The organism is Actinomycetospora atypica (genome assembly GCF_042653685.1).
Taxonomy (GTDB): Bacteria; Actinomycetota; Actinomycetes; order Mycobacteriales; family Pseudonocardiaceae; genus Actinomycetospora; species Actinomycetospora atypica.
On the sequence record NZ_JBHSIV010000004.1, the window covers coordinates 1 to 114,185 of the forward strand.

The window sequence follows — 114,185 nt, forward strand, 5'->3', positions numbered from 1 at the left end:
ACGGACTGCCCTGGTTCCGACCACCCACCTGGCTCGACCCCACCCAGACCCTCCGTCGCAACCGACCCTGGCTCGCGGCCACCACCCCGTGAACGCGGGTCTGAAAGGTCACCGAAAGGGCCGTCGTGTCCCCTCGTGGTGTGAACGTTCCTCGTCGGAGGACCGCCCCGTCGGGGGGCCGGGGCGGTCGACGGGGGCGCCCGCGGGGCGCGACGGCGGCGGTGGTCACCACCGCCGCCGTCGTGGGGCTCGGCTGGGTCGCCGCCCCGTGGGTGGCGCTGGTCGCGCGGGGCACGCTCGAGGAGCAGCAGATCCGGGACTGGCGCGACGAGGAGCCGGCGGTGCCGCACATCCCGCGCCCGAGGTCGGCGCCGCCGGTCGAGAGCCATGCCCTCTAGAGGAGCTCAATCAGGCCGGTGACGCGGCGGTCGGGAACCACCTCCGAGGGGGCGACGGGGGTCGCGCCCGTGCCGGTGGAGCCGTGCCGCCGCTCGACCCAGCAGGTCGCGATGCCGAGCCGCTGCGCGGTGGCGATGTCGTGGTAGCGGCTCTGCGCCACGTGCAGCACCTCCTCGCGGGCGATCCCGCTCGCCGAGAGGCGCCCGAGGACGTAGGCGAAGAACTGCGGGTCGGGCTTGTTGACGCGGACGTCGTCGACGGTCACGCCGTCGTCGAACGGGTTGCCCAACGTCGCCGCCATCGCGTCCAGCGCGAAGCGGTCGGCGTTCGTCGCCGCGACCAGGCGGTACCGCTCACCGAGGGCGGCGAGCGCCTCGACCGCGTCGGGGAACGCCGGCCACGAACCGATGGAGCGCCGCAGCGGCGACGGGCCGTCCCCGCCGTCGAGCCCCGGCATGTCGAGCGCGCGGGCGAGGCGGGTCGAGATGGGGTCGAGCATCGCGGTGAACGGCATCTCCGGGGTGCTCCGCTGCTGCACGTCCTCCTCCGCCGCGAACGCCGACAGCACCGCCTCGTCGTCGGGAACGTCCCCCACCGACCGGACGCACTGCAGGATCCCCGACTCGAAGTCGATGAGCGTCCCCACCACGTCGAACGTCAGCACCTTGATCACGGCTGCACCACCAGCTTCCCGACGAAGTCCTTGGCCACGAAGTCCGCCTGCGCCCGGCCGAGCTCGGCGAGGGGGTAGCACCCGGCGACGACCGGGCGCAGCGCCCCGCGGGACGCGAGGTCCACGACGGCGGCGAAGTCGTCGTGGGTGCCCAGGGTCGAGCCGACGAGGGTGAGCTGGCGCAGGTAGAGGGTGCGCAGGTCGGTCTCCACGAGCGGGCCGGCGATCGCGCCGGCCGTGACGTAGCGACCCAGGGGCGCCATGGCCGCGAGGAGCGACCCGAACGCCGGACCTCCGACGACGTCGGCGACCACGTCGACCTCGAGCCCCGAGGGGTCGTCGCCGCGGTCGAGCACCTCGTCGGCGCCCAGGGCCCGCACCGTGTCGTGCTTGGCGGCGGCCGCCACCGCGACCACCCGGGCTCCGCGGTCCTTCGCGATCTGCACCGCCGCCGACCCGACCCCGCCGGAGGCGCCGGTCACGAGCACCGTCTCCCTGGCGGCGAGCGCGACCCGGTTCAGCATGCGCATCGCCGTCGTCCCCGCCGTGGGCAGGGAGGCGAGCTCCACGGAGGAGAGCGAGTTCCCGACGACCACGTGCGCGTTGGCGGCCGGGACGGTCACCAGCTCGGCGAACCCGCCGTCGCGCTCGCTGCCGAGGTAGTCCGTATCCACCATGGCCCGCTCGTCGCCCTCGTAGAGCATCGGGTCGAGCAGCACGCGCTCCCCGACGCGAGCCTCGGGGACCCCCTCGCCGACCGCGTCGATCTCGCCCGCGACGTCGGCGCCCTGGATGCGCGGGAACCTGAAGCCCTGGCGGCGCCACCCGGTCGACGCCCCCGCGTCGTCGGCGGCGCCGTAGGCACCCTCGCGCGTCCAGATGTCGGTGTTGTTGAGCGCCGCGGCGTGGACCCGGACCCGGACCTCGTCGGGCCCGGGCCGGGGGTCGGCCACGTCCTCGCGATACGTCAGTGCCTCGGGCCCGCCGTGGCGGGTAAGCAGCACGGCTCGCATCCGTTCTCCCTGAGGTAGACCGATCGGTGTAGGAGCGAGCGAAGCACGACGATGCTGGCGAGGTCAACCCACCGGTCGGTATAGTCGCGTCCATGACGACACCGGCGGGCAGGGTGCTCCTCGATCGCGCCTCGGAGCTCTTCTACGAGCAGGGGATCACCGCGGTGGGGGTCGCGGGGATCGCGGAGGCGGCCGGGGTCACCAAGAAGACGCTCTACGACCGCTTCGGGTCGAAGGCCGCGCTCGTCGTGGCCTACCTGCAGCGCCGGCACGACCTCTGGTGGGCCCACCTGCAGGAACGCCTCGAGGCGGAGCCGAGCGTGATCACCCTGTTCGACAGCTACCTCGAGCACCCGTGGTTCGAGACGGAGCGCGGGTGCGCCTTCCTGCGCGCCGCCGCCGAACTCCCCGACGACCACCCGGGGCGCGCGGTGATCCGGGCCCACAAGGAGGCGGTGCGCGCCGAGCTGGCCCGGCTCGCCGGCGACGAGGCCCTCGCCGACCACCTGTTCCTCCTGCTCGAGGGGGCGGCGGGCCGGCGCGGGGTGGAGGGGACCACCGACGGCCTGGACACCGCGAAGGCGATCGCCCGCACGCTCGTCGCCGCCTGATCGTCAACCCAAGCTTGACGAAAAGCTCATCGTCAACCCATAGTGGACGCATGAGCGACCCGACGCCCGTCCAGATTCCCGTCCGCCTCGACGACCTCATCGGCGCCATCACCTCGGTGCACGACGACGCCCTCGACCAGCTCAGCGACGCCGTGCTCGCCGCGGAGCACCTCGGGGAGGTCGCCGACCACCTCATCGGCCACTTCGTCGACCAGGCCCGGCGCTCGGGAGCGTCCTGGACCGACATCGGCCGCAGCATGGGCGTCACCAAGCAGGCCGCGCAGAAGCGGTTCGTCCCCAAGGGCGGCACCAGCGACCTCGACCCCGAGCAGGGGTTCAACCGCTTCACTCCCCGCGCCCGCAAGGTCGTCGTCGCCGCGCAGGAGGAGGCCCGTGTCGGGTCGAGCGCCGAGATCACCCCCGGCCACCTCACTCTCGGGCTCCTCAGCGAGCCGGAGGGCCTGGCCGTCCACCTGATCGCCTCGCAGGGCGTGACGCCGGACGCGCTGCGCCGCAAGGTCGTCGCGGAGCTCCCCGCGCCCTCGGACTCGGTCCCGGCCCTCATCCCCTTCGACGCCGCCACGAAGAAGGCCCTCGAGCTCACCTTCCGGGAGGCCCTGCGGCTGGGGCACAACTACGTCGGGACCGAGCACATCCTGCTGGCGCTGCTCGAGGCGGAGGGCGGCGAGGGGGTCCTCGTCGGGCTCGGGCTCGACAAGCAGGCCGTCGAGGAGGCGCTCACGTCCCTGCTGGCCCAGGTCACCTCGACGGGCGACACCCCGACGGCGTGACGGTTCGCTTTTCAACCACGCTGCGTGTGTGCAGTGCACTACAGAAGTGAGCTACCTTCCAGTAGCGGCACATACTGCAAGGCACACGACAACGGAGTTGGAGCCTTCATGACGATGATCGGCAGCCCCTGGGACGTCGAGCTCGGCCTCGACGCGACGGACACCGGCGCCCCGCGCCCCGCTTGGTCCGATCGGGTCGTCGACCTGCGTGTTCTCTCCCTGCACGGCGACGACGACGCCACCCTCGAGATGGCGCGCTGGTCGGCGGACGACCCGCTGGTCGCCGCCCTGACCGCCCAGCTCGACGACGCCCACCGGACCACGATCTCCTCCTGACCGCGTCCCCGACCGGGTCGGCCGCCGCCTCGGTGGCCGATCACGGTCGGTGACCATCGGCTCAGGTGTGGGCGTCGCCCACCCTCAGCTCCCCACCGGCGGTGACGTCGGCGTAGACGCCGGCGCACGCCCACTTGCCCGCGACCTCCTTCTTCTCGATGTCGACCCGGTTGTGCTTGGCCACGGTCCGCAGGACGTCCCGGTCCTCGGGCAGGTCCTGCTGCGCGAGAGTGGTCATGACGCACCGCATCGTCTGGAAGGTGTACGAGACCTTGACGTCGTCGCCGAACGTCATCTCCCGGCCCACCCAGTCGTTCTCGACGAAGCCCGGGTCGGTGTCGGCGAGCACCACGTTCGGCCGGTAGCGGGCCACCTCGAAGCGGCTGTCGGGCGCGAGCTCGCGCAGCTGCGCCAGGGTCGACTCGGTGATCACGTGCAGCGCCGCGAGGTCGTAGAAGCGCCCGGGCGGCGCGAAGGCCGCGACGTCGAACTTGCTGATCGCCTCGCCGGTGTCCTCGCGGCGGGCGGTCGTGGCGTCGATGATGTGCTGCGGCGCCAGGTCGTCGATCTCCGGCCAGATCTCCTCGAAGCCGACGCCCTCCGGCGGCGTCGTGATCAGCGAGACCTCGCGGCCGAGCACCGACGAGAGCGCCTGGTTGATGTCGGGGTCGTCGCTGCGACGGGTGGAGCCGTCGGGGAACGTGATGACCACCGGCGGCGCCGGCTCCCCGGCCACCGGCTCGCCGGCGAACGCGGCCGAGAAGCGCAGCAGGTCGGGCCACCGCTTCGGCACCTTCGCGCTCGCGACGATGCCGGTCTGGACGTCGAGCAGCGCGTAGGCACGGTCGCCCACCACGCCGCGCTCGTCGAACACGGCGTGCTGCAACGCCTCGCCCTGCATGGACTTGACCGGATAGCGGTAGATCGCGGCGATCGTCATGGCCGACTCCTACCCGACGAGTCCGGTCGGGGGAAGCAGGCCGTCCGGGCGGGGCCGACCGGTGCGCCACCACCGGGATGCACCGACTGGGCCGCACAGGGGGCGACCAGTCGGCCGCGGCACCGTAGCCGCGGTCGGCAGCTCGCCGGGAACCCGAGGCTGCGGATCGTTCCCGACGATGCCGCCCGCCGGATTCGTCCGATCGTCACCGGCGCTGTGGGGACCCTCCGACGCCCCTACGCTCTCCTCCCATGGCCACCGCGTCGACGCCCGACGTCCCGCCCGAGCTCCGCCGTGCCGTCGACGCCGTCCTGCCCGGCGCCCGGACCGACCTCGAGGCCCTCGTCCGCATCCCCAGCATCTGGGCCGATCCGGCCCACGCCGAGGACACCCGCCGCAGCGCCGACGCCGTCGCGACCCTCGCCCGCGAGGCCGGGGCGGCCACGGTCGACGTCCTCGCGGCCCCCGGCGGCGCCCCCGCGGTCGTCGCGCACTGGCCCGGTCCGGAGAACACGCCGACGGTGATGCTCTACGCCCACCACGACGTCCAGCCCACCGGCGGTGACGAGCTGTGGACGAGCGCGCCGTTCGAGCCGCGCGAGGAGGCGGGCCGCCTCTACGGGCGTGGCGCCGCCGACGACAAGGCCGGCGTGATGACCCACCTCGCCACGCTGCGCGCCTTCGACGGCCGGCCGCCGGTGGGCGTGACGCTGTTCGTCGAGGGCGAGGAGGAGTCGGGCTCCCCGACCCTGTCCGCGCTGCTCGCCGAGCACCACGAGCGCCTGGCCGCCGACGTCATCGTCATCGCCGACGCCGCCAACCCCGCCGTCGACGTCCCCGCCCTCACCACCAGCCTGCGCGGCCTCGCGAACATCGTCGTCGAGGTGGCCATGCTCGAGCGGGCGGTGCACTCCGGGATGCTCGGCGGCCCGGCCGGCGACGCGCTCACCGCGCTGTGCCGCCTGCTCGCCACGCTGCACGACGACAAGGGCTCCGTCGCGGTCCCCGGCCTCGTGCGGGGATCGTCGGAGGCGCCCGATGTCTCGGAGGAGCAGTTCCGCGGCGACGCGGGCCTCCTCGACGGGGTCGAGCTCCTCGGCACCGGCACCGTCCCCGAGCGGCTCGCCCACCAGCCCGCGATCGCGGTGCTCGGCATCGACGCGCCCGCCGTCGACGGCGCCGCGAACATCCTCGTCCACCGGGCCCGCGCGATGATCAGCGCGCGCCTCGCCCCGGGCGACTCGACCGCCGACGCGCTGACCGCGATCCGGGAGCACCTCGAGCGCCACGTCCCGTGGGGGGCGCACCTCGACGTGGCGCTGCACGCCTCCGGCGAGCCGTTCGCCCTCTCCCCCGTCGGCGACGTCTACGACCTGGCCCGGCGGGCACTGTCGGCCGCGTTCGGCAGCGAGACCGTCGAGATGGGGATGGGCGGCACGATCCCGTTCATCGCCGAGTTCGCCCGGACCTTCCCCGGCGCGACCGTGCTCGTCACCGGGGTCGGCGACCCCGCGAGCCGGTGGCACGGCATCGACGAGAGCCTCGACCTCGGGATGCTCGGGCGCTGCGTGCTCGCCGAGACGATGCTGCTGCAGTCCCTGGCGAGCTGACCGGCCCGCGGTTCGTCGGCCCGGCTCAGCGGCCGGTCAACCGATGCCCGGCGTCGTGGACGAGCTCCGCGACCAGGTCGGCGACGTGGTGGTCGCGCGCCTTCGAGAGCACCCGCCGGCCGTCGCGGCGCTGCGTGATCAGGCCGACCAGCCGCAGCTTGGCGAGGTGCTGCGACACCGCCGGGCGGGCCACGTCGAGGCGGTCGGCGAGGGTCGAGACGTCGAGCTCCGCGCCCGAGAGCAGCCACAGCAGCCGCAGCCGGGTGGGGTCGGCCAGCATCCTGAGCCCCTCCACGGCCGCGTCGATCTCCGCGTCCGGGGGCAGCTGTTGCCACCCCTCGGCCGCTGCATCGTTGTCGCGTGCGCACACGAGCACGTATGGTGGCACGGCAGCCCGGTGGACACCACCCTGGAGGTCTCCCATGACGACGAGCCGCACGTCCCCCGCCACCGGCGGGCACCACGTCGCACGCCGTCCCGAGGCCCGGGGCATTTCCGGACGACTCACGGTCCGGTCCTGCGGGCACGCCGACACGGGCAGTACCGACACGGGCAGCACCGACACCGGCAGCACCGACACCAGCACGACGGACACCGGCACGACGACCGCCGCGGCCGTCGTCGCGCAGGTCCGCGAGCTGCACCGCGAGCTGGCCCGCCGGACGACGCTCGCCCCGAGCCCCGGGTCCGACGCCCTGTTCGGCCGCCTCGTCGCCCTCGCCACCGACCCCGTAAGCGCCCGGGACGCCGACGCCGTCCTCGCCGACCCCGCGGTCGCCGCCCTGCTGCCCGACCTGCGCCGGCTGTGCGCCGACGGAGAGTTCGAGCTCGAGCGGTCCTGGACCCGACGCATCGTCGGGAACGCCGACCCGCGGGCCGAGCTCGCCCGGTTCCCCTACTGCGGCAACTACCGCGACCTGACCCGCCTCGAGCACCACACCGTCTCCGGTGTCGCCGACGCCCCGGTCCGCCGGGTCCTCTTCGTCGGCTCGGGGCCGCTGCCGCTCACCTCGCTGCTGCTCGCGCAGGAGTACGGCTGCCGCGTCGACAACGTCGACATCGACCCCGACGCGGCCGCCCTCGGCGCCGGGCTCACCGCGGCTCTCGGCACCCCGGGGCTGACGTTCCGGGTCGGCGACGTGGAGGACGACGCAGAGATCGACGGCTACGACCTCGTCTACCTCGCCGCGCTCGCCGGCCTCGAGCCCGACGCGAAGCTCCGCCTGCTCGCCCACCTCGGGCGATGTCTGCGCCCGGGCACCCTCGTCCTCGCGCGCAGCGCCCACGCGCTGCGGGCGCTGCTCTACCCCGTGCTCGACCCCGAGTCGCTGCCGGGGCTCGACGCCCTCGCGGTGGTGCACCCGTACACCGACGTCGTCAACTCCGTCGTCGTCGCCCGGGTCCGGGGCTGATCACGCCGCCCGGGCAGGTTCCCGGCGCGCGAAGGCCGGCGCCCGCTCGGGCCGGAGACCGACCCCGATGAGGTAGGCGGGGACGAACGACATCGCCGGGAGCGCCTGGAGCACGCGCCGCAGCCCGGAGGGCGCGGCCGTCCGCCGCCCCTCGAGCACCGGGATGACGATCATCCGGTGCAGGAGCCGCTGGAGGCCCTGGACCAGCGCGGTCGGCAGGAAGCGGCGGCGGCGGACCGCGGCGAGGTCCCGCGACCGCACGGCACCGCGCAGCAACGGCCCGGCGAGGAGCGACGCGGCGGCCACGGCGTCCTGGATCGCCAGGTTGATGCCCACGCCCCCGATCGGCGACATCGCGTGCGCCGCGTCGCCGAGACAGAGCAGCCCGTCGAGATGCCAGCGCTCGAGCCGGTTGAGCTGGACGTGCAGCAACTTGACGTCGTCCATCGACGGGATCGCGTCGACCCGGTCGGCGAACTCCGGGACGAGCTCGGCGACGTCGGCGCGGAACGCCTCGATCCCCCGCTCGCGCAGGGCCTCGTCGGTGCCCTTGCGGGTGATGTAGGCGATCTGGAAGTAGTCGTGCCGCGGGATGAGCACGGCGAAGCGCCCGAGGCCCATGCGACCGGACAGCGCGGAGGCCGTGTCGCCGTCGCGCCGGGGCAGCCGGAACCACCAGGCGTCCATCGGGCAGGGGTACTCGGTCACGGGGAGGTCCGCCTCCGCACGCACCACCGAGCTGCGGCCGTCGCAGGCCACGGTCAGGTCGGCCGCGATCTCACCCTCGACGCCGTCGGCGGTCCTGTAGCGCACGCCGGTGACGCGTCCGCCGTCCCGACGGAGGCCGAGGACCTCGGTCTCTGTGCGCAGGGTGAAGGTCGGTTCCCGACGAGCCTCGTCGGCGAGCAGGTCGAGCAGGTCCCACTGCGGGACCATCGCGACGTAGGGGTGCCGCACCCCGACCCGCGCGAGCCGGCGGAAGTCGCCGACCCGCAGCATCCGGGGCGGCCCGTCCCCGGAGCCCACGGCGTCCGCGGGGAAGGCGACCTCCTCCATGCGGCTCTGGGTGAGCGCGGCGAACCGCTCCCCCAGCCCGAGGTCGTCGAGGAGCTGCATCGTCGTCGGGTGGACGGTGTCGCCGCGGAAGTCGCGCAGGAAGTCCGCGTGCTTCTCGAGCACCGTGACGTCGATCCCGGCCCGGGCGAGCAGCAGCCCCAGCATCATCCCGGCCGGCCCGCCGCCGACCACACAGCACGTCGTGCGCTCCATCTCCGACCCCTCACCCACGGAACTCATTGTCTGATGACTTCGAGGGTGGACCCGTCGGGACCGGAAGTCAACGCTCCATGAATTCGTTAGGGTGACGGTATGGCGTCGTCGGGCTCGCGGACCGGACGGCGGCCGGGCGACTCGGGCACGCGCGAGGCGATCCTGGCCGCGGCCGCCGGGCACTTCACCGAGCAGGGCTTCCGCGGCACCACCGTCCGCGCGGTCGCCACGGCCGCCGGGGTCGACCCCGCCCTGGTCCACCACTACTTCGGCACCAAGGACGGCCTGTTCGCCGCGTCGATGGCCCTGCCGTTCAACCCGGCCGACGTGGTCGCGCGCGTGGTGGAGCCGGGGATCGACGGCCTCGGCGAGCGGCTCGTGCGGACCCTGCTCGGCGTCTTCGCCCAGCTCGGCGACGCCAACCCGATGCTCGCGCTGCTGCGCTCCGCCGCCGCTCACCCGCCCGCCGCGCAGATGCTGCGCGAGTTCCTGGGCGAGGCCGTCCTCGACCGCGTCGCGGCCGCCGTCGACGCCGACCGGCCCCAGCTGCGGGCGGCCCTGTGTGCCTCGCAGGTGGTGGGCATCCTCGTCGCGCGGGAGGTGGTCGCGCTGCCCGCACTGGTGGAGGCCGACATCGACACGCTCGTCTCCGCGTACGGGCCGACCCTGCAGCGCTATCTCACCGGCGAGTTCTGACCCCCGTCACTTCCGCAGCCCGCGCCGCAGCTGCCCCACCTCATCGCGCTGCGCTCGCTCGACGAGCGCGACGGCCTCCGGGCCGGGGACCGCCCCGGGCGGTCCGCACCCCCGCCCGTTGCGCGCCGCACACAGCCGGCGCGGTCGACGCGCGGGCCGACCGACGTTGCTGCGCGCAACGCCCCGCGACGATGCACGTGGAAGCGCCCAGCCGTGTGCGGGACGCAACGGGTCCGCCGCGTCCCGATCGTGTGCGGACGCGGCGGTGAGTGGAGCGTGTCGCGGGGTGTGCGTGGCCGGGCACGGACACGGTCCACGACCGCGTCCCCACCCACCGCACTCATCCCCCGGCCCACCGCGACCGGCCGGATGGACTTCGACGGATCCGGGCCGCGATTCCTAGCGTGGGCGCCCAGCTCCCCAGCGACCGCGACCCGTCGAGGATGGCCGATGTTCAAGGACTTCCTGCTGCGCGGGAACGTGATCGACCTGTCGGTCGCCGTCGTGATCGGCGCGGCCTTCACGTCGGTGGTCACGGCGTTCACCGACGCGTTCCTCAAGCCCCTGATCCAGCTGCTCTCCCCGGCGAGCGAGCAGTTCCGGGGCACGATGAAGGTCGACGGCGTGGTGTTCGACTACGCCTCGTTCATCAACCAGGCGATCACCTTCCTCATCACCGCGGCGGTCGTCTACTTCCTGGTGGTCGCGCCGATGAAGGCCCTGCAGGCCCGCCGGCTGCGGGGTGAGGAGTCGGGCCCGGCGCAGGCCACCGACGTCCAGCTCCTCACCGAGATCCGCGACCTGCTGCAGGACCGGGCGACGGAGCCGGCCCGGCCGGCGGAGGAGCCCCGGGTCGACCCCGCCGGGACCGCGCCGTTGCTCCCGCCGGTCCGGTTGCCGGCCGCACCCCCGGTCCGGCCCGGACCGTCCCGGGACCTCGCCATAGCGGGCCGGGCCCCGCGCCACGGCCGCAGCTGACCCTTCCCGACGACCTCCCGGGGCCGGTCGCGCGGTGGGTCCGGCCGGGGCGGCTACCCTCCCGGGCCGTGCCCGCCGAGCAGCCCACGATCCTCGCGACCTCCGGCGGCCTGCGCGCCTCCGACCGGCTCGACTGGGAGCCCTCGGCGATGACCCACCACGCGGTGGAGCTCGCGGGCGTCGTCGGGCGGGCGCCCCGGGTCTGCTTCCTCGCCACCGCCAAGGCGGACGACCCGCGCATCGTCATGACCTTCTACGACAACGCCTGGCGCCTCGGCTGGGCGGCGAGCCACGTCGCGCTCATGACGATGCCGAACGTCGACGACCTCCGGGAGCACCTGCTCGCCCAGGACGTCGTGTGGGTGTGGGGCGGGAGCGTCGCGGGCCTGCTGGCGCTCTGGCGCCTCCACGGGCTCGACACGGTGATGCGCGAGGCCTGGGAGGCGGGCGTCGTCCTGACCGGGGTCTCGGCCGGCTCGATCTGCTGGCACGTCGGGGGCACCACCGACTCCTTCGGCCCGGAGCTGCGCCCGATCACCGACGGCCTCGCCCTGCTCCCCTACGCCAACGGCGTCCACTACGACAGCGAGGCCGGCCGCCGCCCCCTGCTGCACCGCCTCGTCGCCGACGGGACGCTGCCCACCGCGTACGCCACCGACGACGGCGCCGGCCTCCTCTACCGCGGGACCGAGCTGACCGAGGCCCTGGCCGACCGCCCGCGCGCCGGCGCCTACCGGGTGGAGCGGGTCGACGACGGCTCGGTGGTGGAGACCGAGCTCGACGTCCGCCGCCTCTGATCACCCGACCGGCGCGCCCGTCACGACGACGGCGCGTGGCTCAGGTCGACGACGCAGAAGAGGTTGCCGTCCGGGTCGGCCAGCACGACGAAGTCGGGGTTCTCCGGATAGTCGGTCCATCCGGGGTCGGCCGCGCCGAGCTCGAGCAGGCGCCGGACCTCGGTCTGCTGCTCCTCGACGCTGTCGACGAACAGGTCCACGTGCACGCGGGGCCTCGGCTCGACCGGCGACCCGCTGCGCATCAGCCCGAGCGCCTCCTCACCCGCCTCCGTGACGAGCGTCCGCCAGGTGTCACTGGCCCACCGCGCGCTGTCGCGCAGATCGAGGGCCGTGGACCAGAAGGTGGCGGCGCGGTCGAGGTCCGCGACGCCGAGGACGGGGAAGCCGAGACGCAGCATCCCGACACCCTGGCCGACATCCCTGCCCGCGTGCAGCCGACCGGCCGACACTCCTCGGTCACAATGGCCGACATGGCGCAGCGAGTGGCGGTTCCCGACGACCTCGACGCCCCCGGCCTGCCCGAGGCGCCCGACTACGTCGACGCCTACGCCGCGTCCGTGCCCGATGCCGCCGACCGCACCGCCCGCCAGTGGGCGGACCTGGTGCTCGGCGGCGCGCCGGACGCGCTGCTACCGGCGGTGCGCCTCGCCCAGCGAGCCATGGGACTGAGGCTCCTCCCACCCCGCGCTCCGAACCTGGCGCTGGGCTGGGCCGTCCTCGACGACCGGCCCGACCAGGTCGTCCTCGGCGTGGAGGGGCTGCTCTTCACCCCGCGAGTGGTCCTGAGCGTGCGCCACGAGGCGCTGCTGATCACCACCTTCCTGCGGCATGCACGGAACGCTCGGGAGTGCGGTGTGGGCCGTCGGGTCGCCCCTGCACCGCGCGACGGCCCGGAGCCTCGTCGCGGTCGCCGAACGGATCAGCGCTCCCTGATCCGCCCGCATCCGGCCGGCCTGCAGGCAGACTCGGACCATGATCCCGGCGCTGATCATCCTCGGGGTCGCGGTCGCGGCGCGGTCCCTGCTCGCCGAGTGGCTCGACCGGATGCTGCTCGGCGCGCCGGTCGTCATGGTGCTCGCGGGCGCGGTCGCGGCGTTCGCCCTCCCCGGCGACGCCCTCGCGCTCACGCTGGACACCGAGCTGGCGCAGCGGTTCGCGGAGATCCTGCTCGCGGTCCTGCTGTTCGTCGGGGCCACGGCGCTGCGCGGCGGCCGGCTGTGGGGGCCCGCCCCCGGACCGGTGCTGCGACTGCTCGCCGTCGCGCTGCCGCTCGGCCTGGCCGCCGCGACCGGGGTGGGGCTGCTGCTCCTGCCCGCGCTGGGGTGGCCGGCGCTGCTGGTGCTGGCGTGCGTCGTCGTACCGATCGACTTCGCGGCCGCCGAGGGGGTGGTGCACGACCGCAGCCTCAGCCACCGCGTCCGCACCGCCCTCAACGTCGAGAGCGGCTACAACGACGGCATCGTCTCGCCGGTCTTCCTGTTCGCCCTGATCCTCGCCGGCGACCGCACCGCGGAGCGCACCCCCGGGGACGCGCTGGGCACCGCGATCCCGTTCTCGCTCGTCGGGATCGGGGTGGGGCTGGCCCTCGGGTTCCTGCTCGGCTGGCTGCTCGACCGCGGGAGCCGGGTGCAGGCCACCACCGAGGCGTCACGGCGGGTGTTCGTGCTGGTCGCGCCGGTGCTCACCTATGGCGTCGCGGTGGCGCTCGGCGGCAGCGGCTTCGTCGCGTCCTTCGTCGCCGGGGTCGCCTTCCGCTACGTCCACGGCGTCCTGGCCGCGCGCCGGGCCCGGCGGGCGCGGGAGCGGCCGTCGTCGGGGGTCGGTGAATACCGGCTCGCCGCCGGGGACTACCTGCTGCTCACCGAGGTCACCGCCCTCATGACGATGCTGATGTGGTTCGTCGTCGGTCTCGGGGCGGTCGTGACCTTCGCGGAGGGCGTGTCGTGGCGGGCGATCGTCTACACGCTGGCGGCGCTCACCGTGGTGCGGCTCGTCCCGGTGCTGCTGGCCTTCGTCGGGTCCCGCTTCACCCGCCGTGAGCGGCTCCTCGTCGGCCTGCTCGGGCCACGCGGGACCTCGTCGATCGTCTTCGGGCTGCTCGCCGTGAACACGCTGCCCACCGGCCCGGTCGCCGACCTCGCGCTCACCGTGACCGTCCTCTGCGTCCTGGTCAGCGCCCTCGTCCACGGGCCGGGCGCGCCGCTGCTCGCCCGGGCGATGGCCGTCCGCCCCCGCGCGCGGGCGGCCTCCTGATCAGGCGCGCGCGAGCAGTTCGCCGTGCGGGATGAGGATCCAGCCGTCGGGGTGGGCCGCCCAGTCGCGCCAGGCCTGCGAGATCGCCGCGAGGTCGTCGGCGGTGGCCAGGCCCCGCTCGAGGGCCGCGCGCCCGACCGCGGAGTGAATCCGCTCGGCCCACATCCCGCCCCAGCGCGCGCGGTCCTCCGGGGTCGCGTAGCACCACACCGACGCCGAGGGCGTGACCTCGTCGAACCCGGCCTCGTGGGCCCAGGCCAGCAGCCGGCGGCCCGCGTCGGGCTCGGCGTCGTTGCCGCGGGCGACGGCACGGTAGAGCTCGAGCCAGGCGTCCAGGCGCTCGTCGGCCGGGTACCAGGTGAAGGCCGCGTAGTCGGCGTCGCGCACCGCGACCACCCCGCCGGGCCGGGTCACCCGGCGCATCTCGCGCAGCACCGCGACCGGGTCGGACACGTGCTGGAGCACCTGGTGGGCGTGGGTGACGTCGTAGGCGTCGTCGGGGTCGGTCAGCGCGTAGGCGTCGTCGACCGCGAACTCCACCGCCACCCCGCGCTCCGCCGCGCTCGCGCGGGCCGCGCCGAGCGGGTCCTCGGTGATCTCGACCCCGCGCACCCGCCCGGGCGCGACCGCGGCGGCGAGGTCGATCGTGATGCTGCCCGGGCCGCACCCGACGTCGAGCAGGTCGAGGCCCGGGCGCAGCAGCGGCAGGAGGTAGGCCGCCGAGTTCGCCGCGCCGCGGGCGGCGTGGTTCCCGACGACGACCTGGCTGTGGCCGTGCGTGTACACGTCGCGGGGAGGCACGACGACGATCGTCCCCCGCGCCCGGCCCGGCCCGCCAGGGACCCACGCCGGGCCTCGACCTGGCCGCGACCCGCTGAGCCGCGACCCCGATCGTCGTCAGGACCGGCGCACCCGTTCGTCGACGACCCGACGCGCCTTGAAGGTGGTCTCCGGGAGCACTCCGGGGTCGAGCAGGGTGACCGGGACCCGGATCTGCAGGGTGCGCCGCAGGGCGTCCGCCACCCGGTCGGCCAGGGCGGCCCGTTCGTCGTCCGCCCGCGGCGCAGCCGGCCCGAGCTCGGCCTCCACGGTCATCTCGTCCATGGCCCCGACGGTGTGCACCCGGATCCGGAACTCAGGGCCCAGCTCGGGCACCGTGCGCAGGGCCGTCTCCACCGCACTCGGGAACACGTTCGCCCCACGGATGACGAGCATGTCGTCGAGCCGGCCGAGGACGCCCTCGGGCAGCCGCGGGTAGGTGCGCCCGCAGGGACAGGGATCGGTGTCGAGGTAGCTCTCGTCGCCCGGCGCGAAGCGGATCATCGGCTGGGAGTCGCGCCAGAGGTGGGTGTAGACGACCGCGCCGCGCGCGCCGACGGGGATCGGCGCGTTGAGGTCGCCGGCGTCGACGACCTCGGTGAAGACCTCGTCGTCGATGAGGTGCGTCCCGGTCCCGGCCTCGCACCCGACGCTCGTCTGGAACGGGTACATCTCCGACGTCGACCCGGCGTCGCTGACGATCGCGCCCCAGCCCTCCTCGATGATCTTCCGCGTGCCGGGCAGGCTGCCCCCGGGCTCGCCACCCACGAGGATCCGGCGGACCGGGCCGGCGGCGAGGTCGATCCCGAGGCGCTCGGCGACCGAGAGCAGGTGGATGCAGTACGACGGCGTCGCGCTGAACACGGTGCTGCCGAGGGTTCGGATGAGCTCGAGGTGGCGCTCGGAGTCGGTGACGCCGAGCGGGAAGACCGTCGCGCCGATCCGCTCGGCCCCCTGGACGACGCCCCAGCCGCCGAAGAACAGGCCGAACGGGAACCCGACCTGCACCAGGTCGTCGGGACGGATGCCCGCGCACCACTGCGCCATGGCGTGAACGTCCGCGGCCCGACGCCAGTCGGTGTGCGAGACCGCGTACATCGTCGGGGTGCCCGAGGTCCCCGACGAGCCGTGGATGCGCGCCGTCGCACCTGGTCCGGTGGACGGCGTGTAGCTCCCGAAGGGCGGGTGCTCGCGCTGGTCGGCCACCAGCATCTTCTTGGTGATCACCGGGACGCGGGTGGTGAAGTCCTCGAGGGTCGTGACCTGGTCGGGGTGGAAGCCGTGCGCGTCGTAGTGCCGCCGGTAGAAGGGCAGCTCGGTGTAGGCGTAGTGCAGCTGGTGGCGGATGCGTTCGAGGATGCGGCCGCGGCGCGCCGCCGGATCGCAGGTCTCCCGCTCCTCGTCCCAGAACCGCGGGAAGCCCCGGGAATCGACCGCGGGCCCGGTCGGTCGGATCGGGGTCGGCCGCGTCGCGACGGTCGGGTGCGTGGTCATCCCGCCCCTCCGACCAGGCCCTGGGCCTCGGCCACGTCCCAGTAGGAGTGCAGTCCGCGTACGTGCTGCCCGCCGTCGACCGGGATGAAGTGCCCGGTGATCCGGCCCGCCTCGGGCGAGAGCAGGAACATCGCGACGTCGGCGACGTCGGAGGCCTCCTGGTGGCGCGGGGGTGCGATCAAGGTGCGGTCGAGGAACTCCTGACCGATCTGCCCCACCGTGAACCCCGCACCGAGCGGGGTGTTGACCGTGCCGGGGCCGATGCTGTTGGCCCGGATTCCGTGGCGGCCCAGCTCGCCGGCGCAGACCTGGGTGAACTGCATGATCCCGGCCTTCGCCGCGCAGTAGTGCCCGAGCCCGTCGGTGGCCGCCACCGCGTTCAGCGACGCGATGTTGACGATCCCCCCGCCGGTGCCCGCGGCGATCGCCCGCCGGGCATAGGCGCGGGTGCACAGGAACGTGCCCTTCAGACAGGTGTCGACGATGAGGTCCCAGTCCTCCTCGCTGGTGTCGGCCACCAGCGAGAGCGACGCGGTGCCCGCGTTGTTCACCAGGTGGTCGACCCCGCCGAAGCGCTCGGTGGCCAGGTCGAAGGCCGCCTCCACGTCCGCGGCGACGGCCACCGAGCCGTGGGACCAGGCGATCTGTTTCCCGGCGTCGAGCAGGGCGTCGGTCGCGTCGATGTGCTCGGCGTCGATCTCGAGGCCGACCACGGTGGCGCCGCGGGCGAGGGACGCCGCCGCGATCGCCGCGCCGATGCCGCTCCCGGCGCCCGTGACGAGCACGGTCCGGTCGGTCAGGTCCATGGCTGCTCCTCGTCGAGCACGTGAGGGTCGTCGGGTGGCCTCATCAGCCGGAGCTGCCCTTCGTGTTCCACCCGCCGTCGACCGGCAGGATCTCGCCGGTGCAGAAGGCGGCGTCGTCGGAGAACAGGAAGGCCGCGGCCCCGGCGATGTCCTCCGGGGTCCCGAGGCGCGGGATGATGTGCGCGGCGGTGAAGTTCTCGCGCATGCTCTCGGTGATCCCGGCGAGGATCGGGGTGTCGATCGTCCCGGGACAGATGCAGTTGACCCGGATTCCGCGCGGCCCGTACTCCATGGCGGCCTGCTGGGTGAGGCTCACGACCCCGCCCTTGGCCGCGGAGTACGCCGCGAGGTTCTCGAGGCCCTTGAGCGCGGCCATCGACCCGATGTTGACGATGCTGCCTCCGCCGGTCTCGAGCATCCGCGGGATCGAGGCCTGCATCCCGAGCCAGACGCCCTTGAGGTCGGTCCCGACGACGTGCTCCCAGCCGGCGTCGTCGAGGTCGACCACGGTGTCGGGACCGAGGGTGTTCGTGACGCCGGCGATGTTGCCGAGGAGGTCGAGCCGCCCGTAGGCGCCGACCGCCTCGTCCATCAGCCGCTTCCAGTCGCCGCGTTGCCGCACGTCCATGACGACGTGGGACGCCCGGCCCCCGTCGGCGACGATCTGCTTCACCGTCGAGTCGTCGTCCTGGAGGTCCCCGACGACGACCGCCGCGCCCTCGGCCGCGCAGCGCAGGGCCACGGCGCGCCCGATCCCCTGCACCCCGCCGGTGACGACCGCGACCCGCCCCTCGAAGCGGGCGACCCCAGGGGCCATCACGCGATCCCGAGCGCGACGTTCGCCATCCTCTGACGGCGGGCCATGCGCTGGTTCGCCTGGAAGTTCGGCATCACGTACCGGGCGAACATCTCGAGCGAGCGGTTCCACTTGTCGGTGGTGACCCAGTCGCGGCAGTTGATCAGCAGGGTGCCGAACCCGCCGACCTCCTCCTCGAGTTCCTGCAGCTGCTTCGCGCACTCCTCGGGGCTGCCGATGATCCAGGGGATGTTCTCGGCCATCCACTCGAAGGTGAGCTGCTCGTCGCCCATCGTCTCGTCCTTCTTCATGAGAGCGCCGAGCCCGAGACCCTTGAGGTAGTCGTAGGAGCGCTTGACGCCCTCCCGGATGTCGTTCATCGCCTGGTTGCGATCGTCGGTCACGTAGACCTCGCGCACGATCCGCCAGTTCTCCCGCGTCACGGCCTCGTCGATGCCGGAGCGGGCGCCGGCCTCGAGCATCGCCGAGCCCATCGCCTTGAGGTCGGGGGCGAGCGAGTACGAGCCGTTGTCGATCGGGGCGAAGTGCACGCTCAGCGGCTTCCAGCCGCGCTCGCCGCACTTCGCGTAGTTGTGCGTGCCGGTCAGCCCGGCGATCGCGAAGGGCGGCACGTCCTGGTATGGCCCGACCTGGAGCTGGCGGTTCTCGTACTTCCAGTAGATGCCCTCGTAGCTGACCGGGTCCTCGGACGTCAGCAGCTGCCAGATGATCTCGAGGGCCTCGTTGGTGCGCGGGGCGGCCTCGGAGGGCTCCAGCCCGAACAGCGCCTTGTCGGTCGGCAGGCCGCCGCCACCGAAGCCGTACTCGAGCCGGCCGTGCGTGAGGTGGTCGAGGAACGCGAGGCGCTCGGCGACCATGAACGGGTCCTGGTAGGGCAGGTTCACGACCCCCGTCCCGAGCCGGATGCGGCCGGTGAGCGCCGACGCCTTGGCGATCATGAACTCGGGGACGGGCACGTTCTCGAAGCCGCCGGTGTGGTGCTCGCCGATCCAGAACTCGTGGAACCCGAGGCGCTCCGCCTCGACCACGGCCGCGATGTCGCGGTCGTAGGACAGCGTCCAGTTCTCGATGGGCGGGTGCTCGGGCATCGTGAAAAAGCCGAACTTCATCGGTCGCTCCTCAGCTCGACGCGCTCGTCCGGCGCGACAGGACGTGCCTCGTTCCCGACCAGCGGTTTGCTCTTCGGGTGAGAACCACTGTGGCGTGGTTCACGCGCCGGTGTCAACGACCGGGACATAGACCCACGACGACGGGCCCCTGGGCTTGTTAGTCGACCACGCGTTTGCTTACATGGCGTCACATCCCACGACCTCAGGAGCACGTGTGTCCGTCCCACCGGCGCTCGACCCGCGCCCCACGACACAGGTGGCCGACGACGGCCGCCACGTCGTCGCGGGCGGACGGTGCCGGCGCTGCCACGAGGCCCACGCCTTCCGGTGGCCGCGCTGCGCGACCTGCGGCGGGGAGCTCGAGCCCGCGACCTTCGGGCCGGGCGGCACCGTCTGGAGCAGCACCGTCGTCCGCATCGCCGTCCCGGGCCGCACCGCGCCCTACGTTCTGGCCTACGTCGACCTCGACGACGGGCCGCGGGTGCTGGCCCACGTCGCGCCCACCGCAGACGACGCGGTCGAGGCCGTCCCGATCGGCTCGCCGGTGCTGCTGACCTCCCCCTCCCCCGCCGGCGACCCCACCGTGGAGCCGCAGCGGTGAGCGCGCCGGTGGCCGTGCTGGGCGTCGGCACCTCGCACTTCGGGCGGCAGCCCGGCCGCGACCTCATCGCCCTGGCCCACGACGCCGTGCGCGAGGCGTTCGACGACGCCGCGGTCGAGCAGGTCGACGCCGTCTGGGTCGGCACCGTGTTCGCGCCCGCCGGGGTGGCCCAGCGCGTCCTGCGGGCCATCGGGATCACCGGCGTCCCGGTGATCACCGTGGAGAACGCCTGCGCCAGCGGCACCACCGCGTTCGCCGAGGCCCGGGAGGCGGTGCGCAGCGGGCGCCACGGCCGGGTCCTCGCTCTGGGGCTCGAACAGATGAGCACCGCCTTCGCCGGGGCCATCGTGCCCGAGCCGACCGACCCCGAGGGCCGGACCGGACTGGCGCTGCCCGCCCTCTACGCCATGGCCGCGGCGCGCCTCCTGCACGAGGGCGCGGTCACCCCCGAGCAGCTCGCGGCCGTGTCGGTGAAGAACCACGCGCACGCCACGCACAACCCGCGCGCCCAGTACTCGGGCGAGTACACGGTCGCCCAGGTGCTGGACTCGCCGATGATCGCGGACCCGCTGACGCGGCTGCAGTGCTGTCCCGTGTCCGACGGGGCCGCCGCCGCCGTGCTCGGCCGCCCCGCGGGTGCGGCCGGCGAGGTGGTCGTCCGCGGGCTGGCCCTGCGCAGCGGCACCACCTGGAACCACCGGTCCCCGCACGTCTGGGGTCACGACCTCGTCCGGGACACGGCGGCCGACGCCTACGCCGAGGCGGGGCTCGACGCCCTCGACGACGTCGACGTCGCGGAGGTCCACGACGCGTTCACCGTCGGCGAGGTGGTGACGACGGAGGCCCTCGGGCTGTGCACCCCGGGCGACGGCGGGGCCGCCGCGGCCGCCGGGGTGACCGCGCTCGGGGGGAAGACCCCGGTCAACCCCTCGGGCGGACTGCTCTCGCGCGGCCATCCGCTCGGGGCCACCGGTCTCGCCCAGATCGCCGAGATCACCTGGCAGCTCCGCGGCACCACCGGCGGCCGTCAGGTGGACGGCGCTCGCCTGGGGCTCGTCGAGACCATGGGTGGCGGGGTCTCCGTCCTCGACGGGAACGCCTGCGTCGTCGCCCTCCTGGAGCGCCGGTGACCGGGCCGCTGACCGGGCTCGAGGACGCCGACCTGCTCTCCGAGGAGGCCGTCGCCGACCCGTACCCCCTGCTCGCGGCCCTGCGCGAGCACGACCCCGTGCACTGGAGCGCGCGCTACCGCTCGTGGTTCGTGACCCGCCACGACGACGTCACGGCCGCCCTGCGCGACGCCCGCTTCTCCTCCGACCGGATCGCGCCCTACCGGCGCGCCAAGCTCGACGGGCCCGACGCCGACCCGGCCCTGCGCGCCGCCTTCGGGGTCCTCGAGGACTGGATGGTCTTCAAGGATCCGCCCGACCACCGGCGCCTGCGCCGCCTCGTCGCGCGCGCCTTCACCCCGCGGGCCGTGACACTGATGGCGCCGCGCGTGCGGGCCATCGCCGACGAGCTCCTCGACGCCGTCCTCACCCGCCGCGCCGGGCCGTCCGAGGCCGACCTGATCCAGGAGTTCGCCTACCCGCTGACCGCGTCGGTGATCGCCGAGATGCTCGGCGTCCCGAAGGAGGACCGGGAACGGTTCAAGGACTGGTCCGACGAGATCACGGGGCTCGTCTTCGGCGGCCTGGGCAACGCCACGCGGCACGACCGGGGGGCCCGGGGCATGCGGGAGCTCACCGAGTACCTGGGCGGGCTCGTCGCCGCCCACGAGCGCGACCCGGCCGACGACCTGCTCTCCGCCATGATCACCGCGCGGGACGACCGGGACGCCCTGAGCCCGGACGAGGTCATCGCGACCGGGGTACTGCTGCTCTTCGCGGGACACGAGACCACCACCAGCCTGATCGGGACCGGGCTCCTCGCCCTGCTCACCCACCCCGACCAGCGCCGGCTGCTGACGGAGCGTCGCGAGCTGCTCGACGGTGCCGTCGACGAGCTGCTGCGCTACGACGGACCGGCCAAGACGGTGGCGCGGGTGATGGCCGGGGACGTCGAGCTGCGGGGACGGACGTTGCGCCGCGGCGACCGCGTCTTCCTCAGCCCCGCCTCGGCGAACCGCGACCCGGCGGTGTTCGACCGTCCCGACGACCTCGACGTCACCCGTGACGTGCAGCGCCAGCTCGGCTTCGGGATCGGCATGCACTTCTGCCTCGGGGCCCCGCTGGCGAGGCTGGAGACCGGCATCGCGGTCCCGCTCGCCCTCGAGCGCCTCCCCGGCCTCCGTCCGGCGGCAGGCCCACGACAGTGGCACCCCGTCCTGCTCTCCCGCGGCATGGAACGATTCCCCGTCCGCTTCGACGCCGGCTGATCCCCCAGGAGCGTCATGCCACGTCCCAGCCGCTGGCCGGAGATCCTGCTCGCCGCCGGCGAGGAGTTCCGCGACCACGGGTACGAGAACGCCACCCTCGAGGGCATCGCCGCCCGCGTCGGGATCTTCAAGGGCAGCATCTACAACTACGTCGGCAGCAAGGAGGAGCTCCTCCTCGCCGTGGTGGAGGGCCCCGCGACGGCGCTGCTCGCCGAGCTCGACCGGCTGCGGTCCGACTCCGACAGCGGTGTCGCCGTCCGCCTGCGTGAACTCGTGCGCATGCAGGTCCGAATCTTCTCCGAGTACTACCCGGCGGCCTTCGTCTACCTGCGCAACATCGGTCACCTCGAGCAGTCGCCCCGGTTCGCGATGTTCCGGCAGATGGACCGTCGCTACATGGCCGACGTCGAGGCCCTCCTCGCCGAGGGGGCGGCCACCGGGGAGTTCTCGCTGGCCGCGGAGCCCCGCATCGTGGCCCGGGCGATCGTCGGGATGATCGACTGGATGCAGCACTGGTTCGTGCCGCGGGGGGCCGACGAGGACCTGCGCCTCGCCGACCAGATGGTCGCCCTGGCCCTCGGCGGGCTCGCGGCCGGCGGCAGCATGCGCGCCATGATCGGGGCCCTGCCGGGGGCCGCGCCGGCTCCCCTCGGCGCCGACGCCACCGCATGACGGGGACCGACCCGCTCGCACCGTTCCGGCTCGACGGGCGCGTGGCCGTGGTGACCGGGGCGTCGTCGGGGCTCGGGGCCCACTTCGCGCTCGCCCTCGCCGCGGCGGGCGCCCACGTGGTCCTCGCGGCTCGCCGTCGCGAACACCTCGACGCGGTGGCGGCGGCGGTCGGGCGGCGCTGCCTCGTCGTCGTCACCGACGTGACGGAGCCCGAGCAGTGCTCGGCCCTCGTCGACGCCGCCCTGGCGGAGTTCGGGCGCCTCGACGTCCTCGTGAACAACGCCGGCTCGGGCTACGCGGCCCGCGCCGAGCACGACGATCCCGCACGAGCCGCGGCGCTGCTGCAGCTCAACGTGCTCGGAGCCCTGCAGATGGCCGGCGCCGCCGGCCGCCCGATGCTGGGGGCGGGACGCGGCTCGATCGTCAACGTCTCGTCGGCGCTCGGCCTCGTGCCCCGGGGTCTCCCGCAGGCCGCCTACTCGGCCTCGAAGTCCGCGCTGCTCGGGCTGACCCGGGACCTCGCCCAGCAGTGGTCGGGGCGCGGGGTGCGGGTCAACGCTCTCGCGCCCGGCTTCTTCGCCTCCGAGATGACCGCGCCCCTGCTCGCCTCCGGGAGCGGGACCGCCCGGGTCCTGGAGAACACGCCGATGGGCCGGATCGGCCGTCTCGACGAGCTCACCGGACCCCTGCTGCTGCTCGCCTCCGACGCCGGCTCGTACATCACGGGCACCACGCTCTGCGTCGACGGCGGCTGGGCGATGCACTGAGCGGACCGTGTCCGACGGACACGGTCCGCTCGTCCCTCCGGCCCGCCCCGGGCCCCTCAGCGCTGCGCGCGCTCGACGAGGACGTCGGCGGCGAGCTTGCCGAGCGCATGTGCGGCGAGCGGGCTGTCGCCGGTGATGAGCTGCCGGTCGTGGTGCACGTGCCCGGCCATGTCGTCGTTCACGACGACGAGGCCCTGGGCCCGCAGCCCCTCGGCGAGCAGCCAGGGCATCCCGCCGGGGATGTAGCCGATGTCGACGTTGGCCCCGGTGTCGAGGGCGTCGGGGAAGGCGCAGACCTCGTAGCCCGCCAGGGGTGAGGTGTCCCGGTCGAGCCCGGCCGCCAGCAGCGCCGCCGGGCCGTGGCAGAGGGTGATCACGAAGCGGTCGTCGTCCGCGAGGGCCCAGTCGAGGACGGCCTGCAGGTCGCGGTCGTCGTGCAGGCCCTGCATCGCGCCGTGACCACCGGGGATGAAGACGGCGAGGTACTCGTCGAGCCCGCCGGCGATCACGTCGGCGAGCCGGCGGGGCTCCCGGAACTGCGGCAGGAACCGGTCGAGGGCCTCGTGGACGGCCTCGTCCTCGGGCGGCGTCGCCCAGAACTCGAGCTTCACCGGGTTCCCCGACACCGTCGCGACGTCGATCTCGAACCCGGCGCCCTGCAGGTGCATCAGCGGGAGCAGCGTCTCCACGGGGTGGTTGCCGGTGGAGAACAGCCGGCCGTTCGCCATCGGGAGGTAGCGCTCGTCGGCCCCGATCACGAGGATGCGCCGCCGCCCGCCGGTGACGGCGCCCTCGTGCTCCACGCCGTCGAAGTCGCTGCGCGGCGGCACGTACTGGCCGAGCGAGTAGGGCGAGGGGAAGAACGCGTCCCGCTCGGCCGGGTCGGGGGTCGGCTCCTGGGAGTCGCCACCGTGGGGCACGCTCATCTCGGTCATCCGAGAGGGGTCCCCGACCCGGCCCGGGCGCAACCCGGTGCTACTTCTTGGTCCAGGTGCAGGAGCCGCTGAACTCGATGTACTCGTCGGAAGACTTCACGACCATCGTCGAGCTGCCACTGACGTTGTCGTTCGCGTTGATCGAGCTGAGCTCACCGTCGGCACTGGAGAGGCGGGCCCAGTAGCAGTAGTTCGCACCGGTGGTGCGGTACGTGCCGGGCTGGATCTCCGAGCCGACCGCGTAGGTGCCGGAGCCGTAGGTCCCGGCGGGCAGGCTCGCGGCGGACGACGACCCCGACGAGGCGGAGTAGGTGCCCGACGAGCCGTAGCTCGGGGACGACGACGCGGCCGAGCCGATCGCGGCGACCCAGACCATGCAGATCAGCAGGCCGATCACCCCGAGCACGGCGCCCGCGATCGCGAGCCCGCGACCCACGCCGTGCTTCGACGCCACCACGATGCCGACGATCGAGAGCACGAGCCCGACCGGCGAGAGCACCCAGGAGATGACCCCGATGAACGGGATGAGCGCGAAGACCGCGCCGATCAGGGCGACGACGAAGCCGCCGGTCGCGAGGCCGTTGCGCGGGGCGGGCGGCGGCACCGGGACCCCGCCGGCGGGCACCTGACCCCAGCCGTACTGCGGCGGGACCGGGTACGCACCCGTCTGCCACGCCTGCTGCGAACCGTCCTGCTGCATCGTCATGCGAACTCCCCCGACCGAACCACTGCTGACACCGAACGTGTCGACGGCAAGGGAGAACTCGTTATCGGAGCAGTGGCACGTCACCCGTTCGGCCGCTGCTGTTCCTCCGGCTCACCGTGGGTACGGGTGACAGCCCCGGCGCCGCCGGAGCGGCGCCGGGGACTGCTCAGCCGCGCGGGGTCACCGTCGGCACCAGGTCGGGCGGCGGGGCGGGCCGCTGCTCCTGCGGGGAGGCGTCCGTGATGGGCGCCGCGCCGTTGGAGGTCAGCCGCACCGGGGTCAGCGGCACCGTGGCGCCGCCCTGCAGCCGCGCGACCGCGACCCCGCCGAGGCCGGCGTGGGAGTCGGGCGCGTAGCGGTAGAGCGGGAAGGCCGGTCCGCGGAACCCGTCGACCCCGCCGCCCTGGCGAGCCACGGCGTCGACCAGCCCCTTGCGGGTCAGCTGCGGCCCGGCGGCCTGCAGGGCCTGGACGAACGTGTAGGCCTGGGACATCCCGTAGATGCGGAAGCTGGTCAGCGGCTCGCCGTTCCCGTGGGCCGCCCAGACGCGGGAGAAGCCCTGCACCCAGGGGTCGGCGGTCTCCTCCGGACCGGCGAGGTACTTCGTCGTGAGCACCCCGTCGAGCGGGGCGGCTCCCGCCTGGCCCTGGCTGAGCCGGGAGAGCAGGCCCCCGACGAGGGTCGGGTCCGAGCCGACGTTGCTGTAGGCCCACTGCGGCCGGTAGTTGAGCCGCTGGGCCGCGAGCTGGCTGCGCGCGGTGTACGAGGGCACGGTGAAGCCGATGACGGTGTCGGCGCCGGCCGCCTGCAGCTGCGACACCTGGGGCGCGATGTCGGGGGCCCCGGAGGTGTACCGGGCCACCGAGACGATCTGGTTCGACAGGAACTGCCGCACCCCGACCTCGCCGTCGCGGCCGAAGTCGTCGTCCTGCAGCAGCAGCCCGACCCGGGCGCCGGGAGCGGTCTGCGCGATGTACTGGCCCAGGATCTTGCCCTCGACCTCGTAGTCGGGCTGCCACCCGAAGGTCATCGGGTTCTTCGCGGGCTGGTTCCACAGCAGCGAGCCGGACGAGGCGAACAGGTCGGGCACGCCCTCGCTGTTGAGGAAGTCGAGCACCGCGCCGTGGGGCGCCGTGCCGAGGCCGCCGAGGACCGCGAACACCTGGTCGCGCAGGACGAGCTCGTTGACGACCTGGGTGGTCTGGGTGGGGGTGTAGGCGTCGTCGCGGAAGACGTACTCGATCTTGCGTCCGTTCACCCCGCCGCGGGCGTTGACCCAGTCGAAGTAGGCCCGTGTGCCCGTGGGGATCTCGCTGTACCCGGGCGCCGCGACCCCGGTCAGCGGGAAGTGCGCGCCGACGCGGACGGAGGTCGGGGTGACCCCGACGTCGGAGGCGCCACCCGCTCCCTGCTCCTCCCGCCCACCCGCTCCGCACCCGGCGAGCACCGTCGCGGCCACCGCCGCGACGGCGATCGCCCGGATCGCCCGTCTCATCGATCCCATCAGGACCCTCCTCGCTCCCGGTCCGGCCCGTCGGCCGGTGTGGCGTCGTCCCGCTCCGCGGCGCGGTCGCCCGCGCGCTCCCGCGTGTCCTCGTCCCGGTCCGCGGGGCGCGGCGCGCTCGTGGTGTCGCCGCCCGAGGTCCCGCCGCGCCGGGGAACGAGGCGGCGCAGCAGGCCCGCGGCGCCCCCGGGGGCGAGGATCATCACCAGCACGAGGACGACGCCGTAGGTCAGGGGCGCGAGCTCGGCGGCCTGCACGTCGGACAGGCCCGCGCTGCCGCCCACCGAGGTGACCAGGGGCGGCAGGAAGACGATGACGATGCTGCCGAGGACGGCGCCGACGAGGCTGCCCAGGCCCCCGATCACCGCCGCCGCCAGCAGCGAGAGCGACAGGACGATGCCGAACCCGCTCGGCGCGGCCAACCGCGTGACCAGGGCCAGGAGCGTGCCCCCCAGGCCGGCGCAGACCGCGCTGACGACGAAGGCGAGCACCCGCAGCCGGCCGAGTCGCAGCCCGCTGAGCTCGGCGGCGACCTCGTCGTCGCGCACCGCCCGCCAGACCCGGCCGTAGCGCGAGGCGCTCAGGTTGGCCAGGGCGAACAGCACCAGGCCGGCGACGACCGCGCCCACGTAGGCGAGCCACTGCGTCGTCGTCGGGTCGGCGGCGAACACGAAGAAGTGGGCGTCGGCGAACCACGACGGCGTGCGCGGCGAGTCGACGGTGAGCCCCTGGTCGCCGCCGAGTAGGCCGTCGAAGGCCACCGCGAGCCCGGGGAGGCCGACGGCGAGGGCCAGGGTGGCGCCCGCGAGGTACGGCCCGTGCAGCTGCGCGGCCGCCGCCCCGACGACGGCCCCGACCAGCCCGGCCACCGCGGCCCCGGCGAGCATCGCCACCGGGAACGGGACCCCGGCCGGCAGCAGGAGGGCCGCGGTGTACGCGCCGACCGCCATGAACGCCCCGTGCCCCAGCGAGATCTGCCCATTGGTGCCGGTGAGCAGGGACAGGCCGGCGACCGCGGCGACGTAGTAGGCGAGGGTGGCGAGCTGGGACACCCGGAACGCGCTGAGCAGCTCGACCGCCGCCACGACCACCAGGGCCCCGACGAGCAGGACGAGCAGGTGGCGGCCCAGCGGCGTCGTGGGCAGCCACCGCCGACCGGGCCGCGGCCGGCCCTCTCGGGTGGTGGGGGCGGGGTCGGAGGTCGCCCGCGCGGCGGTGTCGGTCACCTCAGACCCTCCGGACCGTGGTGCGGCCGAACAGGCCGGCCGGGCGGACCAGGAGCACGGCCACGAGCACGACGAGGGCCGCCATACCGGCCAGCTCGGAGCCCAGGTAGCCGCTCACGTAGGACAGGGCGATCCCGAGGACGAGCCCGCCGACCACCGCGCCGCCGGGGCTCTCGAGCCCGCCGAGCACGGCGGCGACGAAGCCGAAGACGATCAACCCGTCCATGTAGGCCGGCCAGACCAGGCTGCCGCCCGCGATGAGGAGTCCCGACAGTGACCCGACGACGGCGGCGAGGGCCCAGCCGAGGGTGAGCATCCGCCCGACGGGCACCCCGAGCAGGCGGGCCACCTCCCCGTCGAACGCCGACGCGCGCAGGCGCAGGCCGAGGTCGGTGAAGCGGAACAGCGCGACGAGCGCGAGCAGGGTGACCGCGACGGCGCCGATGACGAACAGGCCGTAGGGGGTCACGGCGACGTTCACCCCGCCCACCTGCAGACCGGACAGCCCGAAGGGGGCCGGGAACGAGCGGTACTGGGCGCTGAACAGCAGCGACGCGAGCGCCTGCAGCGCGATGAAGATCCCGAGGGTGACGATCACGGGGTTGATCTCCGGGCCGTTCTCCACCGGTCGCATCACGACCCGCTCGATGACCGCGCCGAGGACCAGGCCCGTGCCCAGCGCCAGGACGAGCGCCGCGGCGTACGGCCAGCCGGCGTCGACCGCGAGCAGGGCGAGGTAGGTGGTGAACATGGCCATCGAGCCCTGGGCGAAGTTCACCACCCGGGTGGACCGCCAGATCAGGACGAGGGCGAGGGCGAACGCGGCGTAGATCGCGCCCTGGGACACGCCGCTGAGCGTCAGGTCGAGAAAGCGTTGCACGGGGCCTCCGGGATCGCGGATCGCAGGGCGGGGTCAGAAGCCGAGGTAGGCGTGGCGCAGGGCCTGGTCGGCGGCGAGCGACGACGCGTCGTCCACGGCGACGACCCGGCCGAGCGCGAGCACCACACCGAGGTCGGCGACCTCGAGGGCGATGCGGGCGTTCTGCTCGACGAGGACGACCGTGAGCGCGCGACGGTCGACCAGCTCGCGGAGCACGTCGAAGATCTGGGACACGACGCGGGGGGCGAGGCCCAGGGACGGCTCGTCGAGCAGCAGGACCTCCGGCTCGGTGAGCAGGGCGCGGCCGATGACGAGCATCTGGCGCTCCCCGCCGGAGAGCGTGTCCCCCGGGCTGCGGCGCCGCCCCGCCAGCGCGGGGAAGAGCTCGAGCACCGCGCCGAGGTCCCAGTGCCCCCGCTGCCCCGTCGCCTTCGCCCGGCGGCGCCCCAGCAGCGCCCCGAGGCGCAGGTTCTCCTCGACGGTCAGCTGCGTGATCACGCCCCGGCCCTCCGGGACGTGGGCGATCCCGGCGGCGGCGATGGCCTCGGGGGCGGCGCCGGTGAGGGCGCGGCCCCCGAGACGGACGTGACCGGTCCGGGGCCGCACCAGTCCCGAGATCGTCCGGAGCAGGGTCGTCTTCCCGGCCCCGTTGGCGCCGAGCACGGCGGTGATGCGGCCCGGCCGGGAGGGCAGGGAGACGTCGTCGAGGGCGGTGATCGGGCCGTAGGCCGCACTCAGGTGCTCGATCTCGAGCTCCGTGCCGAGCGGGGTCCCTACGCCGTCGGGGGCGCTCACGACCCCGCCCCGTCCGAGGGCCCGGCGCCGGCGGCCGGGTCGGCCCCGCCCCGGCGCTCCTCGCCCAGGTAGGCGGCGGCGACGGCCGGGTCGGCCTGGATCGCCGCGGGGTCCCCGCTCGCGATCACCCGGCCGAAGTCGAGCACGGTGATGCGGTCGCAGACCGCCATGACGAGGTCCATGTGGTGCTCGACGAGGACCACGGCCATACGGTCGGCCAGGCGGTGGATCAGCTCCCGCAGCTCGGTGATCTCGTCCGCCCCCAGGCCGCCCGCCGGCTCGTCGAGCAGCAGCAGCTCGGGGTCGCCGGCCAGCGCGCGGGCGAGGGCCACCCGCTTCTGCAGCGCGTAGGGCAGGGAGCCCGGGAGCCGTCCGGCGTGGTCGGCGACCCCGACCTCCTCGAGGGCCGCGCGGGCCCGGTCCGCCAGGGCCGCGTCGTCGCGGCGGGCGCCCGGCAGGGCGAGCAGGGCGGCCAGGAACCCGGTGCTCCGGTGCCGGTCGGCGCCCACCATGACGTTCTCGAGCACCGTGAGGCCACGGAACAGGCCCACGCCCTGGAGCGTCCGGGCCATCCCGAGCCCGGGGAGGCGGTGCGGGGCCAGCGCGGTGAGGGCACGGCCGTGGCGGTGGATCGTGCCCGCGTCCGGCTGCTGGAAGCCGCAGCAGACGTTGAGCAGGGTCGTCTTGCCGGCCCCGTTCGGCCCGATGATCCCGTGCACCTCGCGCGCCGCGACCGTGAGGGAGACGTCGTCGAGGGCGGTCAGCCCACCGAACCGGACCGTGACGGCCCCGACGGCGAAGACCCCGGTCGAGCGGTCCACGGCGTCGTCGACGACCGTCCCGGCGCTCTCCCCCGACGCTCTGCTCACGGCACCACCTTGGGCGCTGCGCCCGGGGGGACCTATGGGCGCTCAGCACGAAATGTGACCCCGGTCATGTGGCCCGAAGCACCAGCGTGCTGTCGGAGCCGGGGTCGCGGCGGCATGCTCGGCGGCGTGGAGTCGCCCGTCCTGGACGTGCGGGTGCGGGAAGCACTCACGGTGCTGTGCCGCGTGCTGCTCGAGGACCTCGACGGCCTCGCCGACGTCCTGACCCTGCGCATCATCGACGGCGAGGACGCCTACGCCGAGCGGGACGTCACGATCCGGGAGGACCTGCAGCCGACCTGCCGGGCGAACCTCGAGCGGGTGCTGCACGTGCTCAGCGGGGACCTGCCCCCCGACGCACGCCCGGCGTCGCTGACCATCCGCACCGGCCGGCGCCGCGCGCGCCAGGGCGTGCCGCTGGAGGCCATGCTGCGGGCGTACCGGTTGTGCGGACGGCTGCTCTGGGACCGGATGCGGGCCGCGTCCCGCGACCGGTTCGGCGGCGAGTACGACCAGGACCTGCTGGAGATCGCCAACGAGCTTTGGCGTGTCATCGACCAGAGCTCGGTGCGACTCGTGACCGCGTACCGCGCGGAGGAGGCCCTCGTGCACGGCCGCGACGTCGGCCGTCGGTACGCCGTCATGGAGGGGCTGCTCGGGGGACGCGGGAGTGACCCGGTGTTCGCGGCCGACGCCGCGCGGATCCTCGGGCTCGCCGAGCACGGTCGCTTCGTCTGCGTCCGGGCCGCCGCCCCCGACCCCGAGGCCGATCCCCTGGACACGCCCCGCGAGACGCTGGACGCCGCCGGGGTGGTCTCGGTGTGGCACCGCCGCCGCAGCGAGCTCGTCGGCCTCGTCGCGGTGACCCGCCCCGACACGGTCGCGACCACGGTCGCGGCGCTCGACCGGGAGGCGCGGGGGCCCGTCGGGGTGTCCCCGCCGGTGGACGGGTTGGGCGCCGCGCACCGCGCCCTGCGCGGGGCCCGTCTCGCCGCCCGCACCCTGCCGGAGGGCCGGGCCGCGGTGGCCTCGCTCGACGACCGGCTCCCCGAGGCGCTGCTGGCCGAGTCGCCCGAGGTGGCCGCGCGGCTGCGGCAGGCCGCGCTCGGTGGCCTGCTCGACCTCCCCACCGCCGAACGGCAGGTCCTGCTCGCCACGCTGGAGGCGGTGCTCGCCGTCGGCGGGTCGCCCTCCCACGCGGCGCAGGCCCTCTACTGCCACCGCAACACGGTGATGTACCGCCTCGCGAAGATCCGCACCCTGACCGGCCGCTCGACCTCGGAGCCCCGGGACCGCCTCATCCTCGCCCTCGGCATGCTGGTGCGCTGAGCACCCGCGCCGGCGTCAGCGGGGGTAGGTGCGGCGCAGGACCGTGATGAGCGACCCGGCCCGCGGCACCTCGAACTGCCAGCGCAGCGGCGTCGTCGCGTCGAGCGCGGTGATCACCACGGTCGGCACCCGGGCGTCCCGCGGGCTCGACCCCCGCCGCACCCCGATCCCCCCGGCCGCCGGCAGCACCCGGATCGTCGGGCCGGGGCGCGTCGCGTCGTCGCGCCGGTCGGCGGCGAAGACCACCTCGTCGTCGAAGAGCAGCAGCGAGCCGGGGGCGGCGCCGTCGGCGTGGTGCAGGGTCGGGCACCCCAGCTCGGGGTCGAGCAGCACCACCGGGCGACGGAGCCGCGGCGTCTCGGGCGCCCGCTCGCTCAGCACCAGGTACTCGCTGTCGCGCTCCGGCGGCACCCGACCCGCCCAGAGGACCTCCTCGACGTCGGACACCCCGGCGGTCGAGCCTCGCTGCCGCCACCAGCGCGGCCCCCACCACGGCGGTTCCGAGAGCAGCACCAGCCACGAGCCGACCGCCGCGAGGAACCCGCCGAGCACGAGCACGTCGCCGACCGGCCGGACGAGCAGCGGCAGCACCCCGAGGGTCACGAGGAACAGGCCCACACCGGGGACCACCGTGATCGGGACCGAGCGCGTGACCTGCGGCGACGCCCACGTCCGCCACGTCCCGCTCCACGCGAGGGCACCGGCCCCGAGCAGCCCGACCCCGACGACCAGCGCCAGGACCGACACCACCGACACCCGGACCTCCCCGACGCACCACGTCCTCGCATGACCTACCGCGAGGAGCCGTAGATCGCCAGTCCTGAGGTCAGGGGCGGGCGGCCCAGAGCGTCCGCTCGGTCCGGACGACGAGGTCGTCGCGCCGGGCGAGGCCCTCGGGCCCGGGGTCGTCGAGCAGCTCGTCGAGCGCGGCGAGGTCCTCGGCGGGCAGGTCGTCGGCGAACGCGTCGCGCATACCGCGCACGACGAGCGTGGCGTAGCGGCGGACCGCGTCGTCGCCCGGGCGCTGCTCGTCGATCGCGAGCGTGTGCCGGTCCTCGAGCGTGTAGCCGGCGTCGGCGAGCTTCACGCCCCAGTCGGCGCCGCGGTGCGGCATGTGCTCGGCCATCCGGCGGTCGACGGCGGCGTGGAGGCGGGCCTCGAGCCGGCCCGCCGGGGCGTCGTCGGGCAGGAAGCGGGGCATGCCGGCGAGCTCGACGACGGCCAGGAGCCCGCCGGGCGCCAGGACGCCCCGGAGGCGGCGCAGGACGAGATCGGGGTCGGCCACGTGGTGCAGCGAGGCGGACGCCCACACCAGGTCGGCCGGGCCGAGGTCGGGCCACGCGGCGTCGAGGTCGGCCTCGACGGTCCGCACCCGGTCGCCCACCCCGGCCCGGTCGGCCTTCCCGACGAGCCGCTGCAGGTGGGCGGCCGAGGCGTCGACGGCGGTGACGTGCGCGTCGGGGAAGTGGTCGAGCAGCGCGAGGGTTCCCGTCCCGGTCCCGGCGCCGAGGTCGACGATCTCCGCGGGGCCCGGGCGCAGCGGCAGCCGGGCGACGACCGACGCGAGGTGGTCGGCGAGCACCTCGGCGTCCAGGTCGAGGACGTCGGCCTGCCCGTCGTCGGCGTGACCGTGCCCGTGGCCGTGCTGCGCGTGGTCGTGGGTGCTGTGCTCCATGCCGCCGACGCTAGCGCCGCGATGCCCCGCGAGCATGAGCGTTTGCGCAGACGGCAAGAGATCGACCGATCCTGCTGCTCCACGCGCCGATCAGCCCTGGCGCTCGTCCTGCCCGTCCTGACGATGCCCGCGGCGGGCCTCGCGGTCGAAGATGCCGAGCACGTCGGCCGGGCCGCCGGCGCTCCCGATGGCGTGCGGGAGCATCGTCGGGAACTCCGCGGACTGGTTGGTCTCGATGCGGTAGCGCTTCGTCCCGAGCATCAGGACGGCGGTGCCGGACAGGACGACGAGCCATTCGCGACCCGTGTGGGCGCGCAGGCGCGCGGGGTTCTCCGGGGGCGGCTCGGTCAGCCGCAGGCGCATGATGCTCATGCCGGGCTCGGCGCGGATCGACCAGCGCCGGAGGCCGTGCACGCCGTCGATCATCGGGTTCGAGATGACCTCGTCGGTGGCGACCTCGACGAGCTGGTCGAGCGAGGTGTCGAGCGCGCGGGCGAGGGTGACGAGCTGGTCGAGGGCCAGGCGCCGCTGCCCGTTCTCGATCCGGCTCAACGAGGACTGGCTGATGTTCGCGCGCGACGCCAGCTCGTCGAGCGACCAGCCCTGGGCGACCCGCAGCGCCCGGATGCGGTTGCGCACGAGGGTGTCCAAGTCGTCGTCTTCTTGCGTCATGGGCATAACTCTATGCCTCTGGTGCACGGCGTTCCTAGCGTGTGGTCATCGGCCCCGACGGAGGGCCACGCACGAGGAGGACACGAGATGCCGGAGAACACCGTCGACGCCGTCGTCATCGGGGGCGGCGCCGCCGGCCTGAGCGGAGCCCTGATGCTGGCCCGCTCGCGCCGCTCGGTCGTCGTGATCGACAACGGGACGCCCCGTAACGCCCCGGCCGAGGGGGTGCACGCGCTGCTCGGCCTCGACGGCATCCCGCCGGCCGAGCTGCTGCGCCGCGGGCGGGAGGAGGTGGTGGGTTACGGCGGGCGGATCGTCATCGGCGAGGTCGTCGCCGCGGCGCCGGCCACGCCCGACCCCTGCGGCGACCTGCGGTTCAGTGTCACGCTCGCCGACGGCACGACGATGCTCGCCCGCCGCCTGCTCGTGGCCACCGGGCTGCGCGACGAGCTCCCCGACGTCCCCGGGCTCGCGGAGCACTGGGGCCGCGGGGTGGTGCACTGCCCGTACTGCCACGGGTGGGAGGTGCGCGACGAGCCGATCGGCGTGCTCGGGGTGGGTCCGGTGTCGGTCCACCAGGTCCTCCTGTTCCGGCAACTGACCGACGACCTCGTCTACTTCACCCGCGGCACCGCCCTCGACGACGACACCCGCGACCGCCTCGCCGCCCGGGACGTCCGGGTCGTCGACACCGAGGTCGTCGGGGTCGAGTCGGACGGCGACGGCATCACGGGCGTGCGGCTCGCCGACGGGGAGGTCGTCCCCCGCCGCGTGCTCGCCGTCGCCACCACGATGATCGCCCGCATCGACGGTCTCGAGGGGCTGGAGCTGCCGATGCTCGAGCACCCCCTTGGCCTGGGCCGGAACGTCGCGACCGGGATGGACGGCACCACCGAGGTGCCCGGCGTGTGGGTGGCCGGCAACGCGACCGAGCTGTCCGCGCAGGTCGGGGCCTCCGCCGCAGCCGGCGCGCTGGCCGGCGCGCACATGAACGCCGACCTCGCCGTCGCCGACACCGACGCCGCACTGGCGCTCGCCCGGGGCGCGATCGCGCCCGTGCCCGAAGCCTTCACCGCGCGCAGCGAGGCGGCGCAGTGCGAGCGGGTCCTCGCCGGCCGCCGCCACGGGCTCGGCTGACCCGGACCGCGCGTTGCGTCCCGCACACGGCCAGCCGAGCACTGCCCCAGCGGCAACCCCGCGTTGCGTCCCGCAACGTGCGGACCACGCCACACCGGACCGCCGCCGGCCGTGCGCGTCACGCACACGGCCACCCGACCATCGGTGCCCGCGGGCAGCGTTGCGTCCCGCACACGGCCAGCCGACCACTGCCCCAGCGGCAACCCCGCGTTGCGTTCCGCACACGGCCAGTCGGCCACCGCCCAGCGGCAACCCCGCGTTGCGTCCCGCACACGGCCAGTCGGCCGCCGCCCAGCGGCAACCCCGCGTTGCGTCCCGCAACGTGCGGACCACGCCACACCGGACCGCGGCCGGCCGTGTGCGTCACGCACACGGTCACACGGCCTCCCGCCGCCTGCGGGCAGCGTTGCGTTTCGCACACGGCCAGCCGACTACCGCCCCAGCGGCAACCCCGCGTTGCGTCCCACAACCCGCGGGCCACGCGACACCGGATCGCCGCCGACCGTGTGCGTCACGCACACCGCCGCCGTCCACCGGTCCGGCACGCGTATCAGAGCGCCCCGCGCACGTCCCAGATGACGAGCTCGACGACGCCCTGGACGTCGCCCCGGTACACGACCGGCCGCCCGCACAGGTCCAGCGGCACCTTCGGCGACACCCCGAACCACGGCTCGCTCACCCGGCAGGAGAAGGGCTCCCCGGGGTGGAAGAGCCGGGCGTAGTGGGTGACGCCGAGGCCCGAGAGGTAGGCCGGGACGGTCCCGTCGCGTAGCGCCGCCAGGTAGGCCGGGGACCCCATGAGGCCCTCGAGCTGCACCACCGGCACCCGGCTCGTGACCCCGAGGGTCCCCGCCCAGTCCCCCATTGCGAGCACCGAGCCCGGCGGCAGAGTGCGGTCGGCCCAGAGACCGGCGTCGATGTCGCGGGTGACCGGTGAGGCCGAGGGGTCGCGGACCAGGACGTCGCCCACCGCGTGCGCGCCCGACACCAGCAGCAGCCCGACCACCACCACCCCGACCGCCGGCGCCACCCACGCCGCCGACCACCGGGCGACGACCACCCCCACCGACAGCACCAGCGCCATCACGCCGCACGAGAAGTACCAGCTCTGCAGCTCCCAGCCCGACGTGGTCACCGCGTACCAGCTCACCTGGACCACCTGGGCGACCAGTAGCCCGGCGATGACCAGTCGCAGTGGCGACCGATCGAGCAGCACGAGGGCCCAGGCCCCGACCACCAGCACCGTCGCCCCGAAGAACAGCGGCAGCGGACCGAGCGTGCCGTAGAGCAGGAACTGCCCGAGCGCCGGGAGGTTGTCCCCGAAGGGCCCCAGCTGCTTGGCCAGCCCGCTGACCGGCAGCGCCGTCCCGAACAGCAGCTGGTTCACCGCGGCGTACACCCCGAGGGTCGCCACGGCCGGCCCGACGACGGCCGCCACGAGCGGCACGGAGCGCCAGCGCCAGAGCCCCCAGGCGCCGAGGAGCCCGACGAGCACCGCCGTGTCCAGCCGCCCCAGCACGAGGAGTGCGAGCAGGGCCCCGACCAGCCCGGCGTCCCGCACCGTCGGCACGCGCGCGAGCACGCCGCGGCGCAGCACCTGGTCGACGAGCACCAGCAGCAGGACCCCGACGAGCGCGTTCTCGCACCCGCTCCACCACCGCCCGTGCAGCAGCAGCACCGCGAGCCCGGCGGCCGCACCGGTCGTCGTCAGGAAGGCCCGAAGGCGCCACAGGAGCCAAACCGCGAGGCCCCACAGGAGCGCGAGCAGGGCCATGACCACGACGAACGCCCCCGCGCGGTCGACCCCGACCACCCGGAACGCCGCGGCCAGCAGGAGGAACCACAGCGGCTGGTAGCCGTTGGTGGGCTGCAGGCCGTCGAACGTCGACCCGGCGCCCTGGGCGAGGTTCAGCGCGGGCAGCACGTAGTAGTGCAGGTCGTCGGAGCTGAACGCGAGCGGGCGCCACACCCCGGGCGTGAGGGTGACGACGAGCAGCTGCACGAGCCCGAGACCGCCGCCGACCAGCCCGAACAGCGCGCCGGGAGTCCAGGACCGCATCCGCGCCGGGGCGATCACCCCGCCCACGTCGCCGCCATCCGCACGTCGGCCGAGTCGGGCGTGAGCTTGAAGAACTCCCACGTGGCGACCACCCCGCCCGGCGCCTCGAAGCGCGGGTCGTCGAACCGGTGGACGGTGCCGTCGGGGGCGTTGACCCAGATGGTCGCCCCGCGGCGGCGCACGTCGGCCTGGGCGAGCGTGCCGTCCTGCGGCGGCGGGTCGGTGTAGGACTCCCGCGCGATCTCCTGCACGCCCCCGTCGGCGACCACGCCGACGATCCAGCGGTCGGGGGTGAACGCCACGTGCAGGTTGCCCCGCGGCGGGTTCTCCCCGGTGAAGGCGACGAGGGCGATCGCTCCCCCGACGTCGCCCGGCCCGAACCCGAACCGCGCCCCGAGCCGCGTGATGGGTACGGGCAGGCGCTGGCCCACGTAGGTCGCACCGGGCGCGGCCGGGAGGTTCCCGACGAGGGCCCCGCCCCGGATCGCGGGACGCTCCGTCGGTCCGGAGAGCACGACCGAGAACGGGGTCCCGTCGTCGCCGGCGGCCGGCATGGGCCCGTCGGCGCGGTTGCTCCAGAGGGTGGAGACGCGGGTCGGGACGTCGGGCGCGATACCGGTGTCGACGATCGTCGGGCCGGAGCACCCGACGAGCAGGCCCGCGCCGGTCGCGACACCCAACCCCAACGCGGTCCGGCGCGAGAGGCTCATCCGCCGTTCGCCCGTCGGCGGCCGGTGACCACCTGCACCGGCTGACGTCCGGGGACGTGCCCCCGCGTGAGGGCGGCGTCGGGCAGGGGGTTCCGGGCGGTCTGCGGCTCGTCGGTGGGACGCGGCGTGCCCAGCGGCGGCGAGTGGGGCGCGGGCGGCTGGGGCCGCGGGGCCTCGGCGGGGACGCGCGGGCCGTAGGTGTCGTACCCGCCGCGCGGGGCCTCGGCCATCGTCAGGATCGTCCCGAAGAGCCGCGCGCCCACCGCCGCGAGGGCCCCGGCGGCGTCCGCGACCCGGTCCCGCGGTGTGGCGCCGGCGCGGCAGAGCAGCAGCGCGCCGTCGCAGCCCGAGGCGAGGATCGCGGCGTCGGCGACCGGGCCGAGCGGCGGGGCGTCGACGAGGACGACGTCGTAGCGGTTGCGCAGGGTCGTGAGCAGGTCGGCCATCGCGGCCGAGGACAGGAGCTCACTCGGGTTGTGGGGCAGCGTGCCGCTGGTGAGGACGTCGACGCCGCCGCCCCAGGTCTGGATGGCCGCGCCGAGGTCGAGGCGCCGACCGAGGACGTCGGTGAGCCCCGTGCCCGAGACGAGCCCGAGGCGGTCGCCGATCGTCGGACGGCGCAGGTCGCCCTCGACGATCACCACCCGGGAGGTCGGCGCGAACGCGGCGGCGAGCGCGATGACGAGCGTCGTCTTGCCCTCGCCGGAGTCACTGCTCGTCACGGTGAGCATGGCCGGGGGCCGGTCGACGTCGGCGAAGAGCAGGTTGGTGCGGATGCGGCGGACGGCCTCGCCGAACGGGCCGGCCGGGACGGTGGCGGGGGCCGCGCCGTCGCGCAGGGCCTTGTCGACGGGGACCACGCCGAGCACCCCGCCGGAGGCGGCGGCGCCGAGCTCGGCGGAGGTGCGCACCGTGGTGTCGGCGGCGCTGCGCACCAGGGCGGCGGCCGCCCCGACGAGCAGGCCGAGCACACCCCCGACGACGAGGTCGAGGGTCGTCTTCGGGCTGACCGCCTCGGGGTCGGGCTGCGCCTGGTCGACCACGTCGACGCTCACCGCCGCGGGCGCCCCGGGCACGCGGGGCCGTTCGAGCTGGCCGACCACCTGGATGAAGCGCGTGGTGACGGCGTTCGCGAGGTCGGCCGCGCGCTGGGGCGAGCCGTCGCGGACGGTGATCCGCAGCAGGGTCGACTCGGCGTCGGAGGCGACGGCGACGTCGGAGGCGAAGTCGGCCGCGGACCCGTCGAGCCCGAACTGTGCGACGACCGGCGCGAGCACCCGGTCGGACACCAGGATCTCGGTGTAGGACTTCACCTTCTGCTGCGAGAACAGCGTGCCCTGGTAGGCGTTCGAGGCGTTGGCCGCGGAGTCGGTCGCCGAGACGTAGACGCTCGCGGTGGAGGCGTAGACCTTGGGGCTGAAGAGGATCACCGCCCCAGCGGCGAGCAGGCCGACGACGAGCCCGGCGACGACGAAGAGCCAGCGGCGGGTCAGCGCGCGCCAGAGGGTCGTGAGGGTCATGCAGGGGCTCCCCGGGCGAGGACGGAGTGGGACGCGAGGCCGGCGACGATCGCGACGGGCAGGTAGAGGAAGGCGTCGGTGAGCTGGTTGACCACGGCCCCGACGAGCAGCCAGGACACGAACGACACCAGCAGCACCCGCGGGAGGCCGTCGGCGAGGTCGCCGAGGCGGCGGACCTCCCCGACGAAGCCCAGCACGAAGAGCGCGAACCCGAGCAGGAGCAGCACTCCGCCCGCGGCGAGGAGCTGCAGGAAGATGTCGTGCGCGTCGGTGACCACGGGCAGGCCGAGCCCGTGCAGCGGCGAGTGCCGGAAGTCGGCGACGGCCTGCTCGGCGATGCCGCCGCGAACGGCGTTGCTCTCGGCGGCCGACTCGGCGCCGGAGAGGCGCAGCTGCTCGGCGACCCGGTCGAGCAGCGCCGGGGCCGCCGCGACCGCGACGACGGCCGCCGCCACGACGCCCCCCACCAGCGGGAGCACGAGCCGCCGCCCGGCCCTCAGCGCGAGCACGGTGAGACCGGCCCCCACCACGGCGGCGCCGAGCCCGGCCCGCGACGCCGCGGTGGCGAGCCCGGCGACCAGGACGATCCCGACGACGAGCCACGCGGCCCGCCGCAGCGGGGTGGCGGCCACGAGCACCCGCCAGGTCACCACCGGCACCGCGAGGGCGGCGGCGAGCGCGAGGTGGTTCGGCTGGGCGCCGAGGCCGGCCTGCCGCCCGCCGATGTCGACGATCGGGACCAGGCGGGCGCTGATCGCGGTGACGCCGAGCGCGTCGGAGAGCGCGACGGCGGCGTTGACCGCGGCGCCGAGCGCGGCGGTGACCGCGAGCAGCGGGGCGAGCCGCGGGCGGGCCGCGATCGCGAGGCACGCGGCGACCGGCAGCGCGAGGGCCGAGACGAGCCAGCGGACCATGTTCACCACGTTGGCCAGCGCGTAGGGCGGGACGGCGGCGGCGACCGAGTCGGGGATCGGGACGGTCGTGCGCACCGCGAGGTAGCCCGGGGCCGGCGGGAAGAACCAGGCCGCGACGGCGACCAGCACGATCGTCGCGGGCAGCACCCACACCCAGACCGGCACGACGATGCGGCGCCGCCCGACCACCGTCACCACGGCGAGCACGACGAGGGCCGCCGCGAGCGCGGGCTGGGCGATCGACAGGCCGGCGCCGGAGAGGCCGTTCCAGGTCGCGGTGAGCGCCGCGAGCAGCAGCAGGCCGACCCCGAGGTCCTCGACCCCGCGCAGCGCGACGACCCCGACCACCACCGCGAGCCCCACCACCGCCGGGACCGACCGCGTCACGGGCAGCACCCCGCTCGCGTCGGCGAGGAGCACCCCGACGACGAGGGCCGCGGCGAGGACCACCACGCCGGCGATCACGGCGCTGTCGATGTGCGAGTGGCGCCGTCCTGACGTCAGGTGCGAGCGATGTGCCATCGCTGACACGGGAGCCGCCGTCACGTCGCGACCACGGGCCGGACGGCGGGCTGCAGCCGGGCGGCCCGCGCGACGATGGCCGCGAGCGCCACCGCGGTCGCGACCGTGAGGCCCCACGCCAGCCCGACGACCCCGCCGACCGCGAGCCCCACCCCGGCACAGAGGAGCAGCGCCCCGGCCTGCAGGAGCTGCTGACCGAAGAGGGCCCGACCCTGGCGGAAGCCCCGGATCTGGGCCTGGAACGGGACGGTCAGTGCGCCGATGGCGGTCTGGATCGCGATCGGGGCGACCAGCACGGCGTAGGCGGTGTAGCGCGGGAAGAACGTCGAGAGCAGGACGTCGCGCAGCGGGATCGCGAGCAGCGCCAGCACCCCGATCACCGCCATCGCCTTCAGGGCCGTCCCCCGCGCCCGGCGCAGACCCGCCAGGTCCCCGGTGGCCGCGCAGGACGCCATCGGCGGGACCACCAGCACGAGCAGCGCGGCCATCAGCGTGATCGCGGGCTGGAAGACCAGGAGCTGCACCGCGCGCAGCCCGGCGGTGTCGACGGCGGCGAGGACCGCGCCCGCGAGCAGCAGCACGAGGTAGATCTGCACCTGGCCGAGCACGGAGGTCGCGGTGAACCACCCGGAGAGGTAGCGGCTCTCGGCCCACCACACCCGCGGGTCCGCGAGCCGCTCGGGGGCGATCCCGACGAACACCGCGACCGCGGCCACCGCCCCGATCCCCCACGCCGCGGCGAGCGCGCCGACCGACCAGGTGCCCCACCCGAGCACCCCGGCCAGCACCGCGAGCTGCACGACGACCCACACCGTGTCGACCACCAGGGCCCGCGCGGTGTCGCGGCGGGCCAGCAGGACGTAGCGGGCGGCGTCGGCGGCGAGCGCGAGCGGCATCCAGGGCGCGAACACCAGCAGCGCCGCGAGCAGCGACCACCCGGAGAGCCCGCCGACGAGGCAGATCAGGGCCCCGACGAGCCCGAGCACCAGCGAGGTCGACAGCGCCGACGCGCCCAGCGCGCCTCGTCGGGAAGGGTCCGTGGACGGCAGGTGCGCCAGCAGCGGCTCCCCCACCAGCGCCCGGGTCCCCGCGAGCAGCACCGTGACCACCGCGTAGGCGAGCACGAACGCCCCGAAGTCGACGGGGGCGAGCACGAGCGAGGCGAGGAACGCGGTGAGGTAGTTCGAGCCGGAGCTGACGACCTGGTCGGCGACGCCGAGCACGGACCGGCGCATCACCAGGCGCCGGGCGCGCCGTCGCGGGGCCGGTTGAAGTAGCCCCAGGACAGGTCGGTCTCGCGCAGCGCCCTGGCCGGGACGCCGCCGAAGAGCTGGTGGCCGACGAGCTTGCCGTTGACCACGGAGCCGGCGGCGACGATCGAGCAGCTGGGCACGATCGCTCCGGGCAGCAGGGTGGAGCGGCTCGCCACCAGCGAGGACTCGCTGATCCGCACCGGCGCGCAGTTCTGCCGGAGGGTCTGCAGGTCGACGGCGTGGGTCTGCACGAGGGACCCGAAGCCCGCGAGGGAGGCGAAGTCCTCCAGCTCGACGAGGTCGCAGGCGTCGATGAAGTGCAGCATCGTGATCAGCGACTTGTGCCCCATGATCAGGGCCGGGCGCCGCTCGACGTCGCGGAAGAAGCCCTTCTCGGCCCGGACCGAGTTGATCCACACGAGCATCTGGACGATCGCCCACGCCCCGAGCCGCACCTCCTCGCAGCCGCGGATCATCACGAGGTGCCCGATCCGGGCGCCCTCGCCCATCTCGAGCGAGTCGATGTCGATGAAGGCGTGACCGATCGTCGCGGTGGGGTGCAGGCGGTAGCCCAGCAGCCTCGTGTGCGCGAACCGGCGCAGCGGGCGCGGCAGGAACGTCGCGACGGCGGCCACCAGCGAGCGGGAGCGGCGGGAGCGGATCATGAGGCGGTCTCCAGTCGGGCGATCCACGGGTGGGGCTCGGCCAGGTCCTTGCGGATCGTGAAGCCGAAGATGTTCCCCTGGCGGCGGGCGACGGTGTTGAGCCCGCGGTTGAGCGCGCCGATCACCCGCTCGCGGCCGCCGATCGCGGCGCGCACCGAGTCGGTCAGCGCCCGGTCGGACCCGATGAGCCAGCGGGCGTGGAACTCGATCGGCACCGCGGCGCCCGGGTCGAAGGTCGCGATCGTCTTGCGCACCTCGTGGCGGGTCCAGCGGTAGACGAAGTTCGGGACCCCGCTGCCGTCCACTCCCCCGGTGGTGCCGCCGCCGTCGGCCACCGCGGCGTGCTCGTAGACCCCTGCGAGCCCGAGCGAGCACGCGACCCGCATCAGCGGCGAGTCCTGGTTCTCCACCGCGACCACCGTGCGGCGCGCGATCCGGTACATCTCGTGCAGCGCCTGGTGGGGCCGCGAGCAGTGGTGCAGCCCGGCGTGGCCGAGGACGTGGTCGAAGCTGCCGTCGGCGTAGGGCATGCGGTGGGCGTCACCGGCCTGCCCGTCACGCAGGCGCGAGGAGGGCGAGTCGGGCGCGAGGTTGGAAAACGTGCAGTTCACCAGCCCCAGCTCCGCACACACCTTCTCGTCGAACTCCCCCGCGAACTGCACGAGGACCGCGTCGGTCGGCGTGATCACCCCGCGGTCGAGCAGGTCGGTGAGGATCGCGGCGTACGTGCCGCTGCCCGCCTCAGCCATGGGTGGCCTCCCGGTAGACGTCGAGGAGGGCCTGCACCCAGGCCCCGGTCGAGTAGTGCGCCTCGTACACGGCGCGGCAGTGCGGGGACAGGCGCGCCCGGTCGCGCTGCACGTCCTTGAGGGCGACGGCCAGCTCGGAAGAATCCGTTCCCTTCCCGACGACGACGCCGGTCCCGCGCGCGGCCACGTCGTCCGCGGCCCCGTTGCCGGCCACCGCGACCACCGGCACCCCCGAGGCCAACGCCTCGACGTAGGTCAGCGGCGGGCCCGCCTCGGCCCACAGGCTCGGCACGACGAGGCCGGTGTAGCGCCCCACGAGGGCCCGGACCTGCGTGTTCGGCATCGCCCCGAGGAACCGGACCTCGGGGCGGTGCGCGAACGCCGCCGCCAGCTCGTCACCGATCTCGCCCGCGCCGACGAGATCGATGGGCAGGCCGGCGGGCCAGCGCTCGAGCAGCTCCCGCGCACCCTTCTCCGCCGACAGCCGGCCCACGAACAGCCAGCGGGGCGCCACCTCGTGCTCGACGGCGCTGCGGACCTCACCCAGGCCCTCGTCGGGAACCGCATTGGGCACGACGACGAGGCGGCGCGGCTCCACCCCCACCGCGCGGTACTCCGCGGCGGCCCGGTCGGAGATGGCGATCAGCCGGTCGGCCCGGGCGACCACGGGGTGCCTCGTCGCCCCGCCGCGGGTGGCGAGCGCCAGGGGCAGCGACGCGACCCGTGAGTGCTGGAAGCAGCGGTGGCGCACCGCGGACATCGGGGCGACGACGCAGTCGGTGCAGTGGTGCCCGTCGCGCAGCAGGGTCCCGGCCGGGCAGATCGGGCGGAAGTTGTGCAGCGTCGCGACCAGCGGGCCCTGCCAGCGGGCGAGCCAGCGGGTGCCGAAGTTGGGGAACAGGTTGTGCACGTGCACCACGTCGGGGGCGAGGCGACGCAGCATCTCCGACGGGTCGGGCCCGATCCCGGTGACGACCGTCGCGGCCGCCTCCAGCGGGTAGGTGCGGCGGCGGCTGCGCGTGTCGTTGTCCTGCGCGACGACGACCGCCTCGTGCCCGGCCGCGGCCAGCGCCTCCACCTGCGCGTCGACCACCACGTTCTCGCCGCTGGGGACGTCGGAGTGGTGGTAGCTGTGGACCAGCGCGACCCTCACGCGGGCTCCGCCCGGCGGGCGGGGACCCAGCTGCGACGGCGGGGCAGCGGGATCGCGCCGGCCGGCCGGACCCCGGCGAGGCCCTCGACCCAGGCGACGTAGGCGTCGCGGGCGGCCTTCTCGTGGAGGTGGTCGCGGGCGAACATGGCACCGCGCAGGCCCATCGAGAGGGCCTCCTCCTCGTCGTCGACCACCCCGAGGACGGCGCCGAGCAGCGTCGCCGGGTCGCCCGGGGTGACGGCGAGGCCGCCGCCCGAGGCCGCGATCTCCGCGGTCGCGGCGCTGCGGAGGCTCGTCGCGGCCACCACGGGGCGGCCCGAGGCGAAGTAGGACGTCAGCTTCGAGGGCACGCACATCTCGGCGATCTCGGGCCGCTCGTTGAGCACCAGGACATCGGCGGCGGCGAGCGCGGTCTCGAACTCGCCGGCGGGCAGCGGGTCGACGAACTGCAGCCGCTCGATCCCGCGGCCCTCGCGCTCGAGGTGGGTGCGCTGGTGGCCGTCGCCGAGCAGGACGAAGCGCACGGGGCGCCGCGACGAGTCGGCGAGCCGGGCGGCCTCGACCACCGTCTCGAGCCCCTGCTTGGCGCCCATGTTCCCGGCGTGCAGCGCGATGACCTCGTCGTCGCGCCAGCCCAGCGCGCGCCGCATCGCCCGGGGGTCGCCCTCGGCGGGCCGCACGTGCGACCAGTTGCGGATCGTCGTGATTCGCGAGTCGCGGACGCCCAGGCCGAGCAGCGAGGTGCGGAAGCGGTCGTGGATCGCGACGACCCCGTCGGCGGCGCCGAGCAGGCGGCGCTCCAGCGCGTCGGTGGCCGCGGCCTCGCGGCCGGTGAGCACGCCGGCCTCGACGGCCGCGCGCCCGTAGAGGTCCTGCACGACGACGCCCACGGCCGTCCGCCCGGCCCGCTTGTGCCGCAGCGCGGCCCCGACGGTGAGCAGGGCGGGGCTGACGGCGACGACGACGTCGGGGGCCGGGCCGCCGAGCATCGCGGCGCGGGCGGCGAAGGCGGCCTCCATGGCGATCCGGCTGCGCCCCGTGGGGCGGCTCGGGATCGGGTGGGGCAGCCGGGTGATGCGGATGTCGCCGTCGCGCTCGGTGAGGCGCCGGCTCCGGTAGCCCTCGGGGAGGCGCCACTGCGGGTAGTGCGGCAGCCCGGTGACGACCTGGACCTCGTGGCCCGCGTCGGCGAGGAACCGGGCCATCCCGGTGGTGTACGGGGCGATGCCGGTGGGCTCGGGGGCGTAGTTCAGACCGAGGATGCGCACGCGCACCCTGGCCGTCATCCGGACACCGACGAGTTCGACATGGTGGCTCTAACGAGTGTCACCCGTTTGGTGTTACAGGTCCACGCGATGTGGGTGTAGGCGTTCGGTTTGCTCACTGGGCGCAAACGCATGCTCCGGACGAGCGTCACTCCATCGGTGTTACCGGTCGGTTCACCCGTCAGCGGAAGAGCGAGTCGTCGACGGCGCCCTTCATGGACGCGGGCGGTTCCACGCCGTAGACGGTGGCGAGCAGCGACGGGGCCACGTCGAGCACGTTGATCTCCCGACGCACGTCGCCGGCCCCGACGGCGCCCACCTCGACGTCGACGAGGATGCCCTCGGGGATGTGGTAGGCGGTGTTGCTGCCGCCCATGCGATCGCGGACGGCGAGGCCGAGCTCGCCGTAGGTGCCCGCGTGCTCCGGGGCGTCGAGCAGGTGGGCGACACGGGGATCGTCGTCGGGCACCGGGGTGTAGCGGGTGCGGAAGGTGACCGTGGCGCCCTGCTGCTCGATCGTCTCGAACAGCGGCTCCTCGCGATGGTCGACCACGCGGGCGAGGGTGCCCGCGGCGCGGGCGGCGGCGTCGGCGGAGCCGAAGGCCAGCGAGCACATCGGGTGCATCGCGAGCTCCTGCTCGGCCGGCCCCGCGCCGAGGAAGCGCGCGAGGGCGGGGCCGTCGTCGAGCACCATCAGCCCGGAGACGTCGACGCGGTGGTCGATCGGGCCCTGCCCCATGCTCGCGGCGACGACGAGCCGGTCGCCCGGGCGCAGGGCCTTCACGATCGTCGCGAGCTGCCGGTCGGCCAGCGTCATCGCGGCGTCGAGGAAGGTCGCGAACACCGGGTCGGGCTCGTAGTCGAAGCCCGTCGCGTACTCGGGCATGGCGTCGCCCCAGTAGCGGTGCATCATCGCCGCGACGTGGTTGGTGAAGAACGCGCTGAACCGCGGCCTCGTCCGGCGGCGCAGGCGCCAGTAGAGGTCGAACGAGGGCAGCACCTGCATCATCGGGCGCGCCGCCTGGAATCGGCGGTCGCGGCGTTCCCGGACGAGGTGGGCGGCCAGTCTCGCGGCGGACGCCGGGGTGAGGCCGCGGCGGACCAGGTCGAGCCCGGTGCGCACGAGGTCGGCCGCCGAGAGCGGCGCGTCGGAGGAGTAGGCGTTCTCCGAGGTCATCCTCAGGTTGAACCGCTGGAAGGTCGACAGCTCCGGCGGCTCGGTCGCGGCGTCGCCCGCGAAGGTGTCGGGCACCGAGAACCCGCCGCTCGCGTGCCGCCGGGGCGGCCAGCTCTGGAGCACCCCGAACGTCCCCACCCGCACGCCCGCCTCGTCGAGGGGCTCCCACAGGTCGGTGCCGCGGAAGGTCTGCGGGTCCTGCCCCAGCTCGAAGCTGTTGTGGTCGGCCGCGTACATCGAGCGGTGCAGCGTCGGCCAGGTGCGCCACGGGCTCAGGTGCGCGGCGTCGTCGTTGACCGTGGTCCACGTGGTGCCCGAGCGCAGGAGGCCCGCGAGCGTGGAGCGCGGGTGGTCGGCCACGTAGGCGTCGACGAGGCGCCAGGGCACCTCGTTGAGCTCGTAGAGCACGACCGTCGGCTCAGTCATCCGCACCTCTGTCCCTCGCGTGCGGACGATCCGCTCCACGGGAGGCGCATCGCTCGAACGGGTGACGGTGTTAGCCCTCGGCGCTCGTCCGGACCAGCGCGTCGAGCGCCGCGGTGATCTCCGCTCGGACGTCCGGGTCGGCGATCAGCCCGTCGTCCCCCACCTGCGCCCGCGCCAGCGGCACCCTACGGCACCCCTGCTCGACCACGCGCGCCCCGACGTAGCCGAGCACCGTCGAGAGCTCGGTGTGGGCCCCGCGGCCCCCGGTCGGCGCCGCCACGCCCGCCGTGTTGACCCACCCCACCGGCAGCCCGGGCATCTCGGCGCCCCCGACCGTCCAGTCGAGCAGGTTCTTGAACGCCCCCGGCAGCGCGCCCGCGTACTCCGGGGTGCACACCAGCAGCGCGTCGGCCGCGGCCAGCGCCTCGCGCAGCTCGGCCACCACGGGCGGGAGCGGGTCGGCGTCGTCGTCGGGGTTGAAGGCCGGGAGAGCGGCCAGCCCGGTGTAGACCCGGGTCCGCTCCGGCTCGAGCGCCGCCGCCGTGCGGATCACCGCGGTGTTCGTCGACCCGGCCCGCGTGCTCCCCGAGATCAGCAGAACCGTCGCCACGGACGCAGGGTAGGCGCCGTCCCGGCACCCAGCGCCGCCACGGCAACCGGCTCGAGGAGTTCGACGCCCACGTCGGCGACCTTGATGTGCGCCCCGAGGCCGCCGGGCTCGACGACCACCGCCTGGACCGATCCTTCCCGACGATGCCGCCAGTGCGGTCGTCGGCGGGACCGCTAGGTCTGCGGGCGGCTCGAGTGGTGCATCTTGGCGAGAGCAGTGCTCTTGCTTCTGTCGAGAGCGCGTGCAACGCTGAGAGAGCACTGCTCTCGTCGAGAGCAAACAGTTCTCGGAGGAGATCACCATGACCATCACCGCAGCCCCGACCGCCCGTCCCGTCCGGGCCACCCCGCGCTGGGTCGTCGTCTCCGCATGGACCGTGCCGTTCCTCGTGGTCGGCCAGTTCGCGATGGTCGCCGTGCTCCCGGTCGTGCTCGTGCTCGTCGGCAGCCTGCGCGACAGCCGTTTGCAGGCGCTGCGCCCGTGGGCCGTCGCGCTCACTGCGGCTTACGCCACCCCGCTCGTCCTGTGGATCGTCGGGCCCGACCGCGCGCCGAGCCTGTCGAAGGACATGCACCCGGTCCTCGCCGGCGTGGTCGTCGCGGTCTCGCTCGCGGTGGTCGTCGTGCTGCACCTGATCGGTCGCCGCTCCCGGTAGAGCGCACATGGTGGCAATGCAACCGAGTCGTCGTGACTCGGTTCCGCCGCACCTCTTTCCCCGGCGAATTGACCGATCCCACCGCAACCGTGTCCGCTGGACACGGTCGTCGCCGGGGTGACTCCTCCGCAACCGAGCCACGATCACCCGAGCCGCCTGTCACGAGCCGGCGGTCATGGTCGCCCTGGACGAGTACGAGTCGCTCTAGGAGTCCGCCTCCATGCTGCGCAGTCCGCAGAACGCCCGCCGACTCCTCGCCGCGATCGACAGAATCGAGAGGACCCGCGGTCCTCGAACGTGACCCCAGTGCCTCATCGATCGACGTCGGGAAGCCACTCCGCGACGCGGCGAAGGAAGTCGTCGAGGTCGGAGAGGTCGCCGAGCCGGGCGAGCACGATCGAGTCGTCCACGTCGACGTACTCGTGCACGAGGACGTTGCGGAAACCGACCGCCCGCGCGAGGCGCTCGGCGTGCTCCCGCGGAACGACACCGTGAGCGGCGAGGACCCGCATGGCGTCACCGTTGTCGGCCGGGGGTCCCCACCCCTCCGACGAGCAGAGGTGCTGCGCCACGTCGACGCAGCCCTCGACAGCGGTGATCAGCGTGTACTTGACGCCCGGGAGCCACATCGGGTCGCGACGGCGCTCTTCGTGGGCTGTTCCCTCGACCTCCAGGCGCCGCAGAGCGTCGGACACCGATCTCAGCAGTCGTCGTACCCGGAGCTCATCGACCACGGCGCAGTCCCTCGAGGAACTCGCGGTGCGCGCGATCCAGCCGGGGCCGTTCGTCGGCGTAGATCTTCCTAGTGGTCGCCGTCCAGCGCACTCGAGCCGGTGCGTCGTCGTCGAAGAGCACCAGCCCGTGCTGCGCGATCCGGCCGCGTAGTTCCAGGGGCGCGGTGTCGAGCACGACGAGGTCCACTCCCGCCGGCAGACCCACCTCGAACGATGCCGGTGCCGACGTCCCCCACCAGGCCGCGACGTCGACGTCCGAATCGGGTCGATGTGTTCCCGCGGCCCGGCTGCCATGGAGCAACGCGAAGCGTGCGCCCGCCTCCCGGAGCGCGACGACGATCTGCTCCCGCAGGTCGTCGGGCACGTCGTCGATCACGACGATGAGTGTGGCACGAGCCGTCCGTGCCGAACCGCCACCGCGTGCGGCTCTGACCGCAACCGTCTGGTCTCATGCGGCGGTGACGGCGCACCGGGACGACGTGCTCGACTACTTCAGCACTCTGTCGAACTGGGGACGCTGGGGCGCCGACGACGAGCGCGGGACCCTGAACCTCGTCTCCGACGACGTCCGGCTCGCGGCCGCGCGGGCCGTCCGCCACGGCCGGAGCGTGTCGTGCCCGTGGGAGGTCACCGCCCCCGACGACATGGAGCGGTCGACCACGTCGTGCCCGTGCACCGCCGACATGCCGGGGGCGGAGAACATGCCGGCCGCCTTCCACCGCGACCGTCGGTGGGGCTTCTCCTCGGAGCGGATCGGCCTCTCCTTCCACGGCAACACCGTCACCCACCTAGACGCGCCGTGCCACCTCTTCTGGGACGGCGCGATGTACAACGGCCGGCCGCACACCGCGGTCGACCCCGGGACGGGATCGTCGTGGGCCGCCGTCACCGCCGCCGCGGACGGCATCGTCACGCGGGGCGTCCTGCTCGACGTCGCGCGCGTCCGCGACGTGCCGTGGCTGGAGCCGGGCCAGGGCGTCTTCCCCGAGGACCTCGAGGAGGCCGAGCGTCGTCAGGGGGTCCGGGTGGGCCCCGGCGACGCGGTCCTCCTGCGGACCGGGTTCGGCCGCGCCCGCCGCGAGACCGGCGAGACGATCGGCTTCACGCAGGCCGGCTGGCACGCCTCCTGCCTGCCGTGGCTGCACGAGCGGGGGGTCGCGCTGATCGGCGCCGACACCCCGCAGGACGTCCAGCCCTCGGGGTACGACGACGTCCTGATGCCGGTGCACGCCGTGGGTCTCGTGGCGATGGGTCTGTGGCTGCTCGACAACTGCGACCTCGAGGCGGCCGCGACGACCGCGGCCTCGCTCGGCCAATGGGACTTCCAGCTCGCGGTGGCCCCGGTCCGTCTCGCCGGGACGTCCGGGAGCCCGGTCAACCCGATCGCCACCTTCTGAACGTCGAGCCATGACTTGACCTCAACCGAGGTCGAGTTCCTAGCGTCGTCCCCAGCCACACGCGGGAGGACGAACCATGACCGTCGAGCTGAACCACACCATCGTCGTGAGCCGCGACCAGCGCGCCGCCGCCCGGGACCTCGCCGAGCTCCTCGGGCTCGAGGCGTCGAGCCTCGGCCACTTCGACGTCGTACAGCTGAACAACGGGGTGAGCCTCGACTTCATGGACGTCGACGATCTCCCCGCCCAACCGATGCACCTCGCGTTCCTGGTCCCCGAGGACACGTTCGACGAGGCCTTCGCTCGCGTCCGGGAGCGCGACCTCCCCTACTGGGCCGACCCGTTCCACATCCGGGCCCAGCAGCTCAACCACATGAACGGCGGCCGCGGGTTCTACTGGGACAGCCCCGACGGGCACGTCCTCGAGGTCCTGACGAAGGCCTGAGCCCGGCTCAGTTGCCCGGTGCGGTGGTCGGGGGCGCAATCGTCTGGAGCGGTGGAGCGTCGCGTTCGGTCTCCGGGTCGACAGGCGCTTCCGGCGAGGGCGCCCGCCTGCCCCCGGACGGCGGCACGACCGGGACCTCGTCCGGCGAGGACGCCGCCGGACCCCGCGGCACCAGCGGGAGCTCGGCACTCGTCGGGACGGCTCCCGGCGCCGCTCCCGGCGCGAGCGGGACCGCTCCGGCCGGTGGCAGCACGGTGGTCGGCATGTCCACGCCGAAGCGGGCCCGCGGGCGGGAGGTCGCGGTGGGCGCGGCGACGGACGTCGGGCTCGGGGCGCTCGACCCGCCGTGCGGAGCGGCGCCCGGCGACGCGAGCAGCAGCATCGTCGCCGTGGGGACCGCGATCAACGGCGCCGCGAGGCTCACCACCAGGGGTGCACCGAGCCCGACCCGCACCGCCGGCGGCCACCACGACCCGCCCGTCCGCGGCGAGGACGCCGCCGTGCGCTCGAGAACCTCGGGACGCAACCAGGCGGGAGCCGGCACGACGAGGGGCACCGCACCGAGGAACGTCCGCGGATTGACGAACTCGGACTCGTCCCGCGAGCAGACGGCGCACCCCTCGATGTGGCGGGCGATGCGCTTGCGCCACAGGACGCTCAGCGTCCCGTCCCACGACGCGATGACCTGCGCGAGCTCCGCGCACTCCGACCGCCCCGCGCGGGCGCGCCGCCCCACGAGCGTGGCGCCGAGACTGCGCTGGAACGTGGCCCGCGCCCGTCCGAGCAACGTCGCCGTGTTCGTCGCGGAGAGCCCCAGGGCCTCGGCGATCTCCGCGTGGTCCAGGTCGTGGCGGTAGTACATCTCCAATATTGCTCGGTCGCGGTCGGGTAGACCGCGCGAGACCTCGACGACGAGGCCGTGCAGCTCGGTCCGGGAGGCGGCCTCGTCGGGACCGGCGGCCCGGCTGCGCTGCTCGGGGATCTCGTCGACGGCCACTTCCCGACGACGATGCCGCGCGTCCCGCAGTGCCCGGTGCCGGGCGATGGCGTAGAGCCAGGCGCGCAGCTTGGCCGGATCGCGGAGCCGCCCCAGCTCGGTGGCGGCCGTGACGAACACGTCCTGCACGCAGTCGGCCGCGGCATCGCGGTCGTGGAGCAGGCCGGCGCAGAACTCGAAGAGGCGCTCGCCGTACCGGTCGTAGATGTCGGCCAGCGCGCCCCGGTCCGACAGGGCGTTCGCGACGAGCTCGTCGTCGCTGCGGTGCTCGTCCGTCCGGGACGGCGCCCACTCCTCGAGCGATGGGTACGGCTGGGGCCCGGTGTCGGCTGCGGTCACGAACCCTCCGTCGACGATCTCGGCGGAACCCCCGGCTCCGAGGCTGCGGTCAGCAGCGGCTGCACCTCCCATCGATCACGAGTCGATCACTGTTTCGCCACGCGACCGGTCCCGTCCCCGTACGACGACGAGGACGGGACCGGTGCCCGGGACAGGCGAGGCGGGCCTCCCCCCGAGGCCGCCCCTGCGGCTGCGCCCAGGAACGTGCCCGCCGCTCCCCCGAGGGAACGGCGGTGACAAGAGGTAGGGCACCGTCCCCGCTCCCGATCACACTTCTTCGGGAAATTTCTCAGGCAGCCATGCTTCCCCGCGGCTCCCGCATGGTGAGCCCGACCGCAGCCACTCGGCGGGCGGTCTGCTGCTGTCACACCCCTCGAGCACCCAGCCCGATCAGCAGTCGCACGATCCGCTTCGTGTCCAGGTGCGTGTCACCGAACAGGACCCGCCTCCGATCCCGGACGGCGGTGAACAGTTCGACGGCCTCCTCAGAGCGGCCCAGTGCCGCTGCAGCCTGGCCCAGCTCTTCCTGTGTGCGCAGCGTGTCCACGGCGTCTTGACCCTGCGCCTGGACCTCGAGAGCCACGAGGTCCTGTGCGTCGCGATACGCCTCCTCGATACGGCCGGCGAGGCGTAACGCCTGGACCCGTGCCAGTCGGACCCGGAGCGTGTGCCGGTGCAGGCTTCCGAGGACGGCTCCGACCTCGGGCCACAGGGCCTCGAAGGCGGCGATGGCCTCCTGGTGACGGCCGGCGCGGACGAGCCCCGAAGCCCAGCGGTAGCGACTGGTGAGCGTCTGCGGGTGTCTGGGGCCCAGCACACGGGTTCGCGCTTCGAGGACCCGAGCCGTGCTTACGAGTCCCAGGTCGACGCGGTCACCGCAGGTGACCGCCCATGCCAGGAGCTCGCGGCTGGTGAGGGTGTGGGGATGGTCGGGACCGAGCTCGATCCGGCGTCGGGCCACGACCGATCGGAGCAGACCCTCCGCCTCGTCGTAGCGCCCCTGCACCGCACAGGCGAGAGCGAGTGCCTGCGTCACCGCGTGTGCCATCGCGCGCAGGCGCGCCTCGGGGTCGCGGCGACCGGGCGTGAGCGTCTCCGGCACGCCGGGATCCGCCAGATCGACGCGGTCCCGGTCGTCGTCGAGGACCGACAGCAGCGCCCGGGCCCGCTGCTCGGCGTCGGCGGCCCGTCCGCGGTGCAGCACGACACGCAGCACCCGGAAGCGGGTGGCGAGCACCGACTCGTGACGGGGTCCCTGCGTGCGCCACCGGTCGGCGAGCACCGCCAGCAGCTCCCGGTCCGCGTTGCGGACGCGCCCGCACCGGAACAGGGCCCAGGCGTAGAGCTCGCGGCTGTCGAGAGTGTTCGGGTGGTCGGGGCCGAGCACCTCCGAGCGCGCCTCGACCACCGGGCGGAGCTCCTCCTCCGCCTCGGCGACGCGGCCCTGCTCGAGGCGGAGCGCCGCGAGGTTGTGCGCGTTGGTCAGGCGCCTGGGGTGCGTCGCACCCAGCACCTTCTCCTGCTCGGGGAGCAGGACCTCGTACAGGTGCGCCGCGTCGTCGACCTCCCCGGCCCACATCCGCGCCCACGCGCAGCGGCTCCGCACCATGAGGGCCAGGGGATGCCAGTCGCCCAGGAGCTCCTCCACCGTCTCGAGGAGGTCGTCGAACCCCCGCACCGCCTCGACGTGGCGTCCGAGCCGGCTCAGGCACCAGTAGAGCCGGTAGGTCGTGCCGATCACGTCGAGGTGATCGGCGCCGAGGACCTCGGTCCGTCGCCGGAGCACGTACTCGAACTCCTCGACCGCGGCGGACTCCTTCCCCAGGCTCGCAGTGACCCACGCCATGCGGTTGCGCGTGGCCAGGGTGTCGAGGTGGTCCGGCGGCAGGACCTCCCGCCGCGTCGCGAGGACGGTCGAGAAGCGCTCCAGGGCAGACCGCAGGTCGCCCTGCTCGGCCAGCACCCAGGCGAGAGTGTCCCTCGCCGCGAGGGTGACCTGGTCGGTCGGACCGCAGCGGTCGGGGAGCACGGCGACGAGCTCGGCCAGGTTCCGCTCCGCGGTCGGGAGGTCTCCACCGCGCGCGAGTGCCGTCATCCAGGAACGAGTGAGGTGTGCGGCCAGCACTGTGGGATGATCCCCGGCGAGCACGCCGAACCGCGCCAGTGCGCGGTCGAGCAGGTGCGTCGCGTTGTCGTGATCCCCGGACCGCATGAGGCCGCGCGCCACCAGGTCGACCAGGGTCAGGACCTCGACCGCGACGTCGGGCGGGGCGTGCGGGTCGGCCAGTGCCGGGCTGTCCACCAGCTCGCTCACATGCGGCTCCAACCGGTGGATCGCCGGCCAGTGCTGCGGACGTCCCTCGTGCAGACCTCGCCGCTCCGCGGTGAGGAGCTCCACGGCGAGGCGGTCCATCGCGAGGGTGGTGCCGACGTCGAGGTCGGCGTCGCGGCGCACACGTTCGGCGGTGGTCACGTGCAGGACCGGGCAGATGGAGCCGTCGGCGAAACGGTGGGTGTGGATGAGTCCGGTACGCAACAGCTCGGCGAAGCCGTCCCGGGCCGGTCCGTCCGGGCTGGTCCAGATCCGCTCGTCGAGCCCGTCGAGGAGCCGGGGCGGCAGGGGCTCGTCGGGCGCGAAGCAGGCCAGCAGCCGCAACAGCCGGAGGCCGCGCATCCGGTCCTCCCCCAGCGCCTCCAGGCCGAGCTGGTAGAAGGCGTCGTACACCCCGCGGTCGCGTCCCACCGATTCCTCGAGGCGGTGGAGCCACCCGTCCAGGTCGTCAGCGTCGGAACGCGCCACGAGCTCCCCCACCTGGAACAGGGCCACCGGCATCCCGGCGAGCAAGGAAGAGATCTTCCGCGTCGCCGTCTCCAGCGAGGTGATCGAGGTACGAGCGACCCCCTGGAGCCGGTCGCGGAGCAACCGTCCCCCCTCGTCCGGCCCGAGGGGGCCCATCTCGACCACGTCCGCCGGGTCCCAGTCCTCCGGCTCCCCGTGACGGGAGATGACCAGGACATGCCCTCGGCGCGGGCGCCGCCGCCAGGCCGGATGGCCGACGCCCTGCTCCGTCACGTCGTCGAGAACCACCAGCCAGCTCGGAGTGGCGGACTCGAGGAGCGTCCACAGGCGCTCCGCGTGGGTGGAGGCGTCCCCGTCCCGGGCGGCCTGCACGGCTCGCAGCGGCAGGTCGAGGCGGACGGCGATCCGCTCCAGACCGACGATGAGGGCGCCCAGGTGGGTGGCGGACAACCAGAACGCAGGCATGCGGGCGCGTCGGGCGTGATCACAGAGGACGCGTGCGGCCGACCTCTTGCCGAACCCCGGGGGCCCGAGCAGCACCGTGCACGACGAGGCCTGCCCGGTCACCGTCCGGGCCAGGGGCGCGACGAGGCGTCGTCGCCCGAGCATCCACGGGACGGCGCCCGTCGGCGGGTCGACCGCGGTCGCGAGCGAGAGGGGATCGAGCGCCATCCCGCCGGTCAGTCCCGTCGCACGCGCTGGCGCTGTCACGGTGTCCTCCACTTGCCCCGCGCCGAGCCGGGCCGAGCGGTACAACCGTCGGTAGTGGCCCGAGTTCCAGCTCCCCCCGAGGGCCTCCACGAGGGCCGCAGCCGCATGCTCGCCCGCGTCGAGCGCCCAGCGGGCCAGATCGTCCTCGACCGGTGTCTGCCCTCGGGCGCGCAGCCGGGCGACGATCTCGTCCGGAGTCCACCGGCCGTGCTGCAGCCGCGCGATCTCCCGACCCCAGTCCAGCGTGGCGTCGGGTGCGTCGCAGGGGCTACCGGAGTGCGGGGGGCCGACCCGATCTGCGTCCGCGCGCTGCTGGCGATGCACGCGACGAACGTCCAGCCGGTCGAGGAGGTGAGCGACGCGCGAGGGTTCGACGGCCTTCCCCAGCGTGCTCCAGGTCGGTTCCCCCAGTGAGGAGTGAGCGACCAGGTCGAGGGCCTCCCGGACGGCGGCATCCTCCTCCCGGCTCCGCCCCGCGGCGATCCGGTCGAGTGCGGACGCGAGGTGGGTGCGGTCGTCGGCGTCGGACGTGGTGCGACGGCGCCGGACCATCTCTGCGACCCCTTTCGCGTCGGCGTGCTGCGAGTTCGACGAGGCGCTAGTGTCCCGCTCTGGGCTAGGCACGGCCGTCCCTTCGCTCACGTTGTCGTCGCAGGTAGGCCCGAGCTCTCGCCAGGCGACGCTCGAGCGCCTTCGGTGTGACGCCGAGCCGGCCGGCGATGACCTGCCAGCTCTCGTCGGTGTCGACCCGCCAGGTCATCGCCGTGACCACGAGGGGGTCCTTCTCATGGAGGAGAGCGATCGCGTCGGCCACGTCGTCGAGACGATCGGGATAGTCCGTGACGTCGTCTGGGTCGGCGAGCCCGGCGGCGATCCGGGCCGGGTCGACCGGCGAACAGAGCAGTTCCTCGGCACGGGTCCGCCTCCAGATCCGTAGACGGTCGACGAATGCGAGCACGCTGCCGTTGACGAGGTAGGTGGTCAATCCGGCGCCGCCGTCCTCGCGCCAGGCCACGCCCTTCCGTAGCCGAACCTCGAAGAGCTCGAGGCAGGCGATGACGGCGTCGTCCACGAGCGATTCGCGGAGGTGCCCGTCCTCCTGCAGGCGGGCGTGCTCGGCCGGCGTGAGCCGGACGGGTCGACCGAGCTTGCCGGCAGCCTCGCCGACGTCGTTCCCCAGCACCAACCGGTGGAGCACGTCGACCATCTGAGGCACACATCGGTTGTGGAAGACGTGCCACACCGGGTCGGAAGTAGGGGACTTCGCCAGGCGGGCCACCAACTCCGCGTCCGTCCACCCCTGGTGACGGGAACACCCATCCCGCTCCCCCCTCGGTGCTGCCATCCCGCGCCCTCCCGGTCGGGGAGCGCGCCCCCGTGCGCTCACCAGGTCCTAGGGCCGAAGTTGAGGGGTCCCCCCCCGTCGCTTCGCGACAAGTGACGCAGCTCACAGTCAGCAATCGGAACCGGGGGTTCCCACCGGGACGCCGCCCTACGACCTGGTGAACCGGACCGACCCGAGGTCCGCGACACCGGAGTCCATAATGAGGACGACCGCCCGTTCCCCGATAGTCCGGCAGGCGCGCGCCTGTGTGCGATGCGCTGCGGCACTCGCCCTGGTTGCGACGGGTGCCTGCGGGAACGTCGCCGCGTCGACGCCCGCGCCGGGGCCGGTCGCTGTCGTGATCGCTCCGCACGCTGAGGAACTCGCCCCGACGCTGTCGCCCGACGACGCCCGTCAGCTGGCCGCGGTGGCCGCGGGAACCAGCGCTACCGCTCGCGCCTACGTCGTGACGGCGGGAGGGCCGGCGGTCCAGGTGGACCTCGCCCCGCGACGCCCGAACGGCGATGTCGAGCACGGTCCGAGGCGCGACGCGCTGACAGCGGAGCGCATTGCCGCGGTCCAGGACGCCGTGGACCACGCGGCCGTCACGGGTGGCGAGCCCTCGCTGCTGTCCGCTCTGGGAGACGCATCGCGCACCGACGCGGCGACCGTCGTCGTACTCTCTGCCGGGCTCGCTCCTGGTGACGGGTGGGATATGCGTGTCGCCGGGTGGGACGTTCCGCCGACGACCATCGCGGCCGACCTGGCCGTCCGAGGCCTCCTCCCCGATCTCCGCGGACGCGACGTCGTCCTCAGCGGTCTGGGTCGGACCACGGGTCTGCAGCCCGACCTGGGCGTACGGGAACAGACGGCGTTGCGGGCCGACTGGCTGGCCGTGTGTGCGGCCACCGGTGCCCGTTGCGCTGTCGACGACGGCGTGCGACCCACCCGGCCACCTCTGGCGAAGCGTCCGGGTCCGGTGGTGGCCGTCCCCCAGGTGACCTCGGTGGCCGGCCCGTCCTCCACCGAGATTTCCCTCCCGAGCAACCTGCTGTTCGCGCCCGACTCGTGCACGCTGCTCGATCCGGCCGGTGCGACGGTGCTGCTGCGCGGCGCCGCGGGGCGCCTCCGGTCGGCGGCCGACACCGCCACGATCTCCGGCCGGACCGCCCCGGCAGGGCCTGGTGACGGCGTCGAGCTGGCGACGTGCCGTGCTGCCGCCGTCGCCGGTCTCCTGCGCTCCTCGGGCGTGCCGGACACGGCGATCACCGCCGTCCGAGGCGACGGCACCCGCGCCGACCCGCCTGCCGCGTCCCGAACTCCCGACGGGGTGCTCGATCCTGCCCGTTTCCCGGCGCTGCGCCGGGTGGTCCTCACGCTGACCCCCAAGGAGCCGACATGACCTCCGCCCCGGACGACAACTCGCGCGTCCCCGACCCCGCCCTCGCACGGCTGCAGCGGAGGCGCGCCGCCGCTGAGACCGACCTCGCCCTGCTACCCGACACCGCGGTCAAGGACCCGCGTGGCGGCATCAGCACCGTCGCTCAGCTCGGCCGTCGCCTCGCGAACCGCCGCGAGGAACTGGAGGCCCGGCGTGACGAGGGCCGTCACCGGCGCGTGTCGCGACTGCACCGGGTCCTGATGCGTCTGCTGCCACCGCTCGACCTCGTGGTGCTGTTCTGGTTCCTCGTCGGCGTGCTGAACGTGGACCTGGAGGTCGTCGACCCGGTCCTCGGCGTGGCGGTGGCGCTGGCGGTGCTGGGCAGCATCGCGCTTGCGGCATGGGCCCACGTCGTCGGCGAGCACCTGCAGCGCTACGCGGACGGACGCGGTGAGCTGTCGCTCGGAGCGCTGGACGTGGTGGCTCGCGCCATGCTCGTCGTCACGATGACCGTGTGGGCGTTGGTCGGAGCGATGATGTTCGTGCGGGTGCACGACGAGGTCTTCCAGGCCACCGGCGCCTCCGACGCGGCGGGGACGGTGATCGCCCTGGTGATGACCGCGGCGATCGTGGTGCTCAACGTCTACGTGCTCTACCTGGCCTTCGCCGACGGCAGCCTCGAGACCCGGGAACTCGATCGACTCGCCCGGGTCGTCCTGCCCCACCTCCGTCGGCAGGAGCGCCTCGTGCGCCGGATCGCCGACCTCACCGAGCGGCTCTCGGCCCGTGCGGCGGCCCGCAGTGCCTCGACCAGCCGTGCCGGTCGTCCTGAGCTCGGCTGACCCTCGGCGCAACCGTCTCCATGTGTCGGACTCTCCGCCCTGCGTCGGAGCCGGGACTGCCGATCGGTCTCGTGCGCCGCAGCGCACGGGCCCGTCGCGGTCGGGAGGCAGTTCCACGCCCAGGACCCGCAGCAGGGCCACGATAACCAGGTCCGCGGAACCGGGTCCACGGGGAGCTGGACCGGCCTCCCTCGACCACCGCGTGTCGCGTTCACACTGGCCGGGTGCTTCCCGACGACGAGCCGGCGCCGGACGTGACCACCACGGAGACTCCCGACCCGGGCGACCTCCGGGACCTCGCGAACCACCTCGACGCGAGCCGCCCGGCCCATCTCCCCACGGAACGGCGACCGCTCGCGGCGTTCGTCAGGGACGGGGACACGCTCGTCGGCGGCGTCGCCGGCTACACGCAGTACGGCTGGTTGTCCGTCGACGATCTCTGGGTCGCCGACGACCGGCGGGGCACCGGCCTCGGCACCCGACTGCTGGCTGCCGCGGAGGCCGAGGCCCGGCGCCGCGGGTGTCACTCGGTTCGGCTCGACACCTACAGCTTCCAGGCCCGGCCCTTCTACGAGGCCCAGGGCTACGTCCTCTTCGGCGAGCTCGACCACTACCCCGACGAGCACTCCAAGTACTTCCTGGCCAAGCGCCTGGACCCGGGCCTCGGCCCGCTCCCGACGACGAGGTGACCCCGCCCGGTGATCGGGTTTGTCGACACCCCTGCTCGCCCACCCCCGACGACGTCCCACCCCACCGACACCCGGAGGTATAGATGACCGCGGCCCACGACGCCGATGTGATGACCAGCCTGCTGCGTCTGCTCGACGAGCGACTCGGCGACCGGAAGGTCGAGAGCGGCGCCGACGTCCCGCCCCCGGGCTGGACCGTCCGCGGCGTGGAGATCGACCCCGAGCAGCGTGCGCGCGTGGTCCAGGAGGCCGCCGACGCCGGCTACGTGGAGACGACCCAGATCGACCGCTTCCCGGTCCCCACCGCCATCACGCCGCAGGGTCGTCAGCTCGCCCGGCAGCACCGCGAGGAGGCCTGACTCCCGGCGGCAGCCGCCGGCGGTAGGTCACCCCGACCCGTCGTCACGGACGAGCGACGACGGGTCGGGAACCGGGTCCGCAGGACCCGGTTCCCGATCAGCAGGAGACGATCTCGAGCTCGTCCTCCAGCCCGACGAGGTCCGCGGCGTTGCGGGTGTAGAGCCGCGCAGCGTGAGCATGTGCCGTCGCCGCGATGAGCAGGTCGAGGCTCCGGGGCCTCGGGCTCTGACCGACCCCCGCCACGGCGGAGGCGAGGAGGCCGTAGCTGGTGGCCACTGCGTCGTCGACCGGGATCGGATCGAAGCGGGTCCGCAACGCCGTCAGCCGGCGGAGCCGCTCACCCCGGACCGCCCGATCGCGACCCACGAGCACGCCGTAGTGGAGCTCGGCGAGGGAGACGACACTGATCGCGAGCTTGCCCTCGAGTTCAGCGAGCTCCGTCCCGATCAGCACGCTGGTGTCGAGTACCGCTCTCAACGGTCCGCCCAGGGGTCACGCAGCTCCTGGTCGACCTGATCGCGATCGGTCTCCCAGTCGGGGTCTGCCGGGCCCTGGAACACCTCGGCTACGTCCGCCCACGAACGCCACCGGCGGGACTCGGCGGGGACCAGGACTGCGCCTGGCCGCCCGGCGACCGTGATCTCGATGTGCTCACCGTTCTCCACCCGTCGCACCAGCTCCGAAGCGTTCTGACGCAGCTCACGCAGGCCGACAGACTCCACGACTTCAAAGTCGCACATGTGCTACCGCTCGCGCGGTGGAGATCGGGGTGCATCATCCGACCCGCAATCTGCGTCTGCCTGGAGCGGGAACTCAACCCAGTGCGATGGCCCGAGCCACGTGCACCGCGTGCTGGCGAGCGGCCACCGTGACCGCTGCGCGCTCGGATGCCTTCCGCGCCGCCTCCTCCACCCGGGCCCGCAGCAACCGGTCACTCTCGGCCGTGTGCAGCACCTGAGTGCGAAAGCTCCGTCGGGGTGCCGCGGCTTCCGCGGCGAGTCGGCAGCGCTCCGCGATCCCGCGAAGCCCTTCCTTCGCGGCCGCCTCGGCGCGCGTGGACCACAGCCGCTCGAGCAACCCCCGCAGCTCGTCGCCGCGGGAACCGGCGCCACGCCGCGCCCATCGGGTCGGGTCGACCCGCAGGACCGCTCCTCGGTCCCCGCGCGCTGCGTACAGCTCCAGCAGGGTCACGACGACGAGGATGGCGGCGCGGCCGCCGTCGAGGACCTCGCGCAGCACCCGCACGGCCTCGTCGTCGTCACCCCGCCCGCGGAGCACCTCGGCCCGAGCCAGAGCGAGTGCCTCGCGCCGCTCCGGCGAGTCCTTGGCGCGCAGTTTCGTCGCCGCCTCGTCCGCTGCGGCGAGTGCTGCCTCGAACTGTCCGGCCCGGGCTCGTCGCGACACCAGGACCAGCCACCATTGGAACGCCTTCTTGCGCGTTGCCTGGTGGGCGGCGCGCACGATCCACTCCTCGTCGTCGCCGTCGCTCGTGTCCACCGCGAGCGTCTCGAGGGCCCGCTGCGCGAGGTCGTCGTCGCCGGTCGCCACGAGGGCGAGCCGACGACGGGCCTCGGGACGCCGGCCGAGCGCGAGCAGCGCCCGCCCGAGCGCGTCCTGGACCTCCAGGTCCACCTCGTCGTCGACCTCCCCGAGGTCTGCTGCGACCGCTTCCCACTGCTCGACGCGGAACTCGATCAGTCCGGCCGCGCGCCGACAGCGCCGGGCCACCGACGGGTCGTCACCGGCGATCCCCGCCCGGTACCAGGGCAGTGCGGTCCCGAGCAGGACGCGATGAACCGTCGGGCCGTGATCACGCGAGGACTGCTGCGCTGCGCGTTCCTCGGCCGCGCGGCCCAGCCGCTCCGCGACCTCCGGGCCGATCAGGTCGGGCTCGAGACCCTGCAACAGACCGCCGGCGAGGTCGATCTCGCCGTGTGCGAACGCGACCCGTCCGGCCCGACCCCGTTCCCGGTCGTCCAGCTCCTTCGACAACCACTTCGCGGTCTTCTCCGATGTCGCCACGTCGGCGTCGGCGAGCGCGGCAGTTGCCACGAGGTGGGCCCGGCCCCGACGGCGCTCTCGGCGCACGAGCCCCGCGCGCTCGGCCTCGCGTTCGGCGCGACGCAGCGCCCGGTCCGGAGCGTCGACTCCAACCAGCTCCAAGAGCGGTCCCGGCATGCTGTCGGTGTTCCTGGGAAGCCGGAGGCCGGGCGCCGCCGACAGCGGGCCGTAGCCGAGGGGCGGATCGATCCCGAGCCGGTCACCAATCGCGACCGCGGCAACGAGGGCAGTCGTCCGCGCCCCCAGAGTCGGAGGTTCGGTCGTCCGGGGACCTCCGACGTCGTCGGGAAGCCGGATCGCGCGGGCAGCGAGGTCCTCGCGGACCGCCCGCGGGAGCACGGCGTCGAGGAACGCGGGGCGGGTGCCGAGAACGAGCCGCACGCCGTCGCCGACGAGGGCTCGAACCGCGGCGTCGAGCTGCTCGAGCAAGGACGGTGGCGCGTCGAGGACGAGGACGACGACGGGGGCCTCCCGCCGCGCGCGGGCCAGCACGGCAGGGAGGTCGACGGTGTGCGGATCGGGGACGCGTCGTAGCGGGACGTCCCCGAGCATCAGCCGCATCGCGCGATGCAACGTGGCGGCCACGGTGCCCGGCGAGGAGCCCACGGCCAGCACCGGTCCTTCGTCCGGACTCAGCGCATGCTCCAGGGCCTCGGTCGGCGCCGCCGACCACCCGGCCGGTACCCCGAACTGCGCGGGCGACGTCTCTGCCACCGTCCGCGGACGGCGCCCCATGCGACTCATCCGTGCGCGACTCCGCTCCGAACTCCCCCAGGCAATTGACGCAGTGTCACGGCCGGCGCGTACGTCGCCTAGTCGCAGCGCACTTTGCCACCCGAACGCCGACTTCCGGTCGGCATCTGTAACCAGGAGTCTCGCCCTCAAGCTCCGATCGGCGCAGCGCGTTGCCGGCCCTGACGCCCTGACGCACGACGATCCGCTCCGGCCGTCGACCTCGGGGCTTCCCGTCACGGCGGGTTCGGGGTTGGCTTGTGCCGGGGGAAGGAGCGCCGATGGCATGGTGGCAGGAGCTCGGACGCCGGCGGGACCGGAAGGCAGCCGCACGCAGCCGCAAGCGACTGGACACCCTCCTCGAGCGGGGACCGGAGGAGCGAGACGGTCGCGAGGTGGCCGACTGCTACCGGGACGTGATGCTGGATGCGCTGCGACACGATCCTTCCGAGGCGGCACGCCTCCACCGTGGGGTCGGTCCTCGGCTCGCCGCAGAGGAGCGTGGGCTCGCCTTCGGCCGCGAGCAGGAGGTGTCGTTGCGCTCGGCAGTCGAGGACCACGACGTCGATGCGCTCACGGTCGTCATCGATCTCGCCGACGACGGTCGTCTCGCGTGGCTCCGCGATGAGTCGATCACGAACCTCCTGCCCCGGCTCGCCGTCGGAGACCCCTACCGGCTCACCGGGTTCCTCCGGGAGCTGGGCCGAAGAGGTCTGCTCACCCGCGACCGTCTCGGGGTCGCCGTCGGACTCCACCTGCGCCACCACGGCCTCACCGATGCCCCCGACGGTTGGCACGCCGTGTTCACCGGGGTCCCGTCCTCGGCGCTGCCGTCGTCCTTCGAGGTCGCGGAGTTCCTGGACCGCGGTCGGTGGGCCGCCGAACTCGCCCGCACCCCCGCGCAACGCCGGAGCGCCCTCCGGATGTGCATGACGTCGAACCGGGCCGACGAGCTCGCCATCGCCCTCGACCTGGCGCAAGCGCTGGAGGACGACGAGGTCGGCCTCAGGACCCGTGCCCGGCTGACGGACGCACTCGTCGCCGAGGACCGCGCGGACGAGGCGATTGCCCACTTCGAGGCCCTGGGTCGCTGGGACGGCATCGTCCGGATCCACGAGCGAGCAGGACGCTGGGAGGAGGCCCTGCGGGCGTGTCCGCACCTCCACGAGGCGGAGTCCGTCGCGCAGGTCGAGCGGCTCGCCGACCCGGTGCTCGATCACGTCGACACCTTGGTGGCCTCCTCCCGTTTCGGTGAGGCGGCCGGGCTCACCGCCGCCTTCGTCGCGGCCGCGCCGACGGAGAGTCCGGTGCACGCGCGTGCCAGATCCGCACTTGCCGCCGTTCGCGGCGAGTCCCGCCGGCACTGGCAGGCGCTCCTCCGAGAGTGCGAGCCCCGGGACCGGCCGGCCCTCCTCCTCGAGTACAGCGCGGTCGAGGAACGGGCCGGCGACCTCGCGGAGGCCGCCCGGCTCGCGGCGGACGGCGGCGATCGCTACCGGGCCGCACGCCTCTTCGCCGACGCCGGGCGGCACGGTGACGCGCGCGGCGTGTTCGACGACGACCGGTCCCCCGAGGCGGCTGCGGCACGTGCTCGCGCGAGCGAGGCGGGCGGCGATCTGCGGGGCGCGGCCGCCGAGCTGCGTCGGGCCGGGGACCTCGAGGGCGCCGCAGAACGCTACGAGCGCGCGGGCGACCCGGCAGCGGCGATGCGGTGCTGGGAGGACAGGTTGGGCCCGGAGGTGGGCGGATCCGCCGCCTACGCCCGGTGCGCCGTCGCGGCGGGACGGTTCGCCGAGCTGGCCGAGGCCTGCCTGACGGCCATCGACCACCAGGGACCGACGAGCCCGGCGCTGGGGCACCTCCGCATCCTGGTGCGCACGCGCGGACGGATCCTCGACCCCGACACGGCGGCCCGTGCGCGGGAGCGGCTCGGGGAGGCCGACGAGGTCGACCGCTCCCGGTTCACCGCCGCCCTTCCCGGGCTGCTCGGGCGGGCACGGCGCGAGGTCGACCGGCGGTTCTCCGACATCTGGGCCCTCGACCTCGGGACGTCCACCAGCGTCGTGGCCGTCTACGACCGCGAGACGGGAGAGGCCGTCCCCTGCCGGCACCGGGGTCGGGACCGCTTCCCGTCGTCGTTCGCCGTGGACCGCAGGGGCGAGGAGCTGATCGGCCTGGACCGCGAGGAGGAGCTCGCCGACCGGGTGATCGCCGTGATCCGCGGGGCGAAGCGTTCGATCGGGACGCGCCGGAGGTGGCGGGTCCGCTCCCGCCACCTCGCTCCCGAGGACATCACCGCCCGCTTCGTCCATCACGCCCGGAGGATCGTCGAAGGTCATCTGGCGGACCAGGTCCGCGAGCGCGTCACTGCGCTGGCCCGGGCGGAACTCGGGATCGAGGTGCCCGAGGGGTGGCTCGACGACCTCGCCGAGGAGCACCCGTTCCGCGTCGACCGCACGAAGGTCGTGATCACGGTGCCGGCGTTCTTCCACAACAACCAGAAGAACGCCACCCGCGACGCCGGATCGATCGGCGGGGTCGAGGTCGTGCGCCTGATCCACGAACCGACGGCCGCATGTCTCGCCGTGACCCAGGGGCACCGGGACCTGGGCGAGCGCGTCGTCGTCGTGGATCTCGGCGCCGGCACGCTCGACCTCAGCGCGCTGGAGATCGGCGACGGGCTCTACGAGGTCGGCCTGGTCGACGGGGACACGTCGTTCGGCGGAGCGGACCTCGACGCGGCCGTCGTCGAGACCCTCGTCGCCCAGCTGGACAGGCAGGGCGTGACGATCGCAGCTTCCGGCCGGCGGCGACTGGAGGTCGCCGCGGAACGCATGAAGGTCCGGCTCTCGTCCGAGTCGGAGGTGACCGAGGTCCTGACGGCGTTCTCCGAGGGGCGGGACGTCACGCTCGCCCTCACCCGCGCCGAGCTCGACGACGTCCTCGCCGGGCCCCTGGAACGCCTTGCGAAGACCTGCCGCCGCTTCCGCGCCGAGATCGACCGACGGGGTTGGCCGGCGAACACGACGGCCGTGCTCGTGGGTGGGCCCTTCCTCGCGCCGGCGTCCCGGGCGGTGGCGGAGCAGGCGCTCGGGATGCGAACCGTGCGTGTGGGCGACCCGACCCTGGCGGTCGCCCGAGGAGCAGCCCTCTACGGCGCGGTCCGGGCGCGTGACCTCACGGGGATAGTTCTCCAGGACGTCGTGCCACTCGCCCTGGGGCTCCGGGTCAAGGGCGAGGAGCAGGACGGCGAGTTCAAGCCCCTCATCGAGGCCGGCGCCAGGATCCCGACGGAGCAGTCGGAGACCTTCACGACGGCGGTGGACGACCAGGATTCGGTCGGTATCGAGGTGTTCCAGGGCGGCAGCCTCACCGCGGGGGCGAAGGTCGCCGACTTCGGGCTCGACGGCATCCGCCCCGCTCCGCAAGGTGTCCCGCAGATCAAGGTGACGTTCAAGATCGACGCCAACTGCATCCTGACCGTCACCGCCGAGGACCTGGAGACCGGGCAGTCCCGGTCGGTGTCGGCCCGGGACACCACCCTGCTGGCCCCGCAGGAGCGCCGGCGAATGCAGGAGGCGTTCGTCGAACGGCGGGCCCGGGAGGGGCGGCGCTCCGTGATGCGGGAAGTCCTCGCCCGGGTCGAGGCGGCCCTCGGCGACACCGAGGCCCTGCTCCGGGAGTGGCGGCTCCGGCGCGACGCCCACCGCTCGAACTCGGCACCCACGAACCCGGAGACGGCCGCGTTGCTGGTCGACATGTTCCGCTCGGGGCGGGAGGTCGACGACGAACTCTCTACGCTCGACCTCCGTCTGCGGGCGCTCACCGACCGCGCGAGCGGCATCGTCGGGACGGCGATCGACGAGACCGCGGAGGACGACGAAGCGGCCGTCGCCGCCGACCTCCGGGTCGGCGCCGAACGACACCGGGCGCTGCAGGACACGGTCGCCGCGTGGAACTCGGCCCTGATCGCCGCGCGTATCCCGGACGACGACCCGGTCGCCGCCTTCGTCCGTCACCACGACGCCGACGCGCCGCACCGCGCCCTCACCGCGTGGGACCGAATCGACGCGACCTCCCGCTCGGTCGCCCTGCGACGCCGGCACCTGGACTGCCTGGCCGCCGTCGGCGATCGGGACGGCTACGACGCGGCGCTCGAAAGCCTGGGGGGCGGCGACCCCGACGCCGTACGCGACGCCATCGCGGTGCTCGTCGACCACGACGGGGACGTGGTCGCCCTCGGGGTCCCGGTGACGCCGGGGCTGCTCGTCGTCGGCGGAGACCCCGGGACGGGTTCGGCGGTCCGCCTCGCGGAGCGCCGGTTCCCGGTGGAGCGGGTCGCCCGCTCCCGCGCGGGGCTCGCGGCACTGCCGCTGAACGCCGCGGCCTCCGTGCGGCCCGTCCGCGTCGGTTATCCGTCCCTGCTCCAGGTAGGTGATCGCCTCGTCGTCGTGCCCGTCCCCGGCTCGCCGACCGTCGGGGCGGTCGTGCAGGGGCTGGACCAGCGGAACGGACGGACGGTGGCCCGGGCGAGCTTCACCCGAGCCGTGCCCGACGCGGCGCTGGTTCTCACGACGAGCGGCGAGGTGGTGGGCACGCTGCTGCCGGGACCGCACGAGCGGACCGAGGCGTTGGTCGACACCTGGGGGGAGGTCCCGCAGCTGGTCCTCGACGCGCAGCGCGACCCGTGGAGCTGGTGATCCACCGTGCACCCCACACCCACCGCCTCCTCAGAGCTGGCGGAGCCAGGACGCGATCGCGCTGACGAAGTCATCGAGGTCGGAGAGGTCGGCGAGGCGGTCGACCACGATCCCGTCGTCGACGTCCACGTACTCATGGACCAGGACGTTGCGGAAGCCGACTGCGGCGGCGAGCCGCGCAGCGAGGTCGGGCTCCAGCACACCATGACGTCCCAGGACCCGCAGCGCATCGCCGTTGTTCGAGAGTGGCCCCCACCCCTCGGCGGCACAGAAGTGCTGGGCGACGTCGACGGCCGCCTCGATCCCGGTGACGAACGTGTACTTCACCGCGCGCAGCCACGCAGGATCGGCGCGGCGTTCCGGCCCGGCGATCGCCTCCGCACGAAGGTAGGCCAGGTCGCTCGACAGGGACCGCAGGAGCCGTTCGACCCGGACCTCATCGACCACGGCTCGCGGCCTCCAGGAACTCCTGCCGGGCGCGCTCGATCCGCGGCAACTCGTCGAAATAGATCTTCCGAGTGGTAGCGACCCACCGGACCCGAGCAGCCGCGTCGTCCTCGAAGAGGAGTTCACCCTTCACCGCGATCCGCCCGGCGAGTTCGAGGGGCGCGCCGTCGAGCACCAGCAGATCGACACCGACGGGTACATCGACCTCGAACGCCGGTGGCGCCGACTCTCCCCACCACGCCGCCACGTCCAGGTCGGAATCGGGGCGAGGTCGCCCGCCCGCCCTGCTCCCGTGGACGAACGCGAACCGGGCACCGGCCGCACGGAGCGCGACCGCGGCGGCGGCGCGCTGCTCGTCGGGCATGGCCACACCCTAGAGGCGCGCGCGGTCGCAGCCCCTCAGGACAATCCGTCCAGTTCTCTGCTTGGTACTGCTTTGCGGTCGGGACGCGGCCGGCACGTCGGTGGAGCACGCATCCGGGGACGCGGGACACCCGGCACTAGGCCATCCGCAGTACATCCCTGCGGAAATGAAACGGCCACCAGTGCCCGGACGACCCTTCCGTCGGGGGCCCCGCCGGGCCGGGAGAGGTGCGGGGCACATGGGCGAGATCGATCTGAGCAGGCTCGAGCACAAGGTCGCAACGGTCGGCCGCAAGGTCGACGACGTGGACGCCGCCATCACGGGGCTCCACTCGGCCATGCAGGTCCTCGACGAGGGGCAGCAGGCCACCCGCGACGACGTCGCGGCCCTGCGCGCGGAGTTCGGTGCCTTCCTGCGCCGCAACGACCTCGCCCAGCGCAAGCAGCTGGCCCAGACCGAGTTGATCGAGGTCCGCCAGACCCTTGAGACCGAGTACGGCCACTACGCCACGGTCCGTCGCAGCGCGGTCGGGACGCTGCAGGCGATGGACACGGGGACCGTGAGCCCGAGTGCCGTCCGGGAGCTCTCCGAGGAACTCATGATCACGACGCCGCGCTACTGGCTGGCCCCGGCGCTGGTCGGGCTCGGTGCCTGGTTGCGCGACGAGCAGGCCCTCGGCGTGCGCGCGGTCGCGGAGGCCCATCGTCGGGACCCGGACAAGACCACGCTCTTCTTCGTCCTCGTCCTGCAGCGACAGCAGCGGGAGAGGGCCGTCGCCCAGTGGGTCCAGCACTACGTCGCCCGACAGGACCCGAGGGCTCTCGCCCCCGAGTTCCGGGTGGTCCTCGACGCGACCACGACCGGCCTGTTCGGCAGCGCTGCCGCGTCGTTGGTCGCCGCTACCGTGCGCACCTGGACCCGGGACCTCGGTGCAGACAAGGCCCTCGCGGCGAAGCAGGTCGACCGGTGGGTCGCCATGGTCGGTGGTCTACGCGCACCCGTCGCCGACGTCCCCGCACTGCGGGAGCTCGCACCCGACTGGACACGACTCCAGGAGCTCGCGGCCCGGGTCGGCGCCTTCGGCCAGGCGTTGCGGATCCTGGACGCCATCACGGCCGGCCCACTCGAGCCAGGACACGACCTGAGGACTCGCATCGACGCCGTCCTGGACCGCCTCACCAACGACTTCGACCACGAGGAGGCCCCGCTCCGTCGGCGCAGTGCCGACCTCGAGGCCATCGTCGAGCACGACGGCGACGAGGAGGCGGCGCGCCGGTCCCGGGCCGGCACCACGGCCACCACCGATGCCCGCACCGACTTCCTCACCCTCGTCGCCGACGCCGCGATCACCGGCAACGACATCGAGGCCCCGCTCGCCACCCAGCGTCTGGCCGTCGCCCTCTCGGCGCCGTGGGCGACCAGCGCGGTCGACCGCGTCGAGGCCGGACTCCGCCGCGAACGACCGCGCAGCATCACGCTGCGACACGGCGACTGGCAGGGCGTGGTCGACCAGGCGACGACGCCCAGCTCCCTCCGCGCCCGGGTCGCCGAGCACCACAACCGACTCATCGAGACCGCCGTCGGTGGCGTGCGAGTGAGCAACGGGGCCTGGGCTGCCGGAGCGCTCGGCGGGCTGGCCGGCATCCTCGCGATCGCCACTCTGACCAATGGCGCCGTCGGCTTCGGCATCTTCATGCTGCTCTGCACGGTGGGCGCGGGCCTGTGGATCGGATCGGAGATATCAGCACTGCCCGGGCGCCGCCAGCAGGTACGCGAGGACGGTGCCCGCCGACGGGAGGCCGCCGGAGTCGCCGTCGAGACCGCTGCGATCGCCGCGCTGCGCTGGCAGCAGGAGTTCGACACCGCCCTCGCCGTCGCCCAGGTCCTGCGGGGCAGGCTCGCCGCCCTCGACGTCAATGATCACCTCCACACCCACCGCGCCGGAGAGGCCCTCGTCGGATGACCCGTCACATCACGCTCGACGCCACCCCGCGGCCGCGTTCCCGCCACGGTCGCCCCGACGACGAGCCCGACACGGTCGTCCTCGACGCGCGCGCCCTGAGCGTCGCGGCCCAGCGCATCCCGCAGCAGCCGGTACGACGACCGACCCTGCCGCTCCCTGCATGGGACCCGCTGCCGCCGTCGTGAGAACCCAGGTCCCGGCATAGCGAAGGTGGGCGGGACAGGAATATGCAGAGGTTGCTGCTCCTCGGATGCGTCCTGGTTGTCGTGACTCTGTCGACAGGTTGTTCGGGCAACGCCGACGAACCCGCACCGGCCGCGGCAACCACCTCGCAGACACCCTTCTTCGTCGACACCTTCGACCGGCTGGACGAGGTCCGGTGGACGACAGGGGTGCCCCACCAACTGGGTCGCAGCCGGATCGACCCGGCCAACGTCGAGGTGGAGCCCGGCATCCTGAGGCTGGGTCTGTCGGCCGGGGCGCTGGACGGAGCGGAACTGAAGACGCAGGGAGTCGTTCCCCGGGCCGTCTACCGGACGCGCCTGATGGCCGCCAAGGCCCCCGACTCCGTGACGGGCTTCTTCCTCTATTCGCCGCCGGACCTGGCGCAAGAGGTCGACATCGAGCTCTACAACCGTGCTGACGGCACGGTGCGCCTGACGACCTACGACGCCGGGAAGATGACGGCCACCCGGGAGCTGACCCTGGGTTTCGACCCGACGGCCGGCTACCACGACTACGCGATCGCACTCACCGACGCCGGGGTCGAGTTCTACGCCGACGACGTGCTCCTCCAGGCCTGGTCGGCCGGTGTCCCCACGACTCCGATGAACCTGTACCTCAACGTCTGGTACCCGCAATGGCTGGGCGGGGTGCCGACCCCCGACAGTCAGGCGACGACCGTGCAGATGGTCAGCGTCCTCCCGCGCTGACCGTCACCCGTTCGGCGTAGAGTCTCGCGGCCCCGACAACGACCGTCGGCCCACGGACGAAACCCGGCGCAACGGGCTCGGTGAAGAACCCAGGCAGACCACCAGCACAGCCGGGCGACCCTGACCGCGAACCCCGTCGAACTCACCCATTCGTCCTTCGGGGGGATACGTATGTCCGCAGTCAGGAAGCCGAGGGCCCGCCAGGGCCTGCTCGGCCTGGCGTCGGCGTTGCTCGGCCGCGAGTCCGAGATCGTCTACGGCGTCGAGGCCCGGGCCATGATCGAAGGCCGCACCGTGCTGGTCACCGGCGCCGGCGGGTCCATCGGCAGCGAGCTCGTCCGCCAGGTCCGCACACTCGCCCCGACCCACCTGTACCTCGTCGACCACGACGAGGGCGCCCTGCACGCGCTCCAGCTCGAGCTCACCGGGCACGGCCTGCTCACCGACCCCCACGTCGTGCTCGCCGACGTCCGCAACGGCTCCACGATGCACCGGCTCATGCGCAAGCTGCGCCCCGACGTGGTGTTCCACGCCGCCGCCCACAAGCACCTGCCGCTGCTCGAGCGCTTCCCGAGCGAGGCGGTCAAGGCCAACGTCGCCGGCACCCACAACGTCGTCGCCGCCGCGACCGCGGCCGGCGCCGGCCTCGTCGTGAACGTCTCCACCGACAAGGCGGCCGACCCCACCAGCGTGCTCGGTGCGACGAAGAAGATCGCCGAGGAGGTCGCGGCGGCCTACAGCAGCCTGCAGACCCGCGTCGCGTCGGTCCGCTTCGGCAACGTCCTCGGCAGCCGGGGCAGCTTCCTGCAGTCGCTGGACTACCAGGTCACCGCCGGCCTCCCGATCACGATCACGGATCCCGCGGTCACCCGCTACTTCATGACGATCCCGGAAGCGGCCGCGTTGGTGATCGAGGCCGCCGTCCTCGCCCGGGCCGGCGAGACCTACGTCCTGGACATGGGCGAGCCGGTCGCCATCGTCGACCTGGTGCAGCGCTACCTCGCGACCACCGGTACGGACGCCGAGATCGTGTTCACCGGCCTGCGACCCGGGGAGAAGCTGCGCGAGAAGCTCGTCGACAACTCCGTCGAGGTGGTCAGCACCACCGCCCACCCGCGGATCACCCGCATCGACCGGAGCCACGACGGTCTACCGGACATCCTCGACGAGGTCGTGGCGCTCTGCGAGAACGCCACCACGATCGACCCCGACGAGGTCCTGGACCAGCTCTGGACCCTGGCCGACGGCATCTCCACCCCCGCGCCGGTTCTGGCGGTGGCCTGATGAACCTGGCCGCCACCCTCGCGCTCGCCGTCACCCTCTTCTTCCTGCCCCTGGCCTGGATGCTCGTCGACAGCATCGGCGGCATGCGCTCCAAGCACTCCGCCGCCATCGGCGTCGGGTCCTACGCCGAGGAGGACTTCGCGGTCCTGGTCCCGATCTACGGCAGCGTGGCCTACCTCGAGAACGTCGACTTTCTCGCCGACTACGGCAGCCGCGTGGTCCTGTGCACCACCACCCGCGAGACCGACGAATTCAATGCCGCCCTGCAGGCGATCGCATCCACCCACGGCTTCCGGACCTTCTACACCGACGCCGTGAAGACCGGCACCGCGGGGAAGCGCGACACCGGCGGGACCGTCCGCGACACCGTCATCCGCGACGTCCTGCCCCACCTCACCGAGCAGTACGTGGTCTGCATCGACGCCGACACCACCACCGTCGAACCCCTGCAGCGTCTCGTCGGTGCCATGAGCGCCCGCGGTCTCGACGTGGCCTCAGTGCGCCTCGTGCCCTCGAACGCGAAGAACTCGATCCTCACCCGCCTGCAGGCCTACGAGTACCGGCTCGCGATGCGGCTGCGGATCGTCGCGCCCTGGTTGGTCTCCGGCGCCTGCCACGCGGGCCGCACCACGGTGATGCGCGAGATCATGGCCCGGCACTCGATGTTCTTCCAGGGCAACGACGTCGAGCTCGGCGTCCTGGCCGACGCCATGAACTTCACCGTCGGCCACGTCCCGTTCGAGGTCCCCACCGCCGTCCCGGAGACCTTCAGGGCCTGGTGGCGCCAGCATCTCGCCTGGGCCGGCGGCGAGTTCCGCCTCTTCGTCGTCAACGCCAAGCTCGGCTTTCGCCACCCGTTCTTCTGGAGCTACGGGCTGATCCTGACGATCCTGCTGCTGCCGCTGCGCTGGACCGCTCTCGTCGGGGGGAACTGGGTGCTCTTGACGATGGTGGTGCTCTACATCGCGCTCGGGCTCTACCTCCATTGGAGCGATCTCGACTTCGCACTGCTGCTCATGCCGTTCTACGCAGCCTTCGTCAGCCTCGTCCTCGTCCCGCTGGGCCTGTGGTCGTACTGCTCGATGGCCTATCGGAGCCGCAACGCCGGGATCATCCGTGTGCCGAACCGGGACGAACTCCAGGAGATCGAGCTCCGCATCGGGCAGTACAGCAGCTCGCCGTCGGTGGCGTGACGCGAACCCGCTGACGCACCTTCCGCTTCGCGCGCGGAGCCCACCCCCGGGTGGGCTCCGCGCGCTCCTGTCGTCCAAGAGCCGAAATCGGGACAGGCCGACCCCGCTTTACTCGTCGCCAGTGGCACAAGCGTGGCTCGGCAGCGAAGCGCAGGGCCCGCTTCACCCTCGCGCACGTCACAACCGGAGAGGCCAGCCTGTCGATGGCCGAGGGGCAGCAGGGCGTGGCCGATCCCGAAGACGTCGGCGCATCCTGGGGCTTCCTCTTGGTCTGGTGGCTGCTGCGCCGGCTCGACCCGACCCGCCAATGAGCGCCCCGCCAATGACCCTCCCCCGGCTCCGCGCCGTCGACGGCCGCACGCTCGAGGTGACCGGCCGCGTCATCGTGGGCCGCGACGAGTCCTGCCACCTGCCCTTTCCCGACGAGGCCCGGCTCGCGCGCCAGGGGCTCGCGGTCGTCGGGCAGACCGGGGGCGCCCTGCTGATGTGCTTGAGCCGGACCCATGGGTTCGTCGTCGACGCCGACGGCGCCGTGTCCCCGCTGCCTCCGGCCAGTCCGCGGGCTACGTCCTCACCCGCGGCAGCGCGACTCGGTGGCGTTGAGGGTGATCGACCGTGTGCGTCACGCGCAATTCGCAGAACCGGAAGAACGGCGTCAGCCGTACCTAGCGCACACGGACGAAGCCGCGGACCACATACCTAGAAGGATGGCTGACAGCGCCCGCGTCTCCCGCGACCGGCCTCGGCATGGGGCGCGCGGGTCTAGGTCAATCCATGCCATCTGTCCGACGTGCTCTAACCGTCAATCGCCCGCAGGTCGGGTACGCCTCATCTCAACGTTGCCCGCAAACTTCGACCACTCCCCGACGAGCATGTCGCGTGACGGGCTCTGTCCCGCTTCCAGATTGAAAGCCGTCACCGTGGCGTCACGCGGATCGTCCCGATGACCGTGAACGACCTTGATGTCGCCGCGTTCGTCGTAACCGGGTTCTGAATACAATCCGCGATCAACGTAACGGGCGTGTTCATCAGGAGTGAGAGCAACTGGATGCACGTCCCATTGGTCTCGGACGGGGTCCGCCCTTCCTACCATCGCGAACACCTGCTCGTCGCCTCCGACGTGAGTGCTACTGAACCCGTGATCTCGCAAGATAGGTGCCGTCGTCCCAACGGCAAACGGGGTATCAGAAAGAGGCGTCACAGCGTAGACGCGGCTCTCGCCGCGGTCGTCGTACCAGTCCGGCGCGAGTGAGTGCCCTGTTGTCGCCTCGAGGCTGCCCTTCAGCTCCGCCGAGAAATAGTCTCCGTGGCGGGCCTTCTGCTCGAGGATTTCGTCGGTGATCTGTTCCCGAGCGGCGTCCTCGCCCCCGTCCTCGATGGTGCCGTCCGCCAAACCCGCAGCCACCTTGCCCTCGCGTTCCTTGACATCGTCCCGGGTCATGGTCACTCGTCGGTAGAACGGTTCAGCGGAGAGTGCCGCGCCCGTGTCACGGTCGCCAGCGCGATGTCTGAGTCGGTCCAACGCGTTCAGTACCTTGCCGGCTTCGTACCGTCCCGTGGTCTCGACTGCGACCCGAAGGTCGTCTGCCAGCATCGGAGCGCCGAGTTTCCGCGCGACTTCGTCGTAGACTGCCGCCTTCAGGAATTCCTTGCCAACGTCCTTCGCAGCCTCCAGGCGCGGGTGCTTCGCAGTCTCACCCTCCTTCTCGACTGAACCGCCCTGACCCTCGGGTGTGAACCTGTCAGGTCCGGTGTCCCTTCCATCGAATGAGCCGGGCGTGCCCGAGCCATCCGACGAGCCCACGGTGTCGGAGGTGGACGACCGCGGTTCAGAAGTCCCGGACGGATCCTCTTCCTGTTCCTCGCTCGAGTTGCTAACCGCCTCGTGGTTCTGGTTTCGGACGTCTCCGACCTTCTGGTCAGCCTCGTTGCCCGACGTCGAGCCAACTCCGGACGAGTCCTCGTCCGCCGTGTGCTCGTTCACGACGGGTGCGGGAGTGTCGGCCGATTTGTTGTCGTGGTCGCCCATCTCGGCCTGGTTCTGCAGAGGCCGATCCGGCGAGCTGGTCGGTTCGGGACCGACGGAAACCTCAGACGGGTCTCTGTTCGACGGCCGGTCCACCACTTCGAGGCGCCCATGTACGGCATCCTCGGCCCCGTCCGGTTGCGGTGTCTCGGGTCGGCTCGTCGGCTCCCGCACCTCAGGTCCGCGCGTCGGCTCCCGCACCTCAGGCCCGCGCGTCGGCTCCCGCACCTCAGGCCCGCTCGTCGGCTCCCGCACCTCAGGCCCGCGCGTCGGCTCCCGCACCTCAGGCCCGCGCGTCGGCTCCCGCACCTCAGGCCGGCTCGACGGCTCGGGCGTCACCGGACCATCGGACGACTGCCGCACGTCCGGCCGGTTCGGAGGTTCCGGAACGTCCGGCCGGGCCTGAGGTTCCGAGCGCGGCGCGTCGGCGGGCTTCGGCGAGCCGGTCGGCTGCGAACCATCTGCTCTCGCCGCCTTCTCGGTGGCGAAAGCGTCGAGCTTTGACTGGACGTCGCGCGTGGGCCGCAGGCTGCCGTCACCAGGCGGCGTATCCGAGCGAATGGCCTTCTCGGTACGAAAGTCGTCCAGCTTTCCCTGGAAGTCGCCAGTGGGGCGGAGGCTCCCGTCCCCCGGAACTCGTGGCGCGGTGTCGGCGCGCTCCGCAGGATCGGGCCGACGGGGCTCCGTGGGCGGCTCAGGTGGCCGCACCTGGTCGGCGGGCCTGCTGGTGCTGTCAGCGCTCATTACCGGGACCGGCCGTTCCGAAGTCCCGATTGATCGAACGCACCGGGCTGCCCGAAGCCGGGGAAGGGGTCCCCGCCCGGCCAACCCTGTCGTGCGACGGGCGGGACCTCGTGTGCCCACGGCGGGCGGGGATCGAGGGACCCCCTCCGCGCCGCCTCCGCCTCGGCCTGCGCGGCGCGCGCGGAGGTCTGGGCGGCGTCCGCGCGGCGCACGAGCCAGACACGCAGCGCGAAGAACGCGACGCCCGAGATCACTATGCCGGCCAGCAACGCCGTCCCCTCGGCATTCGTCAGCGTCGGCGGGGACGGCGAGCGGAGTCCGAAGATCGCGACAGCCAGCAGGAGACCGTACCCACTGGCCATGACCCGCACGATGGTCCACCGCAGCGGGGGTAGGCCCGCCAGGACACGGAAGAAGATCCGGACGAGGGTCAGCCCCAGGAAGAGCGCAGCCCCGAACTGCAGTGCAAGGACTGGCCCGAGCAGCAGCGCCGCGACGAAGACCGGGACGGGGCCGACGTTCATCGGTCGACCCGAGGGCTCGGGCTGAGGCGGATCGCAACGGCCATCGCCGGGTTGCAGTCGCCCGCGACCACGCGTCGCCCGCCCGGGCCACGGTCGACCAGAACGAAGCAGCTGGGCATCAGGGTCTGGAACTCGGTGGGCTCCATGGTGAACTCGTAGGAGCGCTGCATCACCTGACCGTCAGTCTGCGACTCGCCCTGAGTGTGCGTGACACCTCGGGTCGTCGACCCTCCCTCCGTGGTCGAGACGGTGTAGCTCGAGCCGTTGTGCGACGAACCCCCACCAGGGCCCCACCCGCCGCCGCGGGAGTCGCTCCACGACTCGCCGCGGCTCCAGGTGTCCGTCTCGGAGGTCGAGATCGCCGTCGAGCGGTTCGTCCCGAGCTGGCGGGAGAACTGGCTGAGCTTGAAGGAGTAGCCCTTGCCGATGTGTTCGGCGGCAGCAGCAGCCTCCGCGGTGTTCCCGAGACGCATGAAGATCGTTGCGGAGTCGGCGCCGCCGACGAGCTGGAGGGCATCCTCGCGGAGGTGCTTGAACAGCAGCACGAGACGAACCCCCGCGTCGCCGGCTCGGTCGGAGAGGGTCTCGAGGGAGTCCCGGCCCAGCGTGTCCGCACCCGCCACGATGACGATGCGCTTGGGACCGCTCCCACGCTGCATCCGAGCCAGACGGTGGATCAGGAGCTGGACGAGGACCCGCTCCGTGAGGTCGCGGCACCGCTGCGAGGCGTCGGCCAGGTCGATCACCGTGAGGCCGCTCGCTGGCCACATACCGGTCGGGGCCCCGGTCTGCTGCTCGTTCGTCTCCGCCTCCCCACCGAGCTGCGCGAACTCGCCGCTGAGCGCCCGGAGCTCGTCTCGGACCCGCTCGCTCTGTCCGACCACGACGTCAACCTGAGCCGCGAGGCGTCCGAACTCCTCGTCGGAGAGCGGTGACTGCTCCCCCGAGGCATGCACGGAGCGCAGGACGTCGAGCCCCGCGACGATGCGGGCGAACGTCTTCCGACCGTCGAGGTTGCGGGTGACGGCCTGGAGCAGGCCGGCGTCGAGCGTGCGCATCGCCGATGCTTCGGGCTTCGGACGCCCGGAGGTCACCGCTTCGGCGAGGACCTCGGCGAGCGCGTCAGCGTCCAGTTCGTCGAGGAAGCCGCCGCCCGCGAACGTGCCTGGCGCGGCAAGACGCCCGACCGGCCGCTGCGCTGCGGCGGCATAATCCATCAGTGGTCCGGCGATTCCCCGGCCGGTCAGGTCGAGGCACAGGATCGATTCGCCCTCGGCGAGCGCCGTGCATCCGGCCGTGGTGAGCAGGCATTGCCAGCCCTCACCCGCGCCGCCGAAGACGTCGACGCGCGACATGCCTCGGGACAGCGTCAGTGGGTAGTGGAGGTACTCGCGTTCGTAGCGGGCCTGCTCCGCAGCGTTCCACTCTGCCCTCGCTCGGTCCCACCCCCACCAGTGCTGCTGGTATGCCTGGAACTGCCCCGCGGCCCACTGGTCGTGCGCCCGCCGCGCATCATCGATCGCCTTCCTGGCCTGCGCGACACCGTAGATCGCGAAGGCCCCGATACCTCCTCCGATCAGGATGAGCAGTAGTCCGAAGACGGAGAAACCTCCGCCTCCGGAGAGGAAGCAGAAACCGAAGAACGCCGCGATGCCCGGCCCGATGAGACGCTTGGCCAACCGCCGCTGTGCCTCCGCGTAGCGGTAGTGCAGTGCACCGAGGTCCGGGGCGCTGGGCTGGCACCACTGCGGCTCGGCCTCTGGGAACGCCGCAGGAGCGGCCGGCTCCACGAACTCCCAGCCCCACCGCTCCGGCGCCGTCGCCAGCCGCACGGCGAGGTCGTGACGCGGCCGCGCCCACATCGCCGACCCTCGAACCCGCCCAGTGTCCGTCGTTGCCGACATCGCGTCCCTGCTCCCCCACCTGCTCGGCCCGGTTGTGGTCGGGCCCCGTCCGTTCTAGTCAACGCGTCGTCGCGAGAACGAGGGCGGCGTTAGCGGAACATGGGGTACAGCAACACGTTCAGCCTAACGCTTTCCTTCGTTCGGCCTAGTTCGTTGCCGCTCGAACTGCCTGATAGTCAACGCCGTCTACTGAGATCTCCCGATCCGTCGGGAACGAGCACCGGGGGGACCGTGCTCTCGGCAACGCCGTTCGGCCGTATGCACTGCTACCGCATCACCTCAGTCCCGCGCTCCGAGGAGTCGTCGCGCTCTCCGTCGCATCCGGGACCACGAGATTCCGAGCGGATCCGCGCGCGACTGTTCGCCGCGCTCACCGCCACCCACGCATCGCTCGCCGGCGAGCGCGCAGCGCAATTGGCCCTGGCATGGTGGCGCCCGGACGGCGAGGACGTCCGCGTCGTTTTGGGAGCGACCCCGTCCTTCCCGCTGGTCGACGATGCGCCGACCGAGCCGGACGATGATGGTTGCGGTCTGCTCTACCCACCCGGCGCTCGCGCGCGCCAGATCGACGTCGACGAGGCGGACCGCGAGCTGGGGAAGTTCCCGTCGTGGGTGGCGTGCGGCGGCGCGGGCGACGCACTCTGGACGATCGACGGACGGGGGACCGCGGACCCGCTGCGTGGCGGGTTCGAGGACCACGCGGCGCACCTCCCCCACCCCTTCGTCTGGCTGGTCCTCGCGGAGCCGGTCAGCGCGGACGCTCTCGAACGCGAGATCGTCGCCCTGGAGTCGCTCTTCCCAGCCCTGCGGATGAAGACCAACTCGGAGAAGGACCGTGTGGCCTTGCAGCGCGCGGAGGGTCGGTACCGGGACCTGGTCCGGGCCCGGGTGACGGGTCTGTGGTCGGTCCGGATCGCAGCCGGTGGGCGGAACCCGGCTGAGGCCCGGGCGAACGCCGCGGTCCTGGCCTCGGCGAGCGAACTCGACGAGCAGCCGTTTGTGGTGGTGCCCGATACCGAGGTGACGGACCTGCACTCCTGCCTCGGGGCGTCGACCCGCCTCCGGGGCGAGGCGACCGTGCCCTTCACCTGCGGTGCCGACATCCTCCTCGCTACCGCCCCGCCGCCGACGAGGGAGATTCCGGGCGTGCGAGCGGTCGATGCGCCCGAGTTCGACGTGACGGCGGAGGCCACCTCCGGCCCAGAGTGGGCACTCGGCGCGGTGCTCGATCGGGCCAGGCGCGCGGCCGGGCCCTTCACGGTCTCCCGCGACAGCCTCAACCGGCACGCCTTCATCTGCGGAGCGACGGGCTCGGGCAAGTCCCAGACGATGCGGACCGTCCTCGAGGAGATCGCGAACGATCCCGTCGACCCGCTTCCCTGGCTCGTCGTCGAACCAGCGAAGGGTGAGTACGCCCGGATGGCCGGACGGCTGGGGCCGGATCGGGTCACCGTCATCCGGCCCGGCGACCCCGACGTAGCACCGGCATGCCTCAACCCGCTCGAGCCCGAGCCCGGATTCCCGCTGCAGGCGCACGCAGACCTGGTGCGGGCCCTCTTCCTCGCCGCCTTCGAGGTGAGCGATCCATTCCCCCAGGTTCTGGGACGGGCGCTCACTGACGTGTACGTCGACGCCGGGTGGGACCTGCTGACGGGAACCCCCCGACCCACGCACTCGCCGACGGTAAGGCGGAGCGATCCACCACGACAGGCGCATCCCCGCTACCCGCGGCTCGGGGACCTGCAGAGGGCGGCGCGGCGGGTCGTTACCCGGATCGGCTACGGGGACGAGGTCGCCGCCAACGTGCAGGGCTTCGTCGACGTCCGGATCGGGAGCCTGCGTTCCGGGACCCCGGGACGATTCTTTGACGGCGGGCATCCGCTCGACCTCGCGACGCTGCTCGACCGTCACGTCGTACTGGAGCTCGACGGTGTCACGAACGACCAGGACAAGGCCTTCCTCATGGGGGTGATCCTGATTCGACTTGTCGAGCACCTGAGAGTCCGGGGAAGTTCACCGCGGTTGCGGCATCTACTGGTGATCGAGGAAGCACACCGGTTGCTCAAGAACGTGGCGGACGGGCCCGCCGCCGGTGCGGTGGAGCTGTTCGCGTCACTCGTTGCCGAGATCCGCGCCTACGGCGAGGGCGTTGCCGTCGTCGAGCAAATCCCGTCGAAGATCCTGCCGGACGTTCTCAAGAACACGGCTGTGAAGATCGTGCACCGGCTCCCTGCCGCTGACGACCGTGCCGCGGTGGGGGCGACGATCAATTTGTCCGAGCAGGCCTCAAGCCTCGTCGTCTCCCTTCCACGCGGAAGGGCAGCCGCGGCCACCGACGGAATGGACTACCCCGTCCTCGTGCAGTTCCCTCTACGGGAGGGCCGGGAGACCTCCGAGGGGGCCCGGAGCGACGCGCCTCTGGCGGGCCGCCGCAGCCCGTGGTGTCCCGGGACCTGCCATGAGGCGCCCTGCTCCGCGCGGGAGATCAACGACGCCGAGCACGATTCCCGCTCACCCGTCCTCGTGCTCTGGTGCGAGACGATCGTGATGAGCCTGCTGCAGGGCGTCCCCGTACCGACCCCCTCGGAGCGCGTGGCGCGGGCCCTCGCCGACGTCCCCCAGGAGCGGATCGGCTGCATGCTGATCCATCTGGCCGAACGGGCCGTCGCCGCCCGTCAGGTGGAGCTCCGACCCTGGGTGGACGTCGCCGATCTCGAGGGCAGGGTCCTCGACGAGATGACGTCGTGGTGTCTCGGGGAACCACCCCCCGAAGACCCTGACCCGCTGCACTGGACCGCAGGTCCCTGCCGGTACAGCGGGGTGCGTGAATCGCTGGCCGCCCTCCCCGCCGAGACGGCCGTCGACCCGGACCCGCGGTGGTCGGACCTGAAGCTCCACCTCGACGCCCCGACGGCCGGGGGGTGTCTCGCCCAACTGGACGCCGAGCCGGTCTTCCGGGTCGGCGGCGACCGAGTGGTGGTCGGAGACACAGGGAGCAGCCTGCTCCGTGAGTCGGTCGAGCAGGTCGGCGCCGGGGCCGACGCACGAGCGATGGAGCTGGCCATCCGGTCGGTTACTCGCGCGGACGCCCCGGGACTTGCCCGGCTGCTGCACCTCAGCTGCCACCTTCTCGAGGAGAACTGATGGGTATCGACTCTACGAGAGGTCCGGAATCGAACTCCGCGCGCTCGACTCCCGTGGCCGAGCAGGTAACTCCGGCCGATCGGCACCGCACCGCACCACACCACCGATCAAGGACCACGCGGGCGACGACGGCACCGCCACGACCCACCCCCGTCTGGACCGGTTGAAGACGTTGGCGAGGGAGGCCACCGTCGCGGGCGTGGTCACGATTGCGTCGATCGGCTTGATCTCGCACAAGGTCAGCGGAGAGCTCGCCGGGAACACTGACGCGGGAAAAGCGAAAGAGCGCGGAGAACTCGTCCGGCCCGTGACGAAGGAATCGACTGCCGGGTCGATTGACGCTGCGGTGACCAAGGGATTGAACGAGATCGGCAAGGGCGCAGGGGGGCTCGGATCGCAGGGAGCCGAGCAAGTGGCCGAGACGATCCACGCTCGTCGGAAGGCCTCGGAGGAAGACGAGCGCCACGGCGGGGAGCCGCGTCAGCGCGGGTTGGTCGCAGGAGCCGACGTGGAGGCGGCGGAGGTCCGCCGGGCGAACTGAGGCTGGTCGAAGGCTCCGTGTACACCGACATGCGCCTGGTCCGGCGTCACAGCCCCTCCCAGCAAAGGGGTACACGAGCCCACGCCCTAGCGTCAGGCAGTCCACAGCCTCTCGGGTGGCGGCGCAAGCGGACCTTCCTAGTCGTCACCCGGAATCTTGAGCAGGGAGATCGGACCGCGTCCGTCACCGGCGCCGTCGTCGCGATTCTGGTCGCATGCGGGACGCTGTTCAGATGGTCGAGGGCACGCCGGGAGACGGGGGTCCGCCGCGAGCGCGGCGGTCTCTCGAGGTGGCCCGCCAACCACTGGGTGCGTCCGGCTCGCGGCACTCGAAGCTCGGCGGGAACGATCAAGCGTCCACGGTCGTCTATTGGTACGGGCTCGACGCACCATTCCCAGTCTTCGTTCTCAGGTTCTTCAACGGCCTGCTGACCTGAACGCGACTGCCATACACGGGCGCGAGCGTCGAGCAGTCCCCCTGTACCTCGTCGAGAAACGCGATGGCGTACCTGGCCTTAGGGCTGGTTGCGCAGCAGGGACTGGAGAAAGGAGAGGCCCCGACGTGCCTCGTCCGGTCGTGTGGCATCGAACGCCGGGAGCGCGTAATCGAGGTAGTGCCGGCTGTCATTTGACAGAACCCACCCGAGGGGCGCGGCGACCGCAGGTTGGGTGGACGGCGCCACGGTCACCACCCCACCGCTGGACGCGTGCACGGCAGCGATGGCCCTGCGACAGCGTTCGTCCTCGGTCGCGTCACATGGATTCGCGACGGCGATCGCCAGGCGTTGGAGCCAGGCCTGCTGGCCCGCCTGGACGTCGAGGGCCGAGCGCCCCTCGAGCGGAACGATCGCCTCGACCGCGGCCGTTGGCGCCTCCGCCAGCACGTCGCCACCGAAGTGGTTATCGAGAAACACCACCACAGGGACGATGACGCTATTCGGGGCACCGGCGAGGCGCCCGGGCAGGGTTCCGCCGAGGACTGCGGCGTTGTGTCGCTGCACAATCGTCATCACGGTCGGAGCGATGTCAGCCAACGTGCCGAGCCCACTGCCCTCGGCGTACCCGCCGTCGACCAGTTGGAGCGCGCGCGGGGCCTTGCCTTGCTCAGGGCAGGACGTGGTCCGGCCAGCTGGCGTGACGAAGGGGAACCGCGCCGAGAGCATCGCCGCGGTCGACCACCGCGGACGGTCCGTCCTGCAAGCGAGCAGGGTTCCGAGGTCGACGCTCGCCCCGATCCGCGGGCTCGTGTCGTCGCAACCGGTCCCGGTGGTCCCTGGCCACGCGACCTGGCTGACCAGTACCCGGCACCCGGAGATCGCGTCGGTCGAGTTGAGGACGAGGGCCCCGGTCGGTGCACCGATGCCGTCCGGGTAGGTCTGGAGGAGGTCGGGTGCGGCGCGCTCCCAGACCTGCTCCATGAGTGCCGCGCGATCGCGCCAGTCCCAGGTGCCGTCGGGGGCGTAGGAGGGGACCCGCAGGCCGGTCAGGTTCCCGACGGCATCCGCGTCGAGGAGGCCGGCCGTCGCCGCCGCGAGCGCGTCCGGCTGCGACAGGCCCGTGGACGCGTCCTCGGGTTCCGCGGCGTGACCGCGGCTGAGGGTGAGCCCGACGGATCCGCCACTGACCCCGCTCGAGACGACGGGTGCATTGGCTGCGCAGTCCGCCTCGATCGCCCGGAGCGGGTCGATTCGAAGGCTCCGTAACGCGTTTTCGGTCCAGTAGGACGCCCGGATGCCTCCACCCGCAGCCGCGACGAGCACCATGGGACGCACCTTGAGGTCGGCTGCCAACCGGTCGCAGGGGACGGAGCGGCGTGCCCAGTCCTCCAGGAGAACCTGCGGCGGCACCCGCTCCGTCCCGGTCCCCCCGGTGAGACGCAAGGCGTGGAGATCACGATCGCCCCCGGCCCAAGCGTTCGCGATGCCGATCGCCACCAGGAGTGTCAGTACCGGCGTGGCCTGGAGCCGGAAGAACCGGAAGAACTCCAGCGGCTGGTGGTACTGAGTGTGGACGACCAGCAGCCCGAGCACGACGATCCAGGCGGCCAGCAGTATGCCTGTGGTCGCGGTGACGCCGATGAGACCACCGAGGCAGATCGGAAACAAGGCGAAGGCGAGTGCCACGACGACCGCGACGAGACCGACGGCTGTGTCGACGACCCTGCCGCTGCGTGGTCGGTACTCCGTGACATCGAGGACAGCAGCGCCCTGGACCCGCTCGATGAGCTTGAAGGAGACGAAGGGAACGACGACCAGCACTGCCGCCGCTCCGACGACCAGCCCGGTCGCCCAACCCGAGCGCCCCTCTGCCGTCGGCGGTAGGACGAGCACGACGGTCATCGATCGCACGAGCGACAGGCACCCGATAACCAGGGTGGCAATCGCCAGTACATCGCCGGTCCACCGGACCGCCTGTGCGCGCCCGTCATCCTCCTCCGCCGAGATGTCAACGCGGGGAGCCCACTTCTGAGTCCTCGGCCCGAGACAGCGAAAGAACACGCTGACGACCACCGCGCCGAGGACCACGCTCAGGAAGGTCCAGATCTGGCGGTGGTCGATCCATCGGCCATCTCCGCCGACGGCGACGAGAACCGAGCCTCCGACCGCCCCAAAGAGCGCCAGGACGACCAGCCATCCAACGAGCGGTGATTCGTCCAACTCCTCGTGGGAGACGTAGAACTTGTGCGCGCGTTCGCTGCGCCGACGCCCGACGTAGAACGCCGCCACCGTGAATAGCGCTGTGCTCAAGGCGGCCGCGCCTAGTTGACGCGCTAGCCCGGGCAGGCTGTCCAGCCACTGTCGCTGTACGTCCGGAAGCTGATCGAACAGATCCCCCAGGGGGACGAGCGAAAGGACGGCCAGGAGCGCGAGCGCCACGGCCGTCACGCGTTGCCATCGCAGCCCTGTCCCGGCCAGGCGGGCGGCACGAGCAAGCACGGCGCGCGTGCGTTCGTTCCGAACGATGGCAACGACGGCGGAGAGCAGGGCGACCCACTTCACCGTCGCGGAGGTGGCGATCGCGTACCGCACGAGTCCCGACGTATCGCTCAGGTCCGGGTCGAGCACCCAGAGCAGGATGGCGTTCTCGACCAGGTCGGCCGTCACGACGACCGTGAGCGCGACGACGGCGACTCGACTCAGCCAGCCCCGACGCAGGAGAAGGAAGAAGCCGAACGCGTACGCCACGATGAAGACGAAGTCGATCGATGCGTAGATTCGCGCGAGCTCGGCCACGGACACCGGGACGTCCGGATTAGGCGCCCATCGCGCCCAGCGATCGGCGACGGAGAGGGCCATCGGCCCGGTGACCTCCCCCAGCGACGCCACCCTCGCCGACTGGTCAGGGATGGAGGCGATGAGCCGGTCGATCTCCAACAACGCGAGGAGCAACCCGATGGCAACACCTACGGTGCTCATGAGTACCGCGACGGACCTGGTGGTGTGCGGCTTGGGCTGATTCGGACAGCCCGGGTCCTGCCCGCGGAAGCAGAGCCTCCACCAGCGACGCCATGCATCGAGCACGGGCACTCCTCGCCGAGCCGTCCCTGCAACTGTGGGTGACCCTTGCCCCGGATGACACGGCAGTCGACCGGCTGAACGGGCTACGGCAGCTGGCAGCCGGGTGAACGTCTACCAGAACCCCAATGCCCGCGTTTGGCTGCCCGCTGACTCACCCGCTCCTGACGTGCCCGCGCTGGCGGCTCCACCGAGCCGCCGGCGCGCGCCGCCGATCTATGCTCGCCCGAGCGTGGGGCCGATCGACATGGGGCGTGGATGGCGGGGGAGTTCTTCGGGCCGTACCGGGTGGGCACCCGGCTCGGCAAAGGCGGGATGGGCGAGGTCCACGAGGCCTTCGACACCCACCGAGAGCGCACCGTCGCCCTCAAGCGCCTCCACGGCGAGGACCAGGACGACCCCGACGTCCGCGAGCGCTTCCGCCGCGAATCCCGCATCGCCGCCCGGCTCGACTCCCCGCACGTCGTCCCGATCCACGACTTCGGCGTCATCGACGGCCGCATGTACATCGACATGCGCCTGGTCCGCGGCCGCGACCTCGGAGCCCTCATCCAGACCGACGGCGCCCTGAGCCCCGAGCGGGCCGTCCACATCATCGAGCAGGTTGCCGACGCCCTCGACGCCGCGCACCAGGCCGGGATCGTGCACCGCGACGTCAAGCCGTCGAACGTCCTGCTCGCCGCCCGCGACTTCGTCTACCTCGCCGACTTCGGCATCGTCCACGTCCGCGAGGCCACCGAGCAGCCCCGCCTCACGGCCACCGGCTCGACCCTCGGCACCCCCGCCTACATGGCCCCCGAGCAGCTGCGCGGCGCACCGTTCGACCAGCGCCTCGACGTCTACGCCCTCGGCTGCGTGCTGTTCGAGGCCCTCACCGGACGGCCGCCGTTCGTGGGCGAGCACATGGCCGTGATGCTCAGCCACCTCAACGACACCCCACCCCGGCCCTCGAGCCTCGTCTCGCTGCCCGCCGGGCTCGACGACGTCGTCCTCACCGCCCTCGCGAAGGATGCGGCCGGGCGCTTCCCGACGACCGGCGCACTCGCGATCGCCGCCGCGGAGGTCATCCGGCGCGACGCGAAGGCCGCCGAGTCGCTCACCGAGCAGCGGACGTTCGAGACCGCCCCCGCGCGGCCCGCTCCGCCGCGCATCCAGCCGATGACGCCGCGCACCACGCCGCCGGCTGCGTTCCGGCCCCCGGCGCCGCCCCGCCCGGCACCTCCGGCCCACCGACCCCTTCCCGACGATCGCCCGCCCGGCCCGGGTGCCGACGTCACCGGTCCGATCCCCCGCCCCGTCGTGCCCCAGGCCCCCGAGCCGCCGGTTTCCGCCCGCTCCGGCGCGCCAGCCGGCGTCGTGGCTCTCGTCCTCGCGGTCGTCGTGCCGCCGGTCGGCGCGGTCCTCGGGTTCCTCGCCCGACGGGGCGGCGACGTGCGCCGCGGGACGATCGCCCTCGCGCTCGGAGCGGCCCTGACGGTGCTCGTCGTCGTGGCCGCGATCCTGCTCCTGCGCACGCCGGCCGTCCCGGCGTCGACGGTCGAGGCGCAGATCGTCGCGCAGTCAGGTCTCACGGCGAGCCAGGTCTCGTGCCCCGACTCCCTCCCCGCGCAGGTGGGCGCCTCCGTGGTCTGCACCGTCTCCAACGGCGGCCGCACCCAGCAGCTCCGCGCGTCGGTGACCACCGTGAACGACGACCAGGTCACCTTCGACATCACCGCGGAGTAGTCGCTCAGTCACTCTTCCGTGGCTCGGTTCCAGTCTCGGGAAGAACACGGCGACAACACGTAACTGTTTCGGGGTCCCACTCGATCATCCCTTCACACGGCCGGGGGTGAGGCCGCGCGAGGGGGACGTGCATGACGAGGATGAGCGACGGGGCGCCCGACCCCGTCACCGACGTGGTGCGCGCTGCCGACCTGCGCGCCCGGGCGCCGCAGTCGGCCATTCCGACTCAGGGCGGCTCCCCGCTCCTGCCTCCGCCCCGCTCCGGCCCGCCCCCGATGGGACCGATGATCGGCCCGCCGAGCGGCCCCGCGCGTCGATCCCCCCTCGTCACCCCGCAGGGTCGCCCGACGCCGCAGCACCCATCGGGCGAGCAGCCGCCCGTCGACGAGGTATCGGTCCCGCTGAAGGTGCGGCTGTCCGCGCAGTGGCGTCACGCCCGCGAGGTAGCCAAGACCCCGCCGGGCCGCTGGACCCTGATCGGCCTCGCAGCCGTCCTGCAGGTGTTCCTGCTCTTCAGCACGGTCATGTGGTGGGCGGCCGGCCCTGGCTCGATCACCGCGTCGAGCGCCGCCCCGATGACCTGGACGGGCATTGTCTACGACGTCGGTGCCGCGGGCGTGAACCTCCGCTCTGCCACGGTGATCGACCCGGCGAACGCGGCGGACACCGCTGCCCGAGGTTCGCGTCTGGCTGTGCAATGCGGTCAGACCGGCGACGTCGTCCAGAAGGGCAACGTCAACACCGCGACGTGGTTGAAGACGACCGACGGCCTGTTCGTCTCCATGCTCTACGTCCGGGTCCCCGATCGGCAGTCCATCCCGAGCTGCACCGACTCCACCGTCGACGCCCCGCTCCTTGCCCTCGCGGACCCGGCCAACCCCGACCTTCCGCCTCCTCCTAACGGTCTGGAGGATGCGTCTGGTTCGTCGGGAAGTGGCACGATCGGCGGCGCGACCCGTTCCCGTGTGGCAGCCGCGGCCGGGCAGGGAGCGGTGGCCGCCCGCGTGCCCGCATCCGCTGCCCCGGTCGGGCCCGGCGCTCCAGCGATGCCTCCTGCTCGAGCCTCTGCGCCGACTACTGCTCAACCCCCGATCGGCTCCGGCAGCGGGGCGGCTACTCCTACTTCCGCGCCCTCGGACAGTGGTGGTGATGGCGGCGGGGGCGGCGGGGGCGGCGACGGCGGCTATGGCGGCGGTCCTTTCGGTGACTTCTTCCCCGCCGGCTGACGAGCGAGAGCCCTCCCGCAACCGTGTCCGTTGGACACGGATCCACGACAGGGAAGTCGATGACCCAGCTCGACGAGTCGGCCGAGCGCGCCCGCCCGGCTCCCGCCACACCCCTCGAGGTCCGCACCCAGGACCGCCGCGTCCTCGTCCACCCCGGCAAGCCCTTCACCCTCGGCCGCGACGAGTCGTGTGACCTGCAGGTCCTCGGCCCGGAGGTGTCGCGCCAGCACGTGACGCTGACCCACGGGCCGCGCGGCTGGGAGGTCCGCGACGAGAGCCGCAACGGCACGTTCAGCGGCGGACGCCGAATCTCGACCGAGCCGGTCAGAGGCCGCCTCACCATCGCCCTCGGCACGGGCAACAGCGCTCCGCAGGTCCACCTGCAGGCAGCACCACCCCTTCCCCGCCCGACCCCGCCGGTCGCGCCGGCACCCAGGACGCCCTACATCTCCGAGGCGGCCCAGCGGTCGTCGCGCCAGGGCAAGTTTTCCGCGGTCCACGACCTCCGCACCACCCCGGCCGCGCTCACCATCGGCCGCGACGAGCGCAACGACGTCGTCGTCGGGGACCTCCTGGCGAGCAGATTCCACGCCGAGCTCCGCCGCGAGGGCGAGCGCTGGGTGCTGGTCGACCTCGGCAGCTCCAACGGCACGTTCGTCAACGGCAGCCGGACCAAGCGACAGCCCCTCGGACCCGACGACGTCGTCGGCATCGGCCACGCCCTGCTCCACCTCGAGCGGGATCGGCTCGTCGAGTACGTCGACACCGGTGCGGTCGAGTTCCGGGCCGACGGCCTCGTCGTCCGGACCCCGAAGGGCAAGCAGCTCCTCAACCACGTCGGCTTCGGGTTGGAGTCGAAGAGCCTGCTCGCGGTCGTCGGGCCGTCCGGCGCCGGCAAGTCGACCCTGCTCCGGGCTCTCACCGGGTTCCGGCCCGCCGACGAGGGCCGCGTGGAGTACGCAGGCCGCGACCTCTACGCCGACTACGACGAGCTCCGGCAGCGCATCGGTCTCGTCCCGCAGGACGACATCCTCCACCCGCAGCTCACCGTGAAGCGGGCCCTGCGCTTCGCCGCCGAGCTCCGCTTCCCCGACGACGTGGCGGCAGAAGAGCGCGACCAGCGCATCGACGAGGTCATCCACGAACTCGGCCTGAAGGACCAGGCCGACCAGGCCATCCACACCCTCTCCGGCGGGCAGCGCAAGCGCACCAGCGTCGCCCTCGAGCTCCTCACCCGCCCATCTCTGCTCTTCCTCGACGAGCCCACCTCCGGGCTCGACCCGGGCCTCGACAAGTCCGTTATGCGCACCTTGCGGGGGCTGGCCGACGACGGGCGGACGGTCGTCGTCGTGACCCACTCCGTCGCCAACCTCGACCTGTGCGACCGGCTGCTGCTCCTCGCTCCCGGTGGCGAGGTCGCCTTCTTCGGCCCGCCCGACGAGGCCCTCGCCTACTTCGGCAAGACCGACTTCGCCGACGTCTTCCTCCTGCTCGGCGAGCGCGACGACTGGGGCGACCGGTTCCGGCAGTCCCCCGCGCACGCCCGCTACGTCGGCCGATCAAGCCAGCAACAAGACCCGAGCCGCCAGACCACGGCCGGCAAGGTCCCCGCCCGTCAGCAGTCGGTCCGACGACAGTTCTCGGTCCTGGCCCGCCGCTACCTTGCGGTCATCGCCGCCGATCGTCAGTACCTGATCTTCATGGCGGCGCTCCCGCTAGTGCTGAGCGTCCTTGCGCACGCGCTACCCGGGGAGGCCGGGCTGTCGATGGCCGAGCAGCTCCGCGGCGCGGCGGGGGCGCCGCACCTGTTGTGGCTGGTCCTCGTCGTCGGCGCGGCTCTCATGGGGAGCGCCGCGTCGATCCGCGAGCTGGTGAAGGAACGCGAGATCTATCGTCGGGAACGGGCGATCGGGCTGTCCCGCGGCGCGTACCTGGCGTCGAAGCTGGTGGTCCTCAGCGTGATCGTCGGGGTCCAGGCCGTGATCCTCGGCGTCCTGGGCACGATCGGCCGGCCACCACCGGACCAACCGGTGCTCCTCGGATCGGGCGTCACGGAGATCGTCGTGACCCTGGCGCTGCTGACGGTCGCGAGCATGGCGGTCGGCCTCGCGGTCTCGGCGCTGATCGACAACGCCGACCGCGGGATGCCGCTGCTCGTCCTGCTCGCGATGCTGCAGTTCATCCTCTCCAGCGCGCTGATGCAGATCGGCGACCGTCCCGGCCTCGGCCAGCTCGCCTGGCTCGTTCCCGCCCGCTGGGGCTTCGCCGCGGGTGCGAGCACGATCGGCATCCCCACCGGACCGGCCGCCCGCCCCTTCGACCAGCCCGACGCCCTCTGGGACCACACCGCCGGCACCTGGCTCGCCGACCTGGGCGCCCTCGTCGTCGTCACCGCGCTGTTCGTGGCCGCCACCTGGTGGCTGCTGCGCCGGCTCGACCCGGCCCGCCGATGAGCGCCCCGCCGATGGCCCTCCCCCGGCTCCGCGCCGCCGACGGCCGCACGCTCGAGGTGACCGGCCGCGTCGTCGTGGGCCGCGACGAGACCTGCGACCTGCCCTTTCCCGACGAGGCCCGGCTTTCGCGCCGGGCACTTGCGGTCGTCCTGCAGGCCGGTGGCGCCCTGCTGACGTGCCTGAGCCGGACCCACGGGCTCGTCGTCGACGCCGACGGCGCCGTGTCCCGGCTGCCCCCGGCCACCGACGACGGCCCGTCCGCCGGCTACGTCCTCACTCGGGGCAGCGCGACCGTCAGCGGACCCGCGTGGGGCGCCTCGTCGTTCTCCGTGACCGTCACCGCGGTCGCCGCCGCGCCCGTCGTCCTGACGATGGACCCGGCCGGCACCGTCACCCGCGAACCGGTCCGCCTGCGCACCGGCACCAAGGAGTTCGTCACCGCACTGATGCTCTGCCGGCACCGCCTGCTCGACGCGACCGACACCGCCCCACCCCCCGAGGTCCCCCAGCTCACCCGCGCCGTGCTCGAGGCGACCAACAGCTGGCACCTCCTGCACGCCCTCGCCCACGACGAGGCCACCCGCAAGCGGCTCACCGGCCGCATCCATGAGCACCTCAAGGCGCTGCGGGTCAAGCTCGTGCGCGGCGGACTCGCCGAGCGCGGCGCCCGGCTCACGCCCGCGGTGATGGTCGACCTGCTCCTCGCCGCCGGCACCATCACCCGGTCCGACCTGCGCCTTCTCGACGACGAGGCCTGGCTGCGCGCGCAGGAGGCCCAGTGGTGGGACGCATGACGGCCACCCCCGAGCTCGGGGATGGGGACCGCCCCGCGATCTCCCTAGCGTCATTCGCATGACGCTGACCGACATCGCCCCGGCCCGCCGCTCGCACCCGGAGTCGTTCCGGACGACCGCGATGCCCTCGACGATGACCGCTCCGCTCACCGCGTCGGTCCCCACGCCTTCCCGACGAGTGCCGTGGCTGGTCGCAGTGGCCACGCTCGGGGTCGCGGCGGCCGCCGTCACCGTCGTGATCGGCAGTGGCGGTTCGTCGGTGGACCCGCTGCCCGAAGCTCGCGTGTCGCTGATCGGCGCCGACCCCACTGCCTCAGGATGCTCCGACGACGCCCGCACCCTCACCAGCCGCGTGCTCACCGCGCAGCGGGGTCGGTTCGAGGTGCCGATCGGGATGCTCGAGGTCCGCGGCTCGGCCCGGTGTGGCACGGCGTGGGCCCGTTACACCGTGAACGCGTCGGCCCCGGTCTCCGCGGTCGCGATCGAGGGTGCCCCGCGGCAGGAGGTCCCGCTCGTGACCACCGGCCGGGTCGCCCACGGCGTCACGCCCATGGTTGACGCCGACCCGTCGGTCCACGCCGAGGTCGTCCCGGCCGCTGGCGCTGACCTGCCCAGTCGTCAGACCGACCCGCTCCCCGGAGGAACCTCATGACCCGCGGCGTGCTCGTCGCCTGGTGCGGGGGCGGCGTCGCCGTGCTCGCGATCCTCGCGGCCCTGTTCTGGCCGATGACCGCCGAGCTCGCGCCCACCCCGGCGGCCGCTTCGACCTCCGCGCCCGCGGTGCCTCCTCCCCCGGCCGCGACGCCGCCGCCCGTGACCGCCGCCGCTCCTGAGCTCGAGGCGGTGACCACCTCGCGGGCTCGGACCGCTCCCACGACGCGCCCCCGGGCCGCCTCACCCGCGCCCGTCGCGCCAGTCCGGGCTCCGGCAGCTGGCGGTGCTGGCAGTGGTGGTGGCAGTGGCACGAACTCCGGTGGGCCGATCAGCACCGGGCCGGCCCCTCCGAACGCCGGTGGCGGAGGGGGAGGCGATGGCGGCGGAGGCGACGGCGGCGGCGGCGACCCCGGCGGCGGCGACCCCGGCGGCGGCTTCGGGAACTTCTTCCCGGGCGGCTGAGCTGCAGCCACTTGAAGTGGAAGACGCTGCTCTTCAGCCGAGCCCGTGACGCGCCAGGATGCGCTGCTTGGCCGACTGGAACTCGTGGTCCTCGAGCACACCCTGGTCCCGGAGAGCAGCCAGCTTCGTGAGCTCGTCGGCGATGCTCGGCGCGGACTGTGTCACCGCCTGCGGAGCCGTGACCGTCGGCCGCTTCGCCTCGCCGATCCGAGCGCGCATCTCGTTCAGCCGTGGGAGCGCCCGCTGGTAGACATCCCGCGGCAGCGGCAAGGTGTTCGACAGGGTCCAGGGGTCGCTGGCGTCGGCGTTGCGCGACTTGTTCGTGCCTCGCCAGTAGTCCTCGTTGGCCGCGCCGCTGTAGCTCGGGGTCAGAACCTCGATCACCCCCGTGAGCATGCCTGCGTTGTACTCGATGCCGGTGATCTCGGCGTACGGGAATGTCGTCACACGGGCCCCCTCCGAATGAGCCGGCCATCATGCTCGTCATCGCTCCGACCTTGACGATCACAACCGGTCGGCGAAGGCACCGAGGACTCCCGCCGTCCCCGAGCCGATGACGAACCACGGCACCTCGCCCAGGGAGCAGTGGTCCTTGAGCGCCTTCCATGCCTTGTCGCTCGGCGTGGTGCCGATCACCTCGACGCCACCCCAAGCCGTCTGCGCGCGCAAGTCGAGCTCGGCCTGGTGCTCCACGGCCTGGTGCTCCACGGCCTGACGAACCTGTGGCGCGACCCCCGTCAGCCCCAGGTGCCGGGCGACTCCGAGCACCATCTCTTGGTCCGCAGCAGGAATGTCCCCGAAGCTCAGCTCGGCGCCTCCGCGATTGGTGACCGCGAGGGTGTTCGCACCGAACGTCTTCTTGACGATGTCCACGCGCCCGATCGCGTCGGCGAGTACCTCACGCTTGAAACCTGTCGTCTCGACGTCGCTGCCAAAGAAGGCGACGAGCCGCGCGTTGGTGACGACGACGGCGTCGCACTGCGGACGGAGCATGTTGGTCCGCGACACCGCGGTAACGACCTCCCCGGGGTAGAGCCGCGGAGTGACGGCCGCGAGCCACTTCGTGGCGTGCCGCTCCTTGACCTTGCTCCCGATCATCGGCTGCATCGACGAGTCCCCCTCGGCGGATGCGTGAGGGGCGACCTTACGAAAGTCAACGATGACGCGGGGACCTGTAGGGGGCTTGGGGCATGGGTCCCTCGTCTGGTGGACGATCCGCCTCACTTGCGGTCCCCACTCCTACGGTCCTGCCATGTCGAGCATCCCGTCATGGTTGGCTGCCGCTGGAGAAGGCTCCGAGCTGCACAAGGAATGGTGCCGAGCGACGCTCGAGACCTATTGGAGGCGGACAGCGCACGGTCGCCCCCTCTACTCCGGCTCCCGCTTCGACGACCTCGGCGACAACCCTCCCAACCACCTCGTCGCGGACGACATCGTCGCTGTGTCCATGCTCAGCGTCGACGTCCCCGCCCACGCGACGCTGCGCTTCCTCGACGAGTCGGCCGCCGAGATCACCCGCCTCTTGACCGCCATTCCAGCGGACGTCGATCTCCACGAGGCAGGCGTGGGCCTCGTCGATCACGGGTCTCCCGCCGACGACCTCTGGTCCTTCCTCCGCACCAACGGCGACACCCCGGGCGCCGGGCCGGTCACCACGTCGAAGCTTCTCGCCCGCAAGCGTCCTCGGCTCCTACCCGTCTACGACGACGTCGTTCGGGGAAAGCTCGGGCTTCGCGGGCCGCAGGAGCACTGGCTGGTGGTGCAGGGCCTGCTCCGCGAGGACCCTCGCCGGGTCGACGTTCTTCGCCGCGCCCGAGAGTCCGCCAAGGGTGTCCCATCAGGCGTCGCGCTGTTGCGTGTCCTGGATGTTCTCCTCTGGATGAGCGACGAACGCCGCTGCCCGCCCCCTTCGTAGCTGCCCGGCGAATGGCGCGTACGTCATCGACCAGGCGATGGCGGGGTCAGCGAGTCGTGCGCTGCTCGAGCAGACCCACGAACTCCGCGATTGCGAACCAGTTCCGATTGGCAGGATCGGCGATTGCCACCTGATAGAGGTGAGTTCGCCACTCACCTGATTCGAGCTCCTGGCCCAGCGGGGCTCCGGTGAGCCCGCCCTCTCGACCCATCCAGCCGTAGGCCAGTGTCCCAGCACGAAATGCTCGTGCGATCTCGGAGCCGGTCAGGTGGCCGTCCGCGTTGCGGCTGAAGTTTCGTGGGGGCGACACGAGCTCTGCATGTCGTCCAAGGGCTTCGTCGAGCACACCGATCCAATACGCCGGCCCGATGTCGCGATAGGACTCCAGGACCTGCTCCCATCGCACGAGCGGCACGCCGAGGTCCACATCAACCTGGTACGCGGCGGGGAGGAGGGCGACGTGTCTCACGAGCGGCGCCGGGATGTGAAGGCCCCGCGTCATACATTCGACGATGCGCCCCTGAGCACGGAGCTGCTGAGCCAGCCCGCGAGGGGAGGGCTGGTCGAACATCTTCGCTTCGACGACGAGGAGCCAGCCGCGCCCGGCCAGCACGAGATCGGGGGTGTCCTTCTCCTGCGGGAGAGGCGCGAAGAGTGCTCGTTCTTCGGTCGTCCTGACCGACTCGACGAGGCTGTACTCGGTAGAGAACTGAAGGCCCTCGAGTCCTACATCAGCCGGCACGCCGCACAGAACGAGGAAACGCCTCAGATGAGCGAAGCTGTCGGCAGCGACGATCATGGGCAGGACGGTCCCGGTGTAGAAACGTTCCTTGCGATTCAGCGGAAGCCGGTGGGCACTGGATGCGGGGATGATCACGGAGCGCCCCGTTGGTGAATCTCGAAGCTAATCCTCAGGCTCCTTCTTCCTGGCACGGTGGTCAACAGAGCTCCTTGACTCCGCTGGTGTAGTCCCCGCAGCTGAAGGTGCCGTCGGGACGCCCAGTGCTCTGAATGTTGTCGTGGTGCACTACGGAACCGTCAGAAAAGCGTAACGTCGCATCGCAGTTGTAGACCGGCGGGGCGCCGAGGTTGGGCGCGAAGTAGGAGCAGCGGATCTCGGACACCGGGGCTCCCTTGCGGAGGAAGTCGACCGTGAAGCGGTCCTCCACCTGCCCGGGAGAGGCGTACCCCGGGAAGAGGACCTGGTCGCGAGCGGCGACCACAGCTGTGAACGACGAGGTGCCCGAGAACGACCTCACGACGGGGAAGAACGCTGCGATGACGAGGACGGCCATCAGGACCGCCCGGACAGCGTGCACCGCTCCGTCTGGCAACACCCAATCCACCGCAGCGGCCCGCGCGCCCTCGTCTATCAAGCAGACCATGGCGAACGAGAACCCGATCGAGCCAACGGCTGACACGAGGGATGGGATGGACATCGCGAACTGACTGGTGTCGTAACCGAGCCACGTTTGGTACGCCGTCGACACCCAGAAGTCCACGAAGAACCACGCCGAGACGATCCCGGTGCTCGTCATCACGAAAGCCACGTCGAGGCGGGCTACCTTGGCCATCGCCAAGGCGCCGGCCGACACGACCAACGTCCAGAAGAACCACCGCGGGTACGTGACCACCAGGTTCAGCAGCGTCATCAGCATGTGGCTCCCGAGAACGACCGCGACGCCTGTCCACCAGGACCAGGTGCGGTCCCCGAGGAACGTCGGTCGACTACCGAACTCGATACGAGGAGCGTCCGCCCGCTGATGTCGTGAGGCCCCTCCCCTACCTGCTATCGACACCGTGGGGGCGTCGAGCGACGTCCGGGCGGGCGAAAGCGGCGGCGCCTGCCGCGGTACCTGGCGGTCAGGTCGGGCTGCAGGTGCGCCGCACATGCCGCAGTAGGCGTTCCCGATTCGATGTAGCTGATGGCCGCGTACACACCGTGCCGACCCGTCCACCGGCGTGTGCCCTGGCTCCTGTGATGCCATATCCGCTCCCCCTGCGGTCGCCCTGCAGCAGACCCAACGGTCGAGCAGCGCACACGTGACGGAGCCGCACCAGGCTCCAGCGCGAAGCGCACGATCTCAGCGGCTCACCGCGCCGCACTGCAACCTCGATCATCGACCGTGACTAGCGCTCCCCCGACGACCTGCCAGAGCCACGTTCTCTGCGCGAGGTGTCGCCGTAACGTTGCTGCGTCCGGTTCGATACCTCCCGCGAATGGCCGCCAAGTGATGCGGCCGAGCACATCTCGTCGGGGGATTCACGTGCGCCACGCCGCCATCACGCCTGCCCGCTCCAAGGCCCGCCTGGGCTTGCGGCGACCCGAAGCCGTCGGTTCCGGGCGCCACAGCGCCCGGGACGCGGTAGCGCCGGGGCTGCTCGACGCGCCGACCGTGTCGATCCCCCGAGTACACACGTCGTGTTCCGTCGAGGACGACGTCTTCGCCGGTCGCGAGCACGTGTTCGCCGTTGGTGGCGCCGGTCGCACGCCTCGCGAACTCTGGAATAGCGCCACCCCGCGTGCCCGAGCAACGACCGCCGTCGGAGCTGCTCTGGCTCTGCTGTCGATCGGCATGACAGGCGGGCACGACAACTCGGCTGCCTCGGCCTCCAGCAGCACCTCCACGAGCGCATCGAGCAGCCGGAACACGACCCCGCTCGGATGCGACGTACACGAGGTCTACGAAGGCCCGTGGAACACCGCCACCGATGACCCGTTCTGCACCCAGCGGAAGCTCGCTGCGAAGTTGTGCGACCTCGACGTCTACGGGCAGCCGCGAGTCGCGGGGACCCTCCAGCTCTGGTCGGGCAGCGAGGGCCAGGTCATCCTCAGCGGTACTACCTCGACGATGACCTTCCGCTGCACCGACTACTCCACCGAGGCGCACACCGCTACGTTCACGCTCGACGAGTGGGACGACCTCATCTCCCCCGGCTCGATGACCTCCACCCTGAGCCGCGAGCTTGCAAACGCCTGAGGCGGCCGTCGCGGCCGATCGTCGGCCCCACGAGGTCAGAACGGTGAATAAGTGATCAACTTGCGCGCCGCGACGTCCCATAGGCTCCCGGCGAACAGGGCGCCGTAGCGCGCCAGGCCGCCCAGTTCTGCCTTGAGACTCGGTCCGGAGGCCCTCGCCGTGACGAACTGGGATGCGACGTCCCGAGCCGTCATCCAGAGCAGGCCCGTCGCGATCGGGTCACCGCCGTCGTCCGGGCCCACCCACCCGTCCATCACCCGGCACTGCAGCTTCATCGCGTCGCGCACGGCTTCCCAGACCGAGTCAGATGACACGTTCTTGATGCCGATCAGGGTCAAGGCCCGGCCGGTGTGGGGAGTCCGGAGGTGCAGGACGTAGACCATCCGCTTGCACGTCGGATTCACACCGTCGTCCTCCTCGATGACGCCCCGGTCCTCGACGATCTGACGGGGCCCGACGACGTCGACGAGGATGTCGGCGTATCCGTGCTCGACCGTCGCGATCCCGTCGAGGATCGAGCAGGCCACCGTGCCGGACACCGCGAGACGTTGGCGCCGGGCGTTCACGAACTCACCGCTGTCGGCGACGGTCAACCTCAGGGAGGCCTCGGCCTGGCGGCCGCGCAACCGCCCGGTGAGGTGGTCGGAGAACCGCAACTCCACCTCGGAGTCGTAGTAGTGACTGCGATCAACCGGGGTGAATGGGATCCCGTGGTCGTCGCACCAGTTCCGTCCGGCCCGCACTCCCTGCTCCACCCCGCGGTGGAGACGATCTCCGTTGACCAGCGCGAGGTAGTGGATAGGCACCTCGGCACGGAGAACCTTGACGTTCACCTGCCGGCCGAAGAGGACCGCACCGTTCTCGTTGTTCCACCGGATCCGCTCGAGATCGGCCGCCAGTGTTCCGTTCGCCGAGACCTCGAGGGCGTGGAAGAACTGCGCCAGGACCCCCGGCATCCACTCGGGGCGTCGGCTGACCGTCCAGATCACCCAGATCTCGGTTGCGCCGCGCTCGATGGCCTCGTCGATGTTGGCGTCGGTGTCGAACACGGCATCGGTGTAGAGGTTCGTGCCGATGGGGACGGGTGGGAACCACACGGCCTGCGAGAGGGTCGCGACGAGCTTGTCCTCGGTCATCTCGGCCGCCGTGAACACCCGGCGCTGCCCCAGGGTGCGGTCGTGCGCGGTGAACGTGGCCTCGACCGTTGATGCTCGGATCCGATCCCAGTCCAGGTCCCAGCTGGGGAACACGGTGTCGCGGTAGGCGTCCATCGTCACCAGCGACCTCCCGCTGAGGATGCCTCGCCAGTCGAACGAGACCCCGTCGAGCGGGCGCATCTGGCGCCAGAGGTCCGCGATCTGCAGCCCGCTCTTGCCATCGCAGAGCAGGGCGAGATTGAAGGCGCCACCGCTGCAAGCGTCGTAGTGATCGAACTCCAGGCCCGCCTCCTCGAGCCACACCTGGAGCACCCCGGCCTGGAAGGCGACCTTCAGTCCACCCCCGGCGAGCAGCAGTGACCGCACGGGCGCCGTCACGAGACCGGCAGCGGGTCGGGGTAGACGGGCACGGTGCCGAGCCCCGGCGTGGTCCAGCCGGGATCGTCGATCAGCAGACGGGCGAGGCGCTCGGCGTTGCGCTCGGCGACGGCGGCGATGGTGTGTGAGGGGTTCACGCCGGTCGCGGCCGGGATCGCCGCCCCGTCCAGTACGTACAGGCCCGGCGCGCCGAACACCTCACCGTGCCGGTCGACGACGCCCATGTCGGGGCTGTCCGCCATCACCGCGCCACCCAGGCTGTGCACCGAGACCGGAACACGGGTGAGGCGTCCGGGATCCACATCCCCGGCCTCACCCAGGGCGAAGCCGATATCGGAGAGGTAGTCGCGCTCGGCGTCGTAGAACGCGGCGTTCTCACGGGTCGGCCAGTCGACGGTGAGGGGGTCTCCGCACCAGCGACGGGCCCGGACACGGCCGGTCGCGCTGTCGCGGCCCATCGCCAGCAGTATCGCGACGTGTCCCGGCTGGATGGTGAGATCGTCTACAGGCAGCGCGCGGTCGTGGCGGTCGGGACGCACTCCGGTCTCGGGATCGAGCACCGAGAAGGCCGGGAAGCCGCCGTCCTGCACGAGGAACCAGGTGCCGCCGTCGTCCGACAGCACGGAGGTGGTGATCGCCGGGCCACGGGTGGGCTCCCATTCCTTCTCGACGCCGAGGGAGGCAGTGACGTAGTCGCCGTTGGCCGAGTAGTGCTCGCCGAGCATCGGCGACAGGTCACCCAGCTGTTCCCCGTGCTTGAGCAGCAGCCCGGTCGTACCTAGGGCACCCGCCGCCAACACGAGCGTGGTGGCGAGGACGACGGTGTCGGTGTTGAGCTTGTGGTCGCGGTACACGATCCGATAGCCCGATCCGGGCTCCCGGCTCAGCGCCGTGACCTCACAGCGGGCCCGCACCACGGCCCCGTGTCGGACCGCCAGGGGCAGGTAGTTCTTGTCCAGGCTGTTCTTCGCCCCGAAGTTGCAGCCGACGCTGCACTTGCCGCAATGCCGACAGCCCGACTGCTCGGCGCCGAACTCATTGATCCATCGGTAGCGGGGGTCGCCGAAGTCGACGGCGAGCGGCGGATGGAACACGTCCTTGCAAGCGCCGAGCAGGTCGGCGGCGCCGCGGAGCAGCCCCGCCTTCGGTGGCAGCGGCCAGTGCTCCTGCGCCTCGTCCTCACAGGCCCGCCGCAGATGGAGCATGGCGGACACCACGTCGTAGTAGGGATCCAGTTCCTCGCGCGACCACCCCGAGGGCCAGCGGTCCCCGAAGCCATCGGCAGGCAAGCGCAGGTGGACGTTGGAGTAGAGCAGTGATCCCCCGCCGACCCCGGCGGCCGTGACCACGTTGACGCCGCGCAGGAGTCGCACGTCGAAGGGCCCGTGTTGTCCCTTCCAGAGCCAGTCGTCGCGCGCGTCGCGCGGGAAGTTGCCCTGGTACTCGCGCCCCCGCTCGAGCACCAGCACGTCGCACCCCGCCTGGGCGAGGCGGCAGGCCGCCACCGCTCCCCCGAACCCGCTCCCGACCACCACCACCTGACGCCGCTCGACCTCATCCACGCTTCTCCCCCATCCCCAGTGGCAGTTCGACGTCGTCCCCGTCCAGCACCGCACCGACCCGCCTCGCCGCGTCGATCCACGGCGTCCACCCCAGCGAGGTCGCGAGCTTCTCCGCCGCGGCGACGTCGGTCCGCGCCGTCCCCACGTCGCCGAGCGTCATCGCGGCGATCCCCGCGAACAGCGCCGCCGGCCCGTTGATCACGGCGCCGTAGCCGAGGATCACGACCGCGTCGGGGTCGGCGGGCAGCTCCGAGCGCACGAGCCGGGCGGTCTCGTGATCGTCGAGGCTGAACGCCGCGCTCGCCGCCATGCACAGGGCCGGGCGGTCGAAGAGCCGGCTCGCGGTCGCGGCACGGCGGTCTCGGAAGGACGCCAACAGGGCCGACGCCCGCTGGCGGTCCCCACCCCGCGCCCGAGCGACCGCGGCGGCTGCCGCCCAGGCGGGGATCGTCGGGTTCTCGGTGGCGGCGCCCTCAGCCAGGTCGCCCAGCGAGTCGGCCGTCCCCGTCATCCAGGCCTTGATCATCAGGTGCACGCCGAAGGCCGGGAGAGCGTCGCCGACGCCGAGCTCCTGTCCGAGCTGCAGCGAGGCCCCGGCGGCCGCGTCGGCCTGGTCGTAGGCGCCGCGCGCGAGCAGCAGCGCCGACTCCAGCACCTCGGTCGCCCAGATCAGGCGCGGCCGGTGCCAGCGGCGGGCCTCGACGGCGAGGGTGTCGCGCAGGGCGAGCGCCCGGTCGACCTCGCCCGCGCCGAGCGCCGCGGTGAGCATCAGCTCGGTGGCGTCGAGGACGATCGTCGGGTCCCCGGTGCGGCGCGCCAGGTCCAGCGCCTCGCCGGCCAGGTCGAGCCGTCGGGCGGCGGGCTCGGGGCCCTCGACCAGCTGACGGACCTCGAGGGTCCGGGCCCGCGCACGGACCTCGATCGACGCCCCGACCTCCGCGGCCCGCTCCCGGATCTCGTCGACGAGCTCGGGACGGGCGACGCCAGCCAGCGACTCCTCGCGCAGCAGGGCGACCAGCAGCTCGAACCGCTCCCGCGGCGGCAGCGCCACCGTCTCGGCCCGGTGCAGCCGGGCCAGGCGCCGACGGTCCCCGGAGACGGTCCGGCCGAGGGCCTCGTCCCCCACCGCGGCCTTCACGACGAGGCCCGGATCGGCCCCCGCACGGGCGAGCGCCGCGTCGAGCAGGTCGTCGGCATCCTCGATGCGTCCCAGGCCCGCGAGGGCGAGGCCGCGGTGGACGTCGAGCACGGGGTCGTCCTCCAGCCCGGCCGCCTCGAGGAGCTCCAGGGCCTCGGCCAGGGCGCGCCGCTCGTAGGCGAGCACGCCCGCATCGCGGCGGGCCAGGGCGACCTCCCGGTGCGGGAGCCCGGCCCCGAGGACGTGCCGCAGCCGCACGTAGGCGTCGTCCTCCGGCTGCGGACACCCCAGGCGGGCGCGGTGGAGCTCCTGATGCACGGCCGGGGGCGCCGCCTCGCGGACGGCGGCGGCGATCAGTTCGTGGCGCAGGTCGACGACGTCGCGGTCGGTGGCGGTGAGCCCTAGCGACGCGGCGGCCCGCAGGTCGTCGAGGACGGCGAGGCCGGGACGGTCGAGCACGGCGGCGAGTGCCGCCGTGGGGACCGGGCGCAGCACGGCGAGGGCCTCGAGCGCCCGCCGGGCCGCCGGGTCGAGGGCCGCGAGCTGGTGGTCGAACAGCGCGCGCAGCCGTGGCGGCACCTTCCCGACGACGGCCGTCACCGCGGCCTCGTCGGGCTGGGCGACCAGGACGTCGAGCAGGGCGGCGACGTGCAGCGGGTGACCACCCGCGTGCCGCGTGACGAGCTCCCCCAGCCGCCCCGCGGCTTCGTCGGGAAGGCTGGTGAAGCGGGCGCGGACGAGCTCGGTGACCGCGGCCGGCGACAGTTCCGCCAGCTCGAGGAACACGGGCTCGGCGTGCCGGGCGAGGTCGGCGCGGCACGCGCTCCAGTCGGCGCGCACGACGACGTCGGGGACGCGCGCCGCCACCAGGACGACGACGTCCGGCGGCAGCCCCTGTCGGACCAGGCCGGTGAGGGCGCCCAGGGAGGCGGAGTCGGCGCGGTGGGCGTCGTCGAGGGTGACCAGCACGGGACCGTCGGCGGCCAGCTCGGCCAGCCGACGGCGCACCCACGGCACGGGCGCGCCCGCAGGCCCGGTCGGCGGGACCCCGAGGGCCTCGATCCAGGCCGTCAGCGGGGTCGCACCCTCGTCCCAGGCGCCCCGCACGACCTGCCCCGGCGCCGCGTCCCGCACGGCCGCCAGGAGCGTGGACTTGCCGATGCCGGCCTCGCCCTCCACGACGACGAGGCGTCCCTCTGTCGGGTCAGCGGTGGCGGCCCGGGCGATGGCGGCGAGCTGCTCGTCGCGACCGACGAGACGCCGGCGGGACGCGGGTGGGGCCAGGCGTGCTCTCCGCGCGGTCGAGGAGCACCCGGCGGTAGGCGTCGCACAGCTCCTCCCCCGGCCCGACGCCGAGCTCCTCGGCCAGGTGCCGGCGCGCGGCGAGGAAGGCCTCGACGGCCTCCTTCGGGCGCCCGGCCGCGTGCAGGGCGGATACGAGCAGGGCGTGCCAGGCCTCGCGGTCGGGGGCCTCGCCGGCGAGGGGCACGACCACGTCGACCGCCTCGAGCGGCCGGCCCAGCGCGAGGAGAGCCCGGACCCGCACCTCGACGACGTGCTGGTGGCGGGCGTTCGCGTGCTCGCGGAGGACGTCGAGGCGCGGGCTCGAGACGCCCGGCCAGGGCTCGCCGCCCCACTCGGCGAGCGCGCCGTCGGCCGCGGCCAGCGCGTCGGCCGGCGCCTCGACGGACAGGGCGAGCCTGGCGAGCCGGTGGAAGCGGCAGAAGTCGACCCGCTCGGGTTCGAGGTGCAGCGTGTAGGAACCGGAGGTCGCGGTGAGTCTGTCCCGCGGGATCCCGAGCCAGTCCCGCAGGCGGGTCATGCGGGTGTGGAGGGTCGCGTCGGGGTTTCGTGGCGCCGCGCCGTCGGCCCAGAGGTCGGCCACCAGGGCATCGCGAGTGATCGGGGTGCGGGGCGCGGCGGCGAGCAGGACGAGGAGGTGCTGCATCGCCAGGCTCGTCGGGACGCACTCCCCCTGCCCCCGGTCGACCGCGACGCGGCCGAGGAGACGTACCCACAGGACGTCCGTCATGCATCCCCCTGGATGAACGGCTTCCCCCAATTCGTCGCCGAGAGTAGGTCAACAACTCGACAATCGCGACACCGCCACTCAGTTGGAGCAATCCGATGGCGGACAATTCGCACTCGCGGTCACCCGACCACTGATCCTGTAAGCGGAGCGAAAGCGCCGGCTGGTGGGCTCAGGACCCATGACCGCGGACGAGCCGACCTCGCTCGACGAGCCGCTCGAGGAACTCCGGCTCGCGCTCGCCCTCGTCGACGACCCGCTCCACCGTCCCGCGGTGATCCGACTGCTGGAGCGGGCGGACGGCTGGGCTCGGTGGGACACCGACGCGATCTCCGCCTCCGCCGTCACGCTGCACGGTCCGGCGATCGTCTGGTGGTTCGACGTGCTGGACCACCGCCCGGACTGGTCGGACGAGGCCGATCGCCTGGTCCGGGACCGCGCCTCGGACCTCCTCGCGGTGCGACGGGACGCCGTCCTCGGCAGGCTCACCTCTCCTTCCCGAGGACCGGGGCCGCACGGCGCCGCCGCGGTCGCCGAAGTGCTCCGCATCCTCGGTCCGGTCCCGGCCCTCGAACGGGCCTGGCTGCGCTGGATCGAGGAGGGTCGCTTCGACGGAGCCCATCCCGACGATGCGGGAGCGACGACCGTGCATGCCCTGGCCGACACCCTCCGCCGCTGCGTTGCGGACGGCGTGCTCACCGAGGACCACGCCCTCGTCCACGGGGCGCTCGCGTACTGGTCGGAACTCCTCCGCAGCTCCGACCCCGAGCGTCGTCGCCGCGGGCTCCGCGTGATGGCCGCGCTCATCGCGCTGCGGCACCGGTTCCCGGCGGCCCTGCCGCACATGGTCAGGCGCGCGTTGCGGCACGACGCGTCCCCCGAGGCCTCCCTCGTCCGGTCCGGGGTCGACGCGCTCGTCAACGGTGACCTCGGGCGACTCATCGAGGTCGGCGAACGCCTGGCCGCAGCCTTGGACTTCGGGGGTTTGCCGTGATCGCGACGGAGCGAGCGCGTGACCCGTAGCTCTTCGTGCGCGCTGACCACTGTCACGTTCCGCTTCACATCGGCGGTAACGCCAACCCACAACACACACGAAAGAGTCACCAGTGGCCTTCAGGATCGAGTCCTGACCACCCAGAGTGTTGATGGCCCGGGGGGAAGGGGCGTCATGGTTGTTCCGCGCGTTGAGGACGACGTCTCGGACACCGAGCTTCGGACGCACGCCGCATGCGGTGATCGACGTGCCTTCGAGGTGCTGTTCGAGCGACACCGCAGCCGGCTCGTGGGGGTCTGCCGTCGCATCACATGCGACGAGCACGACGCGCAGGACGCGCTCCAGGAGACCCTCATCCTCGCCTGGCGGTCACTGAAGTCGTTCGACGGCAGGTCGGGGATTGGCACCTGGCTCTACCGAGTCGCGGTGAACGCGTCGATCGACGAGGTCCGGCGTCGGAACCGACGTGCGACGCCGACGGAGGAACTGCCGGAGCGACCGGTGGACCGGTCGGAGGTTGACGGGGTGTCGACCCGTCTCGACGTCGACCGGGCTCTCAGGCGTCTCCCGCCCCAGTTCCGGGCGGCGATCGTATTGCGTGAGCTGTGCGACTTGTCCTATCGCGAGATCGCCGAACTCCGGGACGTCCCCATCGACACGGTCAAGTCGCAGATCTCCCGCGGTCGGCAGGCGCTGGCCCAGGAGCTCGGACCCGTTGCAGCCACATCGGGGCCGAGATGATCGGCCCACTGACGCGCGAGCTCGTCCGGTCCTGTCGATCCGGAGCGGACGAACTCACGGCCGGGAGGTCCCGGGAGTCCCTCCTGGCACTGGCAGAGCGGCTCGCCGAACCGCGCATCCGAATTGCCGTCGGTGGACGGATGAACGCCGGCAAGTCGACGTTGGTGAACGCGCTCCTGCGGCAACGCCTCGCCGCCACCGGCGCTACCGAGACCACCACACTCGTCACGTGGTTCCGCTACGGGCACCAGGACCGGCTGCGACTGCACCTGCGCGATGGGACCACCCGGCTAGTCCCGGCGGCTCCTGGGGGCGGCGTTCCCACGAGCACGACGGGGTGGAACCTCGACCCGGCGGAGCTGACGCACATCACGGTCGAGGCGTCCAACTCGGCGCTGGACACCAACCACACGATCATCGACACCCCGGGCCTCGACTCGATGAGCAACCTCGACGAGGCGTCGCTCGCCGCCCTGGCTCACGCAGACGCCGTTCTCTACCTGATGCCGCACCCCGGGGAGAAGGACGCCGAGGCCGTGGAGGCCGTCCGCGCCTGGAGCGGGAGCACACATTTCACCACCGCCTCGATCGTCGGGGTGCTGAGCAGAATCGACACGCTATCCGCCGGCGGCGAGGACCCGTGGCCCGCCGCACAGCGGGTGGCTCGCCGCTACGGCGAGGACCTCGCGTCGTCGTTCTCCGAGGTTCTTCCGGTGTCGGGGCTGATCGCCGAGACCGCTCTCGGTGGCGAATTCTCCGAGTCCGACACCCGGGCCATCACCACTCTGCGCGCCACCGACCCCTTCGATCTCGAGGACGCGCTGTCCTCGGCCGACGCCTTCCTCGAGTGGTCCGACAGCCCGATTGCGGCTCTCACCCGGCGTCGCCTCGTCGCCCTGCTCGGGATGTACGGCCTGAGGGCTGCCGTCGATCTCGTCGAGCAGGGGAACACGTCGACCCGCTCTCTGCTCGCCGGTCTTCGTCGTCTTTCGGGCATCGACGCCCTGCTCGAGCGGGTCCGACGCGACTTCGTCGTCGACGCCGACCGGCTGCGCGCGACGGCAGCAATGGCAACCATCCGGGATCTGCCGTGGACGACCTCGCCGAGCGAAGCTCGCGTACTCCAGCGGGTCCGCGCCGACGTCGACCAGCTCTGCCTTCATCCCGCGATGCGCCAGGTCGGGCTGCACGGTGCCCTGTCCGACGTTCGCTCCGGTCTCCTGCAGCTGGACCCGGCCGATGTGGAGCAGTTGGAGTCCCTCGCCGGAGGTCACGACCTGCGAAGTTGTCTCGGCCTCGGTCCCACGGCCGCCGAGGACGAGGTGGGGCGAACTGCAGATGCCTACATCGACCGTTGGCGGACGCTCGAGATGCGACCGTCCCGCCGGCTCCGACGCCACGCGCGAGCAGCTCGCGAGTTGTGCGAGCAGATGTTGTTCGCGAGCTGAAGGCGGCCGAGCGGAACATTTCAGGGGCAGCCGGCCGTCCAAACCCCGTGCAGTCCGTGCCGGCCCCCGCGCCACGCCTCCCCGAGGCAGTCGACCATGTCCGCTGAAGCTCCCGGCGCTGCAGCGACCGACGGTCGCAACGCACCACGACGTCGGCCCCACCCGGCGGCGGGCGACGTGGCGGACCTCGCGTACGCGGTCGCCGGTGCGGCCGCGGAGGACGGCCAGGGCGAGCTCGCGACCGGTGTGTGGAACGAGCTCGGCCGTGCCGGGGACCGCACCGCGTCCGTCGTCGCGGTCGGCGAGAAGAAGCGCGGCAAGAGCTCGTTGATCAACGCTTTGGTGGGGACGCCCGGCCTCCTGCCGGTCGACGTGGACGTGGCGACCTCGGTGCACGTGACCGTCGACCACGCACCGGTCCCCTCGGCGCGGGTCTACGACGGATCCGCCCCAGAGGGCCGGGCACTCGGTCTCCATGAGGTCGCCGAGTACGCGGCGCTGGATCCCGCCACGGGGCGGACCCGCCACGAGGGCGTGAATCAGGTGGAGGTCTTCAGCCCCTCACCGTTGCTGGCGCGCGGCCTCACGCTGATCGACACACCCGGAGTCGGTGGCCTCAGCGCAGGTCACGCCGCTGTCACCCTGGCGACGCTCGACCGTGCCGACGCGCTGCTCTTCGTCGTCAGTGGGCACAGCGAACTCACCGCGTCAGAGCTCTCATTCCTTGAGCGTGCGACCGCTCGCATCTCGGTCGTCCTGTTCGTACTCACCCAGTTCGACCAGGCCCCGGAGTGGCGAGCCGTTCTGGCCCGCAACCTCGAACTCCTCGCACGCCACACGCCCCGCCATGCGAACGCGCCCTGGTTCGTGGTCAACAGCCAGGCCCGCGCCGACGTCGAACGCGCTCGATCGGCGGGCCGTCCCGACGTGGCTGAACGCCGCCTGGCAAGCAGCGGTCTACCCACCCTGGATGCCGCCCTCGCAGGACTGGCCGCCGAGGCGGACGCCCTTCGACTGTGGAACGTCGTCCACCGATGCGCTCAGGTGGCGGACGCTCTGATCGTCTCGGCGTCGCGCCGCGCCGACTCCTTGACGCTCGACCCCGGATTCGCCGAGCGAGTCGGACGGGAGAAGGCGGCTCTCGCCGCCCTCCACGGGCAGGGCGCGTCGTGGCGGACCGTCCTCGGTGACGCCCTGGCTCTCGCCGACCAGCACTGCCGCCGGACGCTGAACCGTGAGGTGGAGGACCTGCGGCTGCAGGTCACGGAGCAGCTCGATGCTATGAAGGGCACGAAGGGTCTTCAGCAGGTGATCGACGGGGTGCCCGACCGGATCAACGGCATCTGGATGACGGTCACGCACCAGCTGATCGACGAAGTCGACGCCGCCGCGGAGGCCGTGGTGAGCGCCGTAGGAGCGTCGGGCGTCGACCTCACCGAGCTGCTCCCGGAACGGCCGGGGCGTCTCGACGACCTCCCCGATCCCTCCCGGCGGAGACCGAACCAGAGCTTCGTCGAGCACGGGATGATGGCGATGGGCCTGGGGAGCGTTGTCGGCAGCCTGGTGTCCGTCGTCGCCACCCCGCTGGTCGGGATCCCCGTCGGCGCTGCCGCCATCGGGCTCGTGGCCCGTGTCCGCCACTCCCGAGAGGGCGCAGCCCGCTCCCAGATGGCAGCCCGCCAGTTCCTCGACAGGGCGGCGGTGCGCGTCCAGACCGAAATCCCACCTGCTGTGCAGGAAACCCTGACCAGCGTGAAGGGCCTGATCATCGCGCACGTCTCGTCGCACGTCGACGGCCGACGTACGGAGATCGAGGCCGCGCTTGCTGAGCACCAGAGGCTGTTGAAGGCTGAGCGGGACGCGGTGGGGCGGGCGAGGAAAGCCGCCGACGAGCGACTCGCCCATCGTCGAGAGCTGAGGACTCAGGCGAACGCCATCTGGCGACGCCTCGCCGCCACACCGCCGGCGGCCCCTGCATCAGGGACGCCCCGATGACCAACTGGCTCGACATGTCGCAGTACCCGGCGACCGACCCCGACTCCGTGCTGACAGCTGATGAGACACACCTGCTGCGATCACTGCTCACGCAGCACATTCCGGACGTCGCCGACGAGCTCTGGCGCCGGATGCTGGACATCACCTGGACCGTCGGCCTCGAGGTCGAGGTCGAGAGCAACGACGACCACGACCACGACCACGACCACGACGTATCCACCCATCTACACGATGAGGGTCAGGCAGAGGTGGGAGACGGCGCCGTGGTGACGGACTGGGACGGCACGGATACCGCGAGTGCATTTCTGGATCTCGATGTCGCCGACCTCCCGGGCAACATGAGTGACGACGCCGGATAATCTGGAAAGCCGAGCAGAATTCCGAAGATCCGGGAACATCCACTCATTCGAGGAACGTCCAACACGGGACCGGTCAGAGGGGCCGGATTCCTGAGGGGGACCCGTGGACGACATCAGCGTCGACAGCACCGACACCCAGTATGACGATTCCGGGTCGTCGGACGACGCAAGCTATGCCTCGAGCAGCGACGCGGACAGCGGGTCGGAGACCTCTAACGACTACTACGGCGACGACTGCGCCGACGACGACAGTTCAGGCTCGTACGACGACGGCTCCGACAGCAGCGACGGCTCCGGATCCGACGACGACGCGCTCTCGGCCTACGACGACACGTCCGATGAGACGACGGTGTCCGAGACGAGCCCGGTCGACACGCCCTCCTACGACGAACCCGTGTCTGCGGAGACGACTCCGCCCGAGGGCATTGCCGCGAGCGACCCCGCTGCAGGTACCGACGACTCGAGCACCACGATGGACTGTCCGCCGGCCTTCCCACTCAGCGGCGTGGCGCCGATTCACGAGACCGCCGCGCCGACAACGTTCGACCCAACAGCCGTCGTTGCGGCCGACACAGGAACCACGGTTGATGGCCCGCCCCTCGAAGCAGATGCCTCGACCGCCTTCGGCGTGCCACCGACGTATCAGGCCGATTACACGACACCTCAGCCCATGGTGGCTGCCCCGATCGACAGCACCGCCGAGTATGCGGCCACCCAGCAGGCCCCGGCCTTCCAGCAGGCCCCGGCCTTCCAGGGCGTCCCGCATGGTGTTCTCTCCCCCGAGCAGGAACAGGCCTTCGTGCAATCGGGATGGGCTCCGACACTCGTCTCGGACGGGCACGGCGGACAGGTCGAGGTCCTGCAGCCCGCAGGTGTCGACCCGGCAACCTTCCAGGGTCAGCTCCAGTTCCTGGGTAGCCACCTTCAGAACATGATCGCTCAGCAGCAAGGTGCTGCCACACCCCCCGCTGCTTCAGCTCCCGCCCCGGGTCCTGCACCTGCCGTGGGCACGCCAGTTGCTTTCGATGCCGCTGGCCGTCCGACTCATGTCGTGAGCTCGAACGTCGTCGACACCACCACGAACGTCACGTTCGGCGGCAACAACCCGCTGTACTCCGGGGGGCAGTGGATGGCGGGGTACTCCCCGCGAGGCACGGAGATGGTGGAGATGGGAGGGCCGATGCGAGCTGCTCCGGGCGCCCCCTACATCAATCCAAATACGCCGGAAGGCGCCGCAGCGCTTGCTTCGCAACTGCCGATCAATCAGGTGTCCCATGACATGGCGACGTCGACGCTTCAGGGCGTCACCTTCGATCGCTCGACCGGCCTCGTGTACGGGGACGGGAGACCGTTCAACGACTACGGTAATGCCCTCGGTGCCGAGCGCCATCCAGAGGGGCCCGCTCCGCGATGATCGTCGCGCGGGGACCCGGACCTGAGCACTTGTCAGAGGACTAGACCATGCGCCGCACAGCATGGAGCAGAGCGGCACCCCCAGAGGACACGTAGCTCGCCACGTTGCGTTTCCCCAGGGCGCGCAGGGCCCGCGGCGCGTTCGCGACGACATGCGCGATGTCGTTGTGAACGCGCCGCCACGGTTCGAGGACGGCCTCCCGCCGCGCATCGCGCTCGTCCGCCGCCACCAGGTCGAGCTTGGTGAGGACGAGGAGCTCGGGAACGGCGGTCGAGGGGGGAAAGCTGGTTGGCGCCGTCACGTCGACGACGTGGACGCGCCCGCGCCGCTCTGCATTCGGTTCGAGGTCCTCCTCCGCGACGCAGTCGATCAACATGACCTCGCGGAGCAGCTCGCTGGAATACACGACGTCCACGTAGAACGGCGCGTCGTTGGCGGGTCCGGCCGAGGCCCGATCCGAGAGCCGATCGAGGGCGAACCAGTCGGGCTGATCGTTAGAGCTGCGGTAGAGGAGGCCACCGGGCCGCTCGCCCCAGCGCACCAGCACCGACGGGTTCCGACACGGAAGGCGCCCGTAAGGCAGGACCTCCGCCCCAAGCAGAGCGTTGACGACCGAGGTTTTCCCGGCCTTCGGCCCTCCGGTCACGACCACGAGCACGCCTTCACGAGGCACCGGCCGACGAGGGGGGCGGTGACCGTCCGGCCCGGACGGAGCTGGATCGGCCGCGGGTGGCGGTGCCGTGATCGCCCGGCCGCGTGCAGCCCCTGGAAGAGGGTGCGTGATGACCTCGAGGGCACCCCGCACGACGACCGCCTTCGGGTCGTCCTCGACAGTGGGCAGTGCTCCAAGCATGGCGCTCAGCAGCGTCGTGATGCGCGGGGTTCGGCTGGTGCCGCCGGAGAGGAACACTCCAGCCAGGGACGCCGGACTCGTACCGGAGCGGCTGATCATCTTGGCAAATTCCGCGACGCTTCGCTCCAGAAGCGGATCGACCGCGGCCTCGTACTCCCGGCGGGTGAGGCGAACCTCCGAACCGAAGCCCGGGAGCTCGACGTCCACCGCAGTGCGGAACGAGAGAGTCTCCTTCGCCCTCGTGATCGTTGCGCGAAGCAGCAGACGGTCCCCGTGACCCTCGTCGTCCGAGTCGTCCCATAAGCGAGCCCATCGCTCGGGGTCCGACGCCTCGGCATGGTCCGTCACGACCTCCGTGAGGACGGCGTCGAGGTCTTCACCCGCGAGCTCCTCGTCGCCCCCGGGCAGCCCAGCGAGCTCGAGGCCACCGTCGCCCTGCCGGAGCACGGCCGCGTCGAACGAGCCCCCACCGAAGTCGTAGACCGCGACCGGTGTCCCGGCCACAAGGCCTTCTCCCGAGCTGTGGACGTAGTGGTGCGCTACCGCGACGGGCTCGGCAACGAAGACGGGGGCGACGAGGCCGGCGCGCGTCGCGGCGCGGGCGAGCCTCGTCAACTCGACACCGCCGCCCGCCCATCGAGCTGGATGGGTGAGGACCACCGCGTCCGGAGGCCCCTGCTGTCCCTTCGCGGCCTCCCCCGCCACCCGGCGAAGCACCACGGCCGCGAGCTCGATGGTCTCGAACGTATGGCCCCCGAGGCGCACGTGGTCGGCGGTTGCCAGTGCGCGCTTCGGCCACCGCTCGCACCGCGATGGGCGACGACCCGCCTCATTGAGCGCCTCGCGCCCGACGAGGAGCCGGTCGTCGCCATCAAGACAGACCAGGGAGGGGAAGTACCGAGAGCCCTCGATCTCAACGAGCTCGATGCGGCCCTCGACCGAGAGCGCCGTCGTCGTGAAGGTCGTCCCGAAGTCGATCGCGAGCGACCAGCCCACTTCCCGTCCCCCCGCCTCGCCTGGCCTACCTCCGAACCGGGCTGCCCAGAACCCGGCCGGGAATTGCCGGGATCATAAGCGGCGCCCGGCGTCAGGCGGTGCCGGCGAGGTTGAACACGGTGATGCTGCCGTCCGACAGGTTGGTGGCGTAGCCCTGCCGTCCGTCGGGCGTGACC

101 protein-coding genes and 1 pseudogene (1 of these 102 running past the window's edge) are annotated in these 114,185 nt (G+C 72.8%); 46 read left to right on the forward strand and 56 right to left on the reverse strand.

Going from position 1 to position 114,185, the window contains the following annotated elements:
- Positions 1-221 precede the first annotated feature (221 nt).
- Positions 222-398 carry a hypothetical protein gene (locus tag ACFPBZ_RS04660; protein WP_378034844.1) on the forward strand — a complete coding sequence of 59 codons (177 nt, stop codon included), beginning with the start codon at positions 222-224 and terminating at the stop codon, positions 396-398.
- Here ACFPBZ_RS04660 and ACFPBZ_RS04665 read toward each other — a convergent pair.
- Positions 395-1,072: an HAD-IA family hydrolase gene (locus ACFPBZ_RS04665; protein WP_378034845.1), complete on the reverse strand. Its 678-nt coding sequence runs from the start codon at positions 1,070-1,072 to the stop codon at positions 395-397. The genes ACFPBZ_RS04660 and ACFPBZ_RS04665 overlap by 4 nt on opposite strands.
- The gene (locus tag ACFPBZ_RS04670) at positions 1,069-2,085 is read right to left on the reverse strand and encodes a zinc-binding dehydrogenase (RefSeq protein WP_378034846.1); all 1,017 of its coding nucleotides are present in this window, start codon (positions 2,083-2,085) and stop codon (positions 1,069-1,071) included. The genes ACFPBZ_RS04665 and ACFPBZ_RS04670 overlap by 4 nt, the downstream gene beginning before the upstream one ends.
- A 92-nt stretch (positions 2,086-2,177) precedes the next feature.
- Here ACFPBZ_RS04670 and ACFPBZ_RS04675 point away from each other — a divergent pair, with 92 nt between their 5' ends.
- From ACFPBZ_RS04675 to ACFPBZ_RS04685, 3 genes are all read left to right on the forward strand, one after another.
- On the forward strand, positions 2,178-2,696 hold the full coding sequence (locus ACFPBZ_RS04675; protein ID WP_378034847.1) for a TetR/AcrR family transcriptional regulator: 519 nt from the start codon (positions 2,178-2,180) through the stop codon (positions 2,694-2,696).
- 50 nt (positions 2,697-2,746) lie between these two features.
- Positions 2,747-3,487, forward strand: a complete 741-nt coding sequence (locus ACFPBZ_RS04680) for a Clp protease N-terminal domain-containing protein (protein WP_378034848.1) — start codon at positions 2,747-2,749, stop codon at positions 3,485-3,487.
- A 108-nt stretch (positions 3,488-3,595) separates the two neighbouring features.
- Positions 3,596-3,823, forward strand: a complete 228-nt coding sequence (locus ACFPBZ_RS04685; RefSeq protein ID WP_378034849.1) for a hypothetical protein — start codon at positions 3,596-3,598, stop codon at positions 3,821-3,823.
- Between the two features lie 61 nt (positions 3,824-3,884).
- Here ACFPBZ_RS04685 and ACFPBZ_RS04690 read toward each other — a convergent pair whose 3' ends face one another.
- Positions 3,885-4,763: an MOSC domain-containing protein gene (locus ACFPBZ_RS04690; RefSeq protein ID WP_378034850.1), complete on the reverse strand. Its 879-nt coding sequence runs from the start codon at positions 4,761-4,763 to the stop codon at positions 3,885-3,887.
- 251 nt (positions 4,764-5,014) lie between these two features.
- Between ACFPBZ_RS04690 and ACFPBZ_RS04695 the strand changes: the two genes are divergently transcribed.
- Entirely contained in the window at positions 5,015-6,373 is a 1,359-nt protein-coding gene (locus ACFPBZ_RS04695) for a dipeptidase (RefSeq protein WP_378034851.1), read from the forward strand.
- 25 nt (positions 6,374-6,398) lie between these two features.
- Here the strand turns inward: ACFPBZ_RS04695 and ACFPBZ_RS04700 are convergent, their stop codons facing one another.
- Positions 6,399-6,743, reverse strand: coding sequence for an ArsR/SmtB family transcription factor (locus ACFPBZ_RS04700; RefSeq protein ID WP_378034852.1), 345 nt, complete (start codon positions 6,741-6,743; stop codon positions 6,399-6,401).
- Between the two features lie 52 nt (positions 6,744-6,795).
- Between ACFPBZ_RS04700 and ACFPBZ_RS04705 the strand changes: the two genes are divergently transcribed.
- On the forward strand, positions 6,796-7,785 hold the full coding sequence (locus ACFPBZ_RS04705; RefSeq protein ID WP_378034853.1) for a nicotianamine synthase family protein: 990 nt from the start codon (positions 6,796-6,798) through the stop codon (positions 7,783-7,785).
- Here ACFPBZ_RS04705 and ACFPBZ_RS04710 read toward each other — a convergent pair whose 3' ends face one another.
- Entirely contained in the window at positions 7,786-9,054 is a 1,269-nt protein-coding gene (locus tag ACFPBZ_RS04710; RefSeq protein WP_378035077.1) for an FAD-dependent oxidoreductase, read from the reverse strand.
- Positions 9,055-9,153: 99 nt separating this feature from the next.
- On the opposite strand from ACFPBZ_RS04710, the gene ACFPBZ_RS04715 reads away from it, so the two are divergent.
- From ACFPBZ_RS04715 to ACFPBZ_RS04725, 3 genes and pseudogenes are all read left to right on the forward strand, one after another.
- Entirely contained in the window at positions 9,154-9,750 is a 597-nt protein-coding gene (locus ACFPBZ_RS04715; protein WP_378034854.1) for a TetR/AcrR family transcriptional regulator, read from the forward strand.
- 450 nt (positions 9,751-10,200) lie between these two features.
- Positions 10,201-10,557, forward strand: a pseudogene (gene mscL, locus ACFPBZ_RS04720) (large conductance mechanosensitive channel protein MscL); the annotation flags it as partial.
- 239 nt (positions 10,558-10,796) lie between these two features.
- Positions 10,797-11,525 carry a Type 1 glutamine amidotransferase-like domain-containing protein gene (locus ACFPBZ_RS04725; protein ID WP_378034855.1) on the forward strand — a complete coding sequence of 243 codons (729 nt, stop codon included), beginning with the start codon at positions 10,797-10,799 and terminating at the stop codon, positions 11,523-11,525.
- Positions 11,526-11,545: 20 nt separating this feature from the next.
- Here the strand turns inward: ACFPBZ_RS04725 and ACFPBZ_RS04730 are convergent, their stop codons facing one another.
- Positions 11,546-11,923, reverse strand: a complete 378-nt coding sequence (locus ACFPBZ_RS04730) for a VOC family protein (RefSeq protein ID WP_378034856.1) — start codon at positions 11,921-11,923, stop codon at positions 11,546-11,548.
- Positions 11,924-12,497: 574 nt separating this feature from the next.
- On the opposite strand from ACFPBZ_RS04730, the gene ACFPBZ_RS04735 reads away from it, so the two are divergent.
- On the forward strand, positions 12,498-13,778 hold the full coding sequence (locus tag ACFPBZ_RS04735) for a cation:proton antiporter (RefSeq protein ID WP_378034857.1): 1,281 nt from the start codon (positions 12,498-12,500) through the stop codon (positions 13,776-13,778).
- On the opposite strand, the gene ACFPBZ_RS04740 is transcribed toward ACFPBZ_RS04735, so the two are convergent.
- From ACFPBZ_RS04740 to ACFPBZ_RS04760, 5 genes are all read right to left on the reverse strand, one after another.
- Positions 13,779-14,579 carry a methyltransferase domain-containing protein gene (locus ACFPBZ_RS04740; protein WP_378034858.1) on the reverse strand — a complete coding sequence of 267 codons (801 nt, stop codon included), beginning with the start codon at positions 14,577-14,579 and terminating at the stop codon, positions 13,779-13,781.
- 96 nt (positions 14,580-14,675) lie between these two features.
- Positions 14,676-16,091, reverse strand: coding sequence for a phenylacetate--CoA ligase family protein (locus tag ACFPBZ_RS04745; protein WP_378034859.1), 1,416 nt, complete (start codon positions 16,089-16,091; stop codon positions 14,676-14,678).
- Positions 16,088-16,897: an SDR family NAD(P)-dependent oxidoreductase gene (locus ACFPBZ_RS04750; RefSeq protein ID WP_378034860.1), complete on the reverse strand. Its 810-nt coding sequence runs from the start codon at positions 16,895-16,897 to the stop codon at positions 16,088-16,090. The genes ACFPBZ_RS04745 and ACFPBZ_RS04750 overlap by 4 nt, the downstream gene beginning before the upstream one ends.
- A gap of 43 nt (positions 16,898-16,940) precedes the next feature.
- Positions 16,941-17,714 (reverse strand): SDR family NAD(P)-dependent oxidoreductase, encoded by a 774-nt coding sequence (locus ACFPBZ_RS04755; protein ID WP_378034861.1) that lies wholly within the window; start codon positions 17,712-17,714, stop codon positions 16,941-16,943.
- Complete coding sequence (locus ACFPBZ_RS04760) at positions 17,714-18,823, reverse strand: LLM class flavin-dependent oxidoreductase (RefSeq protein WP_378034862.1); 1,110 nt, start codon at positions 18,821-18,823, stop codon at positions 17,714-17,716. Before ACFPBZ_RS04760 ends, ACFPBZ_RS04755 begins: the two co-directional genes overlap by 1 nt.
- Positions 18,824-19,037: 214 nt before the next feature.
- Here ACFPBZ_RS04760 and ACFPBZ_RS04765 point away from each other — a divergent pair, with 214 nt between their 5' ends.
- The 5 genes from ACFPBZ_RS04765 to ACFPBZ_RS04785 are packed head-to-tail and all read left to right on the forward strand — an operon-like array spanning position 19,038 to position 23,240.
- The gene (locus tag ACFPBZ_RS04765; RefSeq protein ID WP_378034863.1) at positions 19,038-19,424 is read left to right on the forward strand and encodes a Zn-ribbon domain-containing OB-fold protein; all 387 of its coding nucleotides are present in this window, start codon (positions 19,038-19,040) and stop codon (positions 19,422-19,424) included.
- Positions 19,421-20,554, forward strand: a complete 1,134-nt coding sequence (locus ACFPBZ_RS04770) for a thiolase family protein (RefSeq protein ID WP_378034864.1) — start codon at positions 19,421-19,423, stop codon at positions 20,552-20,554. Before ACFPBZ_RS04765 ends, ACFPBZ_RS04770 begins: the two co-directional genes overlap by 4 nt.
- A complete protein-coding gene (locus ACFPBZ_RS04775; protein ID WP_378034865.1) occupies positions 20,551-21,801 on the forward strand; it encodes a cytochrome P450 in 1,251 nt (416 codons plus the stop codon). Before ACFPBZ_RS04770 ends, ACFPBZ_RS04775 begins: the two co-directional genes overlap by 4 nt.
- A gap of 15 nt (positions 21,802-21,816) precedes the next feature.
- Complete coding sequence (locus ACFPBZ_RS04780) at positions 21,817-22,473, forward strand: TetR/AcrR family transcriptional regulator (RefSeq protein ID WP_378034866.1); 657 nt, start codon at positions 21,817-21,819, stop codon at positions 22,471-22,473.
- A complete protein-coding gene (locus ACFPBZ_RS04785; protein ID WP_378034867.1) occupies positions 22,470-23,240 on the forward strand; it encodes an SDR family NAD(P)-dependent oxidoreductase in 771 nt (256 codons plus the stop codon). Before ACFPBZ_RS04780 ends, ACFPBZ_RS04785 begins: the two co-directional genes overlap by 4 nt.
- Before the next feature lie 56 nt (positions 23,241-23,296).
- On the opposite strand, the gene hchA is transcribed toward ACFPBZ_RS04785, so the two are convergent.
- The 7 genes from hchA to ACFPBZ_RS04820 form a co-directional block, all read right to left on the reverse strand.
- Positions 23,297-24,175, reverse strand: coding sequence for a glyoxalase III HchA (hchA, locus tag ACFPBZ_RS04790; RefSeq protein WP_378034868.1), 879 nt, complete (start codon positions 24,173-24,175; stop codon positions 23,297-23,299).
- Between the two features lie 40 nt (positions 24,176-24,215).
- On the reverse strand, positions 24,216-24,881 hold the full coding sequence (locus tag ACFPBZ_RS04795) for a hypothetical protein (protein ID WP_378034869.1): 666 nt from the start codon (positions 24,879-24,881) through the stop codon (positions 24,216-24,218).
- 166 nt (positions 24,882-25,047) lie between these two features.
- On the reverse strand, positions 25,048-26,385 hold the full coding sequence (locus ACFPBZ_RS04800) for an ABC transporter substrate-binding protein (protein ID WP_378034870.1): 1,338 nt from the start codon (positions 26,383-26,385) through the stop codon (positions 25,048-25,050).
- Entirely contained in the window at positions 26,385-27,611 is a 1,227-nt protein-coding gene (locus ACFPBZ_RS04805) for a branched-chain amino acid ABC transporter permease (protein WP_378034871.1), read from the reverse strand. Before ACFPBZ_RS04805 ends, ACFPBZ_RS04800 begins: the two co-directional genes overlap by 1 nt.
- A gap of 1 nt (position 27,612) precedes the next feature.
- The gene (locus tag ACFPBZ_RS04810; RefSeq protein ID WP_378034872.1) at positions 27,613-28,491 is read right to left on the reverse strand and encodes a branched-chain amino acid ABC transporter permease; all 879 of its coding nucleotides are present in this window, start codon (positions 28,489-28,491) and stop codon (positions 27,613-27,615) included.
- Between the two features lie 33 nt (positions 28,492-28,524).
- Positions 28,525-29,286 (reverse strand): ABC transporter ATP-binding protein, encoded by a 762-nt coding sequence (locus ACFPBZ_RS04815; RefSeq protein WP_378034873.1) that lies wholly within the window; start codon positions 29,284-29,286, stop codon positions 28,525-28,527.
- Entirely contained in the window at positions 29,283-30,107 is an 825-nt protein-coding gene (locus ACFPBZ_RS04820) for an ABC transporter ATP-binding protein (RefSeq protein ID WP_378035078.1), read from the reverse strand. Before ACFPBZ_RS04820 ends, ACFPBZ_RS04815 begins: the two co-directional genes overlap by 4 nt.
- A gap of 174 nt (positions 30,108-30,281) precedes the next feature.
- Here ACFPBZ_RS04820 and ACFPBZ_RS04825 point away from each other — a divergent pair, with 174 nt between their 5' ends.
- Positions 30,282-31,481 carry a PucR family transcriptional regulator gene (locus ACFPBZ_RS04825; protein ID WP_378034874.1) on the forward strand — a complete coding sequence of 400 codons (1,200 nt, stop codon included), beginning with the start codon at positions 30,282-30,284 and terminating at the stop codon, positions 31,479-31,481.
- A gap of 15 nt (positions 31,482-31,496) precedes the next feature.
- Here the strand turns inward: ACFPBZ_RS04825 and ACFPBZ_RS04830 are convergent, their stop codons facing one another.
- From ACFPBZ_RS04830 to ACFPBZ_RS04840, 3 genes are all read right to left on the reverse strand, one after another.
- The gene (locus tag ACFPBZ_RS04830; protein ID WP_378034875.1) at positions 31,497-32,237 is read right to left on the reverse strand and encodes a hypothetical protein; all 741 of its coding nucleotides are present in this window, start codon (positions 32,235-32,237) and stop codon (positions 31,497-31,499) included.
- A 70-nt stretch (positions 32,238-32,307) separates the two neighbouring features.
- Positions 32,308-33,156, reverse strand: a complete 849-nt coding sequence (locus ACFPBZ_RS04835) for a class I SAM-dependent methyltransferase (protein WP_378034876.1) — start codon at positions 33,154-33,156, stop codon at positions 32,308-32,310.
- Positions 33,157-33,246: 90 nt separating this feature from the next.
- On the reverse strand, positions 33,247-33,828 hold the full coding sequence (locus ACFPBZ_RS04840; protein ID WP_378034877.1) for a helix-turn-helix domain-containing protein: 582 nt from the start codon (positions 33,826-33,828) through the stop codon (positions 33,247-33,249).
- Positions 33,829-33,915: 87 nt separating this feature from the next.
- Here ACFPBZ_RS04840 and ACFPBZ_RS04845 point away from each other — a divergent pair, with 87 nt between their 5' ends.
- Positions 33,916-34,965 (forward strand): NAD(P)/FAD-dependent oxidoreductase, encoded by a 1,050-nt coding sequence (locus ACFPBZ_RS04845; RefSeq protein ID WP_378034878.1) that lies wholly within the window; start codon positions 33,916-33,918, stop codon positions 34,963-34,965.
- A gap of 550 nt (positions 34,966-35,515) precedes the next feature.
- Here the strand turns inward: ACFPBZ_RS04845 and ACFPBZ_RS04850 are convergent.
- From ACFPBZ_RS04850 to ACFPBZ_RS04900, 11 genes are all read right to left on the reverse strand, one after another.
- Positions 35,516-37,051, reverse strand: coding sequence for a hypothetical protein (locus ACFPBZ_RS04850; RefSeq protein WP_378034879.1), 1,536 nt, complete (start codon positions 37,049-37,051; stop codon positions 35,516-35,518).
- The gene (locus ACFPBZ_RS04855) at positions 37,039-37,734 is read right to left on the reverse strand and encodes a hypothetical protein (protein WP_378034880.1); all 696 of its coding nucleotides are present in this window, start codon (positions 37,732-37,734) and stop codon (positions 37,039-37,041) included. The genes ACFPBZ_RS04850 and ACFPBZ_RS04855 overlap by 13 nt, the downstream gene beginning before the upstream one ends.
- Positions 37,731-39,254 carry a tyrosine-protein kinase domain-containing protein gene (locus tag ACFPBZ_RS04860; protein WP_378034881.1) on the reverse strand — a complete coding sequence of 508 codons (1,524 nt, stop codon included), beginning with the start codon at positions 39,252-39,254 and terminating at the stop codon, positions 37,731-37,733. Before ACFPBZ_RS04860 ends, ACFPBZ_RS04855 begins: the two co-directional genes overlap by 4 nt.
- On the reverse strand, positions 39,251-40,690 hold the full coding sequence (locus tag ACFPBZ_RS04865) for a hypothetical protein (protein ID WP_378034882.1): 1,440 nt from the start codon (positions 40,688-40,690) through the stop codon (positions 39,251-39,253). The genes ACFPBZ_RS04860 and ACFPBZ_RS04865 overlap by 4 nt, the downstream gene beginning before the upstream one ends.
- A 20-nt stretch (positions 40,691-40,710) precedes the next feature.
- Entirely contained in the window at positions 40,711-41,925 is a 1,215-nt protein-coding gene (locus tag ACFPBZ_RS04870; protein WP_378035079.1) for an MATE family efflux transporter, read from the reverse strand.
- Complete coding sequence (locus ACFPBZ_RS04875) at positions 41,925-42,608, reverse strand: hypothetical protein (RefSeq protein WP_378034883.1); 684 nt, start codon at positions 42,606-42,608, stop codon at positions 41,925-41,927. The genes ACFPBZ_RS04870 and ACFPBZ_RS04875 overlap by 1 nt, the downstream gene beginning before the upstream one ends.
- Entirely contained in the window at positions 42,605-43,357 is a 753-nt protein-coding gene (locus tag ACFPBZ_RS04880) for a methyltransferase domain-containing protein (protein WP_378034884.1), read from the reverse strand. The genes ACFPBZ_RS04875 and ACFPBZ_RS04880 overlap by 4 nt, the downstream gene beginning before the upstream one ends.
- On the reverse strand, positions 43,350-44,510 hold the full coding sequence (locus tag ACFPBZ_RS04885) for a glycosyltransferase family 4 protein (RefSeq protein WP_378034885.1): 1,161 nt from the start codon (positions 44,508-44,510) through the stop codon (positions 43,350-43,352). Before ACFPBZ_RS04885 ends, ACFPBZ_RS04880 begins: the two co-directional genes overlap by 8 nt.
- The gene (locus ACFPBZ_RS04890; protein ID WP_378034886.1) at positions 44,507-45,796 is read right to left on the reverse strand and encodes a glycosyltransferase; all 1,290 of its coding nucleotides are present in this window, start codon (positions 45,794-45,796) and stop codon (positions 44,507-44,509) included. Before ACFPBZ_RS04890 ends, ACFPBZ_RS04885 begins: the two co-directional genes overlap by 4 nt.
- A 160-nt stretch (positions 45,797-45,956) precedes the next feature.
- Positions 45,957-47,378, reverse strand: coding sequence for a hypothetical protein (locus tag ACFPBZ_RS04895; RefSeq protein ID WP_378034887.1), 1,422 nt, complete (start codon positions 47,376-47,378; stop codon positions 45,957-45,959).
- A 70-nt stretch (positions 47,379-47,448) separates the two neighbouring features.
- The gene (locus ACFPBZ_RS04900) at positions 47,449-47,988 is read right to left on the reverse strand and encodes an NADPH-dependent FMN reductase (RefSeq protein ID WP_378034888.1); all 540 of its coding nucleotides are present in this window, start codon (positions 47,986-47,988) and stop codon (positions 47,449-47,451) included.
- A 301-nt stretch (positions 47,989-48,289) separates the two neighbouring features.
- Here ACFPBZ_RS04900 and ACFPBZ_RS04905 point away from each other — a divergent pair, with 301 nt between their 5' ends.
- Positions 48,290-48,643 carry a hypothetical protein gene (locus ACFPBZ_RS04905; protein WP_378034889.1) on the forward strand — a complete coding sequence of 118 codons (354 nt, stop codon included), beginning with the start codon at positions 48,290-48,292 and terminating at the stop codon, positions 48,641-48,643.
- A gap of 311 nt (positions 48,644-48,954) precedes the next feature.
- On the opposite strand, the gene hepT (ACFPBZ_RS04910) is transcribed toward ACFPBZ_RS04905, so the two are convergent.
- Together hepT (ACFPBZ_RS04910) and ACFPBZ_RS04915 are read right to left on the reverse strand one after the other, a co-directional pair.
- Positions 48,955-49,338, reverse strand: a complete 384-nt coding sequence (hepT, locus tag ACFPBZ_RS04910; RefSeq protein WP_378034890.1) for a type VII toxin-antitoxin system HepT family RNase toxin — start codon at positions 49,336-49,338, stop codon at positions 48,955-48,957.
- Between the two features lie 28 nt (positions 49,339-49,366).
- Positions 49,367-49,753: a nucleotidyltransferase domain-containing protein gene (locus ACFPBZ_RS04915; protein WP_378034891.1), complete on the reverse strand. Its 387-nt coding sequence runs from the start codon at positions 49,751-49,753 to the stop codon at positions 49,367-49,369.
- Between the two features lie 82 nt (positions 49,754-49,835).
- Here ACFPBZ_RS04915 and ACFPBZ_RS04920 point away from each other — a divergent pair, with 82 nt between their 5' ends.
- Together ACFPBZ_RS04920 and ACFPBZ_RS04925 are read left to right on the forward strand one after the other, a co-directional pair.
- Positions 49,836-50,774 carry a cyclase family protein gene (locus ACFPBZ_RS04920; protein ID WP_378034892.1) on the forward strand — a complete coding sequence of 313 codons (939 nt, stop codon included), beginning with the start codon at positions 49,836-49,838 and terminating at the stop codon, positions 50,772-50,774.
- A gap of 76 nt (positions 50,775-50,850) precedes the next feature.
- Positions 50,851-51,219: a VOC family protein gene (locus ACFPBZ_RS04925; RefSeq protein ID WP_378034893.1), complete on the forward strand. Its 369-nt coding sequence runs from the start codon at positions 50,851-50,853 to the stop codon at positions 51,217-51,219.
- Positions 51,220-51,226: 7 nt separating this feature from the next.
- Here ACFPBZ_RS04925 and ACFPBZ_RS04930 read toward each other — a convergent pair whose 3' ends face one another.
- From ACFPBZ_RS04930 to ACFPBZ_RS04940, 3 genes are all read right to left on the reverse strand, one after another.
- Entirely contained in the window at positions 51,227-52,555 is a 1,329-nt protein-coding gene (locus ACFPBZ_RS04930; protein WP_378034894.1) for a sigma-70 family RNA polymerase sigma factor, read from the reverse strand.
- 364 nt (positions 52,556-52,919) lie between these two features.
- Positions 52,920-56,027, reverse strand: coding sequence for a tetratricopeptide repeat protein (locus ACFPBZ_RS04935; RefSeq protein ID WP_378034895.1), 3,108 nt, complete (start codon positions 56,025-56,027; stop codon positions 52,920-52,922).
- A gap of 655 nt (positions 56,028-56,682) precedes the next feature.
- A complete protein-coding gene (locus ACFPBZ_RS04940; RefSeq protein WP_378034896.1) occupies positions 56,683-57,273 on the reverse strand; it encodes an RNA polymerase sigma factor in 591 nt (196 codons plus the stop codon).
- A gap of 475 nt (positions 57,274-57,748) precedes the next feature.
- On the opposite strand from ACFPBZ_RS04940, the gene ACFPBZ_RS04945 reads away from it, so the two are divergent.
- The 4 genes from ACFPBZ_RS04945 (at position 57,749) to ACFPBZ_RS04960 (ending at position 60,661) form a co-directional block, all read left to right on the forward strand.
- A complete protein-coding gene (locus ACFPBZ_RS04945) occupies positions 57,749-58,792 on the forward strand; it encodes an OmpA family protein (protein ID WP_378034897.1) in 1,044 nt (347 codons plus the stop codon).
- Positions 58,789-59,613: a hypothetical protein gene (locus ACFPBZ_RS04950; RefSeq protein WP_378034898.1), complete on the forward strand. Its 825-nt coding sequence runs from the start codon at positions 58,789-58,791 to the stop codon at positions 59,611-59,613. Before ACFPBZ_RS04945 ends, ACFPBZ_RS04950 begins: the two co-directional genes overlap by 4 nt.
- A gap of 224 nt (positions 59,614-59,837) precedes the next feature.
- Positions 59,838-60,302 carry a GNAT family N-acetyltransferase gene (locus tag ACFPBZ_RS04955; RefSeq protein ID WP_378034899.1) on the forward strand — a complete coding sequence of 155 codons (465 nt, stop codon included), beginning with the start codon at positions 59,838-59,840 and terminating at the stop codon, positions 60,300-60,302.
- Between the two features lie 83 nt (positions 60,303-60,385).
- Positions 60,386-60,661, forward strand: a complete 276-nt coding sequence (locus ACFPBZ_RS04960; RefSeq protein WP_378034900.1) for a hypothetical protein — start codon at positions 60,386-60,388, stop codon at positions 60,659-60,661.
- A gap of 97 nt (positions 60,662-60,758) precedes the next feature.
- Here ACFPBZ_RS04960 and ACFPBZ_RS04965 read toward each other — a convergent pair whose 3' ends face one another.
- The 3 genes from ACFPBZ_RS04965 to ACFPBZ_RS04975 all read right to left on the reverse strand — a co-directional run bounded on the left by ACFPBZ_RS04965 (position 60,759) and on the right by ACFPBZ_RS04975 (position 63,788).
- The gene (locus ACFPBZ_RS04965) at positions 60,759-61,139 is read right to left on the reverse strand and encodes a PIN domain-containing protein (protein WP_378034901.1); all 381 of its coding nucleotides are present in this window, start codon (positions 61,137-61,139) and stop codon (positions 60,759-60,761) included.
- Positions 61,136-61,384 carry a type II toxin-antitoxin system Phd/YefM family antitoxin gene (locus tag ACFPBZ_RS04970; protein WP_378034902.1) on the reverse strand — a complete coding sequence of 83 codons (249 nt, stop codon included), beginning with the start codon at positions 61,382-61,384 and terminating at the stop codon, positions 61,136-61,138. Before ACFPBZ_RS04970 ends, ACFPBZ_RS04965 begins: the two co-directional genes overlap by 4 nt.
- 91 nt (positions 61,385-61,475) lie before the next feature.
- Positions 61,476-63,788: a hypothetical protein gene (locus ACFPBZ_RS04975; protein WP_378034903.1), complete on the reverse strand. Its 2,313-nt coding sequence runs from the start codon at positions 63,786-63,788 to the stop codon at positions 61,476-61,478.
- Between the two features lie 203 nt (positions 63,789-63,991).
- Between ACFPBZ_RS04975 and ACFPBZ_RS04980 the strand changes: the two genes are divergently transcribed.
- On the forward strand, positions 63,992-68,155 hold the full coding sequence (locus ACFPBZ_RS04980) for an Hsp70 family protein (RefSeq protein ID WP_378034904.1): 4,164 nt from the start codon (positions 63,992-63,994) through the stop codon (positions 68,153-68,155).
- Positions 68,156-68,185: 30 nt separating this feature from the next.
- Here the strand turns inward: ACFPBZ_RS04980 and hepT (ACFPBZ_RS04985) are convergent, their stop codons facing one another.
- Together hepT (ACFPBZ_RS04985) and ACFPBZ_RS04990 are read right to left on the reverse strand one after the other, a co-directional pair.
- A complete protein-coding gene (gene hepT, locus ACFPBZ_RS04985; protein WP_378034905.1) occupies positions 68,186-68,602 on the reverse strand; it encodes a type VII toxin-antitoxin system HepT family RNase toxin in 417 nt (138 codons plus the stop codon).
- Positions 68,592-68,966 carry a nucleotidyltransferase domain-containing protein gene (locus tag ACFPBZ_RS04990; RefSeq protein ID WP_378034906.1) on the reverse strand — a complete coding sequence of 125 codons (375 nt, stop codon included), beginning with the start codon at positions 68,964-68,966 and terminating at the stop codon, positions 68,592-68,594. Before ACFPBZ_RS04990 ends, hepT (ACFPBZ_RS04985) begins: the two co-directional genes overlap by 11 nt.
- A gap of 238 nt (positions 68,967-69,204) precedes the next feature.
- On the opposite strand from ACFPBZ_RS04990, the gene ACFPBZ_RS04995 reads away from it, so the two are divergent.
- The 5 genes from ACFPBZ_RS04995 to ACFPBZ_RS05015 all read left to right on the forward strand — a co-directional run bounded on the left by ACFPBZ_RS04995 (position 69,205) and on the right by ACFPBZ_RS05015 (position 74,338).
- Positions 69,205-70,929, forward strand: coding sequence for a hypothetical protein (locus tag ACFPBZ_RS04995; protein ID WP_378034907.1), 1,725 nt, complete (start codon positions 69,205-69,207; stop codon positions 70,927-70,929).
- The gene (locus ACFPBZ_RS05000) at positions 70,926-71,114 is read left to right on the forward strand and encodes a hypothetical protein (RefSeq protein ID WP_378034908.1); all 189 of its coding nucleotides are present in this window, start codon (positions 70,926-70,928) and stop codon (positions 71,112-71,114) included. The genes ACFPBZ_RS04995 and ACFPBZ_RS05000 overlap by 4 nt, the downstream gene beginning before the upstream one ends.
- A gap of 42 nt (positions 71,115-71,156) precedes the next feature.
- A complete protein-coding gene (locus ACFPBZ_RS05005; protein ID WP_378034909.1) occupies positions 71,157-71,861 on the forward strand; it encodes a glycoside hydrolase family 16 protein in 705 nt (234 codons plus the stop codon).
- Positions 71,862-72,032: 171 nt separating this feature from the next.
- Positions 72,033-73,145, forward strand: coding sequence for a polysaccharide biosynthesis protein (locus tag ACFPBZ_RS05010; RefSeq protein ID WP_378034910.1), 1,113 nt, complete (start codon positions 72,033-72,035; stop codon positions 73,143-73,145).
- Entirely contained in the window at positions 73,145-74,338 is a 1,194-nt protein-coding gene (locus tag ACFPBZ_RS05015) for a glycosyltransferase family 2 protein (protein WP_378034911.1), read from the forward strand. The genes ACFPBZ_RS05010 and ACFPBZ_RS05015 overlap by 1 nt, the downstream gene beginning before the upstream one ends.
- 802 nt (positions 74,339-75,140) lie before the next feature.
- On the opposite strand, the gene ACFPBZ_RS05020 is transcribed toward ACFPBZ_RS05015, so the two are convergent.
- From ACFPBZ_RS05020 to ACFPBZ_RS05030, 3 genes are all read right to left on the reverse strand, one after another.
- Positions 75,141-76,367, reverse strand: a complete 1,227-nt coding sequence (locus ACFPBZ_RS05020) for a hypothetical protein (protein ID WP_378034912.1) — start codon at positions 76,365-76,367, stop codon at positions 75,141-75,143.
- Between the two features lie 740 nt (positions 76,368-77,107).
- Entirely contained in the window at positions 77,108-77,632 is a 525-nt protein-coding gene (locus ACFPBZ_RS05025; protein ID WP_378034913.1) for a hypothetical protein, read from the reverse strand.
- Positions 77,629-79,464 (reverse strand): hypothetical protein, encoded by a 1,836-nt coding sequence (locus tag ACFPBZ_RS05030; RefSeq protein WP_378034914.1) that lies wholly within the window; start codon positions 79,462-79,464, stop codon positions 77,629-77,631. The genes ACFPBZ_RS05025 and ACFPBZ_RS05030 overlap by 4 nt, the downstream gene beginning before the upstream one ends.
- Before the next feature lie 303 nt (positions 79,465-79,767).
- Between ACFPBZ_RS05030 and ACFPBZ_RS05035 the strand changes: the two genes are divergently transcribed.
- Positions 79,768-82,680: an ATP-binding protein gene (locus tag ACFPBZ_RS05035; protein WP_378034915.1), complete on the forward strand. Its 2,913-nt coding sequence runs from the start codon at positions 79,768-79,770 to the stop codon at positions 82,678-82,680.
- Positions 82,681-82,879: 199 nt separating this feature from the next.
- Entirely contained in the window at positions 82,880-83,221 is a 342-nt protein-coding gene (locus tag ACFPBZ_RS05040; RefSeq protein ID WP_378034916.1) for a hypothetical protein, read from the forward strand.
- Positions 83,222-83,735: 514 nt separating this feature from the next.
- Here ACFPBZ_RS05040 and ACFPBZ_RS05045 read toward each other — a convergent pair.
- Entirely contained in the window at positions 83,736-86,741 is a 3,006-nt protein-coding gene (locus ACFPBZ_RS05045) for a hypothetical protein (protein ID WP_378034917.1), read from the reverse strand.
- A 252-nt stretch (positions 86,742-86,993) separates the two neighbouring features.
- Between ACFPBZ_RS05045 and ACFPBZ_RS05050 the strand changes: the two genes are divergently transcribed.
- From ACFPBZ_RS05050 to ACFPBZ_RS05075, 6 genes are all read left to right on the forward strand, one after another.
- The gene (locus ACFPBZ_RS05050; RefSeq protein ID WP_378034918.1) at positions 86,994-88,460 is read left to right on the forward strand and encodes a protein kinase domain-containing protein; all 1,467 of its coding nucleotides are present in this window, start codon (positions 86,994-86,996) and stop codon (positions 88,458-88,460) included.
- Positions 88,461-88,600: 140 nt separating this feature from the next.
- Positions 88,601-89,686, forward strand: a complete 1,086-nt coding sequence (locus ACFPBZ_RS05055) for a hypothetical protein (protein ID WP_378034919.1) — start codon at positions 88,601-88,603, stop codon at positions 89,684-89,686.
- Between the two features lie 59 nt (positions 89,687-89,745).
- Entirely contained in the window at positions 89,746-92,139 is a 2,394-nt protein-coding gene (locus ACFPBZ_RS05060) for an ATP-binding cassette domain-containing protein (RefSeq protein WP_378034920.1), read from the forward strand.
- The gene (locus ACFPBZ_RS05065) at positions 92,136-92,933 is read left to right on the forward strand and encodes an FHA domain-containing protein (protein WP_378034921.1); all 798 of its coding nucleotides are present in this window, start codon (positions 92,136-92,138) and stop codon (positions 92,931-92,933) included. Before ACFPBZ_RS05060 ends, ACFPBZ_RS05065 begins: the two co-directional genes overlap by 4 nt.
- 58 nt (positions 92,934-92,991) lie before the next feature.
- Positions 92,992-93,585, forward strand: coding sequence for a DUF2690 domain-containing protein (locus tag ACFPBZ_RS05070; RefSeq protein ID WP_378034922.1), 594 nt, complete (start codon positions 92,992-92,994; stop codon positions 93,583-93,585).
- Positions 93,582-94,049 carry a hypothetical protein gene (locus tag ACFPBZ_RS05075; RefSeq protein WP_378034923.1) on the forward strand — a complete coding sequence of 156 codons (468 nt, stop codon included), beginning with the start codon at positions 93,582-93,584 and terminating at the stop codon, positions 94,047-94,049. The genes ACFPBZ_RS05070 and ACFPBZ_RS05075 overlap by 4 nt, the downstream gene beginning before the upstream one ends.
- 33 nt (positions 94,050-94,082) lie before the next feature.
- Here ACFPBZ_RS05075 and ACFPBZ_RS05080 read toward each other — a convergent pair whose 3' ends face one another.
- Both ACFPBZ_RS05080 and ACFPBZ_RS05085 read right to left on the reverse strand, forming a co-directional pair.
- On the reverse strand, positions 94,083-94,496 hold the full coding sequence (locus tag ACFPBZ_RS05080) for an SHOCT domain-containing protein (protein ID WP_378034924.1): 414 nt from the start codon (positions 94,494-94,496) through the stop codon (positions 94,083-94,085).
- A 57-nt stretch (positions 94,497-94,553) separates the two neighbouring features.
- Positions 94,554-95,156 (reverse strand): hypothetical protein, encoded by a 603-nt coding sequence (locus ACFPBZ_RS05085; RefSeq protein ID WP_378034925.1) that lies wholly within the window; start codon positions 95,154-95,156, stop codon positions 94,554-94,556.
- Positions 95,157-95,301: 145 nt separating this feature from the next.
- Here ACFPBZ_RS05085 and ACFPBZ_RS05090 point away from each other — a divergent pair, with 145 nt between their 5' ends.
- On the forward strand, positions 95,302-95,964 hold the full coding sequence (locus tag ACFPBZ_RS05090) for a DUF6308 family protein (protein ID WP_378034926.1): 663 nt from the start codon (positions 95,302-95,304) through the stop codon (positions 95,962-95,964).
- A 46-nt stretch (positions 95,965-96,010) separates the two neighbouring features.
- Here the strand turns inward: ACFPBZ_RS05090 and ACFPBZ_RS05095 are convergent, their stop codons facing one another.
- Both ACFPBZ_RS05095 and ACFPBZ_RS05100 read right to left on the reverse strand, forming a co-directional pair.
- Complete coding sequence (locus tag ACFPBZ_RS05095; RefSeq protein ID WP_378034927.1) at positions 96,011-96,841, reverse strand: hypothetical protein; 831 nt, start codon at positions 96,839-96,841, stop codon at positions 96,011-96,013.
- Positions 96,842-96,902: 61 nt separating this feature from the next.
- A complete protein-coding gene (locus ACFPBZ_RS05100) occupies positions 96,903-97,616 on the reverse strand; it encodes a hypothetical protein (RefSeq protein ID WP_378034928.1) in 714 nt (237 codons plus the stop codon).
- Between the two features lie 615 nt (positions 97,617-98,231).
- On the opposite strand from ACFPBZ_RS05100, the gene ACFPBZ_RS05105 reads away from it, so the two are divergent.
- Positions 98,232-98,945: a hypothetical protein gene (locus tag ACFPBZ_RS05105; protein ID WP_378034929.1), complete on the forward strand. Its 714-nt coding sequence runs from the start codon at positions 98,232-98,234 to the stop codon at positions 98,943-98,945.
- 35 nt (positions 98,946-98,980) lie between these two features.
- Here the strand turns inward: ACFPBZ_RS05105 and ACFPBZ_RS05110 are convergent, their stop codons facing one another.
- From ACFPBZ_RS05110 to ACFPBZ_RS05125, 4 genes are read right to left on the reverse strand one after another with little or no spacing between them, the layout of a single operon-like run.
- Positions 98,981-100,480, reverse strand: a complete 1,500-nt coding sequence (locus ACFPBZ_RS05110) for a patatin-like phospholipase family protein (RefSeq protein ID WP_378034930.1) — start codon at positions 100,478-100,480, stop codon at positions 98,981-98,983.
- A complete protein-coding gene (locus tag ACFPBZ_RS05115) occupies positions 100,477-102,096 on the reverse strand; it encodes a GMC family oxidoreductase N-terminal domain-containing protein (RefSeq protein ID WP_378034931.1) in 1,620 nt (539 codons plus the stop codon). Before ACFPBZ_RS05115 ends, ACFPBZ_RS05110 begins: the two co-directional genes overlap by 4 nt.
- A complete protein-coding gene (locus tag ACFPBZ_RS05120) occupies positions 102,035-104,464 on the reverse strand; it encodes an AAA family ATPase (RefSeq protein ID WP_378035080.1) in 2,430 nt (809 codons plus the stop codon). The genes ACFPBZ_RS05115 and ACFPBZ_RS05120 overlap by 62 nt, the downstream gene beginning before the upstream one ends.
- The gene (locus tag ACFPBZ_RS05125) at positions 104,385-105,212 is read right to left on the reverse strand and encodes an AfsR/SARP family transcriptional regulator (protein WP_378034932.1); all 828 of its coding nucleotides are present in this window, start codon (positions 105,210-105,212) and stop codon (positions 104,385-104,387) included. The genes ACFPBZ_RS05120 and ACFPBZ_RS05125 overlap by 80 nt, the downstream gene beginning before the upstream one ends.
- 178 nt (positions 105,213-105,390) lie before the next feature.
- On the opposite strand from ACFPBZ_RS05125, the gene ACFPBZ_RS05130 reads away from it, so the two are divergent.
- The 6 genes from ACFPBZ_RS05130 to ACFPBZ_RS05155 all read left to right on the forward strand — a co-directional run bounded on the left by ACFPBZ_RS05130 (position 105,391) and on the right by ACFPBZ_RS05155 (position 112,160).
- Positions 105,391-106,203 carry a hypothetical protein gene (locus tag ACFPBZ_RS05130; RefSeq protein WP_378034933.1) on the forward strand — a complete coding sequence of 271 codons (813 nt, stop codon included), beginning with the start codon at positions 105,391-105,393 and terminating at the stop codon, positions 106,201-106,203.
- Between the two features lie 174 nt (positions 106,204-106,377).
- A complete protein-coding gene (locus tag ACFPBZ_RS05135) occupies positions 106,378-106,944 on the forward strand; it encodes an RNA polymerase sigma factor (RefSeq protein WP_378034934.1) in 567 nt (188 codons plus the stop codon).
- Positions 106,941-108,392: a dynamin family protein gene (locus ACFPBZ_RS05140; protein ID WP_378035081.1), complete on the forward strand. Its 1,452-nt coding sequence runs from the start codon at positions 106,941-106,943 to the stop codon at positions 108,390-108,392. The genes ACFPBZ_RS05135 and ACFPBZ_RS05140 overlap by 4 nt, the downstream gene beginning before the upstream one ends.
- A 177-nt stretch (positions 108,393-108,569) precedes the next feature.
- Positions 108,570-110,387, forward strand: coding sequence for a dynamin family protein (locus ACFPBZ_RS05145; protein WP_378034935.1), 1,818 nt, complete (start codon positions 108,570-108,572; stop codon positions 110,385-110,387).
- Entirely contained in the window at positions 110,384-110,746 is a 363-nt protein-coding gene (locus ACFPBZ_RS05150) for a hypothetical protein (RefSeq protein WP_378034936.1), read from the forward strand. Before ACFPBZ_RS05145 ends, ACFPBZ_RS05150 begins: the two co-directional genes overlap by 4 nt.
- 103 nt (positions 110,747-110,849) lie before the next feature.
- Positions 110,850-112,160: a hypothetical protein gene (locus tag ACFPBZ_RS05155; protein WP_378034937.1), complete on the forward strand. Its 1,311-nt coding sequence runs from the start codon at positions 110,850-110,852 to the stop codon at positions 112,158-112,160.
- A 40-nt stretch (positions 112,161-112,200) separates the two neighbouring features.
- Here ACFPBZ_RS05155 and ACFPBZ_RS05160 read toward each other — a convergent pair whose 3' ends face one another.
- Positions 112,201-114,009: an Hsp70 family protein gene (locus tag ACFPBZ_RS05160; RefSeq protein ID WP_378034938.1), complete on the reverse strand. Its 1,809-nt coding sequence runs from the start codon at positions 114,007-114,009 to the stop codon at positions 112,201-112,203.
- Positions 114,010-114,100: 91 nt separating this feature from the next.
- A protein-coding gene (locus tag ACFPBZ_RS05165) for a protein kinase domain-containing protein (protein ID WP_378034939.1) crosses the window boundary here: on the reverse strand, positions 114,101-114,185 show its 3' portion. It continues 2,102 nt past the right edge of the window; only the last 85 of its 2,187 coding nucleotides appear in the window; the start codon falls outside the window, past its right edge; its stop codon occupies positions 114,101-114,103.

Bases quoted from the DNA above. Each gene is read 5' to 3' on its own strand.
- ACFPBZ_RS04670 (WP_378034846.1), bottom strand. From the start codon at position 2,085: ATGCGAGCCGTGCTGCTTACCCGCCACGGCGGGCCCGAGGCACTGACG.
- ACFPBZ_RS04675 (WP_378034847.1), top strand. From the start codon at position 2,178: ATGACGACACCGGCGGGCAGGGTGCTCCTCGATCGCGCCTCGGAGCTC.
- ACFPBZ_RS04680 (WP_378034848.1), top strand. From the start codon at position 2,747: ATGAGCGACCCGACGCCCGTCCAGATTCCCGTCCGCCTCGACGACCTC.
- ACFPBZ_RS04685 (WP_378034849.1), top strand. From the start codon at position 3,596: ATGACGATGATCGGCAGCCCCTGGGACGTCGAGCTCGGCCTCGACGCG.
- ACFPBZ_RS04690 (WP_378034850.1), bottom strand. From the start codon at position 4,763: ATGACGATCGCCGCGATCTACCGCTATCCGGTCAAGTCCATGCAGGGC.
- ACFPBZ_RS04695 (WP_378034851.1), top strand. From the start codon at position 5,015: ATGGCCACCGCGTCGACGCCCGACGTCCCGCCCGAGCTCCGCCGTGCC.
- ACFPBZ_RS04705 (WP_378034853.1), top strand. From the start codon at position 6,796: ATGACGACGAGCCGCACGTCCCCCGCCACCGGCGGGCACCACGTCGCA.
- ACFPBZ_RS04710 (WP_378035077.1), bottom strand. From the start codon at position 9,054: ATGGAGCGCACGACGTGCTGTGTGGTCGGCGGCGGGCCGGCCGGGATG.
- ACFPBZ_RS04715 (WP_378034854.1), top strand. From the start codon at position 9,154: ATGGCGTCGTCGGGCTCGCGGACCGGACGGCGGCCGGGCGACTCGGGC.
- ACFPBZ_RS04730 (WP_378034856.1), bottom strand. From the start codon at position 11,923: ATGCTGCGTCTCGGCTTCCCCGTCCTCGGCGTCGCGGACCTCGACCGC.
- ACFPBZ_RS04735 (WP_378034857.1), top strand. From the start codon at position 12,498: ATGATCCCGGCGCTGATCATCCTCGGGGTCGCGGTCGCGGCGCGGTCC.
- ACFPBZ_RS04745 (WP_378034859.1), bottom strand. From the start codon at position 16,091: ATGACCACGCACCCGACCGTCGCGACGCGGCCGACCCCGATCCGACCG.
- ACFPBZ_RS04750 (WP_378034860.1), bottom strand. From the start codon at position 16,897: ATGGACCTGACCGACCGGACCGTGCTCGTCACGGGCGCCGGGAGCGGC.
- ACFPBZ_RS04755 (WP_378034861.1), bottom strand. From the start codon at position 17,714: ATGGCCCCTGGGGTCGCCCGCTTCGAGGGGCGGGTCGCGGTCGTCACC.
- ACFPBZ_RS04760 (WP_378034862.1), bottom strand. From the start codon at position 18,823: ATGAAGTTCGGCTTTTTCACGATGCCCGAGCACCCGCCCATCGAGAAC.
- ACFPBZ_RS04780 (WP_378034866.1), top strand. From the start codon at position 21,817: ATGCCACGTCCCAGCCGCTGGCCGGAGATCCTGCTCGCCGCCGGCGAG.
- ACFPBZ_RS04785 (WP_378034867.1), top strand. From the start codon at position 22,470: ATGACGGGGACCGACCCGCTCGCACCGTTCCGGCTCGACGGGCGCGTG.
- hchA (WP_378034868.1), bottom strand. From the start codon at position 24,175: ATGACCGAGATGAGCGTGCCCCACGGTGGCGACTCCCAGGAGCCGACC.
- ACFPBZ_RS04795 (WP_378034869.1), bottom strand. From the start codon at position 24,881: ATGACGATGCAGCAGGACGGTTCGCAGCAGGCGTGGCAGACGGGTGCG.
- ACFPBZ_RS04800 (WP_378034870.1), bottom strand. From the start codon at position 26,385: ATGGGATCGATGAGACGGGCGATCCGGGCGATCGCCGTCGCGGCGGTG.
- ACFPBZ_RS04835 (WP_378034876.1), bottom strand. From the start codon at position 33,156: ATGGAGCACAGCACCCACGACCACGCGCAGCACGGCCACGGGCACGGT.
- ACFPBZ_RS04840 (WP_378034877.1), bottom strand. From the start codon at position 33,828: ATGACGCAAGAAGACGACGACTTGGACACCCTCGTGCGCAACCGCATC.
- ACFPBZ_RS04845 (WP_378034878.1), top strand. From the start codon at position 33,916: ATGCCGGAGAACACCGTCGACGCCGTCGTCATCGGGGGCGGCGCCGCC.
- ACFPBZ_RS04855 (WP_378034880.1), bottom strand. From the start codon at position 37,734: ATGAGCCTCTCGCGCCGGACCGCGTTGGGGTTGGGTGTCGCGACCGGC.
- ACFPBZ_RS04860 (WP_378034881.1), bottom strand. From the start codon at position 39,254: ATGACCCTCACGACCCTCTGGCGCGCGCTGACCCGCCGCTGGCTCTTC.
- ACFPBZ_RS04865 (WP_378034882.1), bottom strand. From the start codon at position 40,690: ATGGCACATCGCTCGCACCTGACGTCAGGACGGCGCCACTCGCACATC.
- ACFPBZ_RS04870 (WP_378035079.1), bottom strand. From the start codon at position 41,925: ATGCGCCGGTCCGTGCTCGGCGTCGCCGACCAGGTCGTCAGCTCCGGC.
- ACFPBZ_RS04875 (WP_378034883.1), bottom strand. From the start codon at position 42,608: ATGATCCGCTCCCGCCGCTCCCGCTCGCTGGTGGCCGCCGTCGCGACG.
- ACFPBZ_RS04880 (WP_378034884.1), bottom strand. From the start codon at position 43,357: ATGGCTGAGGCGGGCAGCGGCACGTACGCCGCGATCCTCACCGACCTG.
- ACFPBZ_RS04890 (WP_378034886.1), bottom strand. From the start codon at position 45,796: ATGACGGCCAGGGTGCGCGTGCGCATCCTCGGTCTGAACTACGCCCCC.
- ACFPBZ_RS04895 (WP_378034887.1), bottom strand. From the start codon at position 47,378: ATGACTGAGCCGACGGTCGTGCTCTACGAGCTCAACGAGGTGCCCTGG.
- ACFPBZ_RS04905 (WP_378034889.1), top strand. From the start codon at position 48,290: ATGACCATCACCGCAGCCCCGACCGCCCGTCCCGTCCGGGCCACCCCG.
- ACFPBZ_RS04925 (WP_378034893.1), top strand. From the start codon at position 50,851: ATGACCGTCGAGCTGAACCACACCATCGTCGTGAGCCGCGACCAGCGC.
- ACFPBZ_RS04935 (WP_378034895.1), bottom strand. From the start codon at position 56,027: ATGGCGCTCGATCCCCTCTCGCTCGCGACCGCGGTCGACCCGCCGACG.
- ACFPBZ_RS04940 (WP_378034896.1), bottom strand. From the start codon at position 57,273: ATGGTCGACGTGCTCCACCGGTTGGTGCTGGGGAACGACGTCGGCGAG.
- ACFPBZ_RS04950 (WP_378034898.1), top strand. From the start codon at position 58,789: ATGACCTCCGCCCCGGACGACAACTCGCGCGTCCCCGACCCCGCCCTC.
- ACFPBZ_RS04960 (WP_378034900.1), top strand. From the start codon at position 60,386: ATGACCGCGGCCCACGACGCCGATGTGATGACCAGCCTGCTGCGTCTG.
- ACFPBZ_RS04990 (WP_378034906.1), bottom strand. From the start codon at position 68,966: ATGCCCGACGAGCAGCGCGCCGCCGCCGCGGTCGCGCTCCGTGCGGCC.
- ACFPBZ_RS04995 (WP_378034907.1), top strand. From the start codon at position 69,205: ATGGGCGAGATCGATCTGAGCAGGCTCGAGCACAAGGTCGCAACGGTC.
- ACFPBZ_RS05000 (WP_378034908.1), top strand. From the start codon at position 70,926: ATGACCCGTCACATCACGCTCGACGCCACCCCGCGGCCGCGTTCCCGC.
- ACFPBZ_RS05005 (WP_378034909.1), top strand. From the start codon at position 71,157: ATGCAGAGGTTGCTGCTCCTCGGATGCGTCCTGGTTGTCGTGACTCTG.
- ACFPBZ_RS05010 (WP_378034910.1), top strand. From the start codon at position 72,033: ATGTCCGCAGTCAGGAAGCCGAGGGCCCGCCAGGGCCTGCTCGGCCTG.
- ACFPBZ_RS05015 (WP_378034911.1), top strand. From the start codon at position 73,145: ATGAACCTGGCCGCCACCCTCGCGCTCGCCGTCACCCTCTTCTTCCTG.
- ACFPBZ_RS05020 (WP_378034912.1), bottom strand. From the start codon at position 76,367: ATGGGCGACCACGACAACAAATCGGCCGACACTCCCGCACCCGTCGTG.
- ACFPBZ_RS05025 (WP_378034913.1), bottom strand. From the start codon at position 77,632: ATGAACGTCGGCCCCGTCCCGGTCTTCGTCGCGGCGCTGCTGCTCGGG.
- ACFPBZ_RS05050 (WP_378034918.1), top strand. From the start codon at position 86,994: ATGGCGGGGGAGTTCTTCGGGCCGTACCGGGTGGGCACCCGGCTCGGC.
- ACFPBZ_RS05055 (WP_378034919.1), top strand. From the start codon at position 88,601: ATGAGCGACGGGGCGCCCGACCCCGTCACCGACGTGGTGCGCGCTGCC.
- ACFPBZ_RS05060 (WP_378034920.1), top strand. From the start codon at position 89,746: ATGACCCAGCTCGACGAGTCGGCCGAGCGCGCCCGCCCGGCTCCCGCC.
- ACFPBZ_RS05065 (WP_378034921.1), top strand. From the start codon at position 92,136: ATGAGCGCCCCGCCGATGGCCCTCCCCCGGCTCCGCGCCGCCGACGGC.
- ACFPBZ_RS05070 (WP_378034922.1), top strand. From the start codon at position 92,992: ATGACGCTGACCGACATCGCCCCGGCCCGCCGCTCGCACCCGGAGTCG.
- ACFPBZ_RS05075 (WP_378034923.1), top strand. From the start codon at position 93,582: ATGACCCGCGGCGTGCTCGTCGCCTGGTGCGGGGGCGGCGTCGCCGTG.
- ACFPBZ_RS05085 (WP_378034925.1), bottom strand. From the start codon at position 95,156: ATGCAGCCGATGATCGGGAGCAAGGTCAAGGAGCGGCACGCCACGAAG.
- ACFPBZ_RS05090 (WP_378034926.1), top strand. From the start codon at position 95,302: ATGTCGAGCATCCCGTCATGGTTGGCTGCCGCTGGAGAAGGCTCCGAG.
- ACFPBZ_RS05100 (WP_378034928.1), bottom strand. From the start codon at position 97,616: ATGACGCTGCTGAACCTGGTGGTCACGTACCCGCGGTGGTTCTTCTGG.
- ACFPBZ_RS05125 (WP_378034932.1), bottom strand. From the start codon at position 105,212: ATGACGGACGTCCTGTGGGTACGTCTCCTCGGCCGCGTCGCGGTCGAC.
- ACFPBZ_RS05130 (WP_378034933.1), top strand. From the start codon at position 105,391: ATGACCGCGGACGAGCCGACCTCGCTCGACGAGCCGCTCGAGGAACTC.
- ACFPBZ_RS05135 (WP_378034934.1), top strand. From the start codon at position 106,378: ATGGTTGTTCCGCGCGTTGAGGACGACGTCTCGGACACCGAGCTTCGG.
- ACFPBZ_RS05140 (WP_378035081.1), top strand. From the start codon at position 106,941: ATGATCGGCCCACTGACGCGCGAGCTCGTCCGGTCCTGTCGATCCGGA.
- ACFPBZ_RS05150 (WP_378034936.1), top strand. From the start codon at position 110,384: ATGACCAACTGGCTCGACATGTCGCAGTACCCGGCGACCGACCCCGAC.